Source organism: Nonomuraea sp. SYSU D8015, assembly GCF_008065375.1.
In the GTDB taxonomy this organism is placed as follows: Bacteria; Actinomycetota; Actinomycetes; order Streptosporangiales; family Streptosporangiaceae; genus Nonomuraea.
Genome location: NZ_VJYI01000018.1, coordinates 1 through 111553, shown reverse-complemented (window position 1 = coordinate 111553; position 111553 = coordinate 1). Strand labels below are relative to the sequence as shown.

Here is a 111553-nt window from a genome sequence, read left to right as displayed (position 1 = left end):
GAGGTAGTCAGCGCTGGAGGAGTTCGACCCGTGTGCCAGGTACCACGACAACGACAGGTTCAGCGGGCCGCTGGACGGGAGCGTGATCGGGGGCGACTGGATCGAGGTGACGCCGCCGTCGATGTCGTACGTGCCCGCGGACGAGCCTGCCGGCCGGCCCGTCACCAGGTCGTTCGTGCCGCTGACCGTCGTGCCGAGCTGCTTGGCGCCCGACGACGTGGTGGCCTCCGGGTCGCCGCGCTCCCATTGGCCCGCCGTCGCGGTGTCCGTGCCGGACGGGTTGACGGTCCAGCCGGTCGCCGTCTCGAACGTGTCCTGCCAGACCACGACCGGCGGCGCGGCGGTGGCGATCGTCCAGACGGCGTGCGCGATCGCGTCGGCGTTCCGGTCCAGCGCGGTGTCGTTGATGTTGGCCGTCGTGTCGCAGGAGCGGTGGTAGCAGGGGTCGAACGCCTGACCGGCCGTGCCGCCCCACAGCGCGGCCTGTGCCGAGGTCTTGATCCCTTCCGCGCCCGTGAACGTGCCGCCCGCCGGGATGCCGACCGCGATGAACGGCCCGTAGTCGGAGCGGCCGTCGAAGTCCGTGCCCCGGGTCGGCACGCCGATCGAGGTGAAGTAGTCGATGATGGTCTGCTCCAGCGCCGCCGACCCGGCCGGGCCTGGACCGGCGCCCGTGCCGTCCGAGTCGTCGCCGTCGTACACGAAATATCCGGCGTTGGGCGAGCCGACCATGTCGAAGTTCAAATACCCCTTGATGCGCGTGCGCTCGGCGGCCGGCAGATTGTTCACGTAGAACCGTGACCCGCGCAGCCCCAGCTCCTCCGCGCCCCACCAGGCGAACCGCAGGTGCTTGGCCGGCTGGAGCGCCTGGCGGGACACCTCGAGCGCGGCCTCCAGAATGGCGGCGCTGCCCGAGCCGTTGTCGTTGATGCCGGGACCGGCGGTGACGCTGTCGAGGTGGGCGCCGATCATCAGGATGTCGTCGGGATTGCCGCCCGGCCAGTCCGCGATGACGTTGTAGCCGGTGGCGCCGTTGTAGGTGAAGGTCTGGAGCGTCGTGGTGAATCCTGCGGCGTTGAGCCGGTCTCTGACGTAGTTGGCGGAGGCCAGGTAGCCGGGGCGGCCGTGGGCGCGGGTGCCGCCGTTGGCGTTGGCGATGGCCTGGAACTGGGCGAGGTGGGCCTTGAGGTTGGCGAGCGGGATGTCCGGCGGGGCAGCCGCGGCGGCTTGAGTGGGCACGCCGAGCAGGGATAAGGACAGGGTCGCGATCGCCGCGACGATGGGTAATCTGACGCCCTTTCTGCAGGTGAGCAGCATGGCGGCGCCTCCATCCGAGGTCGAGGGTGGAAGATCCCGAGATGGTGCTGTATAGGAAGGTAACGCCGCAAAAGGGGCTCGCCTAGGTGTGTGGGGCAGTCCGTTCAGGTATGCGGGGTGGTGGTATAGGTGTGTGGGATGGTGCTCCGCGCCCGGCCCTGGCGTCCACCCACACGCACCTCTTGTCCTACGCGTGTGTCGCGACGTCGGAGCGCAGGGCGGCCGTGACGGCCTCGGGGCTGTCGGCGAAGAATGTGACCGTGGTGGCCTCGGCGCGGCCGCCGAGCGGCCGGACGAGCGCGATCGGCTCGCTCAGCTCGATCGTCACATTGGTCCGCGACGCGACCGTCACCCTCAGGTGCCCGTCATCGACCGAGACCATGCTCTTCTCGTTGTCGTTGCGACCGGTGCGCACGGCCACGATGCGGTCGCGGGGGATGCGCAGGTCGAAGTACACGCCGTACCTGATGCGCAGCTCGTCGGGCGTGATCACGTGCGGCCGGGTGGCGCAGGACGCGGCCATCATGACCCCGAACAGCAGCCCGTAGACGTCGGCGACCAGCACCGTATACCGGATCCACCCCGGCACGCCGGTCGCGACCAGCAGCACGTCCACGACCACGGTCTCGACCACCATGGCGAACAACATCAGCGACAGCGTGAAGGTCTGCTCCTTGGCGTACGTCACGGCGGTCGCACCCGCAGGCACGCCGTGCCGGCGGCGAACCATCCACAGCCCGATGCTCGCCAGGCCCTTGAGCTCGAACCCCAGGACCCGTAGCGCGACTCTGACCATCCGGTTCCTCTCTCTCGGCTGGATCACCTCCCATGAGACACGTTGACGTCGCGTCAAGGTCAAGCTGAGGCGATCCGTCGTTTCTCCCTGACTGGTCAGGGAGAAACGACCGGCCGGTAGTCGTGGCCGACCAGGCCGGAAGGCCCGGCCCAGGTGATCCACCGGAACTCAGTTTCCCAGGTTGATCCACTCCAGGATCTTGATGTGTTTGAGCACCTCCAAAGTGGTCGCGTTCGGATCCAGGCGAACGGCCTCGGCGCGCGTCATGGCGTCGCTGAACTTCGTCTCCGGCCGGAGGTCGAAGTCGGTGTCGACCAATTCACCGAAGCCGGGGGCGCCGTTGGCGAAGTTGAGCCAAGCTGTCAGAAGCTGCGAGTCCAGCTTGTCTTTCGGATCGAGACTCAGCGCTTTGAGGGTAGTGAACGCCTTATCCCTGGTCGAGATGTCCGTCGCCTCGGGGAAGACCTTGCTGGTGTACTGGGCGATCTTCAGGTAGCAGTCCAGGGTCTTCTCGGGTAGGTCGATCGGCGTGCGTGGACCGGGGCGATACTGGGTGATCCAGTGGAGCGTCAGGTGCCGGTGCCTGGCATCCCCGGTGACGATGAGCTTGGCGCCATCGGCACCGCTGCCGCCGTCGTCGTCCGCCGAGGCCAGGCGCACGTCGTACAGGCACGCCTGTTCCCAGGTGTGCCGCTTGGTGTCGGTGACATCGCGAGGCTCGACACTGGGACTGGGTGTTGGATCCTTGTCCGGTGGGTTGACCAGGGACGTGGTGGACAGCTCCGCACCGTCGCCCCAGTTCCAGCTCGTCTTCAGGTCGTCGCTGCCGGCGTCGGTCACCCTGCCGGTGAAACTCAGCTCGGTCTGCCTTGGACCGATGAAGGTTGAAGCTCCGTTGACCTGCGCCGTGTCTGATTTGTCGATCGCCACGACGGGGTTCAGGTTGCGGACCGTGACCTGAAAGGACGCCGAGCCGGTGGCGCCGTCCTTGTCGGTGACGCTCATCCGTACGTCAAAGGACCCGTTGTCTCCGTAGCGGCGTTTGCCCGTGAGGGTGCCGTCGCCTATGTCACCGGCGTCGGGTTCTCCGAAGCCCCAGGCCACCCTGCCCGTGAACGGGCCGTCGCCGGACGCGTCGGTGAAGTTCGCCTTGGCCGTCAGTTCGGCGCCCTCGTCAATGCTCTTGACCTGCGCCGGATCGATGCTGACGACGGGCGCGGCGTTCGTCCCGTTGAGGGTGAAGGAGACGGTGCCTTCCGCTCCGTCGGGATCCCGTGCGGTGATCGTGACCGTCTGTCGGCCCTCGCCCGCATTGGGCAACTGCCAGGTCCAACGGTCGCCGGACAGCGTCACCGTCCCAACCGACGCCGACAGCGTCACCGACGCACCCTCTGGATCGACGATGCGTCCGCTGTTGGTCGCCGTACCGCCCTCTCCCACGGAAACGTCAGGGGCGTCGACACTGAACCGCGGCGCCATGTTGGGGGGCCGCTTCAGCAGGGCTTGTGCGAGATTCTCCCCGAGGATCTGAACGAAGTAGAACTCTGTGCAGCAGGTACGGTAGGCGTCGTGGATCGGTGCCGCGATGGCCCTGCCCAGCGCTTCGAGCCCTTTCTCGGGAGAATCACACACGGGATCATCCTGGATGCAGAACTGGATGCCGCGATCATCGCCGATGGGCAACCGCTGAGGTGTGAGGATGCCGCCGTCCAGTGGGCGGGTGGCCGGGGTGCCCGACAGGGTGATGGGGAAGTGGCTGGGAGAGGAGGGGTCGCTGCGAGGATCGGCGATGAGGATGGCCCCCCTGACGGCGTCGAGGGCGGCCTTGTCCTGGCTGCTCAACCAGTTCAGCGCTTCGTTCACCACGTGCGCCCCTTGCGAGTAGCCGACCAGGCCGATGCGGATTGCCGGACATTCCACTGCCCGACCGCGGATGATCGCCTGCAGGCCCTGCCAGCCTTCCTCGACGGAGTCCAAGTAGTCAGGACCAACCGGCGCGGCGGGGTAGGGGAGGGAGAGGTACTCGGTTTCGGCCGCGGGTAACAGCTCGGCGGCCTCACTGACGTACGCGCCGACAGTGGCGCCCATGCCGTAAGGCCCGCTCATGGATTCCCCCGAGCCACGAACGCCGATCACCCAGTATGCGGGGCACGTCTCGGCTTCGGCGGGGGTCGTCAAGGCGACGGGCGACGTCAGACCCACGATCACGGTCGTGATCGCGGCAAGGACGGATTTGAGTTTCACGGGTCCTCCTGATCCGCGTCAGGGCATGCGCGCCTCAATAGGGAGGACAATCGTCCTGTGCCAGACCTTCGTTCTCACGACGCCGGGGCTGACCTGCGGCGAGGGATCGTGAATGGCGACCGGTCCATCGAGGCCGTCCGGGAACAGCGCGTCAGTGACCAGGTCACCTTTCCAGATGAAGTCGGCGGGAGCGGGCACACATGACCTGTGCAGTTCGACACGTTGATGCGGACGGGTTCGGGTGGAGTCGTTCAGGTCTTGTTGTCGGTGAAGGGGCGCCCGTAAGGGTTCGCCGGGCTCATCCCGATCACCTACGAGCTGCTGAGGGCCTCTGAAGCTTTCCTGCTACGAGTGGATCCTTTCGGCGCCACTTCGCCCTCACGCGGCCAGAGCGTCGCGGCAGTGGCTGTCCCGAGCGCGAGAACGGACGGTCCACCGATGAGCAGCCCGAGCGCGGCGAGCCGCTTGCCTCGTCGGTGTATGAACGGGTCCCTTTGATCACGAGATCAATCCCTTCGTCGGGAGCGCGGTGACAGTTCACACGCCTGGGACGCGTCGTGTCAGCATGATTCGACTGGGAGGAAAACATAGAGGTCACAGCCGTGCACGTGGTTCGTCCGGCGGCTGGGCGCGAACGAGTTCGGTGCCGAGCGCGGTCGCCTGATGCAGCATCAGGTTGACCTGGCGGATGCTGGTGATCAGCCCCGCCTGTCGCAGTACCTGGGCGTGCTTGCTGGCGTTGGCCAGGGATGACCCGGTACGCCGGGCAAGCTCCGTTGTGGTGCAGCCCGGCGTGGCCGCGATGCAGCGGAGCGTCTCAGCGCGGGTCCTGCCGAGCAACTCCACCAGGGGGTCGTTACCGGCGGCCGCTGGCGTCCAACGCCGGGCGGGATAGACCAGGACGGGAGGAAGCCCTTGGTCTACCAGTGCGACGGGCGTGACCCGGCAGAAGTAGGAGGGGATCAACGTCAGGCCTCGTCCGCGCAAGTGGATCTCCCGGGAATTCTGTGCGGCTCGCGCGGGATAGTCGGCCTCCAGGACCGGTGGTCTCCAGCGGATCATCGGGGGCAGGTGGTCGAGCATCTGCTCCACGCCGTCGTCGGCGAGGTGCCGGGCCAGGGCGGAGCGTTCCCGGCCGAGGGTGTGTTCCATCTGCTGCAGGTGGGGGGCGAACGCCGCCTGGATGTAGCCGCAGGCGACGCGGCCGAGGTCGCGGATGGCGCGCGCGTTGCCGCGGGCGAGGTCTTCCAGCCCGGGAGGCAGGCCGTAGTAGGTCTGCAAGAGGCCCAGCTCGTGGCGGATCCGCCGGCGCGGAGTCTCGACGAGGGCTTTGACGCCATGGTCGAGTCCCGATTGGGCTTCTGCGGGGGTGAGGAAGTCGGGGAAGTAGGGTCCTGCCGGGGCCAGGGGGATCAGCATGCCGCGCACCTGTGTGAGCAAGCCGGTCTCGGCGAGGATGTCGCGGACCTGCCGACGCCAGATGGCCATCGCGGTGCCGCCGCCTCGGGCTTGGAGGAGGTGCAGGCTCAGCACCATTTCCCACATGGGGTCGGGGCGGGGGGCGATCCGGACGCGGGCGAGATCCTCGGCAGTGAACACGATCTTCAAGGTCCCCAGGGCCATGGGGACAGGCTCACACCGCCGGATAGCAGATCGATCAACACGATGTTGTACGCGCAACTGTCGGGTTCATCAATGGCGGACCTGATCTCCGCCGTGGTCGATCAGCTCCAGGAAGGCCGTGGCCGCCGGGGACGGGCGGCTTCCCCAGATCAAGTGCTCCACCCGCGCCGGAGCATCGCGAAGGCGGATGATGCGCAGGTCGGGAAAGCGTGGCGCGTACGCGGCCGGCAACAGCCCCACGCCGAGGCCCTGCCGTACCAGGTCGACCATGAAGTCGGCGGACGACACCTCGAAGGGGACGTCACGTCGTACCCCGGCGGCCGCGAAGGCCTCGTCGGACTGGGCTCGCCCGGCATGGCCGGCGCGGAAGTCGACGAACGGCTCGTCCGCCAGGCTTCGCAGGTCCACTTCGTCGTCCGCCAGGTGATGATCCGGTGCGACCACGGCGACCAGCTCGCCTCTGGCCAGCCGGCGGCTCTGGACGGCTTTCGGCTCCGCGCGCGTCGGCAGGCCGAGGAATGCGACGTCGACGCCGCCCTGCCGGACCCGTTCGATCAGGTCTTCGCTGCCGGCCGAGGTGAGCGTGATGCGCACCCGAGGGTGTCGATGGCGGAACTCCTTCAGCACGACCGGCAGATCGACGGCCGCGACCGTGGGGATGGCGCCGATGGCGAGCCGTCCGCGGATCTCCCCGGTCGCGGCGGCGACCTCGGCTCGGGCCCGGTCGGCCGCCTCCAGGCACTCCCGGGCCGCGGGCAGGAACGCCTCCCCGGCCGGCGTGAGCCGTACGCGCCGGCTGGTCCGCTCGAACAGCCGGGCGCCCAGCTCCCGCTCCAAGCCGGCGATCTGATGACTGAGCGCCGACTGCACGACCCGGCAGCGTTCGGCGGCCCGGGTGAAGTTGCTGGTCTCCGCGACCGCTATGACGTACCTCAGCTGTTGCAGCTCCATCCATCCATCTTGTATCGCGATCGTTCATGATGAAAATTATGTGTTGGACTCATTGATCCAGCTTGGCGCACGCTTGAGCCATGTCGGAAACTCTGATGTGGGTGGAACGCCCGCACTCGACCTTGAGAGCATGGCTGGGCGTTTCTGCGATCACAGCCAGTTTGTTCGTCTTCCTCACCACTGAGCTGATGCCCGTCGGCCTGCTCACTCCGCTGAGCACGAGCCTGAACATCTCGGTGGGCGTCGCCGGGCTGATGGTCACTCTGCAGGGCGTCTCGGCCGGGCTGGGCGTACCGTTCATCGTGGCGTGGACCAGGCGTGTCAACCGACGCGTGCTGCTGTCCACGCTCTTGGCGATACTGGCCCTGGGAAACCTGATCACCGCCATCTCGCCGGACTATGCAACGATCTTGACGACGCGGCTCGTCATGGGATTCGCCAGCGGCGTGTTCTGGGCCATAGGCGTGAGCATGGCGATGCGCCTGGTTCCGGAACGCCAGGCGAACCGGGCGGCCGCGGTCGTGATGTCCGGCATCTCGATCGCCACTGTCGTGGGCATACCGCTGGGGACATTCCTTGAAAGCCTCACCAGTTGGCGGACCACGTTCCTCATCTGGAGCGGCCTGAGCGTGCTGGTGTTCGTCGCGGTCGCCGTCATGATTCCGTCGCTGCCGTCGGAGAACGCGGTTTCGGTCCGGGAGGTCTTCGGGCTGCCGTTCAAGAACGTGCCGCTGCGTTCGGTGCTGTTCACCGTCGTGCTGTTCGTGCTCGGCCATTTCGGGGCGTACACGTTTGTGCGGCCCTTCTTGGAGGACAATGCAGCCGCCACGCCCGTCTTCATCACCGTGGTGCTGATGATTTTCGGGGTCGCAGGCGCCGCCGGGAACTTCGTCGCCGGGCATACCGTGGCCAAGAATCTGAGGGGCAGCTTCGTCGTCGGCTGCGCGGGACTCGTGGTGTCCCTGCTGTTGCTGCTTGCGATCGGTGACGGGCAGGCCGGTGCGATTGTCGCGCTGATCCTGTGGGGTATTTCCTTCGGCGTCGTGCAACTGTGCCAGGTCAACATGACGCTCGCCGCCGCGCCCGACACCTTTGAGGCCGCCATGTCACTCAACACCATGGCGTACAACACATCCATTGCGCTCGGGGCGCTTTTCGGCGGGCTGTTCGCCGATCATTCAGGTGTCACGAGCGTCGTCTGGTTCGGTGTGGCGCTGACGGCGGCTTCGCTGCTCCTCAACCTCAGCACCGGCCGGAAGACCTCCCGGGTGTGAAATGTCCGAATTGGCGCCGAGACCGGCTTCTACCGGTTCAAAATGTCGGCGGCGAACCCGGCGAGGAGGGGGACGAGGATGACGCACCCGACGGCCACCAGTCCGAGCGTCATGCCGGCACGTGCTGCGTCCCGGTACTTCTCCCCGCCGACCCGGGCCCTGCTCAGGCGGAAGGCCGAGAGGACGATGGCGAGGAGCCCCAGGCCCAGAGGGACCAGGTTCGGCTTCACCCAGAGGAAGGCGGCGATGACGGCGATCACGCCGATCGTCAGCCCGAGGAAGCCTGCCCAGTTGCGGGCCTGCGACACCGGCGCCGGACCGGGGAACCGAGGGCCGTGCGGGTGCGGCGGCGGCTGGCCGTGGTGGTTCACGGGAGTGCTCCTTGATCCGGCACGCGGGAGGGACAGCGTACATGCGCCGCCTGCGGCGGTATCCCGGGTCAGAGCAGGAGACCGCCGGTGGCGCGGATGTTCTGGCCGGTGATCCATTGTGAGTCCGGCCCGGCCAGGAACGCCACGACGTCGGCGATGTCGGCCGGTCGGCCCAGGCGCCGCAGGGCTGTGAAGGCGGTCAGCTGAGCCAGGGCCTCCGGAGGGTTGGTGGCGTGGAGCAGTGCGGTGTCCGTGGCCCCTGGGCTGACGGTGTTGACCGTGATCCCCCGTTCGCCGAACTCCTGCGCGGCCACGGCGGTGACCTGCTCGAGCGCGGCCTTGCTCGCGCCGTAGAGAACGTGGCCGGGCGCGGGCACCACGGTGTTGAGCGTGGAAATGTTGACGATGCGGCCGTTGTCGCGCAGGAGCGGCGCGGCCCGTCCGATCGTCAGCAGCGGGAACTTGGCGTTGACGGTCATCACCCGGTCGAACTCCTCCGCGGTCACCTCCGTGATCAGGCCGGGAGGGTTGATGGCGGCGTTGTTGACCAGGATGTCGAGGCCGTCGCGGACGGGTTCGAGCAGCGCCTCGATGCTGGTGAGGTCCTCCTGGTCGGCACGGACGGCGACGACGCCGTCGAGTTCGCCGACGAGTTCGTCCGCCGCCGCCTTGTCGTTCTTGTAGCTGAACACCACGGTGGCGCCGTCCCCGGCCAGCCGCCGCACGATCGCGCGGCCGATGCCCCGTGAGCCGCCGGTCACCAGTGCTGTCTTGCCCGTGAGCGTCATGGACGGGAGGCTAGCCGGTGACCTGGTTCGCGTCTTGAACGAACGCGAACAATGCCGAAGGCGTCATCCCGCTCATCGCCCGGACCTCACGGCTGAAATGCGATTGATCCGCATATCCGTACGTGGCCGCCATCGCGAGGCTGGCAGAGGGGCTGCTCAATTCCCCCAAGGCATGCTGGAAGCGGGCGATCCGGGCGACGGTCTTCGGCGGCAGACCGATGTGCCTTCGGAAGCCGGTCTCCAAATGGCGTCGGCTGATGCCCAGTTCGCCGGCCAATCCTTGGATCGTGATCCGGTCCGCGGGGTTCTGCAGCCGCGACCAGGCGTACATCACCCGCTTGTCCAGCCGTTCATCGGGCGCCAGCCACGCGCTCAGCCGCTCGTCCAGGACGGCGAACCGCGTCGCCCAGTCCGGCGACTCGCCCAGACGCTCCGCCAGCTCGGCGGCGCGGCGGCCGAGGAGATCGTCCAACAGCGCGGTGCCGCCGGCCAGGTAGGGCATCGGCAGCCCGAGGAGTCCGGACACGCCCGCGGGAGTGAGCCCTATCGCGACCCCGTGCCGCCAACCGGCCTGCTGATACAGCCCATGCGTACTGCGCGGTCCGCTGACGAGCCCGGGCGGACCGGCGAAGTCGATGATCACTGTGGCCACGTTCAGCGGCAGGAACCTCCGGCCGAGGGGCACCCCGGAGCCCGCCCGGAAGCCGGAATAGCCCAGGACGTAGGGACACAGCCGACGCAGTGGCGGACAGGTGACCGCTTGGCACGGCCTCCCGGGGCTGGCCTGGGCCGGCACCGAATGTATCTGCATCACCGAGAAGCCTATGATCCGGCCGCGCGGCTTTCGGCTCCCGCACGCGAAAAATTCTTGGAATTCGATTGAACCCAGACCCGGCGAACGGCGTACAACCTGGCGGAAAACGGCGCTCGCCGATGGCCGGAAGGTGCGGCTGCCTGCGCATTCATCGGCGTGCCCGCCCTGGCGCGAGACGGTCGGCACGGGGATGGCGATGGAAATTCAGCGTGGTTCAGCCGGTAACGACCTCTTCGATCGTGGCGCGGTCGCCACTCTCGGACACTCACGCCCCCCAATGCCGCCCGCGTCCTTCGGCGTCGCGCCGCCGCGGGCCCCGTCCCCTCATCAGGGACGGGAGGTCGACGGTTGGAGTACCGGCCTGGCTCTGCGGCCGCACGAATACCTCGGGAAGGGCCGGTCCCTCGCCGACGTGATCAGGGCGGCCGGGCCGTTCCGAGGCGAGGCGCTCTATCTGCTCGCGCTGGGCAGCGCCGCCACCATGGCCAGGCTGCACCTCGCCGGGATCGCGGGGCTGCGGCTCAGCCCGGCGAACGTCCTGATCGGGCCGCACGGGCAGGCGTTCTTCGCGCCCGGGCCGCGTGACAGCGAGTTCCCCTCGCGGGACGTGCGGGACTGGGCCGACGTGATCGTCTTCGCCGCCACGGGCCGAACGGCGGGCCGGGACGGTGAGGAGCCCGATCTCGACCGGTTGCTCCCGGCGCTGCGCGCGGTGATCGACGAATGCCGGCAGCCCGATCCCGAGTCCCGGCCGACGGCGGTGGAGCTGGTGCGCATCCTGCTCGGCCACTCCGCGGCAGGCACCGGCGCCTCGCTGGAGGAGCTGCTGCGGGAGGCCGAGAGCCGGACCAGGCCGTACGAGCCGCCCCCGGACGAGCCCGCGCCTGCGTCGACGTCGCTCTGGCGGAAACCGGCGTTCTTCGCCGGGATCGCGATCGGCGTGTCGATCGTCGCGGTCGCGGCGTTCGCCGTCGTGGCGATCTCCGGTCAGGCGGCGCGGGAGCCTCACTGGGCCGACGTGGTCAGCGCCGTCGACAGGAGGACGGCGACGTTCACCCAGAAGGGGCGGGACGTCGCCGCCGGCGGCAGGCTGAGCTTCGACCGGGACGCGGCCACCTCGTACGAGATGAAGCTGACATGCGGGAACGCTCCAAAACCGGCGAAGGTGTCCCTCGTCGGGGACCGGGGCGTGGTCGGCGGCGCGCCGTTCGATGCGAATCGGCCCGGGATCGAGCCGTGCGCGCAGCTGCACGCCCCCGCCGTCAGGCGATACAGCTCGCCGTACACGATCAAGGCGCTGCTCGACGCGGCCGGGACGGACGTGAGCGCCGCACCCGCGCCCGGCGGCGGCCAGGAGATCACGGGCACGGCGCCGGCGCACCGCATCAGGGGCGAGGAGTCCACCGACGACTTCGGCGGCTTCGGCGGGGAGGGGCCGGTCAGGTTCTGGCTGCGGGTGGACGGCGACGGGTTACCCGTCCGGCTGAAGGTGCAGTCCACAGGCAGGACGGAGGGCCCGTTGACGGTCGAGACGACTTATCGGGACTGGCGCGCGTTCGAGGCCATCAAGGGAGAGGTGTCCAGTGGCTGAGGAATTCACCGCCGACAGGCGGGAGGCCGCGAACGTCTCACGGGACCTCAAAGCCATCCTCGCGGCGCTGGACGGGGGCACGATCGGCGCGCTCGACGCAGGCACCGGATCGGAGAAGGTCGACGCTGCCGTGCGGACGTTCTTCGAGGAGTCCTCGGACAACCGCGAGCGCATGAACCAACTGCTCGAACGGGCGGCCGGCCTGCTCGACGCCCTCGTCGAGGGCACCGGCGAGCTGGACGCCTCACTGTCGGAATCGCTGTCGACGAGGAGCGGGAGCACGTGATGAAGGACCTCGGACTCGGTGTGCTCGTCGGCGTGCTGCTGGCGACGATCGCGGTGTCGCTGGTGTTCGCGCTGACGGACCGCCCGGCCGCCTCCTACGTCGTGGAGGAGTACGGCAATGGCTGACCTGCCCTGCGGCTTCACGGTACGGGTGCCAGAATCCTGGTACGAGTTCGACGTCTGGCGGGCGGGCCGTACCGGTGACCTGGCCCGCCTGGTGGACGCCCGGGTGGCGGCCGCCCCGGAGCTGGCGCCGCACCGGTCGGTGTTGCTCAAGGTGCTGCGTGAGGTCGCCGACCTGGCGGGCAGGCGCGGCGCGGTGTTCGGCGCGGCGATGACCGACCACGTGGAGGACGTCGGCACCGTCCTGGCCACGCTCATGGCCCTGCACACCGCGGGGTCGCCGGACCCGGCGGGCAACACCGTCGAGGCGATCGCCTCGGGCGTCATCGCCATCCCGCCCCAGCGAAACACGCCGGCCTGGCGGGACGTGGGGATCGTCGAGATCGACGCGGGCCGCGCCGTGCGGGTCACCGGCGTCGAGTCCGGCGAGATCGAGGCGGTGACCATGCAGACCCTGATCCCCGTACCCGGCGGGCACGGCGTGCTGGACCTGGTGCTCACCAGCCCGCACCTGAGCCTGACCGAGCCCATGCTCGACCTGTTCGACGCGATCAGCGCCACCCTGGCCTGGTCCGACCCCCAAGGAGAGTGAACCGTCATGGCAGGTGGGACCCATCACCTCAGCTTCCCCCAGGTGGAGAACAGCGCCACCCGGCTGAACAAGGAGAAGGAGGACATCGAGAGCCGCCTGACCCAGCTCAAGGCGATGATCGACCAGCTGGTCAGCAGCGACTTCGTCACCGAGCGGGCCTCGGGCAAGTTCCAGCAGGACTACGACCAGTGGAACAACGGCGCCAGGCAGGTCATGCAGGGCCTGGAGGGCATGAGCCAGTTCCTCAAGACCGCCATCGCCAAGCACCGCGAGCTGGACGCCTCGCTCAGCGGCGGCGCGGGAGCGTGACGTCATGCCGGGCGGATGGGAAGTGCTCGGCCTGCCCGGCGACCCCGCGCCCGGGGATCCGGGCCAGGTGCGGGGGCTCGCCGGCCGGCTGCTGGAAGAGGCGCGGCTCGCCGAGGACAACACCGCCAAACTGAGCGCGGTGTCCGGCAACAGCTCGGCGCTGCGGATGCGCGGGGACTACGCGGCCCCGTACGCCGAGGCGCTGGGCGAGCTGCCGGGTGAGCTGGCCAAGCTGGGCAAGGCGTACCGGGGCGCCGGGAACGCGCTGATGACCTACGCCGGGAGCCTGGAGCAGGCCCGGGCACAGGCCGGGGCGGCGCTGCGCCAGGGCCAGGGCGCCGACACCCAGTACCAGGGCGCGTTGCGCGAGGTGCAGGCCCAGGTCCCCGGTACGGTGCGGAGCCTGGCGGAGGCGGAGACCGCGGTCCGCTCGGCCGATCCGGCCGTGCAGGCGGTGGTGCGGCCGGCGGTGGAACGTGCCCGCGGCGCCGAGGCCGACCGGGCGCGGGCACGCCGGATCGCCGACGAGGCGGCCCGGTTACGCGGGGACGCGGAGTCCCGGGCGGTGCGGGAGATCGAGCAGGCGCTCGACGGCAGCGGCATCAAGAACAAGTCTTTCCTGCAGAAGGCCTGGGACGCGATCTCCACGCCGTTCCGTTCCTGGGACGACTTCGTGGCGTTCGCGGGCACGGTGGCGCTGGTGGCCGGGCTGGTGGTGCTGGTGATCGGCACCGGCGGGCTGGCCGGGGCGATCCTGGCAGGGGTCGCGGTGGCCGCGGGGGCGGTGGTGCTCGCCGACGCGGTCCACAAGTACCGCCAGGGCCGCGGATCGCTGGGGCAGGTAGGGCTGGCCGCGCTCGGGGTGATCCCCGGCGGCAAGAGCCTCGGCCTGCTGGCCCAGGGCGCCAAGGCGGTGGCGGGGCTGCGGGGTGCGGCCGCCGCGGTCCGCGGCGGCGGGGGCACCCTGGTCGGCGCGCTGCGGGCGGGGATCCCCGCGGGCGCGTCCTCGATCCGCTCGGCGATGCAGGCCGGCGGTACGCGGGCCGGAGCGGCCGCGAGCGCGGCCTGGCAACGTGGCCGCCAGTTCTTCAGCAAGGACCCGGTGCACTTCCCGACCGGCATCGTGCTGCTCGCGCAGACCGATGTGGAGCTGCCCGGCGTGCTGCCGTTGCGGCTGGAGCGCACACATCTGTCCAGCTACCGTACGGGCCGCTGGTTCGGCCGCTCCTGGGCCTCGACCCTGGACCAGCGCATCGAGGTGGACGCCGACGGCGTCTACCTGGCCACCGCCGACGGCACCCTGCTGTCCTTCCCGCGGCCCGAGCCCGGCCAGGTGGCCCACCCCGACGACGGCCCGCGCCTGGAGCTGCGGCCGGCGGAGGACGGCTACACGGTCACCGACCCGCTCACCGGCCACACCACGCACTTCGCCGGTCAAGGAGAGGTGCTGCCCATCGCGGCGATCACCGACCGCAACGGCAACCGCGTCGACTTCCACTACACCGACGGCACCGACGGCCTGCTCACCGAGGTGATCCACTCGGGCGGCTACCACCTGGACATCGAGACCCACCAGGGCCGCATCGTGGAGATCCGCCTGCGCGGCGCCGGCCAGACCCTCGTCTCCTACGCCTACGACGAGGCCGGCGACCTGACCGAGGTGACCAACTCCTCCCGGCTGCCGTTGCGGTTCACGTACGACGACGAAGGCCGGATGACCCGCTGGCTCGACCGCATCGGCACCTGGTACGCGTACACGTACGACCAGGAGGGCCGCTGCGTCTACGGCACCGGCACGGACGGCGTCTTCAACACCGAGATCAGCTACGCCGAGGGCGTCACCACGGCCCACGACTCGCTGGGCAACGTCACGACGTACCACTACAACGAGCTGCTGCAGGTCGTGAGCGAGATAGACCCGCTCGGCCACGTGACCCGCTACCGCTGGGACGTTCACGACCGTCTGCTGGCCCACACCGACCCGCTGGGACACACCACCAACTACGCCTACGACGACGCCGGCGCACTGGTGTCGATCATCCGCCCCGACGGAGCCACCCGCCGCCTCGCCCGCAACGCCCTGCACCTGCCGGAAACCGTCACGGACTACGACGGGACGATCTGGGCCCTCGCCTACGACGAGTGCGGCAACCTGACCTCCGACGCGACGGCCACCTACACCTACGACGATCGCGGCCACCTGACCGCGATCACGGACGTCCTCGGCCACACACGGACGATCGAGACGAACGCCGCCGGACTGACCGTCGCGATCAGCGACCCGCTGGGCGCGACCACACGGTGCGAGCGCGACGCGTTCGGCCGGGTCACCGCCATCACGGATCCCCTTGGCAACACCACCCGCTTCACCTGGACCGTCGAGGGCAAACCGGCCACGCGCACCCTACCCGGCGGCGCTGCCGAACGCTGGACGTACGACGCCGAGGGCAACCTCGTCGAGCACGTGGACGCCCTGGGGCAGGTCACCCGCACCGAGATCGGCCCCTTCGACGTCCCCACCGCGCGGACCACACCGGACGGCGCCCGCCTCGCGTTCGCCTACGACACCGAGCTGAGGCTGGTGGAGGCCACCAACCCGCAGGGGCTGACCTGGCAGTACACGTACGACGCCGCGGGAGGGCTCGCCTCGGAGACCGACTTCAACGGTCGCGTCCTGACCTACGTCCGCGACGCCGCGGGGAATCTCGTAGAACGCGTCAACGGCGCCGGCCAGTCCACCACGTACGTCTACGACATGCTCGGCCAGGTCATCGTGCAGCACTCGGGCGACCGGGTCACCACGTTCGCCTACGACGAGCTCGGCCGCCTGGTCCACGCCACGAACCCCGACGCCGACCTCCGCGTCACCCGGGACGCCGAGGGCCGGATCACGGCGGAGACCTGCAACGGCCGCACGATCACGTCGGCCTATGACGCGCTCGGCCGGCGGACGCGCCGCCGTACGCCGTCCGGAGCCGAGACCACGTGGGACTACGACGCCCGGAGCCGGCCGGTGGCCGTGCACACGGCAGGCCAGATGATCCGGTTCGGCTACGACGCCGCAGGCAGAGAGATTTCCCGAAATTTCGGCACAGATGTCTCGCTTACCCACCGCTGGGACCCGGACTCCCGCCTCCACACCCAGACCCTGGCCAAGGGTCCGGCGGGGGAGATCGTGCAGCGCCGCACGTACGACTACCGCGCCGACGGACACGTCACGGAGATCGACGACCTGCTCTCCGGCCGCCGCCGCTTCGACCTCGATCCGGTCGGCCGGGTCACCGGGGTGCGCGGGCCGAACTGGGCGGAGCGGTACACGTACAACAGCGCCGGCCAGATCACCGACGCGATGTGGCCCACCTCGGCCGAGGCCCACGGCCCGCGCGCCTACACCGGCACCATGATCCGCCAGGCCGGGCGCATCCGGTACGAGTACGACCGCCAGGGCCGCACGATCCTCCGCCAGCGGAAGGGCCTGTCGTCGAAGCCCCGCACCTGGTACTACACATGGGACGCCGACGACCGTCTGACGGACGTCACCACCCCGGACGGGAGCCGCTTGCGCTACCTCTACGACCCTCTGGGCCGCCGCATCGCCAAGGAACGCGTGGACGGCTCGCAACGCACCGACTTCGTCTGGGACGGGCTCACGCTCGCCGAGCAGATCAGCGAGCACCGTACGACGGCGTGGGATTGGGAGCCCGGCACGTTCCGTCCGCTGAGCCAGACCGAGCGGGCCCGGCACGACCAGGAGTGGATCGACGAGCGCTTCTACGCCATCGCCACGGACCTGATCGGCACCCCGACCGAACTCGTCGATCCCGACGGCGCCCTGGCCTGGCGATCCCGGCAGTCCCTGTGGGGAGCCTCCCCGCAACCCGTCCCAGCAGGGGCCGACTGCCCGCTGCGCTTCCCCGGACAGTACGCGGACGACGAGTCCGGCCTCCATTACAACTTCTTCCGCCACTACGACCCGCATGCCGGCCACTATGCGGCCGCCGACCCGATCGGCCTGACCGGCGGCTGGAACCCGCACGCGTACGTCCCCAACGCCACGACCTGGTCGGACCCCCTCGGGCTCGCCGCCTATTCGACCACCGGGCCGAAGGGGCTGACCGCGGGCACGCCTCCCTCGGTCGTCAGGAACGGCCTGCAGCCTCACGAACTGGTCCAGGCCAGAGAGATCGTGGACTTCCGCGGCGGGCGGTTCGTGGGCGCGACACCCAGCCATCCGGGTATCGACGGCTGGCTCGACGGGGTGCCGGTCAGTCTCAAGGCGTACTCTGGGACGTCACCCGCAGGGGTGCTCAGGCACGCGAGCCTGGCGGAGAGCTCGGCGAGGAAGGCGGGTTTCTCCGGCGTGGACCTGTACGTCGACGCGAAGAACGTACCGGGGGCGACAATGGTCGATTTCGGCACCAACGGGCCCCTGGCGCAAATACCGCGCCAGGGAACCATCAACAGCATCTACGTCAACTCAGCCGATGGCTGGGTCGTGTTCCCGGGGTGACTGACGTATGGCCGTAGAGATCGGAGTCGTGTGCCCGAAGCGGCCGGATCCGGAGCCGCTCGCGCTCGCGACAGGGTTCGTCATGCGAACGATCCTCGGCGTGTCGAACATCGAGGTCGAGCTTGTGGTGGAAGAAGAGGACACCTGGACGTTCCACTGGGGCGGTGCGGGACAGGCGGCCGCCTTCCTGGTGCCGCCCCGCATGCACGAGTTCGCGGGTCAGTGGTTCGCGTCGTTCCAGCCCGGCACCCGGGGCGAGCCCGTGCCCGCCATGCTCATGATCGTCCTGGCCGCCTGCGCCGCGTTGCTGACCGGCGGCACGATCCTCGACGAGGCGCACCAGTTCGAGCGGACGGATCTGACCCCGGACGCGGTGCTGGGCCCCGCCTTGCGGATGTCGCCGCTGTCGCCCGAGGCCGCCCTCCACCTGCTGCGAACGGGCCGGTCCGAGGCTAGGTGACCTGGGTGACGGCGATCACTCTGTCGCGCTCGGAGCCGAGGCAACCCTGCGGGGACCTGATGGCCGCGAGCGCGGCACGGTCGATCCCGCCTCCGGCGGCGTCGATCCGGTCCCCGTCCACGATCTCGCCTTTGCCGGGCACGTCCACCCCTCGCCTCCCGCCGGAGATGATCGGCTCCGTGCCGTCGGGCCAGATCAAGGGGCTGGTTTCTCCCGGCGTGGCCGGGTGCGTATGCCTGAGGAACAGGCACTTATTGGCCGGGTCGTAGACGAGGGTGCCGAGGATCTCCATCTCCATGCCGCCCTCCAGATCATGCACGAGATGATCGGGTCACTACCGATCACTTTCATCTGCCCGCTTCCCCCGGCGCATCCCGCCGACAGGATGAAGGCCGGCGACGCCAGAACGGCTGTGCATTTCATATGTCCTCTCAATCTGCCGGGGCGGAGCTCCGTTACATTGGACGCGCCGCTTTCGCCGATGCCTAGCGAGATGGAAGGATCGCATTTCATGGGTGCCAAGACCGCTGTGCTGGTTTATGCGGATGGGGATGCCGCCGAGTTGTTTGTGTAGCGTGTCAGGTTCCCGACCTGGCGCCACTGACTTTTTGGTTTCCTTGGTGAATCCAGATTGGACGAAGACTGGCGAATCCAGGGTGGGTATGCCGCCAGCTTTCCAGGTATCGACATCGTACGCGATTTGGGAAAATGGTGAGCTCATCCGATCGCTCAGCCTGGCCCCAGACACCGGGGTCGTAGAGGACATAGGGTCTCCGTTGCCCTCGGGAGAGGGGCGGCCATGCGCGCTGCTGGGCTTCGTAGTGGAGGGACAGCGCTATGAGGCCGATATCGATCCCGATGAGATCGAAATGATGGGTTTCCGGCTGCCGGAACCGCGTACAGCCGCACAGGCTGATATCGAGGAGTTTCAAAGAACCCACACGCTTGTCCGCTACACTTTCGGTCCAGACGGAGCGCTGATACCGCTCGCCGACTGATCTCGACCGGCATGCAGGTGACGGCGATGAAGAGCTATCTGAAAGTCGTCTGGCATCACTATTCCCCTGACGAGCCGGTCCTCCTCTACAACGAGCTCGACGCCGACGGCTACGAGACGAGGAAGGTCCAGATCCACCGCGACGGGCGGGAGGAGATGGCGGCCCAGGAGGAGTTCACGCCCACGGTCATCGGGCGGACGAATTCGAGGGGCAATGGCGTGCGGCGCTGGCCGGGCTGTCGGTGCGGGACTTACGGTGCAGGGTCTGCGGGCTGCTCCAAGAGGAATTCGGCTATCAGGACGCCACGCCGGCGTGTGTCCTCCGGGCCGGGAACGCATGGATCGCCCGAGGCTGTCCCTGGTTGGACGGGTCGAAGCGGCCTCCGGGATGGCGCATGGAGGACCAGCTCGGCGAAGGGTTGTTCGAGGTTCCGTCGTCGGAGCTGGAGGCGGTCGCCGATCGTGCCCGAGCTCGGGGGATTCCCGTCTATGTCCTCGCGACGGGAGAGGGAGGGGGCGGGACGCGTTCTGCGACACGGTCCCCGGTTCGCTGCCTCTCGATCGTCATCGTGTGGCCTGACGCGGCGGCGTACCGGGCCGCGGACGCGGCGAGTTTCGCAGGGGCACATTCCATCCTCAAGGACATCGCGGAGTCCCTGGCCGATCCGCGGCCGACGGTCGGAGCCACGAAGAAGGTCGCCGTCTACGTCGCGTGGGACTGATCGGCGATCTGGACCAGGTCGAGGCGGCGCGAGGTGCACAGGTAGGCGCGTCCGGGCGGGCCGGTGAAGAACTGGTCGGGTTCCAGGGTGAGGCCGTGCTCGCGGGCGCTCACCCGGTTCGAGGGCATGAGGACGAGCCGGGTGCCGGTGCGGAGGATCTCGGCGACCTCGGCCGACAGCGAGCGGCGGCGGCCCTCCAGCAGCGGGGTGGCGTCCCCGGTCATGATCAGGGCGCGCCGGCCCAGGTCGGCGGGGGCGAGGATGTCCTGCAGGAGGGTGGGCAGGGTGGTGAAGTTCTGCTCCGTGGGCGTGATCGTCAGCTGGTCGAAGTCGTCGACGATCACGGCGTAGCGGGCGTCTCCGAAGGCCGCGGCCGCCTCCCGGAGGCCGGCGTCGGTGAAGGAGGTGCCGGTCAGGATACGGACGTCGGCGGGGGACGTGGTGGTCGGCGTGCGGGCGTCGGTGGAGGACGTGGCGGCCGGCGTGCGGGCGTCGGCGGGGGGCGTGGTGGTCGGCGTACGCGCACCGGGCAGCGAGCGGACCAGCGGGGAGCGGGGCGGGGCGACGGCCAGGACGTTCACCCCGGCCTCCAGCAGTCCGGTCGCCACGACCAGGGCGGCGTTGCTGCGGCCCGAGCCCGGCGGCCCGGACACCAGCACCAGGTGCGGTCCGGTCTCGAAGAGGTCCAGCGCGATGGGCACGACGTCGGGGCCGCCGACGCCGATCGGGATGCCGCTCACGATGCCGTCCGCGGTGCCGTCCAAAGTGCCGTCGCCACTGCGGTCCACATCGGCGACCTCACGCAGCGGGACGCTGTCGGGCAACGGCGGGAACGGCTTCGGGAGCCGGTCTCCAGGCACCGGCGTCACGTGCTCCGGCGGCAGGCAGATCTGCACGTGAAGCCCGGTGGCGGCCTCGATGGCCCGCCCGGGCAGCAGCGGCGGCGACACCATGCCCGACGCCAGGTACGCCCGCCGCGTCTCCTCCCGCGGAAACGGCAGGAAAAGCCGCTGCGAGAACAGGTCCGGTGTCTTGCCCCGCAGCATGTCATACCCTCCGACCGCCACCACGTGGATGCCGACCGGCGGCCCACCGGCCACTATCCCGCGCACGGTGACGAGCAGCGGCGTCTCGAAGAAGTCGGGGCTCCCGCGATCCTCGAAGTACTCCCAGCCGTCGATCACCAGCACGATCACCGGTTCGCCGGCTCCACGGGCGGGTGACAGCCGCCGCCGCTCCACCTCGGCGGCCAGCCACGTCACCATCCGCCGGATCCGATCCGGCTCCCCGCCCCCGGCGACCGCCCCGCAGTGCGGCAGCGACGCGTACGCCGCCAGCCCGCCCGGCTGGTTCTCGACGACGTACACCCACACCCGGGAAGGCGAGCACCGGGCCGCCAGGCTGGAGATCAAGGTGCGTACGAAGGTCGTCCGCCCCGACTGCGGCCCGCCGGCCACCATGAGCCGCTCGGTCCCGCCCAGGTCCAGCGCCATCGCCGGTTGCGCCTGGTTGGCGGGATCGTCCACCAGCCCGTACGGCACCCCCTCGTCGGAACCCGACACGGAGGCCAGCGGCAGTGCGGCGGGCAGCGGCGGCAGCAAAGGCCGGAACGGCGGCCCGCTCGGCAGCCGCGCCGCCGCCGCGAGCACGGCCGCGATGGCCAGGTCCTGGTCGGTACGCCCCCGCGCGGGCGACGACGGCGCCTCGGGACGCGGCAACCCGAGCGCCTCCCAGGGCAGCACCCGGGCGGTGGCCGGGGTCTCGCCGGTCGGCGGCGGGTTGCCGAGGTAGCCGGTCTGGAAGAGTTGGGGCGTACGCTGCTCCCCGCCCACCCGCATGATCATGCCCCGGCCGCGCAGCCGCGACGGGATGGTGGCGGCGTCCGGCACGCCCAGGACCTCGGTGCTGTCTGAGGGCTCGTTCTGCCGCAGCGTGATGCGCAGCGAGATGTTGTTCTTCAGCTCGGGCGACAGCTTGCCCTGCAACGACTGGGTGGCCAGCACCAGGTGCATGCCGAGCGAGCGGCCCTTGGCGGCCACGTTCACCAGCTCGCGCAGGAAGTCCGGCGAGGTCTCCAGCACCCGCGCGAACTCGTCGAACACCATGACGAGCCGGGGGAGCCGCCCGCCCGCCTCCCAGTAGGCGTCGATCTCGCCGCCGTAACGGGCCAGGACGGCCTCCCGGCGGCGGACCTCCGCCCGTACGGAGGCCAGCACACGCCGCGCGGCGCTCTCGTCGAACACGTCCGCGGCCGTGTCGCCGGTGGAGCGGATCAGCCCCACCACGTGCGGGCAGTCCTCGAACGGCAGGAACGCGCTGCCGCCCTTGAAGTCGACCAGCACCAGGTTCAGCTCGTCCGGCCGGTTGGCCAGCAGCAGCGAGGTGACCAGCGTCTGGAGCAGGATGCTCTTGCCCGCCCCCGTGGCCCCGCCCAGCATCGTGTGCGGGCCGTCGGCCGCGAGGTCGACGGTGACCGGGCCGGAGCCGTCGGCTCCGATGGCGACCCTGGTGGTGGGGCCGGGATCGCTGCTCCAGCGGGCCAGGACGCGGTCGGCGTCGGGTACGCCGAGACCGAGCACGTCGAGCAGGCGCACCGCCGACGGGATCACGCTCTCCGCCCGGGCCAGCGTGAGCCGGTCGCGCATGGGCGCCACCGCGCGGGCGATGCGCTCGGCCGCCTGCTCCCCGAGGCTCTCCGGCTGCACGAAGACCGGCAGGCCCTGGCGGCCACGGGTGAGCAGCATGCCGGTGCCGTCGAGTTCGCACACGCCGCGGCACTCGTTCAGGCTGCGCTGGTCGGCGCAGATCACGTACACGCCGACCGACGGGCCCTCCCTGAGCACCTCCTTCATGCCCGGGATGTCGCGTAACGCCCGCGCCCCGTCGAGCACCACCACGACGTCTTCTCCGAATCCAGAGCCGTGGCGTCGTTCCCTGGCCTTGAGGCGCTCGGTGACGAGGTTCTTCAGCTCCTCGATCCGTTCCGTCCTGGTCTCGGGAGTGTTGCCCACCAGGCACGGGACCGGCCCGTCCGGGCAGAGGTGCGGCAGCCAGCGCGCCCACGCCAGATGCTCGCCGCCGGACGCGGTGATCAGCACCAGGCGCAGCTCGTCCGGCGCGCGCAAGGTGCCGAGCTGGACCAGCAGCCAGCGCAGCAGCGCGTCGACCGGGTCGGGCGGGCCGATGACGCCGAGCACGCCGATCTCGCGCAGGTCCACCGTGACGGGCACCCCGCGCAGCACCGGCTCGGTGAACCCCGGCCACGGCTCCCCGTCGAACTGGATCGTGGCCGGCTCGTCCGCGACGCCGACCCGCAGCGTCAGCCCGTCGGGGGAGTCGGCGTTGCGCGGCCACAGCCCCGGGCCCTCGTGGGTGGCGGCGAACGTGAGATCCACTTCGTCGGGGGCGACGAGGTGGCGCAGCCACTGCTCGTGGACGACGTGCCGGCGGACCCGCTCGAGGGTCTCCCGCTTGCGCTCCTCGAACTCCCGTTCCTTTTTCCTGCGCTGCCGCCCCTCGACCCACTGCGTGGCGAAGAAGGTAATCGGCGTCAAAATTCCGAACAGCAGAAAATACGCACTTTTCAACAGGATCGCCATGGCGATGGAAATCGGCAGCGGAAGCAGCGACGAAAGCAGCGCGACCGCGATGTTGCGCTGCGGCGTCTCGTTCCTGGGCAGGGCGATCCTGACCCCCGGGACCGCGGGGGCGGGGGAGAACGCCCGGTCGAAGTCCACGCGCCCGTCCCTGGCCCGCGTCGTCCGCAGCCGCGACGACGGCAGCGGCGCCCAGCGCAGCCGGTCGTCGCCCACCTGCAGGACCCCGTCGGGCCGCAGCACGGTCGGCTCCCGCACGGGTAACTCGTCCACCAGCGTGCCGTTGCGCGAGCCGAGGTCGACCACCGTGGCCTCGCCGGTCCACGACACGTCCAGCCGGGCGTGCCGCCTCGACACCCGCTGGTCGCGCAGGAGGCCGATGTCGGTCCACTCCCTGCCGATGACGTGGCTGCCGGGGCTGAGCCAGATCACCCGGCCCGCGTCGGGCCCGGCGAACACGCGGATCGCGCCGGCCGCGGCGAGCGGCCGCCAGGGCTGGGCCCGGTCCGGCTCGCCCACGCTGATCGTCGCCCCCGGCACGAGCGGGCTGCCGGCGACGGTGGCCTCGGGGTCGAGCTTGGTGGTGCCGACGAAGCACGGCCGCCCGTTGACGGCGGTGGGCAGGGCCCGCAACAGCGAGCCGATCGTGGTCTCCGGCTCGGCCGTCACCTCGACATCGAGCTCAGCGGAGGCCGCCGGATCGCGGATCGTGGTCCGAATGATCATAATCCCCTCTCCAGGGGACTAGGCCCGATTTATCAATTAAATCTAGCTGTACGATCCAGAGGGCAAAGTACATGCCCGCCGCCCCCGCCGCTAGCTAGAGTAATAATCCCATCTCAGCCCGATTTTCCATGATATTTCATGATGTCGGCAGCGCGAGGAGCCGCGGGTGAATCACCGCGTAAGCGACGAAGCCATGGTCCGAGCCCTCTATCGCGAATACGGCGCCCCCCTGATGGCCTTCGCCATCCGGCTGACGGGTGGCGACCGGCGCTGGGCCGAGGACGTCGTGCAGGAGACCCTCGTACGCGCCTGGCGCAACCTCCACGAGCTCCGCACCGACTCTGGCTCGCTCATGCCGTGGCTGGCGACCGTCGCCCGCCGCGTCGTCATCGACGACCGCCGCCGCTCCGGCACGCGCCCCCTGGACACCGTCGAGGAGGTCCCCGAACGCGTGCAGCCCACGGCCGCCGAGGACGAGCGCCTGCTGCGCGAGATCGTGGTGACGGACGCGATGCTCTCCCTCTCCCCGGCCCATCGCCAGGTGCTCACTGAGACGTTCCTGCTGGACCGCACCGTCCAGGAGGCGGCGGAGACGATCGGCGTGCCCGTGGGCACGGTGAAGTCCCGCGTGTACTACGCCATGCGTGCCTTACGCGTCGCATTGGAGGAAAGGGGGGTGATGCTGCCGTGACCAAGGCGCATCACAATACGGAAAGGGGGGTGGTGCAGCCATGACGGAGGTGCATCACGAAGACGTGGCCGCGTACGCGCTCGGTCTCCTCGACGAGCACGAACGCGCGGCGTTCGAGCGCCATCTGGCCGGTTGCGCCAGCTGCGCCGCCGAGGTCGGAGTGTTCGCCGAGATGGGGGAGCTGATCAGGGGCGTGCACCCGGACGACCTGCTGCCCAGCCCACCGGATCCCCAGGTCGAGTCCCTCCTGATCCGCCGTGCCGCCGCCGAGCGCCGGCGCCGCCGCTTCCACCGCACGATCATGAGCGCCGCCGCCTGCGTGCTGGTCGCGGCCGGCGTCTTCCTCGCCGTCAACTCGGTCACCGGCGGCCCCAACCCCGACAGCATCCACGGCCCCGCCCGCGCGCTGCTCCTGACCGGCAAGACCTACTCCGCCACCGACCCCGCCACCGGCACGGCCGCCGTCGTCGGCCTGGAGGACAAAGGGTGGGGCACGCACGTCGCGCTGGAGCTGAAGGGCGTCAGGGGGCCGCTGCAGTGCCGCCTGCTCGCGTTCGGCGACGACGGCCGCTCCGAGGTCGTGGCCAGCTGGGGCGTCCCCGAGAAGGGGTACGGGGTGCCCGGTTCGCCCGACCCCCTGGTGCTGCACGGCGGCACCAGCCTCCCCCAAGACGACCTCAACCACTTCACGATCGAGACCTTCGACGGCAGGACCCTCGCGACCATCGCGGTGTGACGCCCTGGTTCTACGATGGATCGGGACGATGCGCATCGACCTCCACAGCCACAGCAGCGCCTCCGACGGCACGCAGCCGCCGGCCGACGTGGTGCGCCGGGCCCGCGAGCGCGGCTTGGACGTGCTCGCGCTGACCGACCACGACACCGTCGCCGGGCATGCCGCGGCGACCGGGGCGCTGCCCGCCGGGCTGACGCTCGTGCCCGGCATGGAGCTGTCCTGCCGCCGCGCCGGGCAGAGCATCCACTTGCTGGCCTACCTTTTCGACCCCGAGGAGCCCGAGCTGCGGGCCGAGTGCGTGCGCATCAGGGAGGCACGCGAGCGGCGCGCCCGGCTGACCGTCCAGCGCCTGGCCGAGCTGGGCGCGCCGGTCACCTGGGAGCAGGTGTCCGAGCTGGCCGCGGGTGGACCGGTCGGGCGGCCGCACATCGCCCGCGCCATGGTCGCCGCCGGAGCCGTCGCCGCGCCAGAGCTGGCGTTCACGCCGGAGTGGATCGGGACGGGCGGCCGCGCGTACGTTCCCCGCTACGCGCTGGATCCCGAGCAGGCGGTCCGCATGGTGCGCGCGGCGGGCGGGGTGCCGGTGCTGGCCCATCCGAAGGCGGCCAGGCGCGGCAAGGTCGTGCCCGACGAGTGGATCGCCGAGCTGGCGGCGGCCGGGCTCTTCGGGGTCGAGGCCGATCACCTCGACCACGACGCGGCCGCCCGCGCCCACCTGCGCGGGCTGGCCGGCGAGCTCGGGCTGGCGGTGACCGGCTCCAGCGACGACCACGGCGAGCTGACCGGACACCGGCTGGGCTGCGAGACCACGGCGACCGAGGTGTACGAACGCCTGGTCGCCGAGGCGACGGGCGCGACCCCCATCACGTCACAGATCCCCTAGATACTTCCGCAACATGAGGACCTGCAGCCGCCCTGCGATCTCGTCCCAGGGGGCGAGCGCCGCCAGCCCGGCCCTCCGGTGCTCCTCGGCCTCCTCGGGGCGGAGCCTGCCCAGATGCAGGTGGGCCAGCGCGGTGCTCACCCCGACCGGAGGCAGCACGTCCAGTGCCTGGTCCAGCAGCGCCGCCACCTCCTCGGGCGCATGTCCGGGATCCTCCAGCATGATCTTGGCCCTGTGGACCAGACATCGCCCGCGCCCGATCTCGTCGGCGATCTCGGCATAGAGCCGCTCGGCTCGCTGCAGGTGGGAACTCGCGTCGAAGATCTGGTCCAGGTAGAAGTGCGCGAGCGCGAGCACTTCCTCCGCATACGCCTCCGCGCCGCGGTCGCCGGCCTGTTGCGCCTGCCTCAGGGCCTCGAAGAGCACGGCGCGGGCATTGGAGTACAGCTTGCGGGCCTCCGTGCCGCGGCTGCCGTGATCGAGGTTTTGACCCGTGCGCATGAGCATCGCGGCGACGGCGTTCAGCCGCAGAGCGTGGCCCGCCGCGTCCCCGCCGGACAGCGCCTGGGCGTAATGGACCAGCGCGGCCTCGACGGCGGTGAACTCGTCGCCTTCGGCCAGCAGGATGGCCGCGTGCTCCAGATGGAGCTCCGGGGGCCAGGACTCCACCTTGATCCGTAACCGGGCCGCCTGGTCGAAGTGGTGCCTGGCCTTGCGCGGGTCGCCGGAGGTGAGCAGGATCGCGCACTGGCGCAGCTCGGCGGTGGCCTGCATGTTCTCGTCGCCGAGCGCCTTGGCGGCCGTGGCCAGTGCCTGCGCCGTGCGCAGCCGGTCCTCGTGCCGCTGTTCGAGCCGGAACCAGGACTCGAGCGCGTCGGCGATGCGGCCGAGCGCGCGGCCGGTCTTGGGCACGGGATTCTGATACGCCAGCACCTGCAGCAGCACCTTGTCCTCGATCGCGAACCACTTGCGCGCGTCGTCGGCCGGCAGCCGGGCGGCGAACGCGCCGGCCCGCTCGGCGAAGTGCCTCACCAGCCGCCGCCAGGCGGCGGGCTCGCTCGGCGGGTTCTGCGCCCCGGCGTCGTGGAACGTACTGGTCAGCCGGACCCGGCTCACCCGCACGTTCTCCACGAGGCAGAGCTCCGCCAGCTCGTCGATCGCGTCCTTGGCGGAGGGCAGGCCGAGCAGCGCGGCGGCGGCCTGGTGGTCGACCTCGGCAAGAGGCAGTCCGGCCAGCAGGATGAACAACTGCTTGGCCGTCGGCCTGAGCTGCCTGACGCTCTGGTCGAGCACGAAGCCGAGCTTCTGGCGGATCGGGAGCCTGTTCAGGTCGTCGATCAGGGCTCGCAGCGAGATCCTGGGGTTGCGGGCGAGCCAACGGCCGATCCTGACGATCTCCGACGGGCTGCCCACGCACGCGTCGACCAGCAGCCCCAACTCCCGGCCGCGCTCGGCGCGCTCGTCGCCGATCTGGCGGGCCAGCAGCTCCCGCCCGGCCTCCGGGTCGAGCGGGCCCAGGTGAACCGGCTCGACGTGGCCCGGCAGCTCGCCCGAGACCGTGCCCGCGACCACGATGTACGCTTCCGGCACCCGGGGCGGCAGCCAAGCCACCTGGTCCCACGTGCTGACGTTGTCGAGCAGGAGCACCTGCCCGGCGGTGAGCGCGTCGATCACCTCCGCGGTCGCGTCCTCCGGCTCCTGGATGGCGCCTGGCTGCAGGCCGAGCGTGCGCAGCACGGCCTGGGCCACGCGCAGCGGTGTCTCGGGGTGGTCCCGGTCGGGGCCGCGGACGTCGGCGTACCGCTGCTCGTCGGCCTCATCGGTCAGCTCCCTCGCGGCCCGGATCGCCACAGAGGACGTGCCCATCCCGATCGGGCCCCGGATCACGGCCAGGCCGCTCTCCCGCGCCCGAGCCACGACCTGGCTGATCTCGGTCTCCCGGCCGATGAGGTCGTCCCGCCCGGCGGGGAGCGGCAGGCGGCCGGGGGACTGCGGGGACTGCGGGGGAGCGGGCTTGCGACGGCGGCGGAAGACGCCGACAAGCAAACCGGCCGTGACGGGCAGCCCGAAGGCCAGGACGGCGCGCAGCCACGGGGCGAACCCGTCCACCAGGTCCTCGATCACCTTTGCCTGCAGAATGAGGAAGACTCCCCCGACCGTGACCAGTCCGCCACCCAGCTCGGGCAGGCGCGACCCGGCCTGCTGGTAGAAGCGTGACAGCCGGAACCGCAGCCGGTCCCGGTAGGAGATCATCGTCGGACCCCCCTCGTCAGTCCGCCGTACAACCAGCGGGCGGTGAGGGCGACCACGGCTACGGGCACCACAGTGGCGATCACCGACTGTGCCGCCAGCGTGCCCGCGGAGGTGGTGAAGTGCCGGGACTCCTCCAGCATGATCAGTGGCAGGTGGTCGCCCGACGGCCAGTTGAGCAGCAGCCCGACGGCCGTGTCATTCCACACCAGCACGAACGCCAGCACGCCGGCCAGCACCACGGCCGGGGACGCCTCGCGTACCACGTGGAACAGCTCCCAGCGATGGCGCGCGAGCATGGGTGTCGCCACCCGGGTGAAGGCCCTGTGCAGCACCAGCACCGCCAGCGGGATCACCAGCGCGGCGTGCACGATGGCCAGCGCGGAGGCGGTGCCGACGACCGGGCTGAGCCAGCGCTGCAGCGGCACGGCGAACGCCAGCGGCGGCAGCGCCGCCAGCGCCACCGCGACCAGGAGCACCGGCCGCCAGGCGCGGTGCGGCAGCAGGTGCTCGTGAGCCAGCACATACGCGGCCGGAACGGCGGCCAGCAACACCAGTCCGACGACCACGGTCGCGCGCACGAACGTGGAGCCTAGCGCGACCATGAAGCCCGTGTCGGTCAGCACCTCCCCGTACGAGCCGAGGGTCCACGGCCCGCCGCTCCACCACCCGGACAGCGTCGCGGCGATCGGGTCACGCACCGAGGTGAGCACCAGCACCGCGAACGGCAACAGCCACAGCAGCGACACCACCCCGCACACCAGCCAGCCCCGCCGACCCCGCCGCGGCGGCTGGGTGGGAGGCTCGGCCCAGTTCGCGCGCCCGCGCAGCCCGGCCAGCGACGGCAGCGCCAGCACGGCCGCCAGCAGGGACAGCACCACAGCGAGCGCGGCGGCCCGCGCGGCCCCCAGATCGGCGTGGTGCCGCCACCAGAACAGCCCGCCGCCCTCGACCTCGGCCTGCATCGACCCCGGCGCGCCCATCAGCACGAGATCGAACACACGCGCCGCCGCCACCAGTGCGAACAGGTACGCCATCGCCGCCGGCCCGGCCAGCGCGGGCACCACGACGGACCACACCCTGCGCCGACGGCTGACGCCGAACGCCCTGGCCATCCGCAGCAGGTTGTTCGGCATCCTGGCCAGCGCCTCGTGGAAGACCAGGAACGCGATCCCGGACCACTGCCAGACGAACGCCGCCCCCAGCACCAGCCAGATCCAGACCGGCCCCAGGAAGGCCACGTCGGCGCCGAGCACGGCGCTGAACAGGCCACGCCGCTGGTTGGTGTCGTACAGCAGCCGGAAGATCGCGCCCGTGGTGAGCGGGGAGACCGCGGCCGGCAGGACGAGCAGGAAGCGCAGGATCCGGCCGGGGACCGGCCCGGCGTTCCTGGCCAGCCACGCCAGGCCGAGCCCTGCCGCGCAGACGATCACGGCCAGCACGAGCCAGATGAGCGAGTTGCCCAGCGCCTGGAGAACCTGGACATCGCGCAGCACGTCGTACCCGGTGAGCCCTTGGGACAGACTGATGATCACGGTGGTGAAGAGCGGCACCAGGATGACGCCCGCCGACAGCAGCACCGCGAGCAGCAGGTAGAGGGTCGCGCGCCAGCGGCCGAGCCCGTGCCTGACCACGGGGATGCCGGCGTCGTGGTAAGGCGCCACATCGAACAGGAAGGCGTTCCGCTCGCTCACCGGGCACCCTCCCTGCTGCCCGCGACGAGCTTCTCGCGGGCGTCGTACGCCGCCTTGCGCGGATCGACCCGGCCGACGACCGCGTCGGAGAACAGCTCGGTGAGCACCCGCCACAGCCCGCGCCCGTCGCCGCCCTCCAGAGGGCCGAACAGCCGGTCGGACAGGTCGTAGTGGCCGTTCAACGCGTCGTTCAGCTCCTGCGCCGGGCCGCGGAGCAACTCGTTGGACGGCAGGGTGAACGGCGTCAGGAAGCCGCCGTCGGCGATCCACGCCGTCAGCGCGTCGCGCTCGTCCGCCGTGCGCGGCCTGGTCAGCCAGTTCACGAAGTCGATCGCGTCGGTCCTCCCGTCCCGCATCGCCACCGCCACGTCCCCGCCGACCACCAGCGGCGGCGGGTTGTCCCGCCAGCGCGGGAAGCGGAAGTGCCGTGCGGACCCCTTGCCGGCGTAGCGGTCGATGACCGGCAGAGCGAAGTCGGGCGCCGCCACGATGTCGGCGGTCCGGTAGACGAAGACGTCGAGCATGGAATCGTGGAACTGCATGGTGAGCGCACGCCTCCCCCGGTCGCGGTCGAACGCTCCACGCCAGATCGTGGCCAGCAGTTCGAGCGCCTCCTCTGTCCGCGCCACTCCCCACCAGGCCGGGTTGCCGGGCTCCCCAGTCGTGGGGAAGAGCCCGTTGTACACCTCGGGGGCATAGGCGAGCAGGACGTTCTCGAACCAGTCGCTGAGCACCCACCCGTCGGCCGCTCCCATCGACAGCGTGCCTCGGGCCGGCCGCCATTCGGCCAGGTCGGTGGGCTGGTCCGTGAACTCTCCCGCGCGGTGCCAGACGAGCGACTTGTGCGCGATCTTGAACCAGGCGCCGAGCTCCTCGCGCCCTCCGTACGGCGTCACGAGCCGGCGCCAGAACGGGGGCTGCTCATGACCGCCGGTCCACGGCCTGATGCGGCGCTGGACCACCGGGTCGAAGAGCAGGCCCAGCCTGGGGATCACCGCCACGTCGGGGATGACCTCCGCCGCGGGGCCGCGCAGCAGGGCCGCGATGTTGTCGCCGGCCGAGTAGACGCTGACCGGCCTGCCGTACTCGCGGACCACCTCGTTGAAGCGCCGCAGCTCGTCGCCGCTCCAGACCACCGCCACCCGCAGCGGCCGGTCCTCGGCGCAGCCGGCGAGGGCCGCGGCCGGGATCGCGGCCAGGAACCCCCTACGGCTCAGCGACATCGGCCACCTCCCAGAAACGCGAGGGAGCGGCGAGACTCGCCACCCTGGTCCGGTCGTCGGTCACGACCAGCACGGCCAGGCTGGGATCGGTGCGTAACGCCGCGCTGACGGCCGCGTGGCAGGGTCCGCAGCCGGTGCGGTCCTCGATCACCATCACCTTGACCGGCACGAGCCTGCACAGGGCCCGGGCCAGCGCGACGCTCAGCCGCTCGTCGTGTGCCAGCTCGTGCGGCCGGGACCGCAGGAAGCCCTGGATGTCCATTCGCCTGGCCATGAACGCGACCCGGCCGTGGACGAACGACGGCGCGAGGTCGTCGCCGCGGGCGGCCAGCGCGAGGTTCTGCTCGACGGTCAGGTGCGGCAGCAGCCCGGCGCCCGCCGGGACCAGCCCGATCGCGCGCTCGGTCGGCAGCCGCATGGTGATCTCCTCGCCGCCGAGCCGGATCCGGCCCCCGACCGGCATCTCCAGACCGAGCAGCAGGTCGGCGAACGCGTCGGCCTCGGCGGAGTCGGCGGCCACGACCACGGCGGCCCGGCCCTGCGCGAGCGTCAGCGGGTCGGGCGACAGGCCGCGCAGGGCACCGCGCGTTTCCCAGGTGAGGCCAGAGAGCTCAAGAAGTGGTGTGTCCACGACCGACGTCAACTCCGGATGGTTCGTTCGCCCCGTTCCGAAGTTGACGTTTTCACAAACAGCGAGTCACGGCAACGTAATGACACGGCTGGTTAACCGGCGATCCGGATCGACAAAATACGGATTTATCAGGAAATTTTCGGTCCCAATGGGTATTGGGCGGCGAATTTCCGGGGTGCGGCGAAGTGCGTGGCGAACCAGTCGCGGGCGTGCTCGGCCACCGCATCCAGCGCGCCCGGCTCCTCGAACAGGTGGGTGGCGCCGGGCACGATCGTCATCCGGCTCTCGGCCCGCAGGCGCCGCTGCGCCTCCTTGTTCAACCCCACCACCACAGGGTCCCGGCCGCCCACGATGAGCAGCGTCGGCGCCCGTACCGCGGCCAGCCGCGCCCCGGCCAGGTCGGGACGCCCGCCGCGGGAGACGATCGCCGCGATCGCGTTGTCCGGCTCGGCGGCCGCCCACAGCGCCGCGGCGGCGCCGGTGCTCGCGCCGAAATAGCCGATCGGCAGGCCCGCGGCCTCCTCCTTCTCCCGCACCCAGCCCGTACGCCGCAACAACCGGTCGGCCAGGAGCCCGATGTCGAAGACGTTCGCCCGATCGGCCTCCTCCTCCGGCGTGAGCAGGTCGAACAACAACGTGCCGAGCCCGGCCTGATTGAGCACGCCGGCCACGTAACGGTTGCGCGGGCTGAGCCGGCTGCTCCCGCTCCCGTGCACGAACACCACGATTCCCTGAGCGGCATCAGGAACGATCAGATCGCCGGACACGTGCCGCACCTCCCCACTGCGCGTGCCGCTACCCCCGTAACCCCAGGTCTACCCTGTGGTCATGCGTGTGGAACCGGAGCCCGACTGCTGGGTGCACCCGCATCTCGAGGTGCGCCCCTCGGCCATCGCCGGCGACGGCCTGTTCGCCACGGCGCCCATCCCGGCGGGCACCGTCGTGGCCCGGCTCGGCGGCCGCCTGGTCACCTGGGCCGAACTGGAGCGGATGTTCGCCGACCCCGCCATCCCGTACGTGGACACCATCGCCGCGCACGACGACCTCCACCTGGTCCTCCCGCCGGGCCGGTCCGTCGGCAAGAGCAACCACAGCTGCGACCCCAACCTGTGGTGGACCGCCCCCTACACCCTTGCCGCCCGCCGTGACCTCCACGCGGGCGAGGAGCTCACGAACGACTACGCCACCAGCACCGCCGCGCCCACCTTCGCCATGGACTGCCGCTGTGGGACGGCGCTGTGCCGCGGCCGGGTCACCGGCACGGACTGGCGGCGCCCCGACCTCCGGGCCCGCTACGGCGACCACTGGACCCCGGCCCTGCTCGCCCTCATTCACCCCAGTTCCTGAGCCGAAGCCATGCCCTGAGCACACACATGCGGAGAACGGACCCAGGTCGTGGCGTCACTCCGGCGCGACCTGAGCCGGGCGGCAGGTGCGGCACGGCCGGTAGCCGGCGGCCCTGGCCTGGGCGAGGGTGCGGAAGCCGTGCCGGTGGGCGGGGGTGATGCGCCGGGCGTTGTGGCAGGTGGGGAAGCACACGACGCCCGTGGTGTCGCTGGCCAGGTAGAACACCCGCTCCCCGGCCAGCCGCCGCAGCCGCTCCAGATCGACGCCCTCGGCCATCAGCAGTCGTTCCTTGGCCGCCGCCCCGAACACGTAGTCGCCCACCGCGCCGTCCGACCTGGTCACCCGGTGGCACGGCACCAGCAGCGGCACCGGGTTGTCCGCCAGCGCCGTCCCGACCGCGCGCACGGCCCTGGGGCGGCCGATCCGGGCGGCGATCCAGGAGTAGGGACGTACCTCGCCGTGCGGGATCTCCCGCGCCGCTTCCAGCACGTCGCGCTGGAAGTCGCTCAGCTCCCGCAGGTCCAGCCGCACGCCGGAGGCCCGGCCGGTGCGCAGTGCGGGCAGAAGCCCCGCGGGCGGCCGGGCGGCGGGAAGGAGCGGGCGGCCGAACCGCTCCCTGAAAGCCTCGGCGAAGCCCTCGCGCGGATGCACGTACGCCACCCCGTGGTCGGTGAAGGCCACCCGCAGCTCCCCGATCGGCCCGGGTACGCTCACCCAGCGGGCGGCGATCCTGTCGAACAGCCCGTCCGGCGCGTCGGCGGCGAGCGCCGCCAGCCCGGCGAGCAACCGATCCTCGGTCATCGGGCACCTCCCAGTGCGCGCAGCCGCTGCAGCCCCCGCGACACGTGCGACTTGACCGTGCCCTGCGGGATCTCGAGCACGGTGGCGATCTCGCTGACCGGCAGGTCGACGACGTGCCTGAGCACCACCGCGGCCCGCTGCTCCTCAGGCAGCAGGCCGAGCAGCTCGGCGAGCTCGTCACCGGTCTCCTGGCGCATCGCCGCCGCCTCGACGTCCTGGCCGGGATCCACCACGTCCACCGGCTCATCACGCAGGTCGGGCGGCGGCTTGCGGGACTTGGTCCGGGCGGCGTTGCGCCAGACGTTCATCAGGATCGTCATCAGCCACGCCCGCGGCTGGAGCGCGGCGAGGCGGTCGCGGTCGTATCCGGCCAGCGCCCGGTACGCCCGCAGGAACGCCTCCGCGGTCAGGTCCTCGGCGCAGGCCCAGTTGCCGCTCAGCCGCAACGCGGTCGAGAAGACGAGGTTGCGGTGGGCGGCGTAGAGCTCCGCGAACCCCTCGTCGAGGTCGTCGAGCAACGCCTTGCACACCGGGTCGATCGCACTCACGTCAGAGAGAACACCGCCGCGCTCGAATCGGTTGCACGCGAAAGGCCCGCGTCCGGAAGACGCGGGCCTTTCGGTGCATGTGTTTCAGACGGCGACGGCGAGCTGGGCGACCTCGCCCAGCTTGGCCTCCACCTGGATGTCCCGGGTGACGCCGCCGCCCGCGATGATGCGGACGGTCCAGTCGCCGGGAGCGGCGAAGAAGCGGAAGACGCCGTCGTCGGACACGACGACCTCGCCGGTGAACTCGCCGGAGTGGTCGAGCAGCCTGGCGTACGCCGTGCTCGTGCCCGTCACCACGCCCTGGATCACGGCCTGGTTGGACAGATCGATCCCGGCCGGCAGCGCAATGGTCTGCTCCGGCGCTCCGCAACCCTGTGCAGTCGTCATCAGCGGGCCTCCCCCAGCTCGATCGGCACGCCCACGAGCGAGCCGTACTCGGTCCACGAACCGTCGTAGTTCTTCACGTTGGCCTGGTCGAGCAGCTCGTGCAGCACGAACCACGTGTGCGCCGAGCGCTCGCCGATGCGGCAGTAGGCGATGGTGTCCTTGCCGAAGTCGACCCCGGCCTCCTGGTAGAGGGTGCGCAGGTCGTCGTCGGACTTGAAGGTGCCGTCGTCGTTGGCGGCCTTGGACCACGGGATGTTGCGGGCGGTGGGCACGTGGCCGGCGCGCTGCGCCTGCTCCTGCGGCAGGTGGGCGGGAGCGAGGAGCTTGCCGGTGAACTCGTCGGGCGAGCGCACGTCGACCAGGTTGAGCTTGCCGATGGCGCCGACCACGTCATCGCGGAAGGCGCGGATCGCCTTGTCCTGCTCCTGGGCGACGTACTGCGTCTTGGCCCGCTGGGGAACGTCGCGCACCAGCTCGCGCGAGTCGAGCTCCCACTTCTTGCGCCCGCCGTCGAGCAGCTTGACGTTCTCGTGGCCGTAGAGCTTGAAGTACCAGTAGGCGTAGGCGGCGAACCAGTTGTTGTTGCCGCCGTAGAGGACGACGGTGTCGTCGTTGGAGATGCCGCGGTCGGACAGCAGGGCCTCGAAACCGGTCTTGTCCACGAAGTCGCGGCGGACCGGGTCCTGCAGGTCCTGCCGCCAGTCGATCTTCACGGCGCCACGGATGTGGCCTTTGTCGTAGGCGCTGACGTCCTCGTCGACCTCGACGATGACGACGCCCGGGGTGTCGAGGTTGGCCTCGACCCAGTCGGCATCCACCAGGGCGGCGGAGCGGCTCATTGGGAAACCTCCATGTTGGCGGCGGGCAGTAGACGGCGAACAGGCGGGTACGTGGCGCAGCCAAGGCTGGATCCCCAGGCTGCGTTGAGGAACTTCGGGAAGAGCATCCGGGACGTGACCGCGGGCAACCGAAGGCGCCCCGTCACGGGGACGAAGGTGGGATCCAAGGTGGTGGTTGCCACGCCGGAGCGCGGCGCTCTAGGGTCGGCACGCATCGCGGGATGCTCCCTGAAGGCTCGATTGGGGCGGACTCCTACGTCCGCGAGATCGTCCTCAGGCAGCGCGACAGAGCGCGGTGGCGACGCGGCAGAAATCGACCGCGCGCCGCTTCGTCAGCAGCTCTGTCGATGGATTCATGTGGATGACACTACTCGGCGTCTCGCCATCTGTCACATCTCGTCCGGTTGGTGAGACGACTCGTGAGACGACGCGGGTGTCACGGCGGCGGCGAGCGCCACCAGGACGTCGGCCTTGCGCGGCTGTCCGGAGGCCCGCCGCACGATTCTGCCCGCCGCGTCCAGCACGAGGACGGTAGGCGTCCGGGTGACGTCCAGCCGCCGCACGAGGTCGAGCCGGGACTCGGCGTCGACCTCGACGTGGCTCACCCCGGGCACGAGCGCGCTCACGTCGGCGAGGACCCGCCTGGTCGCCCGGCACGGCTGGCAGAACGCGGTCGAGAACTGCACCAGCGTCGCCCGCTCGCCCAGCGCCGCGCCCAGCTCGGCCTCGGACAACAAACCGGACAACAAACCCGTCACCCTTCATGCAACGGCGCACGGCCGCTTTTACTTCCGCGCGGGAACCTTGACGAGAACTTTCCCCGTCTGGTCGACGACGTCGATCCTGGCGATGTCCTTCATGGCGAACTTGGTGGTGCTCTTGAACGCGGATTGGTCCTGGTAGGGCTCGCGGCTGATGACCCAGCTCTCCGTGACGTCCCGCCGCCCGTCCTTGCCGATCACGACGAGGCGGCAGGTCGTGCCGTCGGGCACGCCCCTGACCCCCACCCCGAGCTCCGTGCCGCCGTCGCTGGGCCAGGCCATCACGGTGGCGGAGTAGTCCTTCGCGCGGTTCTCGCCCTCGAACTCGCGGCCGGCGAGCGCCATCCGGGGCGCCTCGCTGGCCTGCGGCGGCTTGGTCGGCGTGGCCTTGGGGCGCATCTCGGCGGGGGCCGGCTGCTGGTCGTTCTCCTGCTTGAGCGTGTTCGGCGCGTCCTCCTGCGCCTTCTCCTGCGCGGGCGACGGCGTGGTCGAGGGCGCGGAAGCCGCCGTCTGCTGCTGCTGGACAGGCGAGCTCTCCTGGATCACGGCCCAGACCGTGCCGCCGAGCCCGAGCACCGCGGCGGAGGCGGCGGCCACCAGCAGCAGCCGCCCGCGCCTGCTCCGCTTGGCGCGGGCGTTGAGCAGCCGGTCGAGCACCTGGCGCGGCGGGCTGGCCACGAGCTCGACGTCGCGCTCCGACACCTTGCCGAGGAACGACGCCACGCCCTCCAGCTCCAGCAGCTCGGCGCCGCACACCTCGCAGGTCGCCAGATGAGTGTCGATCTCCAGCGCCTCGTCGGGCTCGAGCGCGCCCAGGGCGTGCGCGCCCAGGGCCAGTCGTACTTCCTCACATGTCATCACGGCGCCAGCCCCCGCTCCTCGAGTGCGAGCTTCAGGGCGCGCAGCGCGTAGTACGTGCGCGACTTGACCGTGCCCGGCGGAATGCCGAGCGTGTCCGACGCCTCCTTCACCGATTGCCCCCGGTAGTAGACCTCCATGAGCACCTCCCGGTGCTCCGGCCGCAGCGCGGCCAGCGCCTCGGCCACCGCCCACGACTCGACCGCGCGCTCCAGCTCGTCCTCGGCCGGCAGGACGGCCAGCGCCTCGTCGCCGGTCTCCGGCGGCCGGGCCTTCTTGGCGCGGTGCTGGTCGACGACGAGATTGCGGGCCACTGTGAACAGCCACGCGCGGATCGGCCGGCCGGAGAGAGCGTCGGGGTGTCGCCAGGCCCGCAACAGCGTCTCCTGCACGACATCCTCCGCCCGTCCCGGGTCACCGGTCAGTCGCAGCACGTATCCGTAGAGTGGCCCGGCGTGCTCGTCGAAGAGGGTCTTCACGAGTTCCTCGTCGGCGGTGCCCGCTGCGCTCACACCTCCATCACGTACCGGTGGGCGGACCGGTTCAACGTTCTCATCCACGAATCGGCACGTCAGACGCTTCGGCCGAGAACTCCAATCCTCCGGCCACACTCTTGACCCCGGTCACCTTCACGTCGAAGGGCAGCTTGCCCTTGAACGGGATCGTGAAGGAGGCGAGGCGGGCGAACTGGTCGGGCAGGCCCTCGATCTTCTCGGCCTGCAGTCGGATGGCCCCGTCGGCCACCTCGACCCGCATCTCGGCGTTGAACTTCACCTTCTGCACCCCAGCCATCACCTCGCCTGACGCCGTGAGCCGCTGCCCGTTCCCGCCGATCTTGACGCCCTGCGGGGCGTACTGGTCGATCGTGGCCCTGGTCAGGGTGCCGCTGATGGTCACGCGGCCGGCCCTGGCCGTGGGTCTGTTCTGCAGGACGTCGGCCAGGGGAGCCCGCACGTCGTAGGCGGCGCCCCGCAGATTCCTGACCGGCACGTCGCCGTAGGTGAACGTGCCGAGATCGAACCGTACCTCTGGATAACGTCCGGAGAGGGCCTGAGTGAGAAATGGGATGCCCTCGATGGTGACGGTGGGCGTGCTTTTGAGGTCGGCGGCGGCGGCGATCCTGTTCGCCAGGTCGCGTTCGACTCCTGCCGCGGCGACCCTGTCGACGGCGACAAGGAGGACGACCAGCACGATGAGGAAAACGATCAGCTTCCGCATGGGGCTCCCTGTCTGGGCGGGGGCACGAGCCTATCGACTGGCATGTCTCATTCCCGGAGAGCGTCCGATCACCCGCCCGCGAAGGGCGGGAGGACCTCCACGGTCGCGCCGTCGCCGAGAACGACCTCGTCATGGGCTCGTTTGCCGACCGGGGAACCGTCCACGAGGAACGAGCAGCGCCGCACCACCCGGGCCAGTTCTGCACGGTTTTGTGTGATTTTCGTCATGAGTTCACCAAGAGTGACCGCTTCGAACGGTTCCTCCGCAACCCCTGCCGCCTCCTTGGCCGCAGCCCAATACCTTATTTTTCCTGTGGCCATGTGAACCTCACAATCTTTCAGTGTTCCATTGTGCGTCGGCCTTAACGATGTTGTTTCAGGAGACGCGCTGTTCACCTGGTGGACGCGCAATGGACGCGACTTACTCGTGGGATATCCTCACGTACAGGACCTGGGCGACGTAGCCCCCGGGTCCTTGCGCGTTTGAGGAGGCCGTAAATGAGCAACCTGCTCCTGCTGACCAACGCCCTCGAGCCCTCGGCCGAGGTGCTCCCGGCGCTGGGGCTGCTGCTCCACTCGGTCCGCGTCGCTCCGGCGGAGGCGTCCGCGCTGATCGACGCGCCGCCTGCCGACGCCGTCCTCGTCGACGCGCGCAAGGAGCTCGTGCATGCCAAGAGCCTGTGCCGGTTGATCCGCACCACCGGCATCGACTGCCCGCTGCTGGTGATCGTCACCGAGGGTGGGCTGGCCGCGATGACCGCGGAGTGGGGCGTGGACGACGTGCTGCTGGACAGCGCGGGGCCGGCGGAGGTCGAGGCGCGTCTGCGCATGGCGACCGGCCGCATCTCGCAGGCCGCGGCGGAGGACGTCCCCGACGAGATCCGCAGCGGCGACCTCGCCATCGACGAGGCCACCTACACCGCCAGGCTGCGGGGCCGGGTGCTCGACCTGACGTTCAAGGAGTTCGAGCTGCTCAAATACCTCGCGCAGCACCCCGGCAGGGTCTTCACCCGCGCCCAGCTGCTGCAGGAGGTCTGGGGCTACGACTACTTCGGCGGCACCAGGACGGTCGACGTGCACGTCCGGCGCCTGCGCGCCAAGCTCGGCACCGAATACGAATCCCTGATCGGGACGGTCCGCAACGTCGGCTACCGCTTCGTCCCCGACCGGACCGACTCCGCCCACGTCTGACCCCGTCCTTCCGCACCGTCCGTTCAGCGTTCTGTGCCCACGCGGAGGGCCGGAAGCGGTCTTCGCCGGGAATCTCGGCGATTGACAGCAGGGCCCGCCGATGTGACACATTGGTGGGCGGGTCGTTTTCTCCTGTCATGTCGCGGACACCGCCGTCCTGAAGATTGGTGGTGGTGTCGGGGTGGGGTCGTTCAGGTCGCTGGTGGACGAGGGCGCCCGCCCGCGCGTCTTCCGGCGTAACGAGGCGATTTTCTCGCCGTTGCGGCCCGCCAACCGCGTTTACGTCATCGACTACGGCTACGCCCGCGAATACACCCCGGCCGGTGAGCGCGAGGCCATCCATGACCTGCGCGGCGACGGCGACCTCATCGGCGAGCTGGCCTTCTGGAGCCCGAGCGAGCGGGTCAGGATCGACGCGCTGACCGAGCTGCGGGCCTGGCCCATCGACATGAGGCGGCTGCGCGAGCACGCCGCCACCAACCCCGCCGTGGCCACCGCGCTGGTCCAGGAGTTATTCGCCAGGAACGTGGCCGCCCGCAGGCACGAGGCGCTCGCCCGCGCCCCCGTCGCCGCCCGCCTGGCCGTCTGGCTCCTGCACCTCGACGAGCGGTACGGCCTCGCCGCGGAGTCCGCGCCGCCCCTGTCCATGGAGACCCTGGCCGATCTGGTGGGCAGCTCTCCCGACGTGGTGCAGCGCCAGCTCCAGCAATGGGTGCAGCGCGGCTGGCTGGTCCGCCCCGGCTACCGGCGGCTGCGCATCGAGGACCCGCCCGCGCTGCGCGCCGCCGCAGGCGACTGGGAGCACCTGTCGGTGCCCTGGACGGGTCGGCTGACGCCGTTCCTGACCCGCCCCGGCGCGCTCGCGGACCCGCTGCCCGTCGGGGAGCTGCCCAAGCCCCGCCAGCTGCTCGCCGACGTGCCCGACTTCACCGGGCGGCAGCAGAGCCTCGACCTGCTCACCGCCTGGCTGGAGCGGCCGCGCCGGACGAACACCATGGTCGTGCAAGGACTGCCGGGAGTGGGGAAGACGGCGCTGGTGACGCACTGGGGCCACCTGCACGCCGACCGGTTCCCCGACGGGCAGATCGTGATCGACCTGCGGGGCCAGTCACCCAGCCAGCCGCCGATGAGCGCCGTCGAGGCGCTGGGGCAGATCCTGCGCTCGCTCGGCGTCGGCGAGCCCGCCTCCGACGAGGCCGAGCTCATGCTGCTCTACCGCAGCAGGATCGCCGGGCGCAGGCTGCTGCTCATCCTCGACAACGCCGCCGACGCCGCCCAGGTGCGGCCGCTGCTGCCGGGGAGCAAGGACTGCGTGGTGCTGGTGACCAGCCGGACGCGGATGGCGCCGCTGCGCGCCACCGGGCACGCCGACCTCATGGACCTGCCGGTGCTCGACCCGGGCAACGCGGTGGCTCTGCTGGTGGCGGTGCTCGGGGAGGACTCGCCGCGGGCCGCCGACCGGGACGCGCTGGCCGAGCTGGCCAAGGTGTGCTCGTACCATCCGTTCGCGCTGCGGATCTCGGCGGCCAAGCTGGCCGAGAACCCCGGCATGAGCGTGCGGTCGCGGGTCGAGGAGCTGCGCAGGCCCGACCGGCCGCTGGTGGGCGACCCGGAGGAGGCGTTCCGGTCGGCGCTGGACCTGGCGTACGAGTCGCTGAGCCCGGCGCAGCGGCGGGCGTTCCGGCACGTCGGGCTGCTGCCCGGGCGCGACTTCACGCCCGAGGTGCTGGCCGCCGCGCTCGGCGTGCCCGTGAGCGAGGCCGTGGCCGCGGTGGAGGGGTTGCACCGGGCATACCTGGTCGAGCCGCGGCCCGGGCCGCGCTACCGGGTGCACGACCTGGTCGAGGAGCTGGCCAGGGACCTGGGCAGGCATGCCGAGGCAGGCGTACGCGAGGCCAGGGCGCGCCTGCTCGAGCACTACCTGGCGGTGGCGACCGATCCGAAGACGCCGCGCGAGTGGTTCGTGGCCGAGCGGCGCTCGCTGGTGTCGGCCGTGCGGCTGGCGGAGGAGGCGGGCGCGTACGGCATGGCCTGGCGGCTCGCCGAGGCCGTGTTCGCGCCGTTCCGGCGGCTGCGCTTCTACGAGAACAACCTGGAGATCCAGCAGGCCGGGCTCACCTCCGCCCTGCAGGTGGGCAACCGGCGGGCGATCGCGCTCATGCGCGGCAATCTCGGCTCGATCCACCGGGACATAGGGCCTTCCACGCTGGCGGCCAGGTTCATCGGGGAGGCGCTGGCCGACTACGCCTCGCTCGGCGACGCGGTGGGGCGCGCCCGCGCGCTCAACGAGCTGGCCGAGGTGCACGGCATCGCGGGCAAGAGCGAGGAGGCGCTCAAGTGCGCCGGCGAGGCGCTCGACCTCTACCGGGAGATCGGCGACCTGGCCGGGGTGGCTGGCTGCCTGCACACGCTCTCCCGGCTGCACCTGTCCCAGGAGCGGTACGAGCTGGCGCTGCAGTACGCCGGCCAGGCCCTCGACGTACGCGAGGAGCTCGGCGACCGCCGGGGCACCGCGCAGAGCCTGATCATCCTGGCCCGGGTGCAGCGCAGCCTGGGCGAGCCCAATGCGGCGCTGGGCGAGGGCCTGGAGGCGTTGTCGATCTGCCACGAGCTGGGTGACGAGCACGCCGAGGCCGAGACACTGCTCTGCCTGGCCGAGATCTACGACCTGCTGCGGTTGCCACAGGACGCGCAGCGCGACGCGGAACGCGCCCTGGCCGGCTACACCGCGACGGGCGACCAGCACGGCTGCGGCCGGGCACTGAGCACGCTGGGGAGCATCGCGCGCAACGGCTCACGGTACGACGAAGCCCTCGCCTACTACGAGCAGGCCCTGTCCGTGCAGGTCGAGCTCCACCATGAGCAGGGCAAGGCCGAGACGCTCGGCGACATCGGGCTGGTGCACTGGCGGCTGTCCGACTACCTCCGGGCCGACGACTACCTGAACCAGGCGCTGTCGATCAGCCGGGTGATCCACGACGAGCCCGTCGAGGCCCGCATGCTCAACCGCCTGGCGAGGGTGCGGCGGCGTCAGGGGCAGGCGCAGGTGGCGTTCGTGTACGCGCTGGAGGCCCTCGACATCGTGCAGGGCCTGGGGAACCGGCGGGCCGAGGCGGACGTGCAGGAGACGCTGGCGTACACGTACCTGTCGCTCGGGATGCACAAGCCCGCGCTGCGGGCGGCGAAGGCGTCGCTGACGATCAGGGAGGAGCTGCGCGACAACCGGGCCGGCGCGCTGCTGTCGATCGCGCAGGCGCTGCACACGGCGGGCCGGTCGGCTGCGGCGCTCGAACCGGCCATGGAGGCGGTCGAGCTGCAGAACGAGACCGGCACCAGGGACCGGTGGGCGGCCGCGGCCACGACGCTGGCCATGGTGCTGCTGGACCTGGACCGGGCCGAGGAGGCGCTGGTCTACGCGCGGCAGTCCAGGGACGTGCACCTGGAGTGCGGGACCAGGCGGGACCTCGGGTGCGCGCTGCGGGCGCTCGGGTTGATCTCGGCCAGGCTGGGCGACCGGGGCGCGGCCATCGCGTACCTGGCCGAGGCGGTGCGGACGCTCGAAGAGGTGGGGGACGTCGTCGAGGTGCAGCGGGTGGCGGAAGACCTCCGCGATCTGGCCTGAAATGCCGCTAAAAGTCGTGAATTCTCGATGGTGAGGTCGCAGATCTTCTCCGGATCCTCCCGTTAGCTGGTGTCACCAGCTAATCACAGCGGAGGTGATCCGGATGCTCAAGAACCAGCTACGGCGAGACCTGCAGTGGCTCAAGCGACAGGCCCGCAAGGACAGGCGGATCACCGTCGCGCTGCTCATCGGGGTCGCGGCCTTCTGGACCAGACAGCTGTCTCCCTGGGATCCGCCCGAAGGTGCCGAGGTCCTGCTCGGGCTCTCGCTCGGCCTGCTCGCGGCGTCGACGATGACGTGGGTGTCGTCCGCGTACCTGGTGACCAGGTCCATGGGGGCGCGAAAGGAGCCGGTCGAGGAGCTCCGCTGGGTCTCCCGGATCAGGCGGGCCAAGGAGTGGGCCTGCTGGTCGGTGGGCGCCTGCGCGGCCTGGCACCTGCTTCAGTTCGTCACGGCGCTCGTGATGGGCTGACCTGGGACGGCGGCGGGGCGCCACACGGGGGCCGGTGGCGTCCCGCCGTCTCAGGACAGACCGTGCCGGGGCGGGGCTGGGTCAGGGCTTGGTGGGGTAGCGCATCAGGAGCGTGGCGCGGACGATGTCGGGCCCGTGCGCGCGGTAGCCATGGGGCACGTCGGAACGCCACGAAATATGATCGCCCGGCCCGGCCGTGAGAGGCTCCTTGATCGGCCCAGCGCTCAGCGTGCCGCTGAAGACGGTGATGTGCTCGGTCACGCCCTCGTGGTGCGCGGGCGAGGTCTGCGTGAGGCCGGGCGGGATGCGCAGGCGGTAGAGCTCGTACGTGACCCGGTCGTCCTCGAACACCTCGAGCAGCTCCGCCTCGATCGCCGTGCCCCGCATGATCTGCGGCTCTGGCGGCGGATCCAGAATCGCCCCGATCGGCACCCCGAGCTGCGCGGTGATGGCCCAGAGCGTCTCCAGTGTCGGATTGCGCGTGCCCGTCTCGACCCCCGACAGGGTGGCCTTGCCGATGCCGGCGCGCTTGGCCAGCTCGGACAGCGAGACGCCGCGCGCCTGCCGCAGCCGCCGCAGGCGATCCCCCACGACGCGGGGGTCGGCGTCGAACGCGGGCAACGGCTCCATACCGTCATGGTGCCGCACGCCTCGCGCTTCATGGCAGGCATCTCACCCCGGATAATTCTTCTGTCACTGCTCAGGCATGCATTCCCGCTCTGAACGCTTTCCGGGGTTGCGGCTGCGACACAAGGGACAGGCCGATACGATTCGACAGATGTCCGGTTCGACAGCCGTGACGGCACCGCGGCAATCTGGGCCCGAGCCGGCTCAGCGAATGCCGTCGCCGTACTCTCTGCCCCTGCACGCACTGCGCCTGGCGGGGAAGTGCGCGCTGCCGCTGATCCTCTGGTTCGCCGCAGGTGAGGCCGTCCGCTATGCGCTGATGTACGCCGCCACCGAGGTCGCCTACGGCGAGTGGCGGCAGGTCCGCCTGGTCATCGTGATGAGCCTCCTCACCGTCATCGTCCTGGCGGCGATGACGGTTACCACCGGCATGCTCTACACCCTGCGCGCCGCGTTGTGGGAGACGCGCGCGCGAGCCGGAGAAGGGGTGGCGGACGAGCGCTTCTTCAGGGCGCTGGACCGGGTGGCCCCGACGTTCGCGGTGCTCTATCTGGCGTGGGGATTCCAGAACGAGGACGCCAGAGAAGTCATCCAGATGGACTACTTCCACAACTTCCAGGACGCGTTCGACGGGTCGTTGTTCGGAGAGCAGACCCCGGTCGGGCGGGGACTCATCGACCTCGACTGGCGGGTGTCGCTCGGCGCGATGGCCGTGATGTTCGGGCTGAAGCTGTTGTTCGCGAAGCTCGTGGAGCAGGGCAAGGGCAAGTTCCCCGGCTTCGGCGCGGCCTTCTCGGAGTTCGCCTTCGTCTTCTACGGGCTCAACGCCACCGTGGCGTTCGCGAACGCGCGTTCCGACTGGATGGAGCAGCGCACCGTGGTCGCCGGCACGGAGGACGTCTGGAACCAGACCCAGAAGAGCCTGCCGGCCTGGAAGGCCGTCACGGACGCGTTCGGCGACGTGTGGCCGGTGTTCCTCGATGCGGTCGCCGTGCCGCTGGCCTGGCTCACCGTGGCGATGCTCGTCTTCGGCTCCTACTCGGACGCGACCCGCACCCTGCTCAAGGGCACCCGCCTGGAGAAGGGTGTGGACCGGCTCGAAAGCAGCCATGATCTCACGCAGAAGACGTTCGACCAGGTCACCGGCGGTTTCCGGGACCGCTGGCTACCGCTGGCCAACTCCCTGCGGATGATCTTCAAGAGCGGCGCCCCGCTGTTCGGCATGCTGTGCCTGTGCTACGTGAGCCTCGCGGTGGCCGTCCAGTACGCCGACCGGGGGCTGCGCACGCTCATCGGCACGCAGGCGGAGTGGCTCTGGGTCTATCAGGGCCCGCCCTTGACCTTCCTGCACCAGCTCGTCGTGACCGTGCTCAGCATGGCGCTGCTGGCGGCCACGTATGACATCGCGGCCACCCGAGCCCGCCTCAGGGGCGAGTCGCTCAACGACGTCTGAACCGCAAGACCTCGGGGTTGCGCGACCTCTCGGCGTTTTCGCGGGTCAGGAGTTGGTCCGTCGGAGTGTCCGAACGGTAGTTGCTCGGCCTGAGCATCAGCTCCACCTCGTTCGCCACCGCGGTCGGCACGATGGCCCCGGCCGTGATCTTGTACTCCTTGCCCACCTCCAGCCGGTCCGTGGGCCGTTCGGCGTCCGACGCGATCTCGACGGCCCAGGTACGGCCCGCGCGGTCCTCCAGTCTGAGCTCACTCGGAAGCGCGGTCAGGGTGGCGCTGCTCTCGTCGACGGCCTTCTTCGTGATGTCCACCTGCAACCAGGTCACCTCGGGGCCGTAGCCGCCGTTCCCTTCCGGTTTGAAGGGCTTGATCGAAGCCTTCCACTCGACGTTGTTGACCGTGGCGGCCTGGCCGGCGGCGACGACGATCTCCTTGGTCGCCTCCGTCGTCTGCTGGTCGTAGAAGAGGTAGCCGTCGTAGGTCTGGGCGGCCGTGGTCAACAGCGACGCGACGACGGCGCCCGCGGCGATCAGAGCGGTGCGGCGCCGACGGCGCGGCGCGGGCTGCGCGGCCTCCGGTGCGGCTGCTTGCTCCGGTTCTGCGGGTGAGGGCTCGTGGCCGTCGGATGCGGGGGGCGTAGGTGGTGGGGCGGGAGCCGGTACCTGTACGGCAGGGAGAGGCTGGGTGACGCCACCGGCGGGCTCGCGCTGGGCCGGAGGCCAGACCTGCTGGTCGGGATACACATGCCGAGCAGCGTGCCCCGGCGACCTGCCCTGGACCGGAACCCCGCCCTGGGCGGGGTATCCCGCTGGGGCTTGAGGCCTACCCTGGGCGGGGTATCCGGCTGGGGCTTGGGGCCTGCCCTGGGCGGGGTGTCCGGCAGGAGCCTGAGGTCCGGCATTGCCGGAGTGCTGCCCGCCTGAGGTCTGCGGTCCGCCGCGCGAAGGGTGGCTGCCCGGGGCCTGTAGCCCACCGCGAGCTTGGTGCCTACCCGGGATCTGGGGTCCGCTGTGCGGGGGGTGGCTGCCTGGGGTCGAGGGTCCTCCGTGCGCTGGGTGGCTGCCTGGGGCGTGGGGTCCGCTGTGCGCTGGGTGGCTGCCTGGGGCGTGGGGTCCGCCGTGCCCGGGGTAGCTGCCTGGAGGCTGTGGCTCATCGTGATGCTGGTGCCGGCCTGGAGCCTGCGGCCCGCCCTGGGCCGGAGGCATGCCATGGCCGGGCGGAGTGGCGTATCCCGGCGTGCCCTGGCCAGGCGCCCTGCTTTGGCCTTGCGCAGGCGGCTGTCCTTGCGGCACGCCCTGTCCGCGCGCCGGCCCTTGCCCGGACGGCCCGTCGTGGCCCGGCCAGGCGTGCTGACCCTGCGGTGTGCCTTGTCCGGAGGGCGTGCCCTGCCCGGGGCGCATGCCGTAACCCTGCGGCGCGCTGTGGCCCTCACGTGTGCCCTGTCCGTGCTGCGTGGGCCGCGCCTGAATGGGGGGTTGCCCGTGCTGCGTGGGCTGCCCCTGAATGGGAGCCTGCCCCCGGAGAGGGGGCTGTCCGTGCGGCACGTCATAGGGGGGCAGGGTGTCGTACCCGGGTGGGACGTCCTGACCCGAGGGCGGCGCTCCGTGGCTGTGGCGCCCGCGGGGCGGCATGCCCTGCCCGGTGGACGGAGGCGGCGCGCCTTGGGCGCCCGGAGGCGTGCCCTGCCCGGTCGGGGGCCTCCGGCTGGGCGGCGGCGGTGGTGGCGGGTCCTCCTCGCGCCGTCCGCGGTCCCTGGGCGAGAACCAGTCGCGCTCGTCGTTCGTGCTCATGCTGCGATCACTTCTTGTCGGTCGAGTAGACGGCCTGCGGCGAGGCGGCCAGCTTGCGCGCGGCGTCCTCGTCCAGTCCAAGATCGATCTCGGCCTCCGGCCGGTAAGGCTCGACGAGGACGGAAGACGCCCCGGGCAGGCGGAAGCGGACACTCGCGCCGGCCAGCGCCGATGCCGGCACTTCGAAGAAGAACCGCCCTCTGGTCCAGATGTCCGGCTGCACCCACTTGCGTGACAGCGTCAGGCTGTTGTCCACCCTGTCCGTGGCGTCGAACTTCTTCCCGTCGCCGGTCACCAGCACCGGCTCCTTCAGGTGATAGGGCTTGAGGCTGGACTTGGCCGCGACATCGACGACCAGGAAGAGGTGGTCGGTCTCGACGGTCTTGGTGCTGCTCTTGATCGATTTCGCGACGGCGACCGATTCGAGCTTCACGCTGAAGCGCCGCGCATCGACGGCCTCGCCCTTGGCGCCGCTGTAAACGAGCGGATCGCCGAACTCGCTGTCCGACAGATGAAGGGTCTGCATTCCCATGGCGCCGCCCACGAGCAGCACTCCCGCGACTGCGCTGAGCGCCTTGGCCGCGCCACCGCCGCCGCGCCGGCCCTCCGTCCGCCTGGTGCGGCGGCGGGACGGCGCCACGGTGGATCTCTGCTCTGTGGCGGTCACGCTCCGTCGCCCTTCTTGACCGGCAACGTCACGCGCGCCTTGATCTCGGGCATGTGCTTGTCGCCGACCTCCTTGGAGGTCAGCTTCCAGTGCGGGTCGTTGAAGACGGGGTTGTCCACGAACTCGAAGGTGCCCACGTCGAGAGTGACCTTCTCCGGCGGCTGCTCATTCTCGTTCAGCTTGTACCTGACGATCACCTGGCTCTTCACCCCGGGGTGGAGCTGCGTGCTCTCGCCGCCCTTGGTGCGGACGAAGATGAACGGGCCCGATTCCTTGGGCAGGGCCGGGCTGATCTTCACGAGGGAGCCGGCGAAGGTCTCGGCCGTGAACGCTCTTTCGATCTTGTCGGGCGGCCGCCCCACCGCGGAGGTCTCATCACCCTTGTTGGTGACGTCGAAAACCAGCTCCAGGAACCGCTTGTCCTGCTGGAACTCGGACTGGGCCCTCTCCACGGTCACCCGTGATTCGACGAACTTTGTCTCGTATCTGCCTTGATCGAGCACCGCGCCCTGCCCCAGCGGCTCCGGCTCGTCAGGGGCCTCGTTCAGACCGCCCAGGAGGGCGGTGATGCCGATGGCGGTCAATGCCACCAGGCCGACTGCGGGCACCGCTACCGGGCGTCTGGGCTTGTCAGTGCTGCCGCCGGAGGGTTCCGTCATGGGTATGGATGGTAGTAGGTAACGCTTCTCCCATCTGCCGCAATGCTCCCATCGGACTGGTCGAATTGCCGAGAAACCCTGCCGCATAGGGGCTTGAAGCTCATACGCTGTCACGGAGCGGAAAGGGCTGGCCCCTACACCTAACGACATATCGCGGCCGGAGGGTCACGTGACGGACGTGCATCCCGAGCATGCCCAGCTCCAGGCGGACCGCATCTACCTGGGCTGGCAGTACATCCTGCTGCACCCGGACCCGGGCCCGCCGCCGAAACGACCCTCGCCCGTCGAGGAGCCGGCCGCCGCCGTGCCCGACCCCGCCGAGATCGAGCTGATGCGCCGCGAGCGGCTCCAGGAGGACATGCTCAACCGGCCGGTCCGCCTCTTCCGCCTGTTCATGCTGGTGTTGAGCGTGCTGATCCTGGCCGTGGCCGTCGCCGGCTACCTCGCGTGGTCCTTCGCGCTGCTCGGGCTCGTCGCGGCGGGGGGCGTGGCGGCGATCTGCAGCTACGCGCTGCTCCAGGGCGACCGGGCGGTGAAGTACCGGGTGCTGGAGCAGCAGGCCAGGGACCAGCGCCAACGCAAGGAACGTGACAAAGAGCTGTTCCGCGCGCAGGAGGAGCACGCCAGGCGCTACCGCGAGTGGCAGGAGTCCAAGGAGCGCTTCGACCGGCAGCTCACCTGGTACGCGGTCGCCGTACCGCACGAGATCGACCGCATCGACGTCGCGGGCGGCACGCTGCCCGGGTGGTCGGCGCTGATCACCCTGCTCGGGGCCACCCGCCTCTACAGCGGCGGGCACCTGACCGTCCTGGATCTGTCCGAGGGCGCGATCGCCAAGGACCTGATCGAGCTGGCCCGCAAGGGCGGTGACGATCCGCTGGTCTGGGTGCTGCCAGTCGACCTGCCCCGGCTCGACCTGGGCGCCACGCTCAAGCCGGAGGCGTTCGCGGACGTGCTGGCGCACGTGGTGAGCGTGAGCGAGGAGCACCGCACCACGCGCGACCTCAGCTTCGACAACGCGATCCTGGAGCGGGTGCTGGAGGTGCTCGGCGACAACGCCACGATCAGCCAGGTCACGGCCGCGCTGCGGGCGCTGGCGCAGGTTGGCGACCCGCGTGACGACCTGCGGTTCGGGCTGATCACCGCGACCCAGCTGGAGCGCATCGGGACGCTGTTCGGGCGCGGGGTGAGCGACCGGGTGGTCATCGAGCGGGCCTGGGCGCTGGAGTCGCAGCTGCGCAAGCTGGAGACGCTCGGCACGCAGGCCGTACGCCTGCCGCCCGCCAGGCTTCGCGTGGTCAGCATGGACCGGCAGGCGGGGGTGTTCGGCAACCGGGTGCTCGGCACGTACGTGGCCACCGCGCTCACCCACATCCTGCGCCAGTCGCCCGCCTCCGACCGGCCCTGGTACCACACGATCATCGTGGCGGGCGCGGACAAGCTCAGGGGCGACGTGCTGGACCGGCTGATGGACGCCTGCGAGACCTCCCGTACCGGACTTGTCCTGACTTATCGGTCCTTGACCCCCACCGTGCGGGAACGCCTCGGGAGAGGGCACGCGGCGGTGGCGTTCATGCGGCTGGGCAACGCCGAGGACGCCCGGGTCGCCAGCGAGCACGTCGGCACCGAGCACCGGCTGGAGCTGGCCCAGCTCACCGAGACGATCAGCGACTCGCTGCCCGGCCTGGACGGCGGCTACACCTCGACGATCTCCCAGCTGGACGACGAGCGGGAGGAACGGGACGAGAACCACGCCGACCTCGCCGGGGACATCACGGAGTCGACCGAGTGGGGCAGGACCGCCGACAAGATCTCGGAGAAGGAGCGGGTGCTGCAACGCTCGCGCGAGTTCCTCGTCGAGCCGCACCAGCTCCAGCAGCTGCCCACGACCTCGGTGATCGTCACGGACGCCACGGCCAACGGCCGGCGCGTCCGCCTCGCCGACGCCAACCCGGCCATCCTCACCTTCCCCAAGACCACGCTCGGCGAGCTGGAGGACGTGCGCGAGGCCGTGTTAGCCCTCGACCCGAAGGCCACGGGTCAGGACGGCGACGGGGAGCCGCCGCCCAACCTGGGACCACCACCGCCACGCCTGGACTGGCGAAAGGGCAGGCAATGACATGGTCAATGTCAAGGTGACGAGCTGACGGTTGGCGGAATTTAACGAAGAACCGTCTGTGGGGGATTGATATGCAGCCGAGCGTCTCGCTGAGCGGGCCCTGGTATCGAATCCAGTCGATCGCCGCGCCCTCGCGAAGCTCGTCGGCGGAGTGGGATTTCGTCACCGTGCTGCCCGCGGTGCTGTCGGCCGCGCAACGCGACCGGCCGTTCGTGATCGGGTGGCTGTCTCGGGGGTCCGGCGCGCCGCTAGAACTGATCACCAACGCGGGGCCGTTGTCGCCGCCGCGCCAGCCGCGCCGCGCCACCGACCCGCCCGACCGTCCGAGCGGGCCGCAGCCGCTGCTGTTCCCCGGTGGGGCGCGGGGCGTGCAGCTGTCGGACGAATACCTGGCCGACCTGGCGGACCTGGTGTGGACGCCCTGCCCGGGGCGCCAGGCGCCTCCCCTGGGAAGGCGGGACCCGGACGAGCTGCGGCAGCCGACGCTGTTCGAGGCGACGCTGGTCACGCTCATGTCCCGGCCGTTCGCCTGGCTCGTCGTGGCCGAGCCGACCGACCTGCTGGACGCCGAGGTGGCGCACCTGCGCACCCAGCTCAACGTGCTCAGGCAGTACGGCGACGCCTCCGAGCGCTCCCGGTTCGACGCCGAGCGGGCCGAGCGGCGCATGCAGGAGCTGGACGCGTTCAGGGAGGCCGGGCTCTGGAACGTGCGCGTGCTGGCCGGCGCCGCCACCGCCGACGAGCTGCGGCAGATCGCGCCCGTGCTCGTCGGGTCGGTCGAGATGAGCCACCACCCGTACCGGCTGCGCAGCTCGCACGGCGCCGTCTACGCGCTGTCGGAGGCCCTCGCCATCACCATGCAGGACCCGGCGGACGGCGCCGCCGCCCCGTTCGCCGCCACCGCGGGAGCGCTGGCCGCGCTGGCCGGGCTGCCCAGGCGGGAGGTGCCCGGGGTGCGCGTGCTCGACTCCGGCTTCTTCGACGTGACGTCCGAGGCCGACGGGGGCGAACTGGAGCTGGGGGAGATCCTCGACGGGCAGGACAGAGGCGTCGGCTCCTTCCGAGTGCCGCTGGCCACGCTCAACCGGCACGCGTTCGTCACGGGGGCCACCGGCTCCGGCAAGTCGCAGACCGTCCGGCACCTGCTGGAGCAGCTCAGCAAGGCCCGCATCCCGTGGCTCGCCATCGAGCCGGCCAAGTCCGAGTACGCCGCCATGGCCGGCCGCGTCGGCGAGCCCGTGACCGTGATCAACCCGTCCGCGCCCGACGGGGTGCCGTTCAGCATCAATCCGCTCGAACCCGAGCCCGGCTACCCCGTCCAGGCCCACATCGACATGGTGCGGGCGCTGTTCATGGCGGCCTTCGACGCCGAGGAGCCGTTCCCGCAGATCATGTCGCTGGCCCTGCAGCGCGTCTACGAGGCCACCGGCTGGGACGTCGTCACCGGCGGCGCGGTCCCCGGCTCCAACGTCCCGCCCAGCGTCCCCACCCTCGAACAGCTCCAGCAGCACGCCATGGACGTCATCAAGGAGATCGGCTACGGCCGCGAGGTCCAGGCCGACGTCGAGGGCTTCATCTCGCTCCGGCTCCGGTCCTTGAGAGTCGGCTCGGCCGGGCGCTTCTTCGAGGGCGGCCACCCCGCCGACATCGGCGGCCTGCTGGAACGCGACGTCGTGCTGGCCATCGAGGACGTGGCCAACGACGAGGACAAGGCGTTCCTCATGGGCACGCTGATCATCAGGATCGTCGAGCACCTGCGCATGCGGGCGCGTACGGAGAAGACCCACGAGCTGCGCCACGTCATCGTCATCGAGGAGGCGCACCGGCTGCTGCGCGACCGCGGCCACGGGCGCGCCTCCACGCACGCCGTGGAGCTGCTGGCCGGGTTGCTGGCGGAGATCAGGGCGTACGGCGAGGGCATCGTGGTGGCCGAGCAGATCCCCACCAAGCTGGTCTCCGACGTCGTCAAGAACACCGCGCTGAAGGTCGTCCACCGGCTGCCCGCCGAGGACGACAGGAAGCTCGTCGGCGCCGCCATGAACCTGAGCGACGAGCAGTCCCGCCACGTCGTCTCGCTGCAGCCCGGCTCGGCCGCCGTCTTCGCCGACGGGATGGACCGGCCGCTGCGGGTCCGCGTGCCGCTCGGCGAGTCCAGGGAGAAGGTCCTGCCGGGACCGCCGCCGCCGATCAGGGGCCGCCGGTCGGCCGCGTGCGGCGCGCAGTGCCGTACCGGCCAGGCCTGCACGCTGGTGGAGCTCCGGGAGGCGGACGTGCTCGCCGACGCGCCGGAATGGGCCTGGCTGCGCATCTGGTGCGACACGGTCATCCTGGCCTTCGTCAGCAACCGGCCGCTGCCCGGCGTGCCGCGCACCCTGTCGGCCGCCTGGGCCGAGCTGCCCGCGCGGCGCCGCGAATGCCTGCTGGCCACCCTGATCGAGCGCTCGGTGCAGCGCCGCGCCTGGTCGCTGCGCAGCTGGTACGACCCCTCGCGGCTCACGGAGCAGGCCGCGGAGAAGGCCAACCGCCTGCTCGCCGGTCTGGAGGCCGGTGGCGAGCGCCCCGGCTCGTCGTGGGTCATCCCCCAGCTGCGCTGGCTCCACGAGGTGGACAGGCTCTTCCCGTACGGCCAGCCGGCCCCGAACCTGCGCAACCCCGCCCCGCCGATGGAGTACGCGCTCTTCCGCCCGCCGAACGGCGCCAACGGCAACGGCTCGGGGGACCGCGCGCACACCGAGCTGCTCGGCCACCGCGCCAAGGCGCTGCGGCACCACCCGCTGTCGATGGAGGTGGACCGCAACCGGGCACTGGCGTGGCGGGCCATCCTGGGCGACGACGAGAACGAAGGGGTGCAGCGGGACATCACGACGGTCGCGATCGGCATCGAGTCGTCGGCCCGCGTCCGGCACGTGGGTCAGACGATGGGGGCCGGGTGGCTGGAGGGGGTGCTGTCCTGGCCGCGCCGCTTCGTCCTCCCCTTCGACCACGGCGGCGCCCCGGAGATCTCCTTCGCCGACCCCACCGCCTCGGCCCCCTGACCCGGCTTCCCACGCCCGGGCGCTCGAGGCGGCCTCCTGGCGACGGCTGAGGCCCGCCCACCCATCCCCCAAAGGGACCTCAGCCATCACCAGGCACAGGCATCCGAGCGCCCGGGATCGCGGTCCACGATCGCCGGGCGTGTTTGCGCGCGCGTCACCTGAGTAGGCGCCAATGCCGACTAGGATCCTTGGGCATGACCCAGCTTCCTCTGCGCGCTCAGCTCGCCAGCGCCCTGGGCCGCAGTGCCGCCACGCTGTCCCGGATGACCGGACGCGGCGACGGCTCGGTGATCGGCGGGCGGGTCGGCCTGCTGCTCGAGCCCGACCTGCTGCGCAAGCTGGCCCGCGACCGCAAGCTGGCCCTGGTCAGCGCCACCAACGGCAAGACCACCACCACCAGGCTGATCACCTCGGCGCTGCTCGAGTTCGGCGAGGTGGCGACCAACGCGTTCGGCGCCAACATGCCGGCCGGCCACGTCTCGGCGCTCGCCCAGCACAAGGGCGCCCCCTACGGCGTGCTGGAGGTGGATGAGAAATATCTGCCCGAGGTGCTCGACACCACCGGCGCGGGCGTCGTCTGCCTGATGAACCTCAGCCGCGACCAGATGGACCGCGCGGCCGAGATCTGGCTGCTCGCCCAGAAGTGGCGCAGGGCGCTGTCCGGCAAGCCCACGCACGTGATCGCCAACTGCGACGACCCGCTCGTCACCTGGGGCGCCTCCACGGCGGCCAAGGTCACCTGGGTCGCCGGCGGGCAGCGGTGGAAGGAGGACTCCTGGTGCTGCCCCGAGTGCGGCGGCCCGCTCGACCGCAAGGACGCCTTCTGGGCCTGCCGGGAGTGCACGTTCCACCGGCCTGAGCCGCAGTGGGCGCTCGACGACGACACGGCGATCGACCCGCGCGGGCAGAGGTGGCTGCTCGACATCCAGCTGCCCGGCCAGGCCAACCGCTCCAACGCGGTGATGGCGCTGGCGGTGGCCGAGGCGTTCGGGGTGCCGGTGGAGCGGGCGCTGCCCAGGTTGCGCGAGGTCACCTCGGTGGCCGGCCGCTACACGACGGTCGAGCGTGACGGCCGCTATGCCCGGCTGCTGCTGGCGAAGAACCCGGCGGGTTGGCTGGAGGCCTTCGACGTGGCCGATCCGCAGTCGCCGATCATCCTCTCGGTCAACGCGCAGGGTCCCGACGGGCGCGACACGTCGTGGCTGTGGGACGTCGACTACCGCATCCTGCGCGGCCGCCCCGTCTTCGTCACCGGCGAACGCCGCCTCGACCTGGCGCTCCGGCTCGACGTGGCGGACGTGCCGTTCACGTTGTGCGGCACGTTCACGGAGGCGCTGGCCATGCAGCCGCCCGGCCGGGTCGACGTTATCGCCAACTACACCGCCTTCCAGCAGATCCGATCGGAGTTCGGCCGTGCCGTCTGACAGCGTCCTTCGCATCGTCTGGATCTATCCCGACCTGCTGAGCACGTACGGCGACCAGGGCAACGTCCTCGTCCTCGAGCAGCGGGCGCGGCGCAGGGGGATCGAGGCGGAGACGATCCACGTACGCTCGGCCGATCCGGTGCCCGAGAGCGGCGACATCTACCTCATCGGCGGCGGCGAGGACCGGCCCCAGATCCTGGCCGCCGAGCGCCTGCGCAGAGATGGCGGCCTCCACCGCGCCATCGCCGCCGGGGCCGCCATGCTGGCGGTCTGCGCCGGCTACCAGATCATGGGCAGCACCTTCGGCGGCGAGGAGGGCCAGCCGGTCGACGGGATCGGCATCCTCGACATCGCGAGCTCCCGCGGCCCCGCACGGGCGGTGGGGGAGCTGGTGGCCGACGTGGACGCCGCGCTCAACCTGCCGACGCTGACCGGCTTCGAGAACCACATGGGCGTGACCCACCTGGGGCCGGGCGTCAGGCCGCTGTCCAAGACCATCAAGGGCGTCGGCAACGGCGACGGCTTCGAAGGGTGCTACGCCGGTCACGTGGTCGGCACCTACCTTCACGGGCCGGCGCTGGCCCGCAATCCCGCGCTGGCCGATCTGCTGCTGTCGTGGCGGGTGGGGGAGCTGGCCCCGCTCGACGACTCCCGCTACGAGGCCCTCCGCCAGGAACGTCTGGCGGCCGTCCTCCAGGCCTCCTGACGCTTCGCCGCAGGCCTGGAGGCCTCATCGGCGTGTGAGCACGTCTATGCCGTCGAGGATGCGGTCCAGGCCGAAGGCCAACGTCGTCGAGGGGATCATGAAACCGATCCGCGAGGCGGCCAACGCGATCACCCTCAAGACCTACCCTGCCTAGTCGATCAGCCGGGCGAGCCCGTCGAGCAGGGGACCGAGGCCGAACTCGAAGAGCCGGTCCAGATCGAGATCGAAGTCGCCCAGCTCGTGGATGAGCTGGGCGAAGGCGGGATAGTGCCCCGACTCGCTGAGCGCCCGCATGCGGTTCTCCTGGCCGCTCAGCCACTCCTCGTCGGTGAGGCCCGTGGCGGCGCGGGCCCGCCGCTCCAGCTCCAGGTTGGCGGCGATGCCCTGCACGTAGCTGTAGACGAGGATCTGCAGGTGCATCTTGGCGGTGGCGTCCAGGCGGGTGTCCGCGAGCGCCGCCATGACCCAGTCCGTGTGCTTGATCAGGCCGGCCGAGGGCAGCGGCCGCATCAGCGAGGTGGCCCCGGCCAGCCACGGGTGCCTCCGGTACGCGGCCCACTGCAGGCGTGCGGTGGTCTCCAGCGCGGCCCGCCAGCCGGGCGGCTGGTCCGCGGGGAGCGGGAAGTCCTCCATCGCCGTGTCGACCATCAGCAGGACCAGGTCGTCCTTGCCGCTGATGTGGCGGTAGAGGGACATGGTGGCCATGCCGAGCCGCTCAGCGAGGCCGCGCATGGTCACCTCGGAGAGCCCGGCGGTGTCGGCGATCTCGATGGCGGCCCGGACGATGCGCTCGCGCGTCACGTCATGTCCTGAAACAGGTCCTGACATTGGTCCGGAAATTTCCGGACGGCGCGCGCCCCTGCCGCGTGCCTCGGCCACGACCGTGCCGACCCGCGGCTCGGCGACCACCACGCCCTCCTGGGCCAACAGCGCCAGCGCCTTGGTCGCGGTGGCCAGCGCGACCCCCCAGTCCCTGGCGAGCTGCCTGGTGGACGGCACCCGGTCCCCGGGCCGCAGCCTGCCGTCAGCGATGCGCCGCTTGATGTCGCCCGCGATCCGCGCGTACGGCGGAGTGTCCATCGAACCCCCTGTACTAGTACAGATCTTCCCAGCATACCGTTGCGAGCTGCTGTATGTACGACGTACATTCAGTTCTGCGTACGACGTATAGAAGGAGTCGCGAACATGAAGGTGCTCATTTCCGGCGCGAGTGTCGGCGGTCCCGTCCTGGCCTACTGGCTGCGGCGGCACGGGTTCGAGGTGACGGTGGTCGAGCGGGCCCCGGCGCCGCGCAAGGGCGGCCAGGCCATCGACATCAGGGGCGCCGCGCTGACCGTGGCCGACCGGATGGGCGTCCTGGAGCAGGCCAGGGCCCTCCGGACGACCATGCGCGGCATGTCCATGGTGGACGGCGACGGCAACGAGATCATGCGTAACACGGAGGCCACGCTCAGCGGCGGCAGCTTCGACAGCCCGGACGTCGAGATCATGCGCGACGACCTGAACACGATCCTCATCGGCGCCACCGACGCCGAATACCGCTACGGCGACTCGATCGCCACCCTGGCCCAGGACGCCGGCGGCGTGGACGTGACGTTCGAGAGCGGCGGGCAGGACCGCTACGACTACGTGGTCGGCGCCGACGGCCTGCACTCCAACGTGCGGCGCCTGGCCTTCGGCCCGGAGGAGCGCTTCCTGGAGCACCTCGGCATGTACGTCTCCATCTTCACCGCCGACAACTTCCTCGGCCTGGACCACTGGCAGATCTGGCACTACGAGGACGGCGTGGGCGGCGCCGTCTTCGGCGACAGGGACCCGGCCGTGATACGGGTCAACCTGGGCTTCACCGCAGGCCCCATCTCGTACGACCACCGTGACATCGAGCAGCAGAAGGGCCTCATCCAGGAGCACTGCGCGGCCATGCGCTGGGAGGGCCCCAGGCTGCTCGAGGCCATGTGGAAGTCCGACGACTTCTACTTCGACGCCATGGCGCAGACGAAGATGGAGCGCTGGTCGACCGGCCGGGTGACGTTGATGGGTGACGCCGCGTACTGTGCCTCGCCGCTGTCCGGGCAGGGCACGAGCCTGGCCATGGTGGGGGCGTACGTGCTGGCGGAGGAGCTGGCCGCGGACCCGGCCGCGGCGTTCGACCGCTACGAGCAGCGCATGCGCCCGTTCGTGGCGAAGAACCAGGCGCTGGCGCTGGAGAACCCCGGCCAGGGGGCCGCGCCGGAGAGTGTGCAGCGGGCCGCGAACAGCATCAGCCTGTAGGGACGAACCGATACGATTTCCCGCCATGGGTATCAGACTCACGATGGCCGCCCTGGGGGCCACCGCTCTGACGTTGACCGCCGCCCCCGCCATGGCCGCGGGGGCCGGGATCACGGACGAAGTGACGATGACCCTCCGCAAGGACGGCACCCTGCACGTGGTCGAGAAGATCAGTGGGGCGTCGCGCGGGCTCAAGCGCACGTTCATCACCCGGACGCGCTACGACGACGGCTACGACCGCGTCTACCAGATCTCCAACGTCAAGGGCGGCACCCTCGACGGCGACGTGCTCACCGTGACGGGCCAGACGGTCGAGTACGACGTCAAGGGGGCGGTGACCTCCTCGGGTGGCGTGGAGGAGCTGCGCTGGTTCGCGGTGAACGGCTGGAACCAGCCGGTCGCCAAGGCCACGGTCAAGGTCGACGGCCCCGGCCAGGTGCAGAACCTGTCCTGCTTCGCCGGCGAGCTGACCTCGGCCATCGGCTGCACGTCGGCCTCCATGGACCACGCCGCCACCCGGGCCGACTTCGAGCAGGAGAACATCGCGCCCGGCCAGGCCCTGACCGTCGTGGTCGGCTACCCGGAAGGCTCCAGCGGCGGCGTTCCCATCCTGGAGAAGCGCTTCTCGCTGGCGGCCGCGTTCACCCTCAACGCCGTCACCGGCGGCGCCCTGGCGGGCCTGCTGGTGCTGCTGCTCGGCGGCGTCGCCCTGCTCTACTGGACGCGCGGCCGCGACGCCAGGGTCGCCGAGCACGAGAAGGGCGCGGTCGCTCCCATCCAGAACGGCCATTTCTCCCCGCCGGACGGGGTGCGTCCCGGGCAGATCGGCACACTCGTGGACGAGCAGGCCGATGTGATCGACGTGACCGCCACGATCGTGGACCTCGCGGTGCGCGGCTACCTGCGCATCGACGAGCAGCCCAGGCAGACGTACGACGCGCCCGACTGGATGCTGGTCAGGATGCCGAACGCGCCGGTCAACGCGTTGTTGCCGTACGAGCGCGCGCTCTACGACGCCATCTTCGACGGCCGTGACGCGGTGCTGCTGTCGCAGCTGTCCGGCTCGTTCGCGGCCCACCTCGGCAAGGTCCGCGACGCGCTGTACACCGACGTGGTCAAGCAGGGCTGGTTCGCCCGCCGCCCGGACACCGAGCGCACCAGGTGGACCACGGCCGGCGTGGTGCTGATCGGCGTGGGCCTGGTGGCCACGGTGGCGCTGGCCTGGTTCACGACGTACGGGCTGCTCGGCCTGGCCGTGATCATCGCGGGCGGCGCGCTGGCGGTCGGCGGGCAGTACATGCCGGCCAAGACCGCGAAGGGCGCGGCGGCGTTGGCGCACACGCTGGGCTTCCGCGAATACCTGTTCTCCGGCGAGCTCGGCAACGTGCCCGAGCAGCACCGGGTCGAGCTGTTCTCCCGCTACCTGCCCTACGCGGTGATCTTCGACGGGGTGGAGCACTGGTCGCGCGTGGTGGCCTCGGTCACCGGCAACGGCAGCCAGGCCGACAACCTCTACTGGTACCACGGGCCCGCGGAGTGGGACCTGTCCAAGTTCGCCGGCTCGATGCGCACCTTCACCACGACGACCTCAGGCGCCATCTCGGCGACCCGCCAGTTCCGCACCCTCTAGCGTCTGGTGAACCATGATCAGAAGATCGCCGACGGTGCCGTCGGCCTCGATGACGGCTCCTTTGACGGTGTCGGTCACGGTGAAGCCTTCTGACTCGTAGAGGGCGCGAGCCCGATCATTGTGTGCTTTCACGTCGAGCCAGACGCGGCGGGCGGTGTGGCGTTGATATGCCCGGGTGAGGGCCGCCCGCAGGAGAGCGCGCCCTCGTCCGGCGTGGCGCCGGGCGGGCCGCACCACCATTCTGCGCAGTTCGATGCTGCGGTCGGCGCTGCTCAGGCCGGCGAGCACGGCGAATCCGATCGGCGTACCGGCCTCGACGGCGACCAGATGGTCCTGATCGGGATCATCGAGGGCACGGGTGTGCCAGGCGGGCCCGATCTCACCGAGCCAGATCGAGGTGTCGGGGTCGGTCTCCCAAGCGGCCAACTGCTGGAGATCCTCGGTGGTGCCGGTGCGCAGCGTCAACATGGCGGCAGCGTAGCCCCAGTCCCAGGGACTCGGAGCTAGGAGCGGATCCGCACCTCGCCGACCGGCCGTCCGCCGCCGAGCACCGGCGGGGCGGCCAGGTCGGCCAGCTCAGGGGCGTCCAGGCCCAGCGAGCGCAGCGCCGCCACCGTGACCGGCACGCGGGCCCGGTGCGACCCGTCATCGATCTTCACGGTGCCCGCCCTCCCGTCCTCGAACGCGAACGCGTCGAACGCCTCCGCCCCGGCCTTCAGCATGAGCCCGGGCAGCGCACGCATGAGCTTGGCCTCGGGGCGGTCGGTGCCGGAGGTCCACTCGGGGTAGGTGCGCATGGCGTCGAAGATCTTGCGTTCGTACGAGTCCGGCGACGACATCGGGAACGCCCGGAACGCCTTCGTCACGCCTGCCATCGACACGAAGAACAGCGGCGCCCCGCACCCGTCCACGCCGGAGGCCGCCACCCGCTCCCCGGTCAGCTCCTCCACCGTCTCCCTGATCGCGCGCTGCAGCGGGTGCATGGGCTCCAGGTAGGTGTCCAGCGGCCAGTCATTCTGGACGCAGGTGGCCAGCATGGCGGCGTGCTTGCCGGAGCAGTTCATGTAGACGCGGCCGTGCTCGGTCACCGTACGGTCGAACGGGTAGTCCTCGGGGCAGAGCAGCGCCGACTCCTCCAGTCCCGCCCCCGCCAGGATCTTCCTGACCCCGTCCACGTGGAAGGGCTCGCCCGAGTGGGAGGCGCAGGCGAGCGCCAGCAGCTCGCCCTCCAGCCGCAGCCCGCTGCGGAGCATGCCGAGCGCCTGGAGCGGCTTCATCGACGACCGTGGGGACGCCGGCACGTGCACCGCGCCTTTCGCCTCGACCAGGCGTCCTTCCGCGTCCACGGTCAGCATGCGAGCCTGATGCGTGGACTCCACGAACCCGGATCGGACCACTTCCACAATCAGCGACATTTCCGCCCCTTTCCGGCATGAGTCTACGGATGGTTTCTCCTGGGCCAGAATGGGATCCCATGCGAGCAGTGGTGCAGCGAGTGAGTTCAGCCTCCGTCGAGGTCGAGGGCCGGATCGTCGGCGCGGTCACCGAGCCGGGCCTGCTCGTCCTGGTGGGCGTCACACACACGGACACGCGCGCGGAGGCCGCCAGGCTCGCCGCCAAGCTCTGGGGCCTGCGCATCCTCCACGGCGAGAAGTCCTGCTCGGACGTGTCCGCGCCGCTCCTGGTGATCAGCCAGTTCACCCTCTACGGCGACGCGCGCAAGGGCCGGCGTCCGACCTGGCAGGCCGCCGCTCCAGGACCGGTCGCCGAGCCGCTGGTGGACGCCGTGGTGGCGGAGCTGCGGGCGCTGGGGGCGCACGTGGAGACGGGCGTCTTCGGCGCGGACATGAAGGTGTCCCTCGTCAACGACGGCCCGATCACCCTCGTGATCGACGTCTGACCGTCGACATCGCCGTTCGGACCCGCGTTCCCCTCCTCCCGCCATACTCCGTGCGCGTCCTTTCGGGGCAGGCGAGCACCCAAACGACGATCTTGACGACTCTACGCTTCCGCATCGCGTCTGCCTGCTCTCATAAGCCCCCATGGTCGTCGAGCAGTGGGCGATTGGCGTCCCTCCAGGGGAGACTTCGCCGCATACGACACCAGGACGAGAGAGCCTGCGACCTACTGCCCCGGGAGCAGGTCGGCAAGGGCGCGGGGCGGGCCGGCGCGTTGCGGCGCATCAGCGCCGGCACCTCGGCCGGCGGTGCCTCCCGCCACGCGCCGTTCACCCGCCGGTGGAAGCGCACCTGGTCGGTGAAAGGACCGGCTCTCTAGCGGAGGCGGCGGCGCAGGGCCGGGTCGATGCTGACGTTGCGGCCCGCGTCCGGCGGCACCACGATCTCCTGGGCCGCCGCGACGCCGCCGGCCAGCAGCGGCGCGTCCACCGGCACCGTACGCTTGATCACCGCCAGCCCGATCGGCCCCAGCTCGTGGTGCCGGGCGGCCGAGCCCACCACGCCGACCTCCTGGCTCTCGAAGATCACCGGAGCGCCGTGCGGAGGCAGCGTGTCGACACTGCCGTCGAGGTGCAGGAACACCAGCCGGCGCGGCGGATGCCCCAGGTTGTGCACCCTGGCCACCGTCTCCTGACCCCGGTAGCAGCCCTTGCCGAGGTGCACGGCCGCGCCGATCCAGCCCACCTCGTGCGGGATCGTCTTGTGGTCGGTCTCGAACCCCAGCCGCGGCCGGTGCGCTTCGATCCTCAGCGCCTCGTACGCCCACAGCCCCGCCACGGGCCTGCCCAGGTGCTCGGCCAGCTCCGCGCGCGGCACCAGGAGGTCTTCCGTGGCCGTGGACAGCACGGCCAGGTCGTCGGCCCGCGACACCTCGACCCGGAGCATGAACCGCATGCGGTCGAGATAGTCGATCAGGCTCTGCGCGGTGCCCGGCTCGACGTGGGCCAGCACGCTCTCGCCGTCGTCGACCAGCGTCAGGTGGTGGAGGACGCGGCCCTGCGCGTCGAGGTTGAGCGTCTGCGTCCACTCGCCCGGTTTCAGCGTGTCGAGCTTTTGCGAGGTGAGGTCGTTGAGCCATTTCAGCCGGTCGACGCCGGAGATCCGGATCACCTCGCGGTTGCTGCGGTCGACGACCGCCTCCCCCTTGGCCAGCGTGCGCTGCTCGGCGAACAGGTCGCCGTAGTGCGCGGCTACGTCGGAGTCCGGCGCGTCGGCCGCGACGGCGCCGGGAAGATCGAGCAGAGGGCTACGCATGCCATCCAGGCTACCGAGCGCCGCGGACGGCCTTGTCAGCGGCAGTTTCTGCAGCGCCCGAAGACGGTCAGGTGGTGGACGTCGGCCACGAAGCCCATCTCGTCGTCCAGCGCCTTGACCAGCCCCTCGGCCAGCTCCGGCCGCACCTCGAACACCTCGTCGCACCCCCGGCACACCAGGTGGACGTGGTCGGCCTCGGCCGCCAGATGGTAGGTCGGCGCGCCGTGCCCCAGGTGCGTGTGGGTGACGAGGCCGAGCTCCTCCAGCAGCTCCAGCGTGCGGTAGACCGTCGAGATGTTGACGCCGCGCGCCGTCTCCCGGACCTTGACGCAGATCTCCTCGGGCGTGGCGTGCTCCAGCTCCTTGACCGCCTCGAGAACGAGCTGGCGCTGGGGCGTGACCCGGTAGCCCTTCGCACGGAGTTCCTCGTGCCACTGCGTCTCGGTCATGCTCCGAGTCTAGGCGCAGAGCAGTGCGGCCTGCGGCGGCACGCTCTCCTTCCGGAGACCAGACCCGGCGATATTCACTTGCCCCTTCCGCGGGCGACCGCATAGCTTCATGAGTACGCGGAAAGGAGGTGGTCCGAATAATGGTTTCTCATAGTCGGGCTAGCGAGGTGGTTGTCCGCTGACGCTGCGGACGCCTTGTCTCGTCTCGTGACGTACAGCGAATACGAGGCAACCACCGGGGCCCCTGGCAGCCGGAGGGCGGGACGCTGATCCCGACCATGGTCCATCCGGCCCGCCTCCTTGAGCAGGCGGAGTGTTGCCTGGGGCCCTTCTTCAATGTTCGCCCCTGATCGGGATCCCGAGCTTGCCGCACGCCTTGCGATAGAGCGTCACCACGGCCTTGCGCACCTGCGCCCGCTCGGTGATGGTCTCGCCCCAGGGCACCCGGATCCGCTCCCCGCCGTCGATCGTGAACTCGATCGCCTCGGCGTCCACGTCGCTCGTCATGGCCGTGGTGGCGTCGGGCCGCCCGCCGAGGCCGCGCACGATGATCAGTGCGTCCGCGGCGTGGTCGTCGTTCATGTGGCGCTTGATCGCCTCGACGGCGTCAGCGGTGAAAGGCGTGCTCATGTCTGATCAAGCTACCTTCTTCAGCTCCGCCGACATATGGTCGGTGAGCGGGTGGCCCACGGCCGCCATCTCGTAGGCCCACATGAGGTTGCCGTTGACCAGCCCGTAGAGCCGGTGGCCCGCGGTGTATTCCTTGGCCGAAGCGGTGCGCGCGACGACGTCCGTACGCAGCTCGATCTTGTGGAAGACGACCTCGCCGATGTAGATCTCGACGATCCCGGTGGGGTGCGCGAGCACGACCTCGATCTGCCGGTCCGGCTGCGGCCGCCAGTATCCCGACTCCGTGGCCAGCGGCCTGACCCGGTTGCCCTGCTCGTCGAGCAGCCACGTGCGGCTCACGTAGGTCAGGAACGGCTTCCCGTTGTGCCCGAACTCGATCTCCTGCCCGAAGTTGAAGCTCTCGATCGTCGGGTAGCCGCCCACGCCCGCGCCCTCCCAGCGGCCGAGCAGGAACGCGATCGGCTCCAGGTCAGGGTGCACTTCAGGTTCTTCCATGCTCCCCAAGCGTAGTGGCGCGCCGGGCCCTAGCGGCATCGGTGTAGAGCTCGGTGGTGAGGTCGCCGGGGCCGATGCCGACCTGGGTCATGGCGTCCCTGATCGCGGCGAGGGCATCGGGCACCGCACCCGGCTCGACCAGCGTCTCCACCTCCAGCCACGTGCCCTCCAGCTCCGGCAGCGTGACCAGGGTTGCCAGCAGGTCGAACCCCTCGTGCTCGAACCGGAAATTGGCGCAGCGCTTCTCGTACCGGAGGGTCTCCTGGAGGCCGAGCGCGCCGAGCACCGCGCCCATCGCGACCGGATCGCCCACGGTGGTCTCGTACTCGGGCTTGGAGCCGCTGGCCGCGTCGACGGCGGAATCTTTGAACGTGAGCAGGTTGACCGCCCCGTCGTCCACCATCCGCACCCGGATCTCCCGCCCGTCCCGCTCGTGGTCGCCGCCAGGAGTGTCGTAGTAGGCGTCGTGGTAGACGTTGACGACCTCGGGCGCGCGCCGGCGCAGCGCCTCCCGCACGCGGGCCGGGTCGCGTACGACGGCCTTGAGCTCCGCTTCGATCCGCACGCCGCCTCCTTCAGAGCTAGGGTGGCGGATATGGCACGATCACTGGTGATCAAGGTGACCGCCGGGGCCGACGCCCCTGAGCGCTGCAACCAGGCGTTCACGGTCGCGGCCGCCGCGCTCGCGAGCGGTGTACCCGTTTCCCTGTGGCTGACCGGCGAGTCGTCGTGGTTCGCGCTGCCCGGCCGGGCCAAGGAGTTCAGCCTGCCGCACGCCACGCCGCTCGCGGACCTGCTCGACGTCATCCTGACGGCGGGACGGGTGACGCTCTGCACGCAGTGCGCGGCGCGCAGGAACATCACCGTGGACGACGTCATCGAGGGGGTGCGCATCGCCGGCGCTCCGTCGTTCGTGGAGGAGGTGACGGCCGAGGGCGCGCAGGCCCTGGTTTATTGAGAGCCACTCCGGGTGGCTGTCGCGTACGGAGCCGAGCTCCACGCCGTGCTCCAGGAGGGCTCTGAGCCCGCACAGGACGATCGTGTACCCGCCCGTCGAGCCCTCGGTCACCTCATCGAGGGTGCCGTCCTGCCCGTGCGGGCTGATGCGCGGCTCCGCGCCCGGCGTGCATAACGGACGATAGGCAGCCAAATGGCCCGCACATCAAGTGAATGTGGAAGGCTGCTGCGGTGACGGAACACGTGATCGCCGTCGTGGGCAGCAGTCCCGGCGTGGGGAAATCGACGCTGTGCGGTGCGTTGGCTCGGTGGATCGGCGGCACGGGAACCGTGGTCGATCACTTCGAGGAGTCGGACGTCCTCACCCGGGCCCCCTTCCGTGCGGTGGCCGAGGAGTTCGCCGGAGGAGCCGGCAGCGTGCGACCCCGGACGCTGGTCGAGGCCACCAGGGCCTACGTCGAGCAGGCACGGGAGGACGGCGTGGACGTGCTGGTGACGGATGCGTTGATCCCCTTCGTCCCGTCACTGGTGGCCTGGGGGCACGACGAGACGGCGATCGCCCAGGTCGTTCGCGATCTGGAGGAGGCGGTGGCGCCGACGCGGGTCAGCGTCGTCTTCCTCCATGACGCCCCGGAGGCCGCCCTGCGGAGAGCGATCGAACGCGAGGGCCCGGAGTGGCTGGATTGGTACGTCGGCAAGCTCGGCCGCTCACCGGGCACGCGCGACGTCCATGACCTGGAGTCCGCCGCCGATCACCTCCGCCGGGAGAGCGAGCTGACTCTGCGCGTGCTGGCGGCGACCCGGTGGAACGTGGTGGTCGTCGAGGTCGGAGGGCGCGATGCGGCACAGGTCGAGCAGGACGTCCGCGAAGCCCTGCAAGGCTCGCTGAGCGACCGGACGTAGCCCCTGTTTCGGCACGTGCCGCCTCGCCGCAGGTCCGTCCCTTCCCATACTCCCCCGAGGGGCCTGTACCGAAGTGCGGCGGAACGAAGGGCAGGCGTGGGCCTAGTCGGAGATCTGGATGCGCAGGCGGCGGAAGCCGCGGCCCTTGCTCTCGATCTTGGCGACCTTGATGTGACCGATCTGCTTGGTGGAGGCCACGTGGGTGCCGCCGTCGGCCTGGGTGTCGAGGCCGACGATGTCGACGACGCGCACGTCCTGGACGGTGTCGGGGATCAGGTTGGTGGCCGTGCGGACGATGTCGGGGATGGCGAAGGCCTCGGAGCGGGGCAGCACCTTCACGTCGATGCGCCTGTCGGCGACGATCTCGGCGTTGCAGGCGTCCTCGACGGCCTCCTTGAACCCCGGCGGCACCTCGGGAAGGTTGAAGTCCATGCGCGCGCTCAGCTCGTCCATGTTGCCGCCGGTGACCAGGCAGCCGTAATCCCTGAACACCACCCCGCACAGCACGTGCAGGCCGGAGTGGGTGCGCATGAGAGCCGAGCGGCGCGCGTCGGCCACCGCGCCCTCCACCACCGTGCCCACCGGCGGGATCGGATCGCCCTCCGCCGGGATCAGGTAGAGGTCGTCGCCCTTGCGCACCCCGGCGATGCGGGTCTCCACGCCCTGCCAGATGAGCACCCCGTGGTCCGCCGGCTGGCCGCCGCCACCCGGATAGAAGGCCGACCTGTTCAGCACGATGCCTTCGGGCGTCGCGTCCAGCACGACGGCCTCGAAGTCACGGAGATTCTGGTCCGACAGTTCCAGTCGCTGGGTGCGTCCGTGGAGGTCGTAGGTCATGCCGCAAGCCTAGTGCGATCACCATGGGCCGTAGGGGCCGCTGTTGCCCCGGCCACCCATGCCCTTGACGGCGGGCTTGACGTCCACGATGTAGACGGTGGCGGCGATGACGGCCAGGATCGAGAACAGGCCGAGGCCGATGCCGATGAACTCGGTGTTGCCGGTGGCCAGCGCGACCAGGAAGGCGTTGAAGTACATCCACGCCCCCGCGCCGGAGAACAGCGTCGCCAGACCCAGGATCAGCAGCCAGAGCTCCTTCTTCAGTTTGCCCGCCGAGATGAACGCGTTGCCCGGCACCCGCAGCGCGTGGACGAGCGCGTAGACCGACATGCCGAAGATGACGGCGGCGAGCACCATGAAGAGGAGGTTGAAGACACCGTTGATCAAGCTCATGTTGTCAGCTCCGCCCAACGCCCGCATGGAATCGGTCCCCAGCCTAATAGGAGCGACCGGCAACCGGGCACCCCGAAGCGAAAAGGCCCGCCTCCCCATGGGGAGGCGGGCCCTCGCGGGAACGCCTGCTCGTCAGCCTGTCACCCTGCTGTCATGCCTGGTCGAGGCCGCGGCGGCGGTCTCCGCTCGGCTCACTGGGTCTTGGCCTTGGTGGTGCGGGTCGTGCGGGTGGTCTTCTTGACGGGCTCGGCGACGGGCGGCTCGGCGGCCTCCGACATCTCCTCAAGCTCGAGCGCGGCCTCGCCGGTGGCCTGGCTGACGACCCTGCGGCCACGGGTGGCGAAGTCCTCGTAGACCTCGGTGGCCTTGTGGGTCAGCTGGCCGGCGTATTCGCGGGCCTTCTCCGGGAACTCCCTGGCGAAGGCCTCGGCCTTGTCGGCGTAGGCGCGCGTCTTCTCGGGGAGCTCCCTGGCGAGCTCGAAGCGGCGCGACTGGAGCTTCTGCAGCTGCTCGGGCAGCTCGCGCAGCTTCTCGACGGCGTAGTCGCCGGCACCCGCGACCGCGTAGAACGGCTTGGACTCGGTGAGCTTCTTGACCTCGGTGGCGAGCGTCATGGGTTAACCTTCCTTGGTTTCCTGGTTGACGTTGCCGTTGCGTGAGGTCGCCGCGTAGGGCTCAAGAGCGGCGAGAAAATCCTCGGGCAGCGGCTGTTCGTCGTCCGGTTCGGAGTCGCGCTGGGGACGGGCGTTCTGGGAGGTCTGCTCGTCCTCGGCGCGCTTCTCCTTGCGGAATGAGTCGTAAATGTCGATCAGCACCTGGCGTTGCCGCTCGGTGAGATGTGAGTCGGCCCTGATGGCGGTGATCACGTCGCTCGGTGGTTCGCGGTCCTCGATGAGGCCCGCCTGCACGTAGAGCGCCTGTGAGGAGATGCGCAGACCTTTGGCGATCTGGTTGAGGATCTCCGCGCTCGGCTTGCGCAGCCCGCGCTCGATCTGGCTGAGGTACGGGTTGGACACCCCGGCGGCCGCGGCGAGCTGGCGCAGCGAGATCTTCGCCTGCTGCCGCTGTTCGCGGATGTATTCACCGATCGAGCCGACCTTGGGTAGTGCCATACCCGTTAGTCTGCCTCCCGCTGCTTGCAATTGCAAACACGGTGATTAACGGTAGCAAGCATCAGAGCTGGATGAACCACAAGAACGGCGCCGCCGTGACCAACATCACAGAAAGCGCCATCAATCCATACCGCATCGGCACGCCCAGCTCCGGAGCCGGCTTGATCAGCCGATCGACCCTGGCCATGACGTTGTGGGCGTGCACGCCCAGCATGCCGTGGGGCGTCGGCATGGCCCCGGCCGTCCCGAACCTGAGCAGCGCCGTGGCCAGGCGCCGCGGCGAGCAGTAGCGGCGGGCACGGTCGTCGGCGGCCATCTCGACGAGCAGCTCCACCTGCGCCTGCGCGTCGGCCACGACCTTCGACCAGGGCAGCGCCCGGCGCAGCGCGGCGAACGGCAGCAGGACCAGGTCGTGGCGCTCGCGTACGTGTGCCGCCTCGTGCGCCAGCACGGCGGCCAGCTCGTCCTGCGACAGCAGCTTGCGCGCGCCCTCGCTCACCACGACCTGCGAGCGCAGACCGGGCACGCAGTAAGCCGCCGCACTCGGGTGGTCGAGCACCCGCACCCCGGGCATGGCGGGGTCGTCGCGGGCGATCAGCGCGAGCAGCATGCGGTGCCGCCGCCGCGCCCGGAGCGCCTGCACGCCGGCCGTGATCAGCACCGCGACCAGCACGGCGAGCGAGGTGATGCCCGCGATCATGGCCAGCACGTGCAACGCGTCCCAGGGGGCGGGCGGCGTCTCGCCCTGCGCGAACGCGATCAGCCCCGGCAGCACGCCGAGGTCGTAGGGGGCGACCGCGTACGCCAGCATGGCGCCGGTCGTCGCCAGGCCCCAGGCCACGCCCAGGGCCTGCCAGAGAATGATGGCCAGCCGGGGCGCGCGTGAGGTCCACCGGGCCGTCGTGAAACGCCAGGAGCCAACCGCGCACGCCATGGCGAGCGCCGCCAGCGCCACTGCCGTGATCACTCTTCCTCCAGCTCCGTGAGGGCTCTGCGCAGGATCTCCGCCTCAGGGCCCGAGACGGCCTGGGCGAAGCGGGTCAGGGCGGCCGACCGGTCGCCCGTCAAGTCCAGGGCTTCAAGCATAAGCTCGGCGATGTACGCGTCGCGGCTTTCCGCCGGCTGATATCTCCATGCGCGACCGTCGCGGGTCCGCTCGAGGAAACCCTTGCGTGTGAGGCGGTCGAGGACGGTCATCACCGTGGTGGGGGCGAGGTCGCGGTCGGCGATCAGCCTTCCGACCTCGCGGGCGGTCAGGGGAGTGCTCTCCGCCCAGAGGATGTCCATGATGCTGCGCTCAAGCTCGCCAAGACCCTTCACGCCCTTCAGGGTAGCTCTACAAAGCGTCGAGCTGATATTCGGGTGCTCGATATCACAGGGTGACCGTCTTGGTCATGTCATTGACGGTATTGGGGGGAAGGGATACGTTTCGGGGGATTTCACGGTTGTCCAAGGGAAATCCGGTGAGATGCCGGTGCGGACGCGCCACTGTATCCGGGACGTCGATCCCGGGAGCCAGGTCGCTTGGCGGCCGTGACCTCACTGCCGGGACGCGTCATCCCTGAGGAGGCCTGTATGAGTGGCCTGTCCACTCCGTCCGCGATTCCCCTTTTCCGCCTGCGACTGTGGCTGCTCGCCGTGCCGGTGCTGCTGCTGGTCGCCTACCTGGTGCTCATGGACAACGGGGCCGTCTCGCAGATGGGCGCCTACCTGCATGAGCTCATGCACGACGGGCGCCACCTGCTCGGCGTGCCCTGCCACTAGGCACCCGTCGTGGTACGAACCCTGCTGGTCAGGGGCCTGCTCCTGGGCCTGCTGGCCGGGCTGATCGCCGGCGCCTTCGCGTTCGCCTTCGGTGAGCCGCGGGTGGAGGGCGCGATCGCGCTGGAGCACGCGACCGGTGCCCATCACGACCACGGCGAGGAGGCGCTCGTCTCCCGGCCGGTCCAGCGGGCCGGGCTCTTCCTGGCCACCGGCCTGTACGGGCTGGCCGTGGGCGGCATCTTCGCCCTCGTGTACGCGGCCCTGCGCGGGCGGGTCGGTCCCCGGTCGGACGGCGGGCTGGCGCTCGCCGCCGCTGGGGCGGCCTTCGCCGCGGTCATCCTCGTACCGTTCCTGAAATATCCCGCCAACCCACCGGCCGTGGGTGACCCCGGCACCATCAACGGCCGGACCCTCCTGTACGTCGTGATGATCGCCGTCGGCCTGGCCGCGACGGCGATCGCCGTCGTCACGGCCCGCCACGTGACCGCAGGGCCCTGGGCCAGGTGGGGCGCGGCCGTCACGGCCTTCCTCGTGCCGGTGGTGGCGGCGTGGTGGCTGTTGCCGGCGATCGACGAGGTGCCCGACGGCTTCCCCGCCACGCTCCTGTGGGAGTTCCGGCTCGCCTCGCTCGGCACGCAGGCGGTCTTCTGGACGGCTCTGGGCGTGCTGTTCGGCTGGGCGAGCGAACGGGCCGCGCGCCGGTCCGCCGCGACGAGTTGAGAGGGGTGCTGTTCGTCCGCCACGCGACCACGCCGGGCATGCGTGCCGCCTGCTTCCCCGGCGGTGACGAGGACGCGGACGCGGCGAGCCTGGCCAGGGCCGCCGCCGTCCTGGCGCCGCTGGCGACCGACTCCGGCGCGGTGGCGTGGGTCGCGCCCTCCGGCGCCGCGCGGCAGACCGCCGCGGCCGCGGGGCTCGTGCAAGACGTGGTCCCGGCCCTCGCGGAGGCCGACTTCGGCCGGTGGCGCGGCCTGCCGTACGGGCAGGTCGCGCGGGAGGAGCCGGACGCGCTGGCGAGCTGGCTCACCGACCCGCACGCCGCCCCGCACGGCGGCGAGAGCCTGGCCGGGCTCGCGGCCCGGGTGGCGGGCTGGCTCGGCACGCTGGAGCCCGCCGGGTGCACGGGGGTCGCCGTCTGCGACGTGGGCGTCATCCGGGCGGTGCTCGGCCACGTGCTGGGGCTCGGCCCCTCCTCTGCCGCACTTTTCGATCTCGCGCCGCTGTCCGTCACCGAACTGGTCGCCACGCGGGACGGCTGGCGGGTCGCGTACGTCAACCGGAAGGCTCTGTCTTGATCGTCACCTATCCGTTCAGCGCGGTCGTCGGGCTCGGCGACCTCAAGCTGGCCCTGGTGCTCAACGCGGTCTCGCCGCGCGTCGGCGGCGTGCTCGTACGCGGGGAGAAGGGCACCGCCAAGTCCACCATCGTGCGCGCGCTGGCCGCACAGCTGCCTGCCGTGACGGTGGTGCCCGGGTGCCGGTTCGCGTGCGATCCCGCCGCTCCGGACGCCGGGTGCCCCGACGGCCCGCACGAGCCGGGGAGCCGGGGGGCGGACCGCCCGGCCGCGCTGGTGGAGCTGCCGGTCGGGGCGTCCGAGGACCGCCTGGTCGGCTCGCTCGACGTGGAGCGGGCGCTGACGGAGGGCGTGAAGGCGTTCGAGCCCGGGCTGCTGGCCGCCGCGCACCGCGGCGTCCTGTACGTGGACGAGGTCAACCTCCTCCACGACCACCTCGTCGACCTGCTGCTCGACGCGGCCGCCATGGGGACCTGCTACGTGGAGCGGGAGTCGGTGTCGGTACGGCACGCCGCCAGGTTCCTGCTGGTGGGGACCATGAACCCGGAGGAGGGCGAGCTGCGGCCGCAGCTGCTGGACAGATTCGGGCTCACCGTCGAGGTGAGGGCGTCCAGGGATCCCGGGGAGCGGGTGGAGGTGGTGCGGCGGCGGCTCGCCTTCGACGCCGACCCCGAGGCGTTCGCGGCCCGGTGGACGGCCGAGGAGTCGGCGCTGGCGGCCCGGATCGCCCAGGCTCGTGGGCGGGTGTCCGGGGTGCGCCTCCCGGACGCGCGGCTGCGGCAGATCGCCACGGTTTGCGCCGCCTTCGAGGTGGACGGCCTGCGCGCCGACCTGGTCACGGCGAACGCCGCCATCGCGCACGCGGCCTGGCAGGGGCGGGACGTCGTGACCACCGACGACGTACGCGCGGCGGCCCGCCTGTCGCTGCCGCACCGGCGCAGGCGTGACCCGTTCGACGCACCTGGGCTGGACGAGGCGCTGCTGGACGAGCTGCTGGCGAGCACGTCAGGAGATGAGGACCCCGAAGGTGGGGGTTCCGGCCCTGACGGGGACGGCTCCCCCGGCGGCGCTCCACCAGGCCGGGCACCGGACGGACAGGGGTCCGGCCCCGCGGCGGACGGCGGCGGGCGGGCTTCGGACGGCACGGCGCCGGGGCGGTCGCCGGACGTCGAGGAGCCGGCGGGACGCGCGGCCGAACGATCCCCGGACGGCGGCCGGCGCGCGCCGGAGCCGCCCTCCCCACCTGGGGCACCGGTCGCCGACGGCGTCCGGTTCCGAGCCGTGCCCGAGGGCGCGGGTGAGGGGCCGGGCCGGGTGGCCGCGGCGGGGGCGCCGTACCGGGTGCCGTTGATCCAGGTGCCCGGGCTCGGTGAAGGGGCCGCGGGGCGGCGCTCCAGGGCGCGTACCGAGCGCGGGAGGGCGATCGGGGCGCGGCGGCCGGCCGGGCGGGTGCGGGAGGTGCATCTGCCGGCGACGTTGCGGGCCGCGGCGCCGTACCAGGCGGTGCGCGGCCGGACCGGGCCCGGGCTGGTGCTGCGCGGGGACGATCTGCGTGAGGTGGTGCGGGAGGGCAGGGAAGGCAACCTCGTGCTGTTCGTGGTGGACGCGAGCGGCTCGATGGCCGCCCGCAGGCGGATGACCGCGGTCAAGACCGCCGTGCTCAGCCTGCTGCTCGACGCCTACCAGCGGCGCGACAAGATCGGCCTGGTCACCTTCAGAGGCGCGACGGCCGAGCTGGCGCTGCCGCCGACCTCGTCGGTGGAGGCGGGCGCGGCCAGGCTGCGCTCGCTGCCGAGCGGGGGCCGTACGCCCCTCGCGGCGGGGCTCGCGCGGGCGGCCGAGGTGCTGCGCGTGGAGCGGATGCGTGATCCGGCCAGGCGGCCGCTGCTCGTGCTGGTGACCGACGGGCGCGCGACGGCGGGCGGCGACGTGGATCGGGCCGCTGCCCTGCTGGACGGCACCGCGAGCGTGGTCGTGGACTGCGAGAGCGGGCCGGTCAGGCTCGGCCTGGCGGTGCGGCTGGCCGCCCGGCTCCGGGCCCGGCTCGTCTCACTCGACGATCTCTCCGATCTGGGCTCGGTCGTACGCGATCACAGGAAGGCGGTCTGATCACCATGCCGCAGGGCAAGCCCGCCGTCGTGCCCGACGACGGCCTCACGACCCGGCAGCGCCGTACGCGGCCGCTGCTGATCGTCCACACCGGGCCGGGCAAGGGGAAGTCGACGGCCGCCTTCGGGATGGCGTTGAGGGCGTGGAACCAGGGATGGCCGATCGGCGTGTTCCAGTTCGTGAAGTCGGCGAAGTGGCGCATCGGCGAGGAGCGGGCGCTCAAGGTGCTCGGCGGCACGGGCGAGGGCGGCTCGGTGACCTGGCACAAGATGGGCGAGGGCTGGTCCTGGATCCGGCGGCCGGGCGCCGAGGACGATCACGCGGCCGACGCCCGTGAGGGGTGGGAGCAGATCAAACGCGATCTGGCGGCCGAGACGTACCGGTTCTACGTGCTGGACGAGTTCACGTACCCGCTGAAGTGGGGCTGGGTGGATCTGGACGACGTGCTGGAGACGCTCACCGGGCGGCCCGGCAACCAGCACGTGGTGATCACGGGCAGGGACGCGCCCGCGCGGCTGGTGGAGGCGGCTGACCTGGTGACGGAGATGGGCAAGGTGCGCCATCCCATGGACGCCGGGCAGAAGGGTCAGAAGGGCATCGAGTGGTAGTTCCGCGGCTGGTCATCGCCGCGCCGTCGTCGGGCAGCGGCAAGACGACCGTGGCCACCGGACTGATGGCGGCGCTCCGGGCGCGCGGGCTGAAGGTCTCGCCGCACAAGGTGGGGCCCGACTACATCGACCCCGGCTACCACGCGCTCGCCGCCGGGCGGCCCGGGCGCAACCTGGACCCGTGGCTGGTGGGCGAGGAACGCGTGCGCCCGCTCTTCCTGCACGGCGCGGCCGGGTGCGACGTGGCGGTGGTCGAAGGCGTGATGGGGTTGTTCGACGGCAAGGGGGACGGTGATCTCGCCTCGACGGCGCACGTCGCCCGGTTGCTGGACGCGCCGGTGGTGCTCGTCGTGGACGCCGCGCGGCAGAGCCGGTCGGTGGCGGCCGTGGTGCACGGGTTCGCCACGTTCGATCCGCGCGTACGGGTGGGCGGGGTGGTGCTCAACCGGGTGGGCTCGGACCGGCACGAGGCGCTGTGCCGGGCCGCGCTGGCCTCGGTGGGCGTGCCCGTGCTCGGCGCCATCCGGCGCGACGACGCCGTCTCCACGCCCTCGCGCCATCTGGGGCTGGTGCCCGCGGCGGAGCGGGAGACCGAGGCGGTACGCGCGGTAGAGCGGCTCGGCGCCCTGGTGGGGCGCTCCTGCGACCTCGACGGGCTGATGCGGCTGGCGGCCTCGGCGCCTCCGCTCGCGGGAGTGGCCTGGGATCCGGCGCGTGAGACCGGAGTGGCCTGGGATCCGGCGCGGGAGACCGGACGCATCGAGGACGGCGCCGTCGTGGCGGTGGCCGGTGGGGCGGCGTTCACGTTCGGGTACGCCGAGCACGTCGAGCTGCTGCGGGCCGCGGGCGCGGACGTGGCGACCTTCGACCCGCTGCGCGACGAGAAGCTGCCGGACGGGACGGCCGCGCTGGTGATCGGCGGCGGCTTCCCCGAGATGTACGCCGCCGAGCTGGCCGCCAACGAGCCGCTGCGCACGCGGGTGGCCTCCTTCGGCGGGCCGATCGCCGCCGAGTGCGCCGGCCTCCTCTACCTGTGCGAGGAACTGGACGGCCGCCGCATGTGCGGGCGGGTACCGGGCCGGGCGCGGATGACCGGCAGGCTCACGCTCGGGTACCGGGACGCCGTCGCACTCAAGGACTCGCCCTTGACGCGGGCGGGGGAGCGCTTCCGGGGCCACGAGTTCCACCGCACCGTGGTGGAGCAGGCGGGCGAGCCCCTGTTCCAGTGGCAGGACGGCGGCACGGACGGCTACGGCGGCCCGCTGGTCACCGCGTCCTACCTGCATCTCCACTGGGCCGGGACGCCGGCCCTCGCTCACCGGCTGGTGTCGTCCTCCAGGTCGCCCTCCGTCTTGAGGTAGGCCTCCTGCAGGCCCCGCAGGACGTCCGGGTCGGGGTGCTCCCACATGCCGCGCTCGGCGGCCTCGAGGAGGCGTTCGGCGATGCCGTGCAGCGCCCACGGGTTCGAGCGGTTCAGGAACTCCTGGTTGACGGGATCGAGCACGTACGTCTCGGCGAGCTTGTCGTACATCCAGTCGGCCATCACACCCGTCGTGGCGTCGTAGCCGAACAGGTAGTCTACGGTCGCGGCCAGCTCGAAGGCGCCCTTGTAGCCGTGCCGCCGCATCGCCTCCAGCCATCGCGGGTTGACGACCCTGGCACGGAAGATCCGCGAGGTCTCCTCCGACAGGGTGCGGGTGCGGACGGCGTCGGGCCGGGTGCTGTCGCCGACGTACGCGGCCGGGCTCCGGCCGGTGAGCGCGCGGACGGTGGCGATCATGCCGCCGTGGTACTGGAAGTAGTCGTCGGAGTCGGCGATGTCGTGTTCGCGCGTGTCGACGTTCTTGGCGGCCACGGCGATCCTGCGGTAGGCGTCCTCCATCTGGGGGCGGGCGGCCACGCCGTCGAGGTCGCGGCCGTAGGCGAAGCCGCCCCAAACCGCGTAGACCTCGGCCAGGTCGGCGTCGTCGCGCCAGTTGCGGCTGTCGATCAGCGGCAGCAGCCCGGCCCCGTACGCGCCCGGCGCGGAGCCGAAGATCCGCATTGTCGCGTGGCGCTCGTCGCCGCCGGTCGCCGCCACATGCGCGCGGACGTAGTTGTCCTCGTGCGGCTCGTCGAGCCCGGCGGCCAGTCGTACGGCGTCGTCCAGCATGGCCACCACGTGCGGGAACGCGTCGCGGAAGAACCCGCTGATGCGGACCGTCACGTCGACGCGCGGCCGGCCCAGCTCCGCGAGCGGGATCGGCTCCAGGCGCGTGACCCGGCGCGACGCCTCGTCCCATTCGGGGCGGATGCCGAGCAGGGCCAGCACCTCGGCCACGTCGTCGCCCGCCGTGCGCATGGCGCTGGTGCCCCAGACGGACAGCCCGACCGAGCGCGGCCAGTCGCCCGTGTCGGCGCGGTAGCGCTCCAGCAGCGATTCCGCCATCGCCTGGCCCGTCTCCCAGGCGAGGCGGCTGGGCACCGCGCGTGGATCGACCGAGTAGAAGTTGCGGCCGGTCGGCAGCACGTTGATCAGGCCGCGCAGCGGCGAGCCGCTCGGCCCCGCCGGGACGTAGCCGCCGTCCAGGGCGTGCAGCACGTGGTCGAGCTCGTCAGTGGTCCGGGCCAGGCGCGGGACGATCTCGGTGGCGGCGAAGACCAGGATCCGCGTCACGAGCTCCACCCGCTCGCCGGCGCCGAGGACCATCCGTGCCACCTGCGGTGCGGCCTCCGCCGCCCAGCCGCGCTCCTCCATCCCCTCCACCAGGGCGCGGGCGGTCGCCTCCGCCCTGTCCACGGCCGCCGTCCCCGCCATGCCGTCCTCGGCCAGGCCGAGGGCCTCACGCAGGCCGGGCAGGGTCTCGCGGCCCGACCACATCTGCCGCGCCCGCAGCATCGCCAGCACCAGGTCCACCCGGACCGAGCCGACCGGCGCCTGCCCGAGCACGTGCAGGCCGTCGCGGATCTGCGCGTCCTTCACCTCGCACAGCCACCCGTCCACGTGCAGCAGGAAGTCGTCGAACTCGGCGTCGTGCGGCCGGTCCGCCAGCCCCAGGTCGTGATCGAGCCGTGCCGCCTGGATCAGCGTCCAGATCTGCGCCCGGATGGCCGGCAGCTTGGCCGGGTCCATGGCCGCGATCGTGGCGTGCTCGTCCAGGAGCTGCTCCAGCCGGGCGATGTCGCCGTACGTCTCGGCCCGCGCCATCGGCGGCACCATGTGGTCCACCAGAACCGCGTGCGCCCGGCGCTTGGCCTGCGTGCCCTCGCCCGGGTCGTTCACCAGGAACGGGTAGATCAGCGGCAGGTCCCCGATGGCCGCGTCGGTGCCGCAGGAAGCCGACATGCCGGCCGACTTGCCCGGCAGCCACTCCAGGTTGCCGTGTTTGCCCACGTGCACCATGGCGTGCGCGCCGAAGTCGGCCGACAGCCAGCGGTAGGCGGCCAGGTAGTGATGGCTCGGCGGCAGATCGGGGTCGTGGTAGATCGCGATGGGGTTGTCGCCGAAGCCGCGCGGCGGCTGCACCATGACCACCAGGTTCCCGGCCCGCAGCGCGGCCAGGACGATGTCGTCGTCGTGGACGAACAGCTCGCCGGGCGGCGGCCCCCAGTGCCGCTCGATCGCCTCCCGCAGGTCCTCGGGGAGCGTACGGTACCACTGCTCGTAGGAGGCGGCGGAGATGCGTACCGGATTGCCCGCCAGGTGCTCCTCGGTGAGCCAGTCCTGGTCCTGGCCGCCTGCCGCGATCAGCGCGTGGATGAGCGCGTCGCCGTCCTGCTCGGCCACGCCGGGGAAGCCCTCGCCCAGGTCGTGGCCCGCCTCGGCGAGGCGGGCCAGCAGGCGCACGGTGCTGGCGGGGGTGTCCAGGCCGACGGCGTTGCCGACGCGGGAGTGCTTGGTCGGGTACGCCGACAACATCACCACCAGCCGCCGCTCGGCCGGCGGGATGTGCCGCAGGAGCCCGTGGCGTACGGCGATGCCCGCCACCCGAGCCGCCCGCTCCGGATCGGCCACGTAGACGGTCAGCCCGTCCTGGTCGATCTCCTTGAACGAGAACGGCACCGTGATGATCCGCCCGTCGAACTCCGGGATCGCCACCTGCGAGGCGGCGTCCAGCGGCGACAGGCCGTCGTCGTCCTCCTCCCAGGCCCGCCGGCCGGTGGTCAGGCAGAGCCCCTGCAGGATCGGCACGTCGAGCGCGGCGAGCGCGCCCACGTCCCACGCCTCGTCGTCGCCGCCCGCGCCCGCGGTGGCCGGACGCGAGCCGCCCGCCGCCAGAACGGTCACCACCAGCGCGTCGGCGGCCCGCAGCGTGTCGAGCAGCTCGGGCTCGGCGGTCCGTAACGAGGAGCAGAACACCGGCAGCGCCTGCCCGCCCGCGTCCTCGACGGCGGCGCACAGCGCCTCGACGAAGGCCGTGTTGCCCGCCATGTGATGCGCCCGGTAGTAGAGCACACCGATCACCGGCCCATTGTGCGACCGGGCCTCGCGCTCCAGCAGCCCCCAGGTCGGTGTGGGGGCGGGCGGCGCGAAGCCGCGCCCGGTCAGCAGGACGGTGTCCGACAGGAAGGCGTGCAGCTCGGCCAGGTTCGCCGGCCCGCCGTGCGCCAGGTACGCGTGCGCGTCGGCGCAGACGCCGCCGCTCACCGTGGACAGCTCCATCAGCTCGGCGTCCGGCGCCTGCTCGCCGCCCAGCACCACGACCGGCCGGGGGCCGGCCAGCAGCGCGTCGAGCCCTTCCTCCCAGGCCCGGCGACCGCCGAGCAGACGTACCACGACCAGGTCCGCGCCCTCCAGCAGAGCGGGCAGGTCGTCGGGGACCAGCCGGGCGGGATTGCCCAGGCGGTAGGCCGCGCCGCTCGCGCGGGCGCTCAACAGGTCGGTGTCGGAGGTCGAGAGCAGCAGGACGGTACGGCTGTCCGCGGGCACGGCGCAATCCTCCCTCGGGGTCCTCGCCCCGGTAGCGGGTGTCGCGGCGGCAGGAGTCTCCTGGCTCCCGGATCGCCGCTCACCCCGGCCTTCCCGCCCGTCGCCGGGCAGTGGCCTGCGGTGGGGGTCGCTCCCCGGTCACAGTGGCGGGACCGCGCCGGTTTCGCACCGGCTTCCTCCCTTTGCCATCGCTTACCGAGGAGCCTACGACAGGAGAGACCCGCGACAGAACTGGCGTTAGCATCCTGATCGTGCCCATAGCCGACATATCTGGACCTGCCGGACGCCAGCGCGCCGACGCCTGCCCGGGCGCGCTCCAGGTCCACGAGGCCGCCGACGGGCCGCTGGCCCGCGTCCGCCTGCCCGGCGGGGCGATCTCCACCGGGCAACTCCGCGAGCTCGCGTCGTGCGCCGCGAACCTGGGCTCCGGTGTGATCGAGCTGACGTCGAGGGCGAACGTTCAGGTGCGGGGGCTCCGGTCGCCGACCGCCTTCGCCGGGCGGATCGCCGCGGCGGGGCTGCTGCCGTCGGCGGCGCACGAGCGGGTACGCAACATCGTCGCCTCGCCGCTCGGCGGGCGCGCCGGCGGCCTGCTGGACACGCAGCCCGTGGTGGAGGCCCTGGACCTGGCCTTGTGCGCGCGTCCCCGGCTGGCGGAGCTGCCTGGACGGTTCTTGTTCGCAGTGGACGACGGCACGGGGGACATGCTGGGACTGGGCGCTGATGTCGCGTATGTGCCGGTGGCCGCGGGTGGACGGCTGCTGCTGGCCGGCCGGGACGCCGGGCCGGCGATACCTGTGGGATCGGCGGTCGCGCAAATGATCGCCGCCGCCGAGGCATTCCTCGACGAGCGCGAACGCGGGCTCGCCGACCGCGACCGGACGGCGTGGCGGATCGCGGAGCTGGAGGACGGACCCGCCCGCATCGCCGCCCGGCTGTGCGTCCCCGAGGCCGGCCCCGCCGTGCCACAGCGCCAGGAAGAGCGGGCGGCACCTGTTCAACGGGCGGGGCGCGTCGAGCAGCGGGACGGGCACGTGGCGCTGGAGGCTGTGGTGCCGCTCGGCCGGTTGTCCGCCGCCCAGGCCCACGCCATCGCCGACGCGGCCGGCGCACGGGAGGCCGTGCCCGTGCGGTTCACCCCGTGGCGGACCGTCGTACTGCTGGACCTGACACCCACGGCAGCGGATCGGGCGGCGCGGATGCTGGCGGACGCCGGGCTGGTGACCGACCCGGGATCGCCCTGGGTCGGGGTGAGTGCCTGCACCGGCCGCCCCGGATGTGCGAAATCCCTGGCCGACGTGCAGGAGGACGCGCGGCGGTGGGTGGCGGCCCTGGACGGCCCGCCCGCGACCCCCGTGCACTGGGCCGGATGCGAGCGGCGATGCGGGCTCCCGCGCGGCCGGGTCGTCCAGATGGTGGCCACCGCCACCGGATACGAGGAAAGGCGCCAGTGACCGACTACATCCGCGACGGGGCCGAGATCTACCGGCGCTCGTTCGCGACCATCCGCGCCGAGACCGACCTCACCGGGATGCCCCCGGACGTGGCCCAGGTCGCGGTACGGATGATCCACGCCTGCGGCATGACCGACCTCGTGGCGGACCTCGACTGGTCGCCGCAGGTCGTCACGGAGGCGCGCAAGGCCATGCGCGCGGGCGCGCCCATCCTGTGCGACGCCATGATGGTCGCCTCCGGCGTGACCAGACGGAGGCTGCCGGCCGGCAACGACGTCGTCTGCACCCTCCGGGATCCCCGCGTGCCCGAGCTGGCCGAACGCCTCGGCACCACGCGCAGCGCCGCCGCACTCGAGCTGTGGCGCGACCGCCTGGACGGCGCGGTGGTGGCCGTCGGCAACGCCCCGACCGCGCTGTTCCGGCTGCTCGAACTGGTCGCCGAGGGCGCCGGCAGGCCGGCGGCGGTGCTCGGCGTGCCGGTCGGCTTCATCGGCGCGGCCGAGTCCAAGCGGGCCCTGGCGGACAGCGGCCTGGAATACCTGGTGGTGCACGGGCGCCGCGGCGGCAGTGCGATGACGGCGGCGGCGGTCAACGCCATCGCGAGTGAGACGGAGTGAGGGCGATGACGGGACGGCTGTACGGGGTGGGACTGGGCCCGGGGGACCCGGAGCTGGTCACGGTCAAGACGGCCCGGCTGATCGGCGAGGCGGACGTGATCGCGTACCACGCCGCCAGGCACGGTCGCAGCATCGCCCGATCCATCGCGCTGCCGTACATGCGGGAGGGCCAGATCGAGGAGCTCCTGCTCTACCCGCTCACCACGGAGACCACCGACCACCCCGGCGGCTACCAGGGCGCGCTCGACGACTTCTACGCCGACTGCGCAGAACGCCTGGCCGCCCACCTGGACGCGGGCCGGACCGTGGTCGTGCTGAGCGAGGGCGACCCGCTGTTCTACGGCTCGTACATGCACATGCACAAGCGGCTCGCCCACCGCTACCCGACGGAGGTGGTGCCCGGCGTGACCTCGGTGAGCGCCGCCTCCGCCGTCCTGGGGCGGCCGCTGGTGGAGCGGGACGAGGTGCTCACCGTGCTGCCCGGCACGCTGCCCGCCGAGGTGCTGGCCGAGCGGCTCCGCGCCACCGATTCGGCCGCGGTGCTGAAGCTGGGCAGGACGTTCGAGAAGGTACGCGACGCCCTGGCCGAGGCCGGGCGGCTGGACGACGCCTGGTACGTCGAGCGCGCCACCATGGGTGCCGAGCGCGTCGCGCCGCTCAAGGACGTGGACGCCGACGGCGTTCCGTACTTCTCGCTGGCCCTGCTCGCCAGCCCGGCCGAACGCACCTTCGTCCCCGAGCCCCCGCCGGCCGAGACCCAGGGGGAGGTGGTCGTCGTCGGCCTCGGCCCGGCCGGGCGGCCATGGCTCACACCGGAGGCGCAGGAGGCCCTCGCCGCGGCCACCGACCTGGTCGGCTACGGCCCGTACGTGGACCGCGTGGCGCCGAACCCGCGCCAGCGCCGCCACCGCACCGACAACCGGGTCGAGGCCGAGCGCGCCCGGCACGCGCTGGAGCTGGCCAGGGCAGGCGCCCGGGTGGCCGTGGTGTCGTCCGGCGACCCCGGCGTGTTCGCCATGGCCAGCGCCGTGCTGGAGGAGGCGGCGGCCGGCTTCCCCGACGTGCCGGTGCGGATCGTGCCGGGGCTGACCGCGGCCCAGGCGGTGGCCGGCAGGGTCGGCGCGCCGCTCGGTCACGACTACTGCGTGCTGTCGCTGTCCGACCTGCTCAAGCCGTGGGAGGTGGTGGCCGACCGGCTGGCCGCCGCGGCCCGGGCGGACCTGGTGCTGGCGCTGTACAACCCGGCCTCGCGCAGCCGTACGTGGCAGCTCGCCGCGGCCCGCGACATCCTGCTCGAACACCGCGACCCCGCCACACCCGTGGTGATCGGGCGCGACGTCGGCGGCCCCGAGGAGCGCGTCACCGTCACCACGCTCGGCGAGCTGGACACCTCGGAGGTGGACATGCGCTGCCTGCTGATCATCGGATCCTCGACGACGAAGGTGACCGATCGCGGCGTCGTCTACACGCCGCGCCGCTACCCCTGAGCCCAGTCGGCCGCGGCCGCCACGGTGTCCACCAGGCGGACGCCCGGCGGCAGCGCCGGCCGGTTCACCATGATCACCGGTAGTCCGAGCTCGCGGGCGGCGACGAGCTTGGCGGCGGTCATCCGGCCACCGCTGTCCTTGGTGACCAGCACCTCCAGGCGGTGCTCGCGGATGAGGGCCGTCTCGCCCTCGACGGTGTACGGGCCGCGGTCGAGCAGCACGTGGACGTTGTCCGGGACCGGCGGCTCGGGCGGGTCCACCGACCTGGCCAGCAGCCACACCCCGGGCAGCCCGGTGAAGACAGGCAGGCTGCGGCGCCCGGTGGTGAGGAACACCCGCGTCGGGGCACCCGGGGCGCGCAGCCGGTCCGCGGCCTCGCGCAGGGAGCCGACCCGCTGCCAGGCGTCGCCCGGCCCCTCCTGCCAGCCCGGGCGGCGCAGCACCAGCAGCGGCACGCCCGTCCGCGCCGCCGCCTCGGCCGCCGACGCGGTCATGCGCTGCGCGAAGGGGTGGGTGGCGTCCACCACGGCGTCGATCCGCTCGCCGACCAGGAAGGCCGCCAGCCCGTCCGGCCCGCCGAACCCGCCCTCCCGCACCTCGCCGACCGGCAGCCGCGGGTTGCTGACCCGTCCGGCCAGCGACGACACGACGTGGACGCCGGGGTCGGCGGCCAGCTCGGCCGCCAGCGCCCGCGCCTCGGCCGTGCCGCCCAGGATCAGGACCCGCCTCACGCCACGGCCCCGTCCACGCCTGTGACCCGCCTCATGCCACGATCCCGCACGCCGCCACCAGGACCGTCCGTCCTCCTCATGTACGGGCCCTTTCAGCGCTGTAGAGGTGACTGTCGGGGAACTGCGTCGCCGACAGCACCCGCCCGACGACGATCACCGCCGTACGCCGGATCCCCGCCTCGTGCACCTTCGCCGCGATGTCCGCCAGAGTGCCGCGCAGGACGACCTCGTCGGCCCGGCTCGCCCGCGCGACCACCGCGACCGGGCAGTCGGCCCCGTACGACGGCAGCAGCTCCGCCACCACCGCGTCGATCCGCTGCACAGCCAGGTGCAGCACCATCGTGGCCCGGCTCGCGCCCAGCGTGGTGAGGTCCTCGCCGTCCGGCATGGGCGTGGCCCGCGCCGACGTGCGCGTCAGGATGACCGTCTGCCCGACGCCCGGCACGGTCAGCTCCCTGCCCAGCGCGGCCGCGGCCGCGGCGAACGCCGGAACACCCGGCACCACTTCGTACGGCACCCCCAGCGCGTCCAACCGGCGCATCTGCTCGGCCACGGCGCTGAACACCGACGGATCGCCCGAATGCAGCCGGGCCACGTCCAGCCCGGCCCGATGCGCGGCGAGCAGCTCAGCCACGATCTCGTCGAGTGTCAGGTTGGCCGTGTCCACCAGTCTGGCCCCCGCCGGGCACGACTCCAGCAGTTCCCGGGGCACCAGCGAGCCGGCGTACAGGCACACCGGCGACGACTCCAGCCGCCGCAGCCCGCGCAGCGTGATCAGGTCCGCGGCCCCGGGGCCCGCCCCGATGAAGTACACGGTCACGGCTCGTCCTCCCTGGTGATCGACCACACGGTCACGGGCATCGCGGCCCGCCATCCGGTGAACCCGCCGACCGGCGAGGCCCGCTGCACGGCCAGGCGCACCAGATCGCCGCCGAGCCTGGCGTACCACCCGGCGAGCACGGACTCCGACTCCACGGTGACGGCGTTCACCACGAGCCTGCCTCCCGGGCGCAGCGCGGCCCAGCAGGTCTCCAGCATCCCGGGCACGGTGGCGCCCCCGCCGACGAACACGGCGTCCGGAGTGGGCAGGCCCTCCAGCGCCGCCGGCGCCCGGCCCCCCACGACCCGCAGCGTCGGCACACCGAGCCGCTCGGCGTTGCGGCGGACGGCGGCGGCCCGGTCGGCCCGGCTCTCGATCGCCACGGCGGTGTTCGACGGGTGGCTGCGCATCCACTCGATCGCGATGCTCCCCGCGCCCGCGCCCACGTCCCAGAGCAGCTCCCCGGGCAGCGGGGCGAGCCGCGCCAGGCTGACGGCCCTCACTTCGCGCTTGGTGAGCTGCCCGTCGTGCTCGAACGCCGCGTCCGGCAGCCCGGGAACGCGGGGGAGCGGCTCGGCTCCCGGCCCCGCCACGCACTCGACGGCGATCACGGTCAAGGCGGGCGCGGAGTCGCCGGCCCATGTCCCGGCCGTCGCCGCCTGGACCGACTCCGACGCCGCGCCCAGGTCCGACAGGACCGTCATCGGGCTCGGCCCGTACCCGAGCCCGGTCACCATCCCCGCCACGAAAGACGGGACGCCGCCGAGCACGAGCACCCGCCGCCCCGGAAGGATCGCCGCGTTCAGAACGGCCGCAGGACGCCCGACCAGGCTCACCACGTCCACCTGCTCCACCGGCCACCCCAGCCGGGCGCACGCCAGCGACAGCGACGACAGATGTGGGATCACCCGGACCCTCGCCGCCCCGAGCAGCCGCACCAGCGTGGAGCCGATGCCGTAGAACATCGGATCCCCGCTGGCCAGCACGCACACCGCGCGCCCGGCGTACCGCTCCATGAGCCCCGGCAGCGCCGGCAGCAGCGGCGACGGCCACGTCACGCGCTCGGCGGGGGAGGCGGGCACGAGGTCGAGCTGCCGGGCGGAGCCCATCAGCACCTCCGCCGCCTCGAGCGCGCGCCGCGCCTCGGCGGAGAGCGAGTCCCAGCCGTCCGCCCCGATGCCGACGACGGTGATCACACGTTGCCCAGGACGCGCGTCACCTGGATCTCCACGACGACCCGGAACGGGTTGGGCCGGGGCGGCTTGTAGCGGGCGGCGTAGCGGCGTTCGGCGTCGGCGACCTGCTCGGGCTCGGTACGCAGCACGGCCCGCCCCTCCAGGGTCGACCACCACCGCCCGTCCACCTGGCAGAGCGCCACCAGTGCGCCCGAGGCGCCGATGAGCCTGGCCTTGTACGAGGTCCCCGACGTGATCACCCGGGCGATGCCGGTCTCCAGGTCCAGGGTCGCGCCGACCGGCACCACATGCGGCGGTCCGGCGGGACGGGCGGTGGAGAGCGTGCACAGGTGCCGTTCCTGCCAGAACGCGGCGAACGCGGCGCCCTGCTCGACCAGGTTCACAGATCTCCTCGGGTTTCCTGAGGGTGATTTGGGAGGCAATATCGTATATCTGCGGTTCTGGCAGACTCATGCGGGTGAAGCGGCTACTCGTCATCGGCATCGGCGCCGGCGATCCCGACCATCTCACCCTCCAGGCGGCCAAGGCCATCGCCGCCACCGACGTGTTCTTCATCGTCGACAAGGGCGAGGTCAAGCAGGATCTGGTACGGCTGCGGCTGGACCTGATCGAGCGGCACGGCCGCCCGCCGTACCGGATCGCCGAGGCCCGCGACCCCGAACGCGACCGCAGCACTTCCGCGTACACCGCCGCCGTCGAGGACTGGCGCTCCCGCCGCGCGCTGGCCTGTGAGTCGCTCATCCGTGACGAGCTGGGTGAGGGCCAGACCGGGGCGTTCCTGGTCTGGGGCGACCCGGGTGTGTACGACAGCACGCTGGCCATCGTCGAGGAGATCCTGCGACGCGGGAACGTCACGTTCGACTACGAGGTGATCCCCGGGATCAGCAGCGTGGCCGCGCTGACCGCCCGCCACCGCACGAGCCTCACCCAGGTGGGCCGCCCCGTGCACCTGACCACGGGCCGCCGCCTGGCCGAGGACGGCCCCACCGCCGACGACGTGGTGGTCATGCTGGACGCCCACTGCTCCTTCACCGGCCTGGACGACTTCCACATCCACTGGGGCGCCTACCTGGGCACACCCGACGAGATCCTCGTGTCAGGACCGGTCGCCGAGGTCAGTGAGCGCATCCGCGAGCTGCGCGCCGAGGCCCGGGAACGCAACGGCTGGATCATGGACACGTACCTGCTGCGCCGCTTGCCGGACGCGGACGCGTAGTCTCGGTGAGATGGAAATCACGCTGGTGCAAGGCGACATCACCGAGCAGCCGGTGGACGCCATCGTGAACGCCGCCAACTCCTCGCTCATGGGCGGCGGAGGCGTCGACGGCGCGATCCATCGCCGCGGCGGGCCGGAGATCCTGGAGGAGTGCAGGAAGCTGCGGGCCTCCGCCTATCGGGAGGGGCTGCCGACCGGCCAGGCGGTGGCCACGACGGCGGGACGGTTGGCCGCGCGCTGGGTGATCCACACGGTGGGGCCGGTCTACTCCAAGTCGGAGGACCGCTCAGCCCTGCTGGCCTCCTGCTACCGAGAGTCGCTGCGCGTCGCCGACGAGCTGGAGGCCAGGTCGGTGGCCTTCCCCGCGATCTCGACCGGCGTCTACGGCTGGCCCATGGACGACGGGGCCCGCATCGCGATCGAGACGGTGCGTCACGCGGACACGTCCGTCGAGGACGTCAGGTTCGTGCTGTTCGACAGCGCGGCCCACGCGGTGTTCGAGGCGCGGCTGAGCGGCTAGGGGCGGTTGCCCCGGACTGCTGTCGCCGGACGGTCCGCTGTCGGCGAATCGGGTCCGCTGTCGGTGAACCCGCCTGGGTTCCCGGGGTCCGCGATGCTTGGATGCCAGAGTGGAGATCTTGATTCTGGGCGGGACGGCATGGGTCGGCCGCGAGCTGGCGCGGCAGGCGATCGAGCGCGGCCATCGGGTGACGTGCCTCGCCCGCGGCGAAAGCGGGCAGGTCGCGGACGGTGCGAGGCTGGTGGCCGCCGACCGGCGCGACCCTTCGGCGTACGCACCGCTGCTCGACCGCGAATGGGATGCGGTCATCGAGGTGTCGTGGCAGCCCGGCTTCGTCCGCGAGGCGCTCGCCGCGCTGGGCGACAGGGCCGGGCACTGGTCTTATGTCTCCTCCGTCAGCGCCTACGCCTCCCACGCCACGCCGGACGCGGACGAGTCCACCCCGCTGCTCCCCCCGACCGATCGCGACGAGGCCGACCGCGAGTCGTACGGAGAGGCCAAGGTCGCCTGCGAGCAGGCGTCGACGGCCGCCGTGGGCGACCGCCTCCTCATCGCGCGCGCCGGCCTCATCGGCGGCCCCGGTGACCACAGCGGCCGTTCGGGCTATTGGGTGGCCCGCGCCGCACGTGACCCGCAGGGGCCGATGCTGGTCCCCGACACACCGGCCAGGCCGACGCAGGCCGTCGACGTGCGCGATCTCACCGCCTGGCTGCTCGACGCAGGGGAGAACGGCAGCGTCGGCACGTACGACGCCGTCGGTCCGGTCGTCCCGTTCGGGGAGTGGGTCGAACTGTCCCGCTCCATCGGCGGGCACACCGGTCCGGTGGTCACCGCCGAGTCGGCCTGGCTGCTCGCGAACGGCGTGGCGGAATACATGGGGCCGGAGTCGCTGCCGATGTGGTTGGTGGAGCCGGGCTGGGAAGGGTTCTCGGCCCGCAGCGGGTCCGCGGCACGCGCCGCCGGGCTCCGCCACCGGCCCAGGGCCGAGCTGCTGGCGGACACGCTGGCCTGGGAACGCGAGCAGGGCCTCGACCGGACCCGCCGGGCCGGCCTCAGCGCGGAACGGGAGCGCGAGCTGATCGCCGCCCTCACCTGACGCCCCGACCCGTTCCGCTCACGGACGCACGCCCCTACCGTGACACACCACGTCCCGACCCGCTCCACCCTGTGACCTGCGCCATATCTCGACAGCGACGCGTCCTGGCCCGAGCCTGGAAGCGGGCGTCCTGGCCACGGTGATCGGCCGCCCCCTCCCGGGATCAGGTCCCTAACCGCGCGGATCGACCGCCGACCAGGGCAGTGTCACCTCGCCGAGTCGCCACCTCGCGGCACCGCCCAGTGGCGGCCGGGTGGGCACCGGCCAGGAGCCGGCCAGGGCCTGCACGGCCGCCAGCCACCGCTGCCGGGTCCCGTGCACCCCATGGGGCGCGCTGACCGCCCATGCGCGATCGAAATCCCGCAGAAAGGCATGGATCCGCTCACCGGGCACGTTCCGGTGGATGAGCGTCTTCGGCAGCCGATCGGCCAGGTCGGAGGGCCGCTCGAAGGCGTCGAACCGGGCGGAGAACGTGATCGTCTCCGGCCCGCGGGACGACAGGCCGACCCAGACCGCCCGCCGCCCGTTCTCCGACGACGTCCCCTCGACCAGCACGCCGTACGGAGCCAGCCGGCCGCACAGCACGTCCCAGTAGTGCCAGGCCTCCGCCTCGGCGTACTGGCGCAACACGTTGAACGCCCTGACCAGCACCGGCGGCCGGGACACGGGCAGCTCGAAGCCGCCGAGCCGGAAGCTCAGCCCCTCCCGCTCGTACGGCTTCGCCAGCGCCACCCTGGCCGGGTCGATCTCGATCCCCACCACCTCGACCCCCGGCGAGACCCGGCGCAAGCGGGTGAACAGCTCCAGCGTCGTGGCGTGCGAGGCCCCGTAGCCCAGGTCCACCACGAGCGGCCGGTCGACCGCCCGCAGCCGCCGCCCGTGCACCGCCGCGATCCAGCGGTCGCAGCGCCGCAGCCGGTTGTGCGCGGTCGTCCCCCGCGTGACGGACCCTACGGGTTTGCTCACGTGACGCGGTGCACCTTGTGCTGCGCGGCCTGGGCGCGCGGACGGATGATCATGCGGTCGATGTTCACGTGCGCCGGCCTGGTCACGCACCAGGCGATGGCGTCGGCCACGTCGTCCGCGGTCAGCGGGTCCGGCACGCCCTCGTACACGCGGGCCGCTGCCGCCTCGTCCCCGCGGAACCTGGTGACCGCGAACCCCTCGCTCTTCACCATGCCCGGCGCGATCTCGACGACCCGCACCGGCTGCCCGACCAGCTCCAGCCGCAAGGTCTCGGCCATCGACGTCTGGGCGTGCTTGGCCGCGCAGTAGCCGCCTCCGCCCTCGTACGACACCAGCCCCGCCGTCGAGGTCAGCATCACCAGCACGCCGTCGCCCGACTCGATCAGCTTGGGCACCAGGGCCTGGGTCATGCGGAGCGAGCCGAGCACGTTGACCTCGTACATCCGCTGCCAGTCGTCGAGCCGCCCGTCGGCGACCGTCTCCAGGCCGAGCGCGCCGCCGGCGTTGTTGACCAGCACGTCGCACCGCTCCAGCGAGGCCGCCAGCGCGTCCACCGACTCCTGCGAGGTCACGTCGAGCGTCACCGCCCTGATCAACGGCTCGTCCGCGGCCAGCTTGTCCAGCCGCTCGCGACGCCGCGCGCCCGCCACCACCTCGTAGCCCTCGACGGCGAGCCGGCGCGCCGCCGCCGCGCCGATCCCGCTGCTCGCACCGGTCACCACAGCCGTTCTCCGCATGGCCCTCATCCTGCCAGCCCCCTCCGCACCCCGCGCCGCCGCCATCCACGCCCGGCCCGGGCACACCCTCTCCCCGCGCCGCCGGTCGCGCGGCCCCTGTGCCGACGCTGCCCGCCCGCAACCGGCGCGCCTGCCCTGTCCGTGCTCCGTCCCTGTGCCGACGCTGCCCGCCCCCGACCCGGCTGCCCCGCCGGTCGCTCCCTCCGGCGCTGCCCGTGCCCGGCTCGACCCCGGGATCCGCACCGCCCGCATGGCCCCCGCGTGCCGTTGCTCGGTGGCGCGCCCGTCGGGGCCCGAATGGCGTGGGACAGGAGCAGGGGGCAGCGGGGAAGGGCGAGGCGGCCTGTGAGGTGGGCGATGTCACCGACCGAGACCCGGCAGGTCCTCTCCCGGCCGCGCGCCCGCCGAGGCCCAGGCCGGGGAGGGGCCGTCGGGCGGGGAGCGACGAGGAGCTCAGGAGGCGGTGGGCCGAGGGGCTAACGGCGCCTCGGTGCGGGGGTTGTGACCGCGTGTCGGGAATGTCGGAAAAATTTGGATGGTTGTAACGCTCTTGGAGGTGGTGTCGAGTGAGGCGACGGCGGGTCGGCCGGGTGGCGACCATCAGCATGCACACATCGCCCCTGGACCAGCCCGGAACGGGCGACGCCGGAGGCATGAACGTGTACATCGTCGAGTCCGCCAGGCGACTGGCGCAGCTCGGCGTGGAAGTGGAGATCTTCACCCGGGCCACGGCACGCGACCTGCCCCCCGTGGCCGAGCTCGCCTCAGGCGTCCTCGTCCGGCACCTGACCGCGGGCCCGTACGAGGAGATGGACCGCGCCGACCTTCCCGCGCAACTGTGCGCGTTCCTGTCGGAGGTGCTGCGCACCGAGGCCATGTACGACCCCGGCCGCTACGACGTGATCCACTCCCACTACTGGCTGTCCGGCCAGGTCGGCTGGCTGGCCAAGGAGCGCTGGGGCGTGCCGCTCGTGCACACCATGCACACCATGGCCAAGGTCAAGAACCTCCTCCTCGCCGAGGGCGACCAGCCCGAGCCGCAGGCCCGCGTGGTCGGCGAGGAGCAGGTCGTGGGGATCGCCGACCGCCTCGTGGCCAACACCGCCGACGAGGCCCGCGAGCTCATCGACCTGTACGACGCCCCCGAGGAGCGCGTCGCCGTCGTCAACCCCGGCGTCAACCTCTCCGTCTTCCAGCCCGGCTCCCAAGCCGCCGCCCGGCACCGCCTCGGCCTGCCGCTGGGCGCGCACGTGCTGTTGTTCGTGGGCCGCATTCAGCCGCTCAAGGCCCCCGACGTGCTGCTGCGCGCCGCCTCCAGGATGCTCATCGAGGACCCGTCGCTCCGCGAGCGGCTGGTGGTGGCCTGCGTCGGCGGCCCGTCGGGCAACGGCCTGGCCCGCCCGTCCATCCTCACCGACATGGCCGCCGAGCTCGGCATCTCCGACGTCGTACGGCTCATTCCCCCTGCTCCGCAAAAGGAGCTCGCCGACTGGTACCGCGCGGCCACGGTCACCGTCGTCCCCTCCTACAGCGAGTCGTTCGGCCTCGTCGCCCTGGAATCCCAGGCCTGCGGCACGCCCGTGGCCGCGGCGGCCGTCGGCGGACTGCGCACCGCCGTCCGCGACGGCGTCTCCGGCCTGCTCGTGGACGGTCACGACCCCGCCGACTGGGCGGCGGCGCTGCGCCGCTTCGTCCTCTCGCCGCACTGGCGCGACCACCTGTCCCAGGGCGCCCGCACCCACGCGGCCGCCTTCGGCTGGCAGGCGACGGCGTCGCGCCTCGTGGAGGTGTACGCGGCCGCGATCGCCAACCTGCACAAGACGCCCGTGGCGGTCAATCTGTAACGTGCACTTCTATGCGCGATGTCGTCGAAGCCGCGCTCAAGGCCGCGGAGGTCTCCTACGAGGAGCCGCGGCCCGGGGCGTTCCTGGCGAAACTCCCCGGGCAGCACAAACTGGCCACCATGACCTGGCTGATCGTGGGCGAACGGGTGCTCCACGTCGAGGCGTTCTTCTGCCGCAAACCGGACGAGAACCACACCGAGTTCTACCGCTGGCTGCTGGAGAAGAACGGCTCGATGTACGGGGTGCACTTCTCCCTCGACCCCGTCGGCGACGTCTACCTCGTGGGCCGCGTGCCGCTGGCCGCCGTCACCGGGGACGAGGTCGACCGGCTGCTGGGCTGCGTGCTGACGTACGCCGACGACTGGTTCGACCGCGCGCTGGAGCTCGGTTTCGCCTCGTCGATCAGGCGTGAGTGGGCGTGGCGGGCCAAGCGCGGGGAGTCGCTGGCCAACCTTCAGGCGTTCGCCCGCTTCGCCGACCCCGACCGCTGAATCCGTACTATTAGCCCCATGGCGACTTTGGTGCTGCTACGGCATGGCGAGAGTGACTGGAACGCGAAGGGCCTGTTCACCGGCTGGGTGGACGTGAGCCTCTCGGCCAAGGGCGAGGACGAGGCCCGCCGCGGGGGCAAGCTCCTCCTGGATGCCGGGCTGCGCCCGGACGTCGTCCACACCAGCCTCCTGACGAGGGCCATCCAGACGGCCCAGCTGGCGTTGGGGGAGGCGGACCTGCTCTGGCTGCCCGTCAAGCGCAGCTGGCGGCTCAACGAGCGTCACTACGGCGCGCTGCAGGGCAAGAACAAGGCGCAGACGCGCGAGGAGTTCGGCGACGAGCAGTTCATGCTGTGGCGCCGCTCGTACGACGTGCCGCCGCCGCCGATCGCCGACGACGACGAATACTCCCAGGCCGGCGACCCGCGCTACGCCCTGCTCCCGCCGGAGCTCATGCCGCGCACGGAGTGCCTGAAGGACGTGGTCGACCGCATGCTGCCGTACTGGTACGACGAGATCGTCCCGGATCTGGCGGCCGGCCGCACGGTCCTGGTGGCCGCGCACGGCAACTCGCTGCGGGCCCTGGTGAAGCACCTCGACGGCATCAGCGACGAGGCCATCGCCGGCCTCAACATCCCGACCGGCATCCCGCTGCGCTATGAGCTGGACGCCGAGTTCCGCCCGCTGAAGCCCGGCGGCGAATACCTCGACCCGGAGGCCGCCAAGGCCGCCATCGAGGCCGTGGCCAACCAGGGCCGCTGACGATCGCGTGAAAGTGGCTGCGCTGCAGGCCGACCTGGCCTGCGACGCGGCCGGCGGGCTCCCTGAGGCGATCGGGCGGTGCGCTCGGGAGGGCGTCGAACTGCTCGTACTCCCCGAGTGCTATTTCGGCGGCATGCCCTCGGGCAGGGCCGCCGCCGAAGCCGTGGCCACCACGGCGGAGGAGCTGATCCCGGCGTTAAGGGCCGCCCCTCCCGGCCTGACCGTCGTCGCCGGCTTCACCGAGCGCGCCGATCGCGGCCTGCTGCACAGCTCGGCGGCAGTGGTCCGCGACGGCCGCCTCCTCGGCGTCTCCCGCAAGCTGTTCCCCAGGGAAGCGGCCTTCGACCCGGGCGACGACCTGCCGCTCCACCACCACGGCGAGCTGCCCTTCGGCGTCGTGATCTGCTACGACGCCAACTTCGTCGAGCCGTCCCGCCTGCTGGCGCTGGCGGGCGCCCGCGTCCTGGCCTGCCCGCTCAACAACGACCTGCCCGCCGACGTCACCCGCCGCTGGCGGATCAGGTCACGCTCGACCCTGGTTGCTCGCGCCGTCGAGAACGACTGCTGGGTGATCGCCGCCGACGTGGCCGGAACGGCGGACGGGCGCGAGGGCATCGGCGCCACCCGGATCGTCGCCCCTGACGGCGGTGTCGTGGCCGAGGCGCCCGACGGAGAGCCCGCCCTGCTCGTCGCTGACATCGAACCGGACGGCGCGTCGCCGCCCCACCACTGGGACGCCTCCCTGAACCCCGCGCTCTACCGCAGGTGGGTGAGAAGCGTCACAGGTTGAGCCACGGCTGAAGCCGCTTCGCCCGATCCAGGCAGTCCGGGCAGACGGGCTGGTCGGACGACCTGGCCACGGCCTCCGGCGTGGCCGGCCGCAGGGTGCCGAGGCCGGTGAGGCCCGGCGGGCGGCCGGTCTCCGGGTCGACCAGGACGGTCGGGGCCTCTGCCGGATCGAAGGTGAACTCGCGCTTGCACGAGAAACAGCGGCCGGTCTCCATGGACCCAGCGTACGGCTTCAGCCGGCCAGCGCCTTCCGCAGCACGTCGGCGCACTCGGCGGGGTGCGCGAGGAACCCGCCGTGGTCGCCGGGGAACTCGACCGGCGGCGTGCCGAGCCGCTCGGCCAGCGCGACCGACGTCCGGTACGTGATCAGATTGCCCGAGTCGAGCCCGATGCCGACCAGCACCCGGGCCGGGCCGGCGGTCAGCGCGGCGACGTCGGGCACGTAGCGGCTGGTGGGGCGCAGCTCGTGCAGGAAGAAGCGGGCGCTGTTGGCCAGGTCCTGCTCCGAGGGCTCCCCGGGCGGTCCCGCGGGCGCGCCCTCGGCCTCGAGGTCGAACCCGGCGGTGACCATGAACTTCACCCAGGCCGCTCCGACCCCGTCCCGCCGGTAGGTCGCGATGATGTCCTCGGTCGCGGCCCGCCGCTCGGCGGCGTCGGGAAGCAGCTCCAGGAGGGGCGGCTCGTGCGCGACGAGCGTACGCACCCGGTGCGGATGCCGCTCGGCCAGCGCGAGCCCGGTCACCGCGCCCCCGCTGCTGCCGAACACGTCGGCGGACTCCGCGCCCAGGTCGTCCATGATCGCGGCGACGTCGTCGGCCCGCAACTCGGGCGTGGAGTCCTCCTCGGGGTCGTCGAGGGTGCTGTTCGAGATGCCGCGCGGGTCGAGCGTGGCCACGGTGTGGTCGCCCGCCAGCGCGTCGGCGAACGGCGCGAAGGCCGAGGCGTCCATCGGGGCTCCGATGACGAACAGCAGCGGGCCGGTGCCGCGGACCTCGTAGTGCAGGCTCGCGCCGGGCACGCGCAGAGTGTGGGTGGTGGCCATGCCGGTGGTCCTTTCCTCGTGCGGATCTTCTGGAGGTAGGACTCCCGGCGGTAGCCGGAATCGTCGCGGTCGCGGAAAGAAAATCAGCCCGGTCGCGTGCCGGTCACCAGATAGACGACGTCCTGCGCGACCCGTACCGCGTGGTCGGCGTACCGCTCGTAGTAGCGGCCGATGAGCGTGATGTCGATGGCCGGCTCGACCCCGTACTGCCAGTCCTTCGCCAGGATGTCCCGGAACAGCTTGCGATGCAGGCGGTCCATCGCGTCGTCGTCGTGCTCCAGCTCCAGGGCGGCCTCGACGTTGCGCGAGGCCACGCAGCTGCCGGCCTTGGTGACGAGGTTCTCCGCGATCTGGCCCATCTCCAGGATCGTGGAGCGCAGCTGCGGCGGGATCGCGGAGTCGGGGTGGCGCAGGCGGGCCACCTTGGCGACGTGGACGGCCAGGTCTCCCATGCGCTCCAGGTCGGTCCCCATGCGCAGAGCGGTGATGATCGTGCGCAGGTCGACCGCGACCGGCTGCTGCCTGGCCATCAGGTCGAAGATCGTCGATTCGACCTCGGCGAACGTCGCGTTCACCTCGTCGTCGCGGGAGATCACGCTCTCCGCCAGCGCGAGGTCCGAGTCGAGGAGGGCGGTGGTGGCGCGGGAAATGGCCGACCTGACCAGCCTGGTCATCTCGACCAGTTTGTCATTGAGCCCATCGAGTTCTTCATGGTACGCGTCGCGCATGCTCTCACCGTACGCCCGGGCATATCGCGGTCGATGAACGATCCCCTACACCCAGATGAACTTTGCAGGAAAGGGGTGTTCATCCCCTGATGAGGGGGTCTGTCCCTGGAAGAACGCCGCCTACCATCAGAGACATGAGTGAGTTGGCCATGAGCTTCGCAGCCCTGGCCGGGTTCGTCGTGGGCGCCCTGGCGGTCCTGTTCTACCGAAACCAGATCGAGGCTCCGAGCCGCATCACCGAGCCCGAGACCGTGGAGACCGGCGCGGCGCTGCCGCAGGGCGTGGCCTCCGTCCTCGCGGTGCTGCCCTCGTCCGCCGTGGTGCTCGACGCGCACGACCGCGTGCTGCGCGCCAGCTCGGCGGCGCGGGCGTTCGGCCTGGTCAAGGGCGATCGGCTCATGGCCGCCGAGCTGCTCGCGCTGGCCCGGCAGGTACGCCGCGACGGCGAGATCCGCGAGAGCGAGATCGACGTCGCGGGCCACAAGTTCGGCCAGGAAACGACGAATTTCGCGGTCCGCGTAGCGCCACTCGGCACCTACGGGCAGGTGCTGGTGCTCGCCGAGGACCAGACCGAGCGGCGCCGGGTCGAGGCCGTGCGCCGCGACTTCGTCGCCAACGTCAGCCACGAGCTGAAAACCCCGGTCGGCGCGCTGAGCCTGCTCGCCGAGACCATCCAGGACGCCGCCGACGACCCCGAGGCGGTGACCCGCTTCGCCAACCGCATGCAGCACGAGGCGGCTCGGCTGAACCACCTGGTCCAGGACCTGATCACGCTCAGCAGGATCCAGGGCGCCGAGCCCATCCCCACACCGGGCCAGGTCTCGATCGACGAGGCCATTCACGACGCCATCGACTACTGCAACACCAAGGCGGCCGCCAAGGACATCGCCCTCGTCTCCGGCGGCACCGAGGGCCTGCGCATCTGGGGCGACGACGAGCTGCTCGTCACCGCGCTGCGCAACCTGATCGACAACGCCATCGCCTACAGCCCCGAGCACACGAGGGTGGTGGTCAGCGTCAGGCCCGCGAACGACTCCGTGGAGATCAGCGTCAGCGACCAGGGCATCGGCATCCCCGAGGAGGCGCTGGAGCGCATCTTCGAGCGCTTCTTCCGCGTCGACGCCGCCAGATCCCGGGCGACCGGCGGCACCGGGCTCGGGCTCGCTATCGTCAAGCATGTCGCCGCGGCGCACGCCGGCGAGGTGTCCGTCTGGAGCAAGGAAGGGTCCGGCTCCACCTTCACGCTCCGCCTGCCCGCCTTCGGCGGCACGGCGGTGGCCGTACCACCCTCGATTCCCCTGGAGACAGCTAAATGACCCGAGTTCTCGTCGTCGAAGATGAGGAGTCCTTCTCCGACGCCCTGTCCTACATGCTGCGCAAAGAGGGCTTCGAGGTATCGGTCGCGGCGACCGGGCCCGAGGCGCTCGACACGTTCGACCGCAACGGGGCCGATCTGGTGCTGCTCGACCTGATGCTGCCGGGTCTGCCCGGCACGGAGGTGTGCCGTTCCCTCAGGCAGCGCTCCAAGGTGCCGGTGATCATGCTGACGGCCAAGGACAGCGAGATCGACAAGGTCGTGGGGCTGGAGCTGGGCGCCGACGACTACGTCACCAAGCCGTTCTCCTCGCGGGAGCTGGTCGCCCGCATCCGCGCGGTGCTGCGTCGCCAGGGCGACGTCGTCGAGGAGCTGGAGACCGCGGTGCTGGCCGTCGGCCCGGTGCGCATGGACGTCGACCGGCACGTCGTGGCCGTGCGCGGGGAGCAGGTGCAGCTGCCGCTGAAGGAGTTCGAGCTGCTGGAGGTGCTGCTGCGCAACGCGGGCCGGGTGCTCACCCGCGGCCAGCTCATCGACCGCGTCTGGGGCGCCGACTACGTGGGCGACACCAAGACCCTGGACGTCCACGTCAAGCGGCTGCGCGCCAAGATCGAGTCGGACCCGTCCAACCCGCGCTGCATCCTCACCGTGCGCGGCCTGGGCTACAAGTTCGACGCGGTGGAGGACTGACGAGCCCTTGTTCCGGTGCGCTCCCCGCGTACCGGAACAAGGGCTTTGCCGTGTCTTAGTGAGACTCTTCCGCGTGCGCGGTCGGCGTCGGCGTCGGCGTCGGCGCGGGAGTGGCGCCGGGGGCCGGGGGGTAGGCCGCGAATTCGCGGCTGCGCGTGACCACAGGCACCTCCATGGACACTGTCCCGGCATTGGCGAACTGAAGGTCCAGCCGGATGCTCTCGCCGCCCCTGAGGCTCTTGGGGATCGATTCGAGCATGAGCTGCGGCGTCGGCTTGCCGGTGTTCACCAGTTGGTTGCTCGGGAGCTGGATCGGGGCGGTGACCTTCACCGTGCCCATGTTCCCTGCCGAGACGGCCTGCAGGGTGTCGGGGGCGCCGGCCGTGTTGAGGATGTTGAGGTAGATCGGGGCCGAGCCGCGCCACGGGAGCTGGGCGCCGGAGTCCGGGCCGAGAATGAACGCCTGCGGGATGTGAATGCCGCGAGTGCCGTAGGCGCCCTTGTCGATCAAGACTTGCGCCTCGTTGGGCGCGTACGGCTTGTTGGTGGTGGCGTCGAATCCAGCCCCGCAGCCGGCCAGCACAGGGGCTGCCAAGAACGCGGCGGCTACGACAATCCAGCGACGGCTGGTCACGGGCGGGTTCTCCTTGGTCTTGCGCGTGCGTGTAGGGCAGCGCCCACCATATCCACCCGATTCCATGGTCATATCCACACCCCCGCAGGTCATTCGCTATGTCCGGAATGGAGATTCATAGAGTTGACCGATTGTCAAGCCCTAATATGCGGCTTTGACCTGCAGTTATGATGATTTCACTGTTCCGGGAGCCTGTGGACGCGTGGTACCCTGGAGTACAGCGGAAGGGGTACTTGTCACATGACTTTCCAGGTCGGCGACACTGTCGTCTACCCCCACCATGGGGCTGCTCGGATCGAAGCAATCACGAAGCGATCCATCAAGGGTGAGGAAAAGACCTACCTGGTGCTCAAGGTCGACAAGGGCGACCTTACCGTCCAGGTGCCAGCCGAAAACGCAGAACTCGTCGGTGTGCGCGATGTTGTCGGCCAGGAAGGCCTTGAGCGTGTTTTCGACGTCCTACGGATGCCGCACACCGAAGAGCCCACCAACTGGTCTCGTCGCTACAAGGCCAATCTGGAGAAGCTCGCCTCCGGTGATGTGAACAAGGTCGCCGAGGTGGTTCGGGACCTGTGGCGGAGAGACCGCGAGCGCGGGCTGTCCGCAGGCGAGAAGCGCATGCTCGCCAAGGCGCGTCAGATCCTGGTCAGCGAGTTGGCCCTGGCCGAGAAGACCAATGAGGACAAGGCCGAGGCCCTGCTCGACGAGGTCCTCAACTCCTGAGCGCGAATCTTCCACGGGTGGGCGTCGGAGTAGACGTCCACCCGTTCGCTTCGGATTCCTCGGGGCGCGAGCTCAATCTCGCGGGCCTGCACTGGCCCGGCGAGACCGGGCTCGAGGGCCACTCCGACGGCGACGCCGCCGCGCACGCCGCCTGTGACGCGTTGCTGTCCGCGGCCGGTCTGGGTGACCTGGGCCGGCTGTTCGGCACGTCCGACCCGCGCTGGGCGGGTGCGTCCGGCACCGCCCTGCTCGAGGAGACCGCCCGCCAGGTACGCGCCGCGGGCTACGAGATCGGCAACGTGGCCGTCCAGGTGATCGGCAACCGTCCCAAGCTGTCTCCGCGCCGTGCGGAGGCCGAGAAGGCGCTCAGCGCCGCTCTGGGGGCGCCGGTGAGCGTCTCCGCCACCACGACCGACGGGCTCGGGCTGACCGGGCGCGGAGAGGGCATCGCGGCCATCGCGACCGCGTTGGTAGTGAACCTTTCCACATAGCCGGGCGTCCTCTTTGTTGGGATACGTGAGGGTGTCCTGGCGGGTCGTCGCCTAGCCCGCCTAGTTCGGAGGCGGCGGTTCGTCACTGGCGCGGTACGGACCGCCGCCTTCCTCAATGGGTTGTTTGTCTGATCCGGCGGGTAGGTCTCCCCAAGACATGTGAACGTCTTCGGGGGGAGCCACACATGATCGGGGCGATTGTTTCCGCAGTGGTCATCGGCGCCATCATCGGTGCGCTGGCCAGGCTGCTGGTGCCTGGTAAGCAGAACATATCCATCGGCGTGACGCTGGTGGTCGGCATCGTGGCAGCGCTGATCGGCACGCTGATCGCGCACGCGTTCGGCTGGGCCGACACGCGGGGGATCGACTGGATCGAACACATACTCCAGCTCGCGCTCGCGATCGTGGGCGTGCTCCTCGTGACCAGGATGGGCATGGGGCGCGCGGGACGCACCCGCGGAACCCCTGGAACCCCCACCTGACCTGGGCGTACGTCATAACGGCGCATAATCGCCGGAGATCGGGTAGCGAGCATCTCCGTGGGAGTGAACCGCTCACTCTCACGGGGAGGTTTCATGTCATGACAATCGAATCCATCCTTGGCGCCATCGTGATTGGCGCCGTGATTGGCGCAATCGGTCGCCTGCTGCTTCCCGGCAGGCAGGCCATCGGGTGGATCCTCACCATCGTCGTCGGCATCGTGGCCGCTCTCCTGGGCACGCTGCTCGCGCAGGTGCTGGGGGTGCAGACCACGCCCGGCATCGACTGGATCGAACTGGTGATGCAGGTGGTGCTGGCGGTGGTCGGTGTCGGCCTGGTCGCCGGGCTTCGGCGCGGGACCAGCGTCTAGGCGGAATACATCGGCCCGCCCGGGGAGCGATCCGTCCCCCGGGCGGGCCCTTCACGTCCAGTCCCCTGACAGGCGTGTTCGTGGTCAGTCCTCCGGCGGGCGTGGAGTGGCGCGCAGCCGCCCGGACGGGGCCGGGGTGTCGTCGTGGATCACCGGATGCGGGGCGGTGTCGCCTGACTCGTCCTCGTGCTGCTCGCCGGCTTGAGCGGCCGTGTGGCGCTCGGTGACGTCGGCGGCCTCCGGGCCGTGGACGGGGTCGGGGACGTCGTCTTCGAAGACCGGGTGCGGCTGGGTGTCGACGTCACGCTCGTCGCGGCGGGGGTGGACCAGGACGTCGGTCGGCTTGACGCGGTCGCCCCAGCGGAGGGGGCGGGTCTTCGGCTCGGGCTCCTCCTGGACGTCCTCTTGGACGGCGGGCTCCTGGTCCCGTACGGGCTCTTGGATGGCGTCCTGGTCGTCCACCTGGGCGAGCTCGTGTTCCCTCGGGTCCTCCTGGAGCCCGGCGGACTCGTCGGCCCGCTCTTCGGCTCGCCATTCGGCCACCTGCGCGGAGATCGGCGCATCGTGGGCGGGAACCGGTGGCTCGTGCTCCCGGGCGTGTGTCTCTTGAGGCTGGACCGGCGGCTCCTGAGGCCGGACCTGAGGCTCCTGGGGCCTTTCCTGGGCGGTGGTGGGGCCGACCCGGGGAGCGGGCTCCATGACCGGCGCGGGCGCCTCGGTGACCGGCGCGGGAGGCGTCTCGGCCGGCCGGGCACGGTGGAACGGCACGATGTCGGGCTCCCGCGTACCGTCGTCCTCCTCGCCCCCGTCCGCGACCCGATGGGCCTGCACGTGCTTGATCAGCAGCAGCCAGAGCCACAGGGCCACCGCCAGCATGACCCAGGGCGCCACGGCCACGCCCACGGCCGCCTGCCGCACGTCGAACACGAACCGCACCGCCGTGGCCACATCCGCCGCCGCGGCGGCCGCGATGAGCAGGATCAGCACGATCGCCGCCTGCACGCGTACCAGCAACCGGGCCGAGCGCAGCAGCAGCACGCCGATCAGCGCGACCACGAGCAGGGCGTCGAATGCCGCCGGATAGAGGAAGGCGAGATCCTGCCTGGCCTCGCCGGTGATGGCCAGAGCGCGCAGGTCGTCGAAGGAGAGCGCGCAGGCGGCGCCGGCGAGTGCGGCGACCGCGAGCCCCGCCAGGGCGACGCCCAGGCGACGGAGCATAGAGGGGGGAGTCACGTCCATGGCGGTTTCGAGCCTACAGAAGAATGTGAACCGGGACCGATCAAGGGAGAGACATGGCAAAGCTTCCGGAAGAAGCAAGGAAACTCCTCGACGCGCCGAACTTCGCCACGGTGACCAGCCTCAACCCCGACGGCGGGCCGCAGTCGACGGTCGTGTGGGTGCGCACGGACGGCGACGACGTGATCTTCTCGACCGCGAAGGGGCGCAGGAAGCCGCGGAACTTCGAGCGTGACCCGCGCGCGAGCCTGCTCGTCATCGACCCTGACGACCCGTACCGCTACGTGGAGGTGCGCGGGCACGTGACCATGACGCCCGACCCCGAGGGCGCGCTCATCGAGGAGCTCTCGCAGAAGTACCGGGGGCAGTCATGGGAGGACAAACCGGGCACCGAACGGCTGATTGTCCGCATCCGGCCGGACAGGGTCACGGTACGGGGTTGATTTATCGACGTAATGACGCCGTACAGGCGTTAGCCTTGCCTTCGTGAGCCTGCACATCTACGACACCAGCACGCGCGCCATCCGTGAATTCGTTCCGGTCGAAGCCGGCCGGGCGTCGATTTACCTGTGTGGGGCGACCGTGCAGGCTCCGCCGCACATCGGGCACATCCGCTCGGGCGTGAACTTCGACGTGCTCCGGCGGTGGCTGGCGCGTTCCGGATATGACGTGATGTTCTGCCGCAACGTCACGGACATCGACGACAAGATCATCCGGGTGTCGGCCGAGGAGGGCGTGCCCTGGTTCGCGGTGGCCGAGCGCAACCAGCGGGCCTTCACGTGGGCGTACGACACGCTGGGCTGCCTTCCGCCGACGGTCGAGCCGCGGGCCACGGGCCACGTGCCCGAGATGATCACGCTGATGGAGCGGCTGATCGAGCGCGGCCACGCGTACGCCTCCGGCGGCGACGTCTACTTCGACGTGCGGTCCTATGCCGACCGCTACGGCTCCCTCTCCAACCAGAAGCTGGAGAACATGCGGGCCGCGGGCGACACCGACGACGAGTCGTGCAAGCGCGACCCGCGCGACTTCGCCCTGTGGAAGGGCGAGAAGCCGGGCGAGCCGACCTGGCCCACCCCCTGGGGTCCCGGGCGTCCGGGCTGGCACCTCGAGTGCTCGGCCATGGCGACGAAATACCTCGGGCCGACGTTCGACATTCACGGCGGCGGGATCGACCTGATCTTCCCGCACCATGAGAACGAGATCGCCCAGTCCCAGGCGGCCGGCGATGGGTTCGCGCATTACTGGATGCACAACGGCATGCTCAAGATCGGCGCGGAGAAGATGAGCAAGTCGCTCGGCAACTCCCTGCTGATTCCCGAGATGGTGCAGAAGGTGCGCCCGGTCGAGCTGCGCTACTACCTGGCGGCGCCGCATTACCGCTCCTCGATCGAATACTCGGAGGAGGCGCTCCTGGAGGCGGCGGCCGCCTACCAGCGCATCGAGGGCTTCGTGACGCGCGCCGCCGAGGTGATCCACGACGTCGACGCCGACGCGCCGCTGCCGCAGGCGTTCGCGGACGCGCTGAACGACGACCTCGGCACGCCGCAGGCGCTGGCGGTGGTGCACGAGGTGGTGCGCGAGGGCAACGTGGCGCTGTCGCGGGGCGACAAGGAGGCCGTGGCACGGCTGCTGGCCGAGACGCAGAACATGCTGGACGTCCTCGGCCTCGACCCGCGCTCGCCGCAGTGGCGTGGGGCAGGTTCGGACCTGTCACCTGTGGTGGACGCGCTGGTGGCGGTGGCGCTGGAGCAGCGCAAGGCGGCTCGGGCCCGCAAGGACTACGAGGCGGCGGACGCGATCAGAGACCAGCTCGCGGCGGCGGGCATCACGGTGGAGGACACACCGCACGGGCCCCGCTGGGAGCTTTCCCGCTAGTCGGCTACCGGCGGTTTCCCACCTGGGCCCGCGCCTCGGCGAGCAGTGCCGACTGCCGGGCCCAGCCGCCGCCGTCAAGGCCGAGCCCGCCCGCTTCGGCGCCCTTCGGGGCATACGGCGCCCTTCCTCCAGGGAACGGCGGCCGTGGCGTCGCCCCAGAGGAAGGCGTGCCCCGCCCGGATGGGAGCGCGGCATCAGCACGACCGTCGCGCCGCCGCACGCCTACTGAGATCTACGGCGGGCACGTGCCGCCCGAGCCCGCGACGATCTCACCGCCGCTTTCCTCGATGCCGGAACCACACTCCCCTCTTCGTCTTCTCCTCTCGGACGAGGCTCGCCAGGACCTCCAGCGTGGCGTCGACACGACGTCTCCGCTCACGCTGCGCCGCCCGCGCCGACCGCCCGCCAGCCGGCGATCCCGGGAAGCCGCGATGCCGATGCCGACGCTGATGCCGAGCATCACTCGACGGCCCGAAAGGTGCCGGAGGCCTCCAGCTCGCACACGCCACCCGAACATGACCTCCGCAGCCGCCCTCTGGAGACCGTCTGCGCCAGACCGATCAACCAGCAGGTCGGGCACCCGCGAAAGGCCGGCACCGCGACCGCTACGAGTAGCAGACTGACCGGACCCACCACCGGGACGAGCACGATGGCGGCGATCAGCGGGCCGAATCCCACCAAACCGCGTACGAGATGCCGCGACACCGACGAACTTGCGAAGCTCCGCCCCTCAGCCACCGATCCCCCCGCCTTCCCGAATCGATCGAACGCCTGGAGCCGGATCGGACAACATGCGCTGCACCGCCGCCCGAGCCCGATGCAGCCGCGACTTCATCGCCGCCGTGCTCAATCCCAGCGCGTCCGCGGCCATCCTCCCGCTGATGCCCTGTACATCCCGCATGATCAGCACTTGACGCTGGTCGGCGGGCAGCGTCGCGATGGCCTCCGCCACCCGGGCGGCCTCCAGCCGTTGGAACACCTCCTCCTCCGCGGACGGCATGGAGCGGCCGGCCGAGAACGTCGTCGAATGGGAGCACATCATCAGCCGGGCCCGCCGGAGGCACTCGTTGCGAATGATCCGGAACATCCACGAAGCCAACGCCCCGGAGGCCCGCAACGTCCCGATCTTGCGATAGAGGACGATCAACGCCTCCTGGGCGGCGTCCTCGGCGTCCTCAGGGGTGGCGCACAACGACCGCGCGAACCGCTGCACATGCGGATGCGCCCCCGACACCAGCGCGGCGATCGAATCGACGTCACCGCCCCGCGCGGCGGCGATGAGCCGCTCGTCCGACCATGTCGTGTCAGCCACGTTCCCGCCCCCTCCGGCGCAGCACGACGACACTACACGCGCAGATGAGCACGGCTACGACGGCGACAGCGATACCTGCGACCACGACGACCTCCATGTCCTGTGTCCTGTGTCCTGTGGACGTCACCGGCGGTGTTGCCGGGACACGTATGAGAGGCGCCAAGCCCGCAGAAGGATTCACCGCCTCGCCGGGACCGGTCGTGCGGGATGAGCTGCCTGACAGCCCCAGTACCCTTGATGACATGGCAGCAGGAGGCAGGGCATCGGGCAGACCCGCGAAGAAGAAGGGCCCGTCCAAGGGCACCGGAGGGCAGAAACGCCGGTCGCTCCAGGGCAAGGGCGCGACTCCACCTGCCGAAATGCGCCACTGGTACAAGGACAAGGCCCGCTCGCAGCGCATCGCCCGCGAGGAGCACACCGGCGAGCGCCGTACGTCCCCGACCAGGCAGCGCCGCTCGGAGGACGCCCCTGAGCACATCGGCGGCCGCAACCCCGTGCTGGAGGCCCTGCAGGCCGGGGTGCCGGCCGGCGCACTCTACGTTGCCCAGCGCATCGACAACGACGACCGCGTACGCGACTCCATCAAGATCGCCGCAGAACGCGGCATCGCCCTGCTCGAGGTCACCCGCGACAAGCTCGACCGCCTGACCGAGGGCGGCGTCCACCAGGGGATCGCCCTCCAGATCCCGGCCTACGACTACGCCCACCCGGCGGAGCTGGTCGAGCTCGCCCAGGATGTGGCCGAGGCCCCGCTGATCGTCGCCCTGGACTCCGTCACCGACCCCCGCAACTTGGGCGCGATCGCCCGTTCGGCGGCGGCCTTCGGCGCCCACGGCCTCCTCATCCCCTCGCGCCGCTCCGCCGGCGTCACAGGAGGCGCCTGGAAGACCTCCGCCGGCACGCTGGCGACCCTCCGCGTCGCCCGCGCCGCCAACCTGACCGCCGCCCTCCGCGAATACCGGGAGGCGGGCCTGTTCATCGTCGGCCTCGACGGTTCCGGCGAAACCGACATCGCCGACGTCGAACTACTCTCCGAGCCCGCCGTGATCGTCGTCGGCTCGGAAGGCAAGGGCCTGTCCCGCCTGGTCCGCGAGCAGTGCGACGTCCTGGCCCGCATCCCGATTGCCGCGGCTGCGGAGTCATTGAACGCGGGGGTCGCGGCGGGAGTGGCACTGTACGAGGTCGCTCGTCACAGGCGTCTCTAGCGTCTACACTGGTAGGCCGCGCCGACGTAGCTCAATCGGCAGAGCATCTGTCTTGTAAACAGAAGGTCAGGGGTTCGATTCCCCTCGTCGGCTCTCAGGTGGAAGGGCCCCTTCCGGGACTTGGAAGGGGCCTTTTGATCTCTATACAGCAATGTGCTCACTCCTTCGGCGTACGGGCGCTCGGTGGTCAAAGGCGCCTTGAGTAAGCCCAGGATGCGGCCATCGCTGGCGACCGCGCCCATCATCGGCGTGTGATCGTTGCTGCCCCATCTGCCGAGTTGGCAGAGCCGCCGGTCGGCGGTGATCAGGCGGCCTTCGACGTCGCGTGCGATGTTGGGGACGAGGATCCGTTCGAGGGCGGGCTGAAAGTCCGGCGAACAAGGAGATCGTCGAGCAGCTGTCGGTGAGCGAGGGCACCATCAAGACCCATCTCAGCCGCCTGATGGCCAAACTGGGCCTGACCAGTAGAGCGCAGGCGGTCGTGCTGTCCTACGACTGCGGCCTGGTGGAACCCGCCACCCGCTGAACCGCCTCATGCCGGATGTCGTCCGTAGGCAACGCGCTATGCTCGGCCGTCCTGGTCGGCAGGCATGAGCGGCGGCGCAGGAACCGATCTCCCGACCCAGGACCTCGTGGCGTCAGCTGGGCGAACCAGCGTTCTTGAGCTCGGGACAGGTCTGCCCGCCACATGAGCTCCACCGAATCCGCCCCGGAGCACTGGGGTGATCTCGATGCTTCTGGCTCTACCCCGAATGCACGAGGTTCGGCCCCGGACGTGCGGGCGTTGTGCGGGTGGCGCGTCCGGGACCGGTCAATGGCGCGGAACGACGTCAGGAGAGGCGCTGGATTGTCCACATGTTCTGGATGATCCGGGACGGGTGGCCACAGCTCGTCGGATCCCACCGGGTATTGACGAGGACCCAGCCGGCGGGCAGCTGGTTGGAGCAGACCGTCATGATCGCACCGACGGGCTGGTCGTAGTAGGACTCGATGTTCCACACGTTGTAGGTGATCCTGGACGGGTTCCCGCAGCGGGTCGGATCCCAGAAGTCCGTCTTGACCCAGCCGGTCGGCAGGCTTCCGGCGCACACGGTGTTGACGCCCGCGCCGGCCGGGCTCACGGGCAGGAACAGGAGTGCGGCGAGCGCGCTCAGGACCACGCTGATGAACTTGAGGCGTTTCACGGTCCTACCCCCTTCGACTCGACCTCCACTGGTACGGCGGCAGGCTTGATCGCCCGTCCATTCGCTCCGCGCGGTGCGCTGGATGACGTCTGCCGCCAATCGGCATGACACCTCATGTCGCGGCGACGCGGTCGCGGAGGAACGGCTTGCGCACTGAGCAGGCGCGGGGCCGAAGCGCGCCAGGCCATGGAGGCGGTGCGCGCCACCAGCCGTGAGGCGCTGGGCAACCTGCGTGCCGGGCTTGAGCGGCCGGTACCTATGACCCGCTAGGCGTGCTGCTCGCCGTGGTCCAGGCGAATACCGACTCTATTAGCTATAGCTAATTAGTTCCCATGTCCCTGCTCGGGACGCCGCTCAGGCGGGAAAATGGGTGCGGGTCACCCGCCGACGTCGGTTCGTCTATGGCGCGGGTGAGGCCGTTAATGAGTTTGATCGCTGGGAGCTGCTTCAGGGGGCCGCGCAGTGTTGCCATGAGCACGAGGGTCCGCCTCTTCCATCCCCCGCTGGCTCCTGCGGGTGACCCGTGGACCCACCCACATCGATGGGAGGGGAGGAACGCCGTGCAAGAGGTCGATGAGCAGGACCTGTATGTGGATCGGGTCGCGGCTCTGGATTTAGGCAAGGCAGGGCTGGAGGCGTGCGTGCGGGTGCCGCACGAGGACCGGCCCGGACGGCGGTTGCAGGAGATCCGCGCGTACGCCACCACCACGGCGGCGCTGTTGGAGATGGCCGACTGGCTGCGCTGCCAGGGCGTGGCCCGGGTGGTGATGGAGAGCACCTCCGATTACTGGAAGGGGGTGTTCTGGCTGCTGGAGGCCGAGGGGTTCGACTGCTGGCTGGTCAATGCCCGGCAGGTGAAAGAACGTGCCGGGCCGGGCCAAGACCGACCGGGCCGATGCGGTGTGGCTGGCCAAGGTGGCCGAGCGGGGCATGTGCCGGCCCTCGCTGGTGCAGCCCGCGCCGATCCGCAAGCTACGGGACCTGGCCCGTTACCGGCGCTCGCTGATCGAAGACCGCACCCGGGAGATGCAGCTGGCCGAGAAGCTGCTGGAGGACGCTCAGGTGAAGTTGTCGTCGATGATCAGCGACATCTTCGGGGTGTCCGGCCGGCAGATGCTGCAGGCCCTGATCGATGGCCAGCGCGATCCCAAGGTGCTCGCCGACATGGCGCGGGGCAGCATGCGCGGCAAGATTCCCGCGTTAGAGGAGGCGCTGCGCGGGTTCTTCACCGATCACCACGCCGTGCTGCTGCTCATCATGCTGGCCAACATCGACCGGCTCAGCGAGCAGGCCGCCCTGCTGGACGCCGAGATCGAGCAGGTTATGGGCCCTTTCTCGGCGCAGGCGGCCCAGCTCGATGAGATCACTGGAGTGGGCCAGGTGGCCGCCCAGGAGTTGATCGCCGAGATCGGGGTGGAGATGAGCCGCTTCCCCACCGCCGCGCACCTGGTGTCCTGGGCCAAGTTCTGTCCCCAGACGCACGAGTCGACGGGCCGCAAGAAGGGCAAGGGGCGCGGCAAGGGCAACCGGTGGCTGGCCGGCACGCTGGGTCGGATCGTCTTCTCCTTCAGCAAGAGCGACACCTTCCTTGGCGAGCGCTATCGCCGCATCGCCCGCCGCCGTGGCAAATCCAAGGCCCTGGTCGCCGCCGGGAACTCGGTGCTCACCGTCGTCTACCAGCTGTTATCCGATCCCCAGGCCCACTTCCACGACCTGGGCGCCGACTACTACGACAGCCGCATCAGCAAAGACCGTCGCGCCCGCAGCCTGGCCAGCCAGTTGCAAGCCCTGACCGGCCAGAAGATCGTCATCCGCAACGGAAAGGCCGTCCTCATCGAGCCCGCGCCGACCTGACACAACTCACCGCGAATCACTTATCGCTCATTGCCGCTAGGGGTTCGCTGCCGCCTGCCCACGTGAAGCTCGAATTTTCGGGTCAGACAGAGCCCCACGCGGCTTCACCGGCGATCGGGCAGCGGTCGAAACAGCATGTGGGACAGTGCCGGGAATGGTGTCCCTCGGGCTGGCATCGGTCAGATCTCCTTGAGTTGCGACCATTGGCTCGGGTGCTCGTCATGGCAGGTTGGCGTTCGACACGTGAAAGTTTCAGAGATCTCGGAAGCTTCTGGCGATCTCTGGCAAGCTCACGATTCCGTGAGAGCGCCGTGAGAACTTCGGGACTCGTCGGAGACGGGTAGCGCTGTCATGATTTCTGAGATGTCGTCGCGAATCCCGAAGGAGAGTCATGGGCAAAGCTCGATCGTTGGCCGTCACTGCGGCGCTGGCTGCCGGCCTGACACTATCGGTGGGGACGGCCCCTGCTCAGGCGGACAGCATCAGGTACGTCTACTACCTCTACTCCGACTGCGTCAATGGCGGCAACCTCGGCATTCAGTGGGGATGGTGGACCTCCTACAGCTGTGTCTATATGGAAACCTACGGGCCGAAATGGGCGTTGTGGGCCTGACCGTTCGCTGACGGCATTTCTTTCGTACGCCATCCGCGATTAAGGCCGATCCCGGACGCTCTCACGTGGGTCGGGTTGATTCCGTCGCGCGTTGAGTGGCGTCCGGTGCGGTGGCGATTTTCGTAGTTCCTTGTCTCTCGGTTTTTCGGCGCGTCTGCGCCGATTTCTGGGAGGTGGCCGTTGGCCTAGTTTGAGCCCTTCGCCGGGTTGGACGGGTTACTCGGTGGCGAGGCGGTTCCTGCACCAACTCGGCCGCCTCACGCACTTGCTCGAGGTTCTGCCGGAAGGCCCGGTCCGCAACGTCCGCCTGATCCGTCGAGATCTCTAGCCTCGATCTTTCGTGATCAAGGTGTGGTCGGCTAAACGGTCCGGCTGAAGGTCGAATTGCGTGGTGTGGTCAGCACGCCGGCCCGGCTGTCGCGTCGGGTGGGCGGGGTTCCACGGGCCCTCCGGGTGTTCCCTTTCTTGGTCGCAGGGACAGCCTGTGGCGATCAGGTCGGGGCCGGCAGGGCTTGCAGGCGGCTCAGGGCGGTGAGGATGTCGTGGGCCCAGGGCCATCGTGCGGCTATGCGCAGGCGCAGACGGCGGCCGCCGCGCACCAGCCGTCCGGCCACCGCGAACAGCCGCAGGCGCAGGCGTTTGGGCTCGTAGCCGTGAGCAGCGGTGCCGGGCAGCGCCAGCATCTGCATCCAGGCCAGGAGTTCGCAGGCCAGCGCGACGAGCTCGCACCAGATCTGGTTGCGAGCGAAGTGGTGCAGCGGCAGGTTGGCCAGGCCGGTG

General features: G+C 71.0%; 112 protein-coding genes, 1 tRNA gene, 3 pseudogenes and 1 riboswitch (1 of these 117 cut by a window edge). Of the genes and pseudogenes, 59 read left to right on the top strand and 57 right to left on the bottom strand.

The features are described from left to right. The 5 genes from ID574_RS46455 to ID574_RS46435 all read right to left on the bottom strand — a co-directional run. Positions 1–1317, bottom strand: partial view of a M28 family peptidase gene (locus ID574_RS46455; RefSeq protein WP_188195469.1) — the 5' portion only. Its footprint begins 204 nt before the window's first position; only the first 1317 of its 1521 coding nucleotides appear in the window; it begins with the start codon at positions 1315–1317; the stop codon falls past the left edge of the window. Between the two features lie 187 nt (positions 1318–1504). Beyond that, entirely contained in the window at positions 1505–2113 is a 609-nt protein-coding gene (locus ID574_RS46450; protein WP_188195468.1) for a hypothetical protein, read from the bottom strand. Positions 2114–2281: 168 nt separating this feature from the next. Beyond that, positions 2282–4357, bottom strand: coding sequence for a cutinase family protein (locus ID574_RS46445; protein ID WP_188195467.1), 2076 nt, complete (start codon positions 4355–4357; stop codon positions 2282–2284). A 594-nt stretch (positions 4358–4951) separates the two neighbouring features. Beyond that, entirely contained in the window at positions 4952–5980 is a 1029-nt protein-coding gene (locus tag ID574_RS46440) for a winged helix-turn-helix domain-containing protein (protein WP_188195466.1), read from the bottom strand. Between the two features lie 69 nt (positions 5981–6049). Continuing rightward, positions 6050–6931, bottom strand: a complete 882-nt coding sequence (locus ID574_RS46435; RefSeq protein ID WP_188195465.1) for a LysR family transcriptional regulator — start codon at positions 6929–6931, stop codon at positions 6050–6052. 80 nt (positions 6932–7011) lie between these two features. Here ID574_RS46435 and ID574_RS46430 point away from each other — a divergent pair, with 80 nt between their 5' ends. After that, positions 7012–8205: an MFS transporter gene (locus ID574_RS46430; protein WP_223167780.1), complete on the top strand. Its 1194-nt coding sequence runs from the start codon at positions 7012–7014 to the stop codon at positions 8203–8205. Positions 8206–8234: 29 nt separating this feature from the next. Here ID574_RS46430 and ID574_RS46425 read toward each other — a convergent pair whose 3' ends face one another. The 3 genes from ID574_RS46425 to ID574_RS46415 form a co-directional block, all read right to left on the bottom strand. After that, a complete protein-coding gene (locus tag ID574_RS46425) occupies positions 8235–8576 on the bottom strand; it encodes a hypothetical protein (RefSeq protein ID WP_188195464.1) in 342 nt (113 codons plus the stop codon). Between the two features lie 68 nt (positions 8577–8644). Continuing rightward, on the bottom strand, positions 8645–9364 hold the full coding sequence (locus ID574_RS46420) for an SDR family oxidoreductase (protein ID WP_188195463.1): 720 nt from the start codon (positions 9362–9364) through the stop codon (positions 8645–8647). Between the two features lie 10 nt (positions 9365–9374). Continuing rightward, entirely contained in the window at positions 9375–10007 is a 633-nt protein-coding gene (locus tag ID574_RS46415) for a helix-turn-helix transcriptional regulator (RefSeq protein WP_188195462.1), read from the bottom strand. A 448-nt stretch (positions 10008–10455) separates the two neighbouring features. Here ID574_RS46415 and ID574_RS46410 point away from each other — a divergent pair, with 448 nt between their 5' ends. The 7 genes from ID574_RS46410 to ID574_RS46385 are packed head-to-tail and all read left to right on the top strand — an operon-like array spanning position 10456 to position 18048. Continuing rightward, positions 10456–11769, top strand: coding sequence for a hypothetical protein (locus tag ID574_RS46410; RefSeq protein ID WP_188195461.1), 1314 nt, complete (start codon positions 10456–10458; stop codon positions 11767–11769). After that, entirely contained in the window at positions 11762–12055 is a 294-nt protein-coding gene (locus tag ID574_RS46405; protein ID WP_188195460.1) for a hypothetical protein, read from the top strand. The genes ID574_RS46410 and ID574_RS46405 overlap by 8 nt, the downstream gene beginning before the upstream one ends. After that, positions 12055–12180, top strand: a complete 126-nt coding sequence (locus ID574_RS62045; RefSeq protein WP_262496133.1) for a hypothetical protein — start codon at positions 12055–12057, stop codon at positions 12178–12180. The genes ID574_RS46405 and ID574_RS62045 overlap by 1 nt, the downstream gene beginning before the upstream one ends. Beyond that, a complete protein-coding gene (locus ID574_RS46400; protein ID WP_188195459.1) occupies positions 12173–12769 on the top strand; it encodes a hypothetical protein in 597 nt (198 codons plus the stop codon). Before ID574_RS62045 ends, ID574_RS46400 begins: the two co-directional genes overlap by 8 nt. A 6-nt stretch (positions 12770–12775) precedes the next feature. Further along, complete coding sequence (locus ID574_RS46395; protein WP_185110477.1) at positions 12776–13078, top strand: WXG100 family type VII secretion target; 303 nt, start codon at positions 12776–12778, stop codon at positions 13076–13078. A 4-nt stretch (positions 13079–13082) separates the two neighbouring features. Beyond that, complete coding sequence (locus tag ID574_RS46390; RefSeq protein ID WP_188195458.1) at positions 13083–17588, top strand: DUF6531 domain-containing protein; 4506 nt, start codon at positions 13083–13085, stop codon at positions 17586–17588. Between the two features lie 7 nt (positions 17589–17595). Next, entirely contained in the window at positions 17596–18048 is a 453-nt protein-coding gene (locus ID574_RS46385; protein ID WP_188195457.1) for a hypothetical protein, read from the top strand. Here the strand turns inward: ID574_RS46385 and ID574_RS46380 are convergent. After that, the gene (locus ID574_RS46380; protein WP_188195456.1) at positions 18041–18367 is read right to left on the bottom strand and encodes a hypothetical protein; all 327 of its coding nucleotides are present in this window, start codon (positions 18365–18367) and stop codon (positions 18041–18043) included. The genes ID574_RS46385 and ID574_RS46380 overlap by 8 nt on opposite strands. Here ID574_RS46380 and ID574_RS46375 point away from each other — a divergent pair. The 5 genes and pseudogenes from ID574_RS46375 (at position 18362) to ID574_RS46365 (ending at position 19767) form a co-directional block, all read left to right on the top strand. Beyond that, positions 18362–18622: a hypothetical protein gene (locus ID574_RS46375; RefSeq protein WP_188195455.1), complete on the top strand. Its 261-nt coding sequence runs from the start codon at positions 18362–18364 to the stop codon at positions 18620–18622. The two genes, ID574_RS46380 and ID574_RS46375, sit on opposite strands and share 6 nt — an antisense overlap. After that, positions 18588–18818: pseudogene (locus ID574_RS63100) on the top strand (DUF6928 family protein); the annotation flags it as partial. The gene ID574_RS46375 and the pseudogene ID574_RS63100, both read left to right, overlap by 35 nt. Positions 18819–18869: 51 nt before the next feature. Then, on the top strand, positions 18870–19046 hold the full coding sequence (locus ID574_RS46370; RefSeq protein WP_188195454.1) for a hypothetical protein: 177 nt from the start codon (positions 18870–18872) through the stop codon (positions 19044–19046). An 11-nt stretch (positions 19047–19057) separates the two neighbouring features. Further along, positions 19058–19213, top strand: a pseudogene (locus ID574_RS62530) (DUF6881 domain-containing protein); the annotation flags it as partial. Between the two features lie 227 nt (positions 19214–19440). Then, positions 19441–19767 (top strand): hypothetical protein, encoded by a 327-nt coding sequence (locus tag ID574_RS46365; protein ID WP_188195453.1) that lies wholly within the window; start codon positions 19441–19443, stop codon positions 19765–19767. Here the strand turns inward: ID574_RS46365 and ID574_RS46360 are convergent. Next, positions 19749–24089, bottom strand: coding sequence for a type VII secretion EssC family protein (locus ID574_RS46360; RefSeq protein WP_188195452.1), 4341 nt, complete (start codon positions 24087–24089; stop codon positions 19749–19751). The genes ID574_RS46365 and ID574_RS46360 overlap by 19 nt on opposite strands. A gap of 166 nt (positions 24090–24255) precedes the next feature. Here ID574_RS46360 and ID574_RS46355 point away from each other — a divergent pair, with 166 nt between their 5' ends. Genes ID574_RS46355 through ID574_RS46345 form a run of 3 tightly spaced genes read left to right on the top strand, consistent with a single transcriptional unit; the run spans position 24256 to position 26399 of the window. Then, entirely contained in the window at positions 24256–24780 is a 525-nt protein-coding gene (locus ID574_RS46355; protein WP_262496132.1) for a sigma-70 family RNA polymerase sigma factor, read from the top strand. A gap of 40 nt (positions 24781–24820) precedes the next feature. Continuing rightward, positions 24821–25516, top strand: a complete 696-nt coding sequence (locus ID574_RS46350) for an anti-sigma factor family protein (RefSeq protein WP_188195451.1) — start codon at positions 24821–24823, stop codon at positions 25514–25516. Positions 25517–25544: 28 nt separating this feature from the next. After that, positions 25545–26399, top strand: coding sequence for a PHP domain-containing protein (locus tag ID574_RS46345; protein WP_188195450.1), 855 nt, complete (start codon positions 25545–25547; stop codon positions 26397–26399). Here ID574_RS46345 and ID574_RS46340 read toward each other — a convergent pair. The 5 genes from ID574_RS46340 to ID574_RS46320 all read right to left on the bottom strand — a co-directional run bounded on the left by ID574_RS46340 (position 26385) and on the right by ID574_RS46320 (position 32964). After that, positions 26385–28652 (bottom strand): hypothetical protein, encoded by a 2268-nt coding sequence (locus tag ID574_RS46340; RefSeq protein ID WP_188195449.1) that lies wholly within the window; start codon positions 28650–28652, stop codon positions 26385–26387. The genes ID574_RS46345 and ID574_RS46340 overlap by 15 nt on opposite strands. Further along, positions 28649–30343, bottom strand: a complete 1695-nt coding sequence (locus ID574_RS46335; RefSeq protein ID WP_188195448.1) for an ABC transporter permease subunit — start codon at positions 30341–30343, stop codon at positions 28649–28651. The genes ID574_RS46340 and ID574_RS46335 overlap by 4 nt, the downstream gene beginning before the upstream one ends. Continuing rightward, complete coding sequence (locus tag ID574_RS46330; protein ID WP_188195447.1) at positions 30340–31566, bottom strand: hypothetical protein; 1227 nt, start codon at positions 31564–31566, stop codon at positions 30340–30342. The genes ID574_RS46335 and ID574_RS46330 overlap by 4 nt, the downstream gene beginning before the upstream one ends. After that, positions 31550–32209, bottom strand: coding sequence for an ATP-binding cassette domain-containing protein (locus ID574_RS46325; RefSeq protein ID WP_188195446.1), 660 nt, complete (start codon positions 32207–32209; stop codon positions 31550–31552). The genes ID574_RS46330 and ID574_RS46325 overlap by 17 nt, the downstream gene beginning before the upstream one ends. A 116-nt stretch (positions 32210–32325) precedes the next feature. Further along, the gene (locus ID574_RS46320; RefSeq protein ID WP_223167779.1) at positions 32326–32964 is read right to left on the bottom strand and encodes a dienelactone hydrolase family protein; all 639 of its coding nucleotides are present in this window, start codon (positions 32962–32964) and stop codon (positions 32326–32328) included. A gap of 61 nt (positions 32965–33025) precedes the next feature. Between ID574_RS46320 and ID574_RS46315 the strand changes: the two genes are divergently transcribed. Continuing rightward, positions 33026–33544, top strand: a complete 519-nt coding sequence (locus tag ID574_RS46315; protein WP_188195444.1) for an SET domain-containing protein — start codon at positions 33026–33028, stop codon at positions 33542–33544. Positions 33545–33598: 54 nt separating this feature from the next. Here the strand turns inward: ID574_RS46315 and ID574_RS46310 are convergent, their stop codons facing one another. From ID574_RS46310 to ID574_RS46270, 9 genes are all read right to left on the bottom strand, one after another. Further along, a complete protein-coding gene (locus ID574_RS46310) occupies positions 33599–34345 on the bottom strand; it encodes a methylated-DNA--[protein]-cysteine S-methyltransferase (protein ID WP_188195443.1) in 747 nt (248 codons plus the stop codon). Next, positions 34342–34893 (bottom strand): RNA polymerase sigma factor, encoded by a 552-nt coding sequence (locus tag ID574_RS46305; RefSeq protein WP_223167778.1) that lies wholly within the window; start codon positions 34891–34893, stop codon positions 34342–34344. The genes ID574_RS46310 and ID574_RS46305 overlap by 4 nt, the downstream gene beginning before the upstream one ends. Positions 34894–34977: 84 nt before the next feature. Then, positions 34978–35280, bottom strand: coding sequence for a DUF1416 domain-containing protein (locus ID574_RS46300; protein ID WP_188195442.1), 303 nt, complete (start codon positions 35278–35280; stop codon positions 34978–34980). Next, positions 35280–36119 (bottom strand): sulfurtransferase, encoded by an 840-nt coding sequence (locus tag ID574_RS46295; protein WP_188195441.1) that lies wholly within the window; start codon positions 36117–36119, stop codon positions 35280–35282. Before ID574_RS46295 ends, ID574_RS46300 begins: the two co-directional genes overlap by 1 nt. Before the next feature lie 389 nt (positions 36120–36508). Then, positions 36509–36865, bottom strand: coding sequence for a thioredoxin family protein (locus ID574_RS46290; RefSeq protein WP_223167777.1), 357 nt, complete (start codon positions 36863–36865; stop codon positions 36509–36511). Positions 36866–36904: 39 nt separating this feature from the next. Further along, positions 36905–37738 carry an anti-sigma factor family protein gene (locus ID574_RS46285; protein ID WP_223167791.1) on the bottom strand — a complete coding sequence of 278 codons (834 nt, stop codon included), beginning with the start codon at positions 37736–37738 and terminating at the stop codon, positions 36905–36907. After that, on the bottom strand, positions 37738–38250 hold the full coding sequence (locus ID574_RS46280; RefSeq protein WP_188195439.1) for a sigma-70 family RNA polymerase sigma factor: 513 nt from the start codon (positions 38248–38250) through the stop codon (positions 37738–37740). The genes ID574_RS46285 and ID574_RS46280 overlap by 1 nt, the downstream gene beginning before the upstream one ends. A gap of 40 nt (positions 38251–38290) precedes the next feature. Continuing rightward, positions 38291–38956, bottom strand: a complete 666-nt coding sequence (locus ID574_RS46275) for an LmeA family phospholipid-binding protein (protein ID WP_188195438.1) — start codon at positions 38954–38956, stop codon at positions 38291–38293. A gap of 68 nt (positions 38957–39024) precedes the next feature. Continuing rightward, the gene (locus ID574_RS46270) at positions 39025–39276 is read right to left on the bottom strand and encodes a MoaD/ThiS family protein (RefSeq protein WP_188195437.1); all 252 of its coding nucleotides are present in this window, start codon (positions 39274–39276) and stop codon (positions 39025–39027) included. 177 nt (positions 39277–39453) lie between these two features. Between ID574_RS46270 and ID574_RS46265 the strand changes: the two genes are divergently transcribed. The 3 genes from ID574_RS46265 (at position 39454) to ID574_RS46255 (ending at position 44240) form a co-directional block, all read left to right on the top strand. Continuing rightward, positions 39454–40146, top strand: coding sequence for a response regulator transcription factor (locus tag ID574_RS46265; RefSeq protein WP_188195436.1), 693 nt, complete (start codon positions 39454–39456; stop codon positions 40144–40146). Between the two features lie 181 nt (positions 40147–40327). Beyond that, a complete protein-coding gene (locus tag ID574_RS46260) occupies positions 40328–43768 on the top strand; it encodes a tetratricopeptide repeat protein (RefSeq protein ID WP_188195435.1) in 3441 nt (1146 codons plus the stop codon). 103 nt (positions 43769–43871) lie between these two features. Further along, on the top strand, positions 43872–44240 hold the full coding sequence (locus tag ID574_RS46255) for a hypothetical protein (protein ID WP_188195434.1): 369 nt from the start codon (positions 43872–43874) through the stop codon (positions 44238–44240). An 81-nt stretch (positions 44241–44321) separates the two neighbouring features. Here ID574_RS46255 and ID574_RS46250 read toward each other — a convergent pair whose 3' ends face one another. Beyond that, complete coding sequence (locus ID574_RS46250) at positions 44322–44870, bottom strand: helix-turn-helix domain-containing protein (RefSeq protein ID WP_188195433.1); 549 nt, start codon at positions 44868–44870, stop codon at positions 44322–44324. A gap of 148 nt (positions 44871–45018) precedes the next feature. Between ID574_RS46250 and ID574_RS46245 the strand changes: the two genes are divergently transcribed. Continuing rightward, positions 45019–46320, top strand: coding sequence for a hypothetical protein (locus ID574_RS46245; RefSeq protein ID WP_223167776.1), 1302 nt, complete (start codon positions 45019–45021; stop codon positions 46318–46320). On the opposite strand, the gene ID574_RS46240 is transcribed toward ID574_RS46245, so the two are convergent. The 3 genes from ID574_RS46240 to ID574_RS46230 form a co-directional block, all read right to left on the bottom strand. Beyond that, a complete protein-coding gene (locus tag ID574_RS46240) occupies positions 46307–47062 on the bottom strand; it encodes a hypothetical protein (protein WP_188195431.1) in 756 nt (251 codons plus the stop codon). The genes ID574_RS46245 and ID574_RS46240 overlap by 14 nt on opposite strands. Before the next feature lie 1054 nt (positions 47063–48116). Continuing rightward, positions 48117–48662 (bottom strand): hypothetical protein, encoded by a 546-nt coding sequence (locus ID574_RS46235; protein ID WP_188195430.1) that lies wholly within the window; start codon positions 48660–48662, stop codon positions 48117–48119. A gap of 110 nt (positions 48663–48772) precedes the next feature. Further along, complete coding sequence (locus ID574_RS46230; protein ID WP_188195429.1) at positions 48773–49435, bottom strand: hypothetical protein; 663 nt, start codon at positions 49433–49435, stop codon at positions 48773–48775. 169 nt (positions 49436–49604) lie between these two features. On the opposite strand from ID574_RS46230, the gene ID574_RS46225 reads away from it, so the two are divergent. From ID574_RS46225 to ID574_RS46210, 4 genes are all read left to right on the top strand, one after another. Further along, positions 49605–51554, top strand: a complete 1950-nt coding sequence (locus ID574_RS46225; protein ID WP_188195428.1) for a hypothetical protein — start codon at positions 49605–49607, stop codon at positions 51552–51554. Positions 51555–51625: 71 nt separating this feature from the next. Continuing rightward, complete coding sequence (locus ID574_RS46220; RefSeq protein ID WP_188195427.1) at positions 51626–54589, top strand: ATP-binding protein; 2964 nt, start codon at positions 51626–51628, stop codon at positions 54587–54589. Positions 54590–54783: 194 nt separating this feature from the next. After that, positions 54784–56013 (top strand): Mur ligase family protein, encoded by a 1230-nt coding sequence (locus tag ID574_RS46215; RefSeq protein WP_188195426.1) that lies wholly within the window; start codon positions 54784–54786, stop codon positions 56011–56013. Further along, positions 56003–56719 carry a type 1 glutamine amidotransferase gene (locus ID574_RS46210; RefSeq protein WP_188195425.1) on the top strand — a complete coding sequence of 239 codons (717 nt, stop codon included), beginning with the start codon at positions 56003–56005 and terminating at the stop codon, positions 56717–56719. Before ID574_RS46215 ends, ID574_RS46210 begins: the two co-directional genes overlap by 11 nt. 150 nt (positions 56720–56869) lie before the next feature. Here ID574_RS46210 and ID574_RS46205 read toward each other — a convergent pair whose 3' ends face one another. Next, positions 56870–57799 (bottom strand): TetR/AcrR family transcriptional regulator C-terminal domain-containing protein, encoded by a 930-nt coding sequence (locus ID574_RS46205; protein WP_188195424.1) that lies wholly within the window; start codon positions 57797–57799, stop codon positions 56870–56872. 105 nt (positions 57800–57904) lie between these two features. Here ID574_RS46205 and ID574_RS46200 point away from each other — a divergent pair, with 105 nt between their 5' ends. Then, positions 57905–58990, top strand: coding sequence for an FAD-dependent monooxygenase (locus tag ID574_RS46200; protein ID WP_188195423.1), 1086 nt, complete (start codon positions 57905–57907; stop codon positions 58988–58990). 25 nt (positions 58991–59015) lie between these two features. Further along, positions 59016–60620: a DUF2207 domain-containing protein gene (locus tag ID574_RS46195; protein ID WP_223167775.1), complete on the top strand. Its 1605-nt coding sequence runs from the start codon at positions 59016–59018 to the stop codon at positions 60618–60620. On the opposite strand, the gene ID574_RS46190 is transcribed toward ID574_RS46195, so the two are convergent. Further along, on the bottom strand, positions 60579–61085 hold the full coding sequence (locus ID574_RS46190) for a GNAT family N-acetyltransferase (protein WP_188195422.1): 507 nt from the start codon (positions 61083–61085) through the stop codon (positions 60579–60581). The two genes, ID574_RS46195 and ID574_RS46190, sit on opposite strands and share 42 nt — an antisense overlap. Before the next feature lie 38 nt (positions 61086–61123). Then, entirely contained in the window at positions 61124–62035 is a 912-nt protein-coding gene (locus tag ID574_RS46185; protein WP_188195421.1) for an asparaginase, read from the bottom strand. 59 nt (positions 62036–62094) lie between these two features. On the opposite strand from ID574_RS46185, the gene dtd reads away from it, so the two are divergent. Further along, the gene (dtd, locus tag ID574_RS46180) at positions 62095–62520 is read left to right on the top strand and encodes a D-aminoacyl-tRNA deacylase (RefSeq protein ID WP_188195420.1); all 426 of its coding nucleotides are present in this window, start codon (positions 62095–62097) and stop codon (positions 62518–62520) included. Between the two features lie 373 nt (positions 62521–62893). Here dtd and ygfZ read toward each other — a convergent pair whose 3' ends face one another. From ygfZ to ID574_RS46155, 5 genes are all read right to left on the bottom strand, one after another. Continuing rightward, positions 62894–63832 carry a CAF17-like 4Fe-4S cluster assembly/insertion protein YgfZ gene (gene ygfZ, locus ID574_RS46175; protein ID WP_188195419.1) on the bottom strand — a complete coding sequence of 313 codons (939 nt, stop codon included), beginning with the start codon at positions 63830–63832 and terminating at the stop codon, positions 62894–62896. A gap of 35 nt (positions 63833–63867) precedes the next feature. Beyond that, positions 63868–64281: a Fur family transcriptional regulator gene (locus ID574_RS46170; RefSeq protein ID WP_188195418.1), complete on the bottom strand. Its 414-nt coding sequence runs from the start codon at positions 64279–64281 to the stop codon at positions 63868–63870. A gap of 333 nt (positions 64282–64614) precedes the next feature. Next, positions 64615–64911, bottom strand: a complete 297-nt coding sequence (locus ID574_RS46165) for a DUF2470 domain-containing protein (protein WP_188195417.1) — start codon at positions 64909–64911, stop codon at positions 64615–64617. A 6-nt stretch (positions 64912–64917) separates the two neighbouring features. Further along, positions 64918–65406, bottom strand: a complete 489-nt coding sequence (locus ID574_RS46160; RefSeq protein ID WP_188195416.1) for a heme-binding beta-barrel domain-containing protein — start codon at positions 65404–65406, stop codon at positions 64918–64920. Beyond that, positions 65393–65971, bottom strand: a complete 579-nt coding sequence (locus ID574_RS46155; RefSeq protein WP_188195415.1) for a class IV adenylate cyclase — start codon at positions 65969–65971, stop codon at positions 65393–65395. Before ID574_RS46155 ends, ID574_RS46160 begins: the two co-directional genes overlap by 14 nt. 30 nt (positions 65972–66001) lie before the next feature. On the opposite strand from ID574_RS46155, the gene ID574_RS46150 reads away from it, so the two are divergent. Together ID574_RS46150 and ID574_RS46145 are read left to right on the top strand one after the other, a co-directional pair. Next, positions 66002–66364 carry a DsrE family protein gene (locus tag ID574_RS46150; RefSeq protein WP_188195414.1) on the top strand — a complete coding sequence of 121 codons (363 nt, stop codon included), beginning with the start codon at positions 66002–66004 and terminating at the stop codon, positions 66362–66364. Positions 66365–66594: 230 nt separating this feature from the next. Next, the gene (locus ID574_RS46145) at positions 66595–67266 is read left to right on the top strand and encodes an ATP-binding protein (protein ID WP_223167774.1); all 672 of its coding nucleotides are present in this window, start codon (positions 66595–66597) and stop codon (positions 67264–67266) included. 102 nt (positions 67267–67368) lie between these two features. On the opposite strand, the gene ID574_RS46140 is transcribed toward ID574_RS46145, so the two are convergent. From ID574_RS46140 to ID574_RS46115, 6 genes are all read right to left on the bottom strand, one after another. Beyond that, positions 67369–68103: an alanyl-tRNA editing protein gene (locus tag ID574_RS46140; RefSeq protein WP_188195413.1), complete on the bottom strand. Its 735-nt coding sequence runs from the start codon at positions 68101–68103 to the stop codon at positions 67369–67371. An 18-nt stretch (positions 68104–68121) separates the two neighbouring features. Next, positions 68122–68496, bottom strand: a complete 375-nt coding sequence (locus tag ID574_RS46135) for a DUF2516 family protein (RefSeq protein WP_188195412.1) — start codon at positions 68494–68496, stop codon at positions 68122–68124. Between the two features lie 191 nt (positions 68497–68687). Further along, positions 68688–69110, bottom strand: coding sequence for a hypothetical protein (locus ID574_RS46130; RefSeq protein ID WP_188195411.1), 423 nt, complete (start codon positions 69108–69110; stop codon positions 68688–68690). A 3-nt stretch (positions 69111–69113) separates the two neighbouring features. Next, positions 69114–69608, bottom strand: coding sequence for a helix-turn-helix domain-containing protein (locus ID574_RS46125; protein WP_188195410.1), 495 nt, complete (start codon positions 69606–69608; stop codon positions 69114–69116). A 61-nt stretch (positions 69609–69669) separates the two neighbouring features. Further along, positions 69670–70575: a M48 family metalloprotease gene (locus tag ID574_RS46120; protein WP_188195409.1), complete on the bottom strand. Its 906-nt coding sequence runs from the start codon at positions 70573–70575 to the stop codon at positions 69670–69672. Continuing rightward, on the bottom strand, positions 70572–70928 hold the full coding sequence (locus tag ID574_RS46115; RefSeq protein WP_188195408.1) for a BlaI/MecI/CopY family transcriptional regulator: 357 nt from the start codon (positions 70926–70928) through the stop codon (positions 70572–70574). Before ID574_RS46115 ends, ID574_RS46120 begins: the two co-directional genes overlap by 4 nt. Before the next feature lie 255 nt (positions 70929–71183). Here ID574_RS46115 and ID574_RS46110 point away from each other — a divergent pair, with 255 nt between their 5' ends. From ID574_RS46110 to ID574_RS46085, 6 genes are read left to right on the top strand one after another with little or no spacing between them, the layout of a single operon-like run. After that, on the top strand, positions 71184–71372 hold the full coding sequence (locus tag ID574_RS46110; protein ID WP_188195407.1) for a CbtB domain-containing protein: 189 nt from the start codon (positions 71184–71186) through the stop codon (positions 71370–71372). 9 nt (positions 71373–71381) lie between these two features. After that, entirely contained in the window at positions 71382–72092 is a 711-nt protein-coding gene (locus ID574_RS46105; protein ID WP_188195406.1) for a CbtA family protein, read from the top strand. 5 nt (positions 72093–72097) lie between these two features. Further along, positions 72098–72667: a histidine phosphatase family protein gene (locus tag ID574_RS46100; RefSeq protein WP_188195405.1), complete on the top strand. Its 570-nt coding sequence runs from the start codon at positions 72098–72100 to the stop codon at positions 72665–72667. Next, the gene (locus ID574_RS46095) at positions 72664–74775 is read left to right on the top strand and encodes a magnesium chelatase subunit D family protein (RefSeq protein ID WP_188195404.1); all 2112 of its coding nucleotides are present in this window, start codon (positions 72664–72666) and stop codon (positions 74773–74775) included. The genes ID574_RS46100 and ID574_RS46095 overlap by 4 nt, the downstream gene beginning before the upstream one ends. Before the next feature lie 5 nt (positions 74776–74780). Then, complete coding sequence (cobO, locus tag ID574_RS46090) at positions 74781–75383, top strand: cob(I)yrinic acid a,c-diamide adenosyltransferase (RefSeq protein ID WP_188195403.1); 603 nt, start codon at positions 74781–74783, stop codon at positions 75381–75383. A gap of 8 nt (positions 75384–75391) precedes the next feature. Beyond that, positions 75392–76744, top strand: a complete 1353-nt coding sequence (locus tag ID574_RS46085; RefSeq protein ID WP_188195587.1) for a cobyrinic acid a,c-diamide synthase CobB — start codon at positions 75392–75394, stop codon at positions 76742–76744. On the opposite strand, the gene cobN is transcribed toward ID574_RS46085, so the two are convergent. Continuing rightward, positions 76699–80292 (bottom strand): cobaltochelatase subunit CobN, encoded by a 3594-nt coding sequence (cobN, locus tag ID574_RS46080; RefSeq protein WP_223167773.1) that lies wholly within the window; start codon positions 80290–80292, stop codon positions 76699–76701. The two genes, ID574_RS46085 and cobN, sit on opposite strands and share 46 nt — an antisense overlap. Positions 80293–80323: 31 nt before the next feature. After that, a riboswitch (cobalamin riboswitch) is annotated at positions 80324–80515 on the bottom strand. Positions 80516–80543: 28 nt separating this feature from the next. Here cobN and cobG point away from each other — a divergent pair. Genes cobG through cobJ form a run of 3 tightly spaced genes read left to right on the top strand, consistent with a single transcriptional unit; the run spans position 80544 to position 83850 of the window. After that, complete coding sequence (gene cobG, locus ID574_RS46075; protein WP_223167772.1) at positions 80544–81746, top strand: precorrin-3B synthase; 1203 nt, start codon at positions 80544–80546, stop codon at positions 81744–81746. Further along, entirely contained in the window at positions 81743–82363 is a 621-nt protein-coding gene (locus ID574_RS46070; protein ID WP_188195402.1) for a precorrin-8X methylmutase, read from the top strand. The genes cobG and ID574_RS46070 overlap by 4 nt, the downstream gene beginning before the upstream one ends. Before the next feature lie 5 nt (positions 82364–82368). Next, positions 82369–83850, top strand: a complete 1482-nt coding sequence (gene cobJ / locus ID574_RS46065; protein WP_188195401.1) for a precorrin-3B C(17)-methyltransferase — start codon at positions 82369–82371, stop codon at positions 83848–83850. On the opposite strand, the gene ID574_RS46060 is transcribed toward cobJ, so the two are convergent. The 4 genes from ID574_RS46060 to ID574_RS60820 form a co-directional block, all read right to left on the bottom strand. Then, positions 83841–84581, bottom strand: coding sequence for a cobalt-precorrin-6A reductase (locus ID574_RS46060; RefSeq protein ID WP_188195400.1), 741 nt, complete (start codon positions 84579–84581; stop codon positions 83841–83843). The genes cobJ and ID574_RS46060 overlap by 10 nt on opposite strands. 76 nt (positions 84582–84657) lie before the next feature. Continuing rightward, positions 84658–85401: a precorrin-4 C(11)-methyltransferase gene (cobM, locus tag ID574_RS46055; RefSeq protein WP_188195399.1), complete on the bottom strand. Its 744-nt coding sequence runs from the start codon at positions 85399–85401 to the stop codon at positions 84658–84660. Next, positions 85398–86597, bottom strand: a complete 1200-nt coding sequence (cbiE, locus tag ID574_RS46050; protein ID WP_223167771.1) for a precorrin-6y C5,15-methyltransferase (decarboxylating) subunit CbiE — start codon at positions 86595–86597, stop codon at positions 85398–85400. Before cbiE ends, cobM begins: the two co-directional genes overlap by 4 nt. Further along, positions 86594–86980 (bottom strand): pyridoxamine 5'-phosphate oxidase family protein, encoded by a 387-nt coding sequence (locus tag ID574_RS60820; RefSeq protein WP_223167770.1) that lies wholly within the window; start codon positions 86978–86980, stop codon positions 86594–86596. Before ID574_RS60820 ends, cbiE begins: the two co-directional genes overlap by 4 nt. A gap of 68 nt (positions 86981–87048) precedes the next feature. Between ID574_RS60820 and cobF the strand changes: the two genes are divergently transcribed. From cobF to ID574_RS46035, 3 genes are all read left to right on the top strand, one after another. After that, entirely contained in the window at positions 87049–87813 is a 765-nt protein-coding gene (cobF, locus tag ID574_RS46045) for a precorrin-6A synthase (deacetylating) (protein WP_223167769.1), read from the top strand. A gap of 10 nt (positions 87814–87823) precedes the next feature. Next, the gene (locus ID574_RS46040) at positions 87824–88333 is read left to right on the top strand and encodes an O-acetyl-ADP-ribose deacetylase (RefSeq protein ID WP_188195396.1); all 510 of its coding nucleotides are present in this window, start codon (positions 87824–87826) and stop codon (positions 88331–88333) included. A gap of 109 nt (positions 88334–88442) precedes the next feature. Then, a complete protein-coding gene (locus ID574_RS46035) occupies positions 88443–89429 on the top strand; it encodes an NAD-dependent epimerase/dehydratase family protein (protein ID WP_188195395.1) in 987 nt (328 codons plus the stop codon). A gap of 171 nt (positions 89430–89600) precedes the next feature. On the opposite strand, the gene ID574_RS46030 is transcribed toward ID574_RS46035, so the two are convergent. Next, entirely contained in the window at positions 89601–90395 is a 795-nt protein-coding gene (locus tag ID574_RS46030) for a class I SAM-dependent methyltransferase (protein ID WP_188195394.1), read from the bottom strand. Continuing rightward, positions 90392–91132, bottom strand: coding sequence for an SDR family NAD(P)-dependent oxidoreductase (locus tag ID574_RS46025; RefSeq protein WP_188195393.1), 741 nt, complete (start codon positions 91130–91132; stop codon positions 90392–90394). The genes ID574_RS46030 and ID574_RS46025 overlap by 4 nt, the downstream gene beginning before the upstream one ends. Positions 91133–91737: 605 nt before the next feature. On the opposite strand from ID574_RS46025, the gene mshA reads away from it, so the two are divergent. Genes mshA through ID574_RS46005 form a run of 4 tightly spaced genes read left to right on the top strand, consistent with a single transcriptional unit; the run spans position 91738 to position 95019 of the window. After that, positions 91738–92976 (top strand): D-inositol-3-phosphate glycosyltransferase, encoded by a 1239-nt coding sequence (mshA, locus tag ID574_RS46020; RefSeq protein WP_188195585.1) that lies wholly within the window; start codon positions 91738–91740, stop codon positions 92974–92976. 11 nt (positions 92977–92987) lie between these two features. Beyond that, a complete protein-coding gene (locus ID574_RS46015) occupies positions 92988–93467 on the top strand; it encodes a type III secretion system chaperone family protein (protein ID WP_188195392.1) in 480 nt (159 codons plus the stop codon). A gap of 18 nt (positions 93468–93485) precedes the next feature. Continuing rightward, positions 93486–94229, top strand: a complete 744-nt coding sequence (locus ID574_RS46010; protein ID WP_188195391.1) for a phosphoglyceromutase — start codon at positions 93486–93488, stop codon at positions 94227–94229. 13 nt (positions 94230–94242) lie between these two features. Then, positions 94243–95019 (top strand): carbon-nitrogen hydrolase family protein, encoded by a 777-nt coding sequence (locus tag ID574_RS46005; RefSeq protein WP_188195390.1) that lies wholly within the window; start codon positions 94243–94245, stop codon positions 95017–95019. Here ID574_RS46005 and ID574_RS46000 read toward each other — a convergent pair. The 3 genes from ID574_RS46000 to phoU all read right to left on the bottom strand — a co-directional run bounded on the left by ID574_RS46000 (position 95009) and on the right by phoU (position 96788). After that, entirely contained in the window at positions 95009–95233 is a 225-nt protein-coding gene (locus ID574_RS46000; RefSeq protein WP_188195389.1) for a hypothetical protein, read from the bottom strand. The genes ID574_RS46005 and ID574_RS46000 overlap by 11 nt on opposite strands. 17 nt (positions 95234–95250) lie before the next feature. After that, complete coding sequence (locus ID574_RS45995; RefSeq protein WP_188195388.1) at positions 95251–96060, bottom strand: alpha/beta fold hydrolase; 810 nt, start codon at positions 96058–96060, stop codon at positions 95251–95253. An 83-nt stretch (positions 96061–96143) separates the two neighbouring features. After that, positions 96144–96788 carry a phosphate signaling complex protein PhoU gene (gene phoU / locus ID574_RS45990; protein ID WP_188195387.1) on the bottom strand — a complete coding sequence of 215 codons (645 nt, stop codon included), beginning with the start codon at positions 96786–96788 and terminating at the stop codon, positions 96144–96146. A 134-nt stretch (positions 96789–96922) separates the two neighbouring features. Here phoU and ID574_RS45985 point away from each other — a divergent pair, with 134 nt between their 5' ends. Then, positions 96923–98104, top strand: coding sequence for a sensor histidine kinase (locus ID574_RS45985; protein ID WP_188195386.1), 1182 nt, complete (start codon positions 96923–96925; stop codon positions 98102–98104). Further along, entirely contained in the window at positions 98101–98793 is a 693-nt protein-coding gene (locus ID574_RS45980; protein WP_188195385.1) for a response regulator transcription factor, read from the top strand. The genes ID574_RS45985 and ID574_RS45980 overlap by 4 nt, the downstream gene beginning before the upstream one ends. A 55-nt stretch (positions 98794–98848) precedes the next feature. Here ID574_RS45980 and ID574_RS45975 read toward each other — a convergent pair whose 3' ends face one another. Beyond that, positions 98849–99427, bottom strand: a complete 579-nt coding sequence (locus ID574_RS45975; protein ID WP_223167766.1) for a copper chaperone PCu(A)C — start codon at positions 99425–99427, stop codon at positions 98849–98851. A 240-nt stretch (positions 99428–99667) separates the two neighbouring features. On the opposite strand from ID574_RS45975, the gene ID574_RS45970 reads away from it, so the two are divergent. The 4 genes from ID574_RS45970 (at position 99668) to ID574_RS45955 (ending at position 101491) form a co-directional block, all read left to right on the top strand. Then, on the top strand, positions 99668–100150 hold the full coding sequence (locus tag ID574_RS45970; protein ID WP_043624891.1) for a CarD family transcriptional regulator: 483 nt from the start codon (positions 99668–99670) through the stop codon (positions 100148–100150). 17 nt (positions 100151–100167) lie between these two features. After that, positions 100168–100641 carry a 2-C-methyl-D-erythritol 2,4-cyclodiphosphate synthase gene (gene ispF, locus ID574_RS45965; RefSeq protein WP_188195384.1) on the top strand — a complete coding sequence of 158 codons (474 nt, stop codon included), beginning with the start codon at positions 100168–100170 and terminating at the stop codon, positions 100639–100641. A gap of 185 nt (positions 100642–100826) precedes the next feature. Next, positions 100827–101123: a GlsB/YeaQ/YmgE family stress response membrane protein gene (locus ID574_RS45960; protein WP_188195383.1), complete on the top strand. Its 297-nt coding sequence runs from the start codon at positions 100827–100829 to the stop codon at positions 101121–101123. Positions 101124–101221: 98 nt separating this feature from the next. Then, a complete protein-coding gene (locus tag ID574_RS45955; protein ID WP_188195382.1) occupies positions 101222–101491 on the top strand; it encodes a GlsB/YeaQ/YmgE family stress response membrane protein in 270 nt (89 codons plus the stop codon). 84 nt (positions 101492–101575) lie between these two features. Here ID574_RS45955 and ID574_RS45950 read toward each other — a convergent pair whose 3' ends face one another. Beyond that, a complete protein-coding gene (locus ID574_RS45950) occupies positions 101576–102709 on the bottom strand; it encodes a DUF2637 domain-containing protein (RefSeq protein ID WP_188195381.1) in 1134 nt (377 codons plus the stop codon). Positions 102710–102783: 74 nt separating this feature from the next. On the opposite strand from ID574_RS45950, the gene ID574_RS45945 reads away from it, so the two are divergent. Further along, positions 102784–103170: a PPOX class F420-dependent oxidoreductase gene (locus ID574_RS45945; RefSeq protein WP_188195380.1), complete on the top strand. Its 387-nt coding sequence runs from the start codon at positions 102784–102786 to the stop codon at positions 103168–103170. Between the two features lie 43 nt (positions 103171–103213). Further along, positions 103214–104605 carry a cysteine--tRNA ligase gene (gene cysS / locus ID574_RS45940; protein WP_188195379.1) on the top strand — a complete coding sequence of 464 codons (1392 nt, stop codon included), beginning with the start codon at positions 103214–103216 and terminating at the stop codon, positions 104603–104605. Between the two features lie 730 nt (positions 104606–105335). Here cysS and ID574_RS45935 read toward each other — a convergent pair. Beyond that, positions 105336–105917 carry an RNA polymerase sigma factor gene (locus ID574_RS45935; RefSeq protein WP_188195378.1) on the bottom strand — a complete coding sequence of 194 codons (582 nt, stop codon included), beginning with the start codon at positions 105915–105917 and terminating at the stop codon, positions 105336–105338. Between the two features lie 242 nt (positions 105918–106159). Between ID574_RS45935 and rlmB the strand changes: the two genes are divergently transcribed. The 3 genes from rlmB to ID574_RS45920 all read left to right on the top strand — a co-directional run bounded on the left by rlmB (position 106160) and on the right by ID574_RS45920 (position 107648). Further along, on the top strand, positions 106160–107122 hold the full coding sequence (rlmB, locus tag ID574_RS45930) for a 23S rRNA (guanosine(2251)-2'-O)-methyltransferase RlmB (protein ID WP_188195377.1): 963 nt from the start codon (positions 106160–106162) through the stop codon (positions 107120–107122). A 20-nt stretch (positions 107123–107142) separates the two neighbouring features. Further along, a tRNA-Thr gene (locus tag ID574_RS45925) sits at positions 107143–107215 on the top strand. Between the two features lie 232 nt (positions 107216–107447). Then, positions 107448–107648, top strand: a complete 201-nt coding sequence (locus ID574_RS45920; RefSeq protein WP_188195376.1) for a response regulator transcription factor — start codon at positions 107448–107450, stop codon at positions 107646–107648. A gap of 304 nt (positions 107649–107952) precedes the next feature. Here ID574_RS45920 and ID574_RS45915 read toward each other — a convergent pair whose 3' ends face one another. After that, positions 107953–108306 (bottom strand): hypothetical protein, encoded by a 354-nt coding sequence (locus ID574_RS45915; RefSeq protein ID WP_188195375.1) that lies wholly within the window; start codon positions 108304–108306, stop codon positions 107953–107955. Positions 108307–108638: 332 nt separating this feature from the next. On the opposite strand from ID574_RS45915, the pseudogene ID574_RS45910 reads away from it, so the two are divergent. Both ID574_RS45910 and ID574_RS45905 read left to right on the top strand, forming a co-directional pair. Continuing rightward, a pseudogene (locus tag ID574_RS45910) lies at positions 108639–110160 on the top strand (IS110 family transposase). 391 nt (positions 110161–110551) lie between these two features. Next, complete coding sequence (locus tag ID574_RS45905) at positions 110552–110773, top strand: hypothetical protein (protein WP_188195374.1); 222 nt, start codon at positions 110552–110554, stop codon at positions 110771–110773. A 491-nt stretch (positions 110774–111264) separates the two neighbouring features. On the opposite strand, the gene ID574_RS45900 is transcribed toward ID574_RS45905, so the two are convergent. Continuing rightward, positions 111265–111553 (bottom strand): transposase (locus ID574_RS45900; protein WP_188195373.1); only part of this gene is annotated, 289 nt, incomplete at its 5' end.

What these genes read in the sequence shown, in the direction of transcription:
- ID574_RS45955 (WP_188195382.1), top strand. Translation starts at nt 101,222, where the DNA reads ATGACAATCGAATCCATCCTTGGCGCCATCGTGATTGGCGCCGTGATT.
- ID574_RS46435 (WP_188195465.1), bottom strand. Translation starts at nt 6,931, where the DNA reads ATGGAGCTGCAACAGCTGAGGTACGTCATAGCGGTCGCGGAGACCAGC.
- ID574_RS46315 (WP_188195444.1), top strand. Translation starts at nt 33,026, where the DNA reads ATGCGTGTGGAACCGGAGCCCGACTGCTGGGTGCACCCGCATCTCGAG.
- ID574_RS46010 (WP_188195391.1), top strand. Translation starts at nt 93,486, where the DNA reads ATGGCGACTTTGGTGCTGCTACGGCATGGCGAGAGTGACTGGAACGCG.
- ID574_RS46200 (WP_188195423.1), top strand. Translation starts at nt 57,905, where the DNA reads ATGAAGGTGCTCATTTCCGGCGCGAGTGTCGGCGGTCCCGTCCTGGCC.
- ID574_RS46160 (WP_188195416.1), bottom strand. Translation starts at nt 65,406, where the DNA reads ATGGAAGAACCTGAAGTGCACCCTGACCTGGAGCCGATCGCGTTCCTG.
- ID574_RS46285 (WP_223167791.1), bottom strand. Translation starts at nt 37,738, where the DNA reads ATGACATGTGAGGAAGTACGACTGGCCCTGGGCGCGCACGCCCTGGGC.
- ID574_RS46185 (WP_188195421.1), bottom strand. Translation starts at nt 62,035, where the DNA reads ATGTCGCTGATTGTGGAAGTGGTCCGATCCGGGTTCGTGGAGTCCACG.
- ID574_RS46205 (WP_188195424.1), bottom strand. Translation starts at nt 57,799, where the DNA reads ATGGACACTCCGCCGTACGCGCGGATCGCGGGCGACATCAAGCGGCGC.
- ID574_RS46440 (WP_188195466.1), bottom strand. Translation starts at nt 5,980, where the DNA reads ATGGCCCTGGGGACCTTGAAGATCGTGTTCACTGCCGAGGATCTCGCC.
- ID574_RS45950 (WP_188195381.1), bottom strand. Translation starts at nt 102,709, where the DNA reads ATGCTCCGTCGCCTGGGCGTCGCCCTGGCGGGGCTCGCGGTCGCCGCA.
- ID574_RS46130 (WP_188195411.1), bottom strand. Translation starts at nt 69,110, where the DNA reads ATGACGCTCGCCACCGAGGTCAAGAAGCTCACCGAGTCCAAGCCGTTC.
- ID574_RS46230 (WP_188195429.1), bottom strand. Translation starts at nt 49,435, where the DNA reads ATGACGGAACCCTCCGGCGGCAGCACTGACAAGCCCAGACGCCCGGTA.
- ID574_RS46265 (WP_188195436.1), top strand. Translation starts at nt 39,454, where the DNA reads ATGAGCAACCTGCTCCTGCTGACCAACGCCCTCGAGCCCTCGGCCGAG.
- ID574_RS46420 (WP_188195463.1), bottom strand. Translation starts at nt 9,364, where the DNA reads ATGACGCTCACGGGCAAGACAGCACTGGTGACCGGCGGCTCACGGGGC.
- ID574_RS46395 (WP_185110477.1), top strand. Translation starts at nt 12,776, where the DNA reads ATGGCAGGTGGGACCCATCACCTCAGCTTCCCCCAGGTGGAGAACAGC.
- ID574_RS45945 (WP_188195380.1), top strand. Translation starts at nt 102,784, where the DNA reads ATGGCAAAGCTTCCGGAAGAAGCAAGGAAACTCCTCGACGCGCCGAAC.
- ID574_RS46410 (WP_188195461.1), top strand. Translation starts at nt 10,456, where the DNA reads ATGCCGCCCGCGTCCTTCGGCGTCGCGCCGCCGCGGGCCCCGTCCCCT.
- ID574_RS46170 (WP_188195418.1), bottom strand. Translation starts at nt 64,281, where the DNA reads ATGACCGAGACGCAGTGGCACGAGGAACTCCGTGCGAAGGGCTACCGG.
- ID574_RS46195 (WP_223167775.1), top strand. Translation starts at nt 59,016, where the DNA reads ATGGGTATCAGACTCACGATGGCCGCCCTGGGGGCCACCGCTCTGACG.
- ID574_RS46220 (WP_188195427.1), top strand. Translation starts at nt 51,626, where the DNA reads ATGCAGCCGAGCGTCTCGCTGAGCGGGCCCTGGTATCGAATCCAGTCG.
- ID574_RS46015 (WP_188195392.1), top strand. Translation starts at nt 92,988, where the DNA reads ATGCGCGATGTCGTCGAAGCCGCGCTCAAGGCCGCGGAGGTCTCCTAC.
- cobJ (WP_188195401.1), top strand. Translation starts at nt 82,369, where the DNA reads ATGACGGGACGGCTGTACGGGGTGGGACTGGGCCCGGGGGACCCGGAG.
- ID574_RS46450 (WP_188195468.1), bottom strand. Translation starts at nt 2,113, where the DNA reads ATGGTCAGAGTCGCGCTACGGGTCCTGGGGTTCGAGCTCAAGGGCCTG.
- ID574_RS46135 (WP_188195412.1), bottom strand. Translation starts at nt 68,496, where the DNA reads ATGAGCTTGATCAACGGTGTCTTCAACCTCCTCTTCATGGTGCTCGCC.
- ygfZ (WP_188195419.1), bottom strand. Translation starts at nt 63,832, where the DNA reads ATGCGTAGCCCTCTGCTCGATCTTCCCGGCGCCGTCGCGGCCGACGCG.
- ID574_RS46350 (WP_188195451.1), top strand. Translation starts at nt 24,821, where the DNA reads ATGACGGAGGTGCATCACGAAGACGTGGCCGCGTACGCGCTCGGTCTC.
- ID574_RS46025 (WP_188195393.1), bottom strand. Translation starts at nt 91,132, where the DNA reads ATGCGGAGAACGGCTGTGGTGACCGGTGCGAGCAGCGGGATCGGCGCG.
- ID574_RS45960 (WP_188195383.1), top strand. Translation starts at nt 100,827, where the DNA reads ATGATCGGGGCGATTGTTTCCGCAGTGGTCATCGGCGCCATCATCGGT.
- rlmB (WP_188195377.1), top strand. Translation starts at nt 106,160, where the DNA reads ATGGCAGCAGGAGGCAGGGCATCGGGCAGACCCGCGAAGAAGAAGGGC.
- ID574_RS46215 (WP_188195426.1), top strand. Translation starts at nt 54,784, where the DNA reads ATGACCCAGCTTCCTCTGCGCGCTCAGCTCGCCAGCGCCCTGGGCCGC.
- phoU (WP_188195387.1), bottom strand. Translation starts at nt 96,788, where the DNA reads ATGCGCGACGCGTACCATGAAGAACTCGATGGGCTCAATGACAAACTG.
- ID574_RS46270 (WP_188195437.1), bottom strand. Translation starts at nt 39,276, where the DNA reads ATGGCCACAGGAAAAATAAGGTATTGGGCTGCGGCCAAGGAGGCGGCA.
- ID574_RS46000 (WP_188195389.1), bottom strand. Translation starts at nt 95,233, where the DNA reads ATGGAGACCGGCCGCTGTTTCTCGTGCAAGCGCGAGTTCACCTTCGAT.
- ID574_RS46255 (WP_188195434.1), top strand. Translation starts at nt 43,872, where the DNA reads ATGCTCAAGAACCAGCTACGGCGAGACCTGCAGTGGCTCAAGCGACAG.
- ID574_RS46140 (WP_188195413.1), bottom strand. Translation starts at nt 68,103, where the DNA reads ATGACCTACGACCTCCACGGACGCACCCAGCGACTGGAACTGTCGGAC.
- ID574_RS46125 (WP_188195410.1), bottom strand. Translation starts at nt 69,608, where the DNA reads ATGGCACTACCCAAGGTCGGCTCGATCGGTGAATACATCCGCGAACAG.
- ID574_RS46300 (WP_188195442.1), bottom strand. Translation starts at nt 35,280, where the DNA reads ATGACGACTGCACAGGGTTGCGGAGCGCCGGAGCAGACCATTGCGCTG.
- ID574_RS46110 (WP_188195407.1), top strand. Translation starts at nt 71,184, where the DNA reads ATGAGTGGCCTGTCCACTCCGTCCGCGATTCCCCTTTTCCGCCTGCGA.
- ID574_RS46345 (WP_188195450.1), top strand. Translation starts at nt 25,545, where the DNA reads ATGCGCATCGACCTCCACAGCCACAGCAGCGCCTCCGACGGCACGCAG.
- mshA (WP_188195585.1), top strand. Translation starts at nt 91,738, where the DNA reads ATGCACACATCGCCCCTGGACCAGCCCGGAACGGGCGACGCCGGAGGC.
- ID574_RS45970 (WP_043624891.1), top strand. Translation starts at nt 99,668, where the DNA reads ATGACTTTCCAGGTCGGCGACACTGTCGTCTACCCCCACCATGGGGCT.
- ID574_RS46375 (WP_188195455.1), top strand. Translation starts at nt 18,362, where the DNA reads ATGCACGAGATGATCGGGTCACTACCGATCACTTTCATCTGCCCGCTT.
- dtd (WP_188195420.1), top strand. Translation starts at nt 62,095, where the DNA reads ATGCGAGCAGTGGTGCAGCGAGTGAGTTCAGCCTCCGTCGAGGTCGAG.
- ID574_RS62045 (WP_262496133.1), top strand. Translation starts at nt 12,055, where the DNA reads ATGAAGGACCTCGGACTCGGTGTGCTCGTCGGCGTGCTGCTGGCGACG.
- ID574_RS45985 (WP_188195386.1), top strand. Translation starts at nt 96,923, where the DNA reads ATGAGTGAGTTGGCCATGAGCTTCGCAGCCCTGGCCGGGTTCGTCGTG.
- ID574_RS46275 (WP_188195438.1), bottom strand. Translation starts at nt 38,956, where the DNA reads ATGCGGAAGCTGATCGTTTTCCTCATCGTGCTGGTCGTCCTCCTTGTC.
- ID574_RS45995 (WP_188195388.1), bottom strand. Translation starts at nt 96,060, where the DNA reads ATGGCCACCACCCACACTCTGCGCGTGCCCGGCGCGAGCCTGCACTAC.
- ID574_RS46245 (WP_223167776.1), top strand. Translation starts at nt 45,019, where the DNA reads ATGTCCGGTTCGACAGCCGTGACGGCACCGCGGCAATCTGGGCCCGAG.
- ID574_RS46385 (WP_188195457.1), top strand. Translation starts at nt 17,596, where the DNA reads ATGGCCGTAGAGATCGGAGTCGTGTGCCCGAAGCGGCCGGATCCGGAG.
- cobO (WP_188195403.1), top strand. Translation starts at nt 74,781, where the DNA reads ATGCCGCAGGGCAAGCCCGCCGTCGTGCCCGACGACGGCCTCACGACC.
- ID574_RS46400 (WP_188195459.1), top strand. Translation starts at nt 12,173, where the DNA reads ATGGCTGACCTGCCCTGCGGCTTCACGGTACGGGTGCCAGAATCCTGG.
- ID574_RS45905 (WP_188195374.1), top strand. Translation starts at nt 110,552, where the DNA reads ATGGGCAAAGCTCGATCGTTGGCCGTCACTGCGGCGCTGGCTGCCGGC.
- ID574_RS45980 (WP_188195385.1), top strand. Translation starts at nt 98,101, where the DNA reads ATGACCCGAGTTCTCGTCGTCGAAGATGAGGAGTCCTTCTCCGACGCC.
- cobF (WP_223167769.1), top strand. Translation starts at nt 87,049, where the DNA reads ATGCGGGTGAAGCGGCTACTCGTCATCGGCATCGGCGCCGGCGATCCC.
- ID574_RS46430 (WP_223167780.1), top strand. Translation starts at nt 7,012, where the DNA reads ATGTCGGAAACTCTGATGTGGGTGGAACGCCCGCACTCGACCTTGAGA.
- ID574_RS46250 (WP_188195433.1), bottom strand. Translation starts at nt 44,870, where the DNA reads ATGGAGCCGTTGCCCGCGTTCGACGCCGACCCCCGCGTCGTGGGGGAT.
- ID574_RS46165 (WP_188195417.1), bottom strand. Translation starts at nt 64,911, where the DNA reads ATGAGCACGCCTTTCACCGCTGACGCCGTCGAGGCGATCAAGCGCCAC.
- ID574_RS46340 (WP_188195449.1), bottom strand. Translation starts at nt 28,652, where the DNA reads ATGATCTCCTACCGGGACCGGCTGCGGTTCCGGCTGTCACGCTTCTAC.
- ID574_RS46150 (WP_188195414.1), top strand. Translation starts at nt 66,002, where the DNA reads ATGGCACGATCACTGGTGATCAAGGTGACCGCCGGGGCCGACGCCCCT.
- ID574_RS46330 (WP_188195447.1), bottom strand. Translation starts at nt 31,566, where the DNA reads ATGTCGCTGAGCCGTAGGGGGTTCCTGGCCGCGATCCCGGCCGCGGCC.
- ID574_RS46310 (WP_188195443.1), bottom strand. Translation starts at nt 34,345, where the DNA reads ATGACCGAGGATCGGTTGCTCGCCGGGCTGGCGGCGCTCGCCGCCGAC.
- ID574_RS46360 (WP_188195452.1), bottom strand. Translation starts at nt 24,089, where the DNA reads ATGATCATTCGGACCACGATCCGCGATCCGGCGGCCTCCGCTGAGCTC.
- ID574_RS46295 (WP_188195441.1), bottom strand. Translation starts at nt 36,119, where the DNA reads ATGAGCCGCTCCGCCGCCCTGGTGGATGCCGACTGGGTCGAGGCCAAC.
- ID574_RS46390 (WP_188195458.1), top strand. Translation starts at nt 13,083, where the DNA reads ATGCCGGGCGGATGGGAAGTGCTCGGCCTGCCCGGCGACCCCGCGCCC.
- ID574_RS46365 (WP_188195453.1), top strand. Translation starts at nt 19,441, where the DNA reads ATGGAGGACCAGCTCGGCGAAGGGTTGTTCGAGGTTCCGTCGTCGGAG.
- ID574_RS46040 (WP_188195396.1), top strand. Translation starts at nt 87,824, where the DNA reads ATGGAAATCACGCTGGTGCAAGGCGACATCACCGAGCAGCCGGTGGAC.